At 67.4% G+C, this 115,343-nt stretch carries 100 protein-coding genes, 1 tRNA gene, 3 pseudogenes and 1 riboswitch (2 of these 105 cut by a window edge); of the genes and pseudogenes, 47 read left to right on the top strand and 57 right to left on the bottom strand.

Annotated elements, in window-relative coordinates; translation table 11 throughout:
- Positions 1-280, bottom strand: the 5' portion of a protein-coding gene (locus AC5Y47_RS12105) for a serine/threonine-protein kinase (RefSeq protein WP_499944221.1). Its footprint begins 1,667 nt before the window's first position; the window shows 280 of its 1,947 coding nt (coding positions 1-280); the start codon lies at positions 278-280; the stop codon falls past the left edge of the window.
- 76 nt (positions 281-356) lie between these two features.
- Here AC5Y47_RS12105 and AC5Y47_RS12100 point away from each other — a divergent pair.
- From AC5Y47_RS12100 to AC5Y47_RS12090, 3 genes and pseudogenes are all read left to right on the top strand, one after another.
- A pseudogene (locus tag AC5Y47_RS12100) lies at positions 357-1,250 on the top strand (FHA domain-containing protein); the annotation flags it as partial.
- A gap of 135 nt (positions 1,251-1,385) precedes the next feature.
- Positions 1,386-1,883: pseudogene (locus AC5Y47_RS12095) on the top strand (ABC transporter ATP-binding protein); the annotation flags it as partial.
- Positions 1,884-1,895: 12 nt separating this feature from the next.
- Complete coding sequence (locus AC5Y47_RS12090) at positions 1,896-2,969, top strand: ABC transporter permease (protein WP_499944254.1); 1,074 nt, start codon at positions 1,896-1,898, stop codon at positions 2,967-2,969.
- Here AC5Y47_RS12090 and AC5Y47_RS12085 read toward each other — a convergent pair.
- The gene (locus AC5Y47_RS12085) at positions 2,959-3,432 is read right to left on the bottom strand and encodes an Rv1443c family protein (RefSeq protein WP_499944220.1); all 474 of its coding nucleotides are present in this window, start codon (positions 3,430-3,432) and stop codon (positions 2,959-2,961) included. The genes AC5Y47_RS12090 and AC5Y47_RS12085 overlap by 11 nt on opposite strands.
- Before the next feature lie 60 nt (positions 3,433-3,492).
- On the opposite strand from AC5Y47_RS12085, the gene AC5Y47_RS12080 reads away from it, so the two are divergent.
- Both AC5Y47_RS12080 and AC5Y47_RS12075 read left to right on the top strand, forming a co-directional pair.
- Complete coding sequence (locus tag AC5Y47_RS12080) at positions 3,493-4,134, top strand: TetR/AcrR family transcriptional regulator (RefSeq protein WP_499944219.1); 642 nt, start codon at positions 3,493-3,495, stop codon at positions 4,132-4,134.
- A gap of 75 nt (positions 4,135-4,209) precedes the next feature.
- Positions 4,210-4,650, top strand: coding sequence for a ribonuclease FAU-1 family protein (locus AC5Y47_RS12075; RefSeq protein ID WP_499944218.1), 441 nt, complete (start codon positions 4,210-4,212; stop codon positions 4,648-4,650).
- A 16-nt stretch (positions 4,651-4,666) separates the two neighbouring features.
- On the opposite strand, the gene AC5Y47_RS12070 is transcribed toward AC5Y47_RS12075, so the two are convergent.
- The 3 genes from AC5Y47_RS12070 to AC5Y47_RS12060 all read right to left on the bottom strand — a co-directional run bounded on the left by AC5Y47_RS12070 (position 4,667) and on the right by AC5Y47_RS12060 (position 5,909).
- Complete coding sequence (locus AC5Y47_RS12070) at positions 4,667-5,119, bottom strand: hypothetical protein (RefSeq protein ID WP_499944217.1); 453 nt, start codon at positions 5,117-5,119, stop codon at positions 4,667-4,669.
- A gap of 12 nt (positions 5,120-5,131) precedes the next feature.
- Positions 5,132-5,680: a hypothetical protein gene (locus AC5Y47_RS12065; protein WP_499944216.1), complete on the bottom strand. Its 549-nt coding sequence runs from the start codon at positions 5,678-5,680 to the stop codon at positions 5,132-5,134.
- Positions 5,681-5,753: 73 nt separating this feature from the next.
- Complete coding sequence (locus AC5Y47_RS12060; protein WP_499944215.1) at positions 5,754-5,909, bottom strand: DUF6131 family protein; 156 nt, start codon at positions 5,907-5,909, stop codon at positions 5,754-5,756.
- Positions 5,910-6,023: 114 nt separating this feature from the next.
- Between AC5Y47_RS12060 and AC5Y47_RS12055 the strand changes: the two genes are divergently transcribed.
- Positions 6,024-6,680 (top strand): LuxR C-terminal-related transcriptional regulator, encoded by a 657-nt coding sequence (locus tag AC5Y47_RS12055; RefSeq protein WP_499944214.1) that lies wholly within the window; start codon positions 6,024-6,026, stop codon positions 6,678-6,680.
- Here the strand turns inward: AC5Y47_RS12055 and AC5Y47_RS12050 are convergent.
- From AC5Y47_RS12050 to polA, 4 genes are all read right to left on the bottom strand, one after another.
- On the bottom strand, positions 6,634-7,632 hold the full coding sequence (locus AC5Y47_RS12050; RefSeq protein WP_499944212.1) for a DUF2889 domain-containing protein: 999 nt from the start codon (positions 7,630-7,632) through the stop codon (positions 6,634-6,636). The two genes, AC5Y47_RS12055 and AC5Y47_RS12050, sit on opposite strands and share 47 nt — an antisense overlap.
- Before the next feature lie 4 nt (positions 7,633-7,636).
- Positions 7,637-8,851: a dephospho-CoA kinase gene (gene coaE / locus AC5Y47_RS12045; RefSeq protein ID WP_499944211.1), complete on the bottom strand. Its 1,215-nt coding sequence runs from the start codon at positions 8,849-8,851 to the stop codon at positions 7,637-7,639.
- Positions 8,852-8,862: 11 nt separating this feature from the next.
- The gene (gene rpsA, locus AC5Y47_RS12040) at positions 8,863-10,308 is read right to left on the bottom strand and encodes a 30S ribosomal protein S1 (protein WP_499944210.1); all 1,446 of its coding nucleotides are present in this window, start codon (positions 10,306-10,308) and stop codon (positions 8,863-8,865) included.
- Between the two features lie 191 nt (positions 10,309-10,499).
- Positions 10,500-13,217, bottom strand: a complete 2,718-nt coding sequence (gene polA, locus AC5Y47_RS12035; RefSeq protein WP_499944209.1) for a DNA polymerase I — start codon at positions 13,215-13,217, stop codon at positions 10,500-10,502.
- A gap of 51 nt (positions 13,218-13,268) precedes the next feature.
- On the opposite strand from polA, the gene AC5Y47_RS12030 reads away from it, so the two are divergent.
- Both AC5Y47_RS12030 and AC5Y47_RS12025 read left to right on the top strand, forming a co-directional pair.
- Positions 13,269-13,763, top strand: a complete 495-nt coding sequence (locus AC5Y47_RS12030; RefSeq protein WP_499944208.1) for a Zn-ribbon domain-containing OB-fold protein — start codon at positions 13,269-13,271, stop codon at positions 13,761-13,763.
- Positions 13,760-14,971 carry a lipid-transfer protein gene (locus AC5Y47_RS12025; protein WP_499944207.1) on the top strand — a complete coding sequence of 404 codons (1,212 nt, stop codon included), beginning with the start codon at positions 13,760-13,762 and terminating at the stop codon, positions 14,969-14,971. The genes AC5Y47_RS12030 and AC5Y47_RS12025 overlap by 4 nt, the downstream gene beginning before the upstream one ends.
- Positions 14,972-15,061: 90 nt before the next feature.
- Here AC5Y47_RS12025 and AC5Y47_RS12020 read toward each other — a convergent pair whose 3' ends face one another.
- On the bottom strand, positions 15,062-15,679 hold the full coding sequence (locus AC5Y47_RS12020) for an ANTAR domain-containing response regulator (protein WP_499944206.1): 618 nt from the start codon (positions 15,677-15,679) through the stop codon (positions 15,062-15,064).
- An 82-nt stretch (positions 15,680-15,761) separates the two neighbouring features.
- Here AC5Y47_RS12020 and AC5Y47_RS12015 point away from each other — a divergent pair.
- From AC5Y47_RS12015 to cydC, 7 genes are all read left to right on the top strand, one after another.
- A tRNA-Leu gene (locus tag AC5Y47_RS12015) sits at positions 15,762-15,838 on the top strand.
- A 99-nt stretch (positions 15,839-15,937) separates the two neighbouring features.
- Positions 15,938-17,269: an adenylate/guanylate cyclase domain-containing protein gene (locus tag AC5Y47_RS12010; RefSeq protein WP_499944205.1), complete on the top strand. Its 1,332-nt coding sequence runs from the start codon at positions 15,938-15,940 to the stop codon at positions 17,267-17,269.
- A 51-nt stretch (positions 17,270-17,320) separates the two neighbouring features.
- Entirely contained in the window at positions 17,321-17,905 is a 585-nt protein-coding gene (locus AC5Y47_RS12005) for an HdeD family acid-resistance protein (RefSeq protein ID WP_499944204.1), read from the top strand.
- Between the two features lie 86 nt (positions 17,906-17,991).
- The gene (locus tag AC5Y47_RS12000; protein WP_499944203.1) at positions 17,992-19,449 is read left to right on the top strand and encodes a cytochrome ubiquinol oxidase subunit I; all 1,458 of its coding nucleotides are present in this window, start codon (positions 17,992-17,994) and stop codon (positions 19,447-19,449) included.
- A gap of 9 nt (positions 19,450-19,458) precedes the next feature.
- Positions 19,459-20,499 carry a cytochrome d ubiquinol oxidase subunit II gene (gene cydB / locus AC5Y47_RS11995; protein WP_499944202.1) on the top strand — a complete coding sequence of 347 codons (1,041 nt, stop codon included), beginning with the start codon at positions 19,459-19,461 and terminating at the stop codon, positions 20,497-20,499.
- A 56-nt stretch (positions 20,500-20,555) separates the two neighbouring features.
- The gene (cydD, locus tag AC5Y47_RS11990; RefSeq protein WP_499944253.1) at positions 20,556-22,169 is read left to right on the top strand and encodes a thiol reductant ABC exporter subunit CydD; all 1,614 of its coding nucleotides are present in this window, start codon (positions 20,556-20,558) and stop codon (positions 22,167-22,169) included.
- The gene (cydC, locus tag AC5Y47_RS11985; protein ID WP_499944201.1) at positions 22,156-23,787 is read left to right on the top strand and encodes a thiol reductant ABC exporter subunit CydC; all 1,632 of its coding nucleotides are present in this window, start codon (positions 22,156-22,158) and stop codon (positions 23,785-23,787) included. The genes cydD and cydC overlap by 14 nt, the downstream gene beginning before the upstream one ends.
- On the opposite strand, the gene AC5Y47_RS11980 is transcribed toward cydC, so the two are convergent.
- From AC5Y47_RS11980 to AC5Y47_RS11935, 10 genes are all read right to left on the bottom strand, one after another.
- Positions 23,773-24,642, bottom strand: a complete 870-nt coding sequence (locus AC5Y47_RS11980; RefSeq protein WP_499944200.1) for an acyl-CoA thioesterase II — start codon at positions 24,640-24,642, stop codon at positions 23,773-23,775. The genes cydC and AC5Y47_RS11980 overlap by 15 nt on opposite strands.
- Positions 24,643-26,061, bottom strand: a complete 1,419-nt coding sequence (gene pyk, locus AC5Y47_RS11975; protein ID WP_499944199.1) for a pyruvate kinase — start codon at positions 26,059-26,061, stop codon at positions 24,643-24,645. It lies immediately after the preceding gene.
- 117 nt (positions 26,062-26,178) lie between these two features.
- On the bottom strand, positions 26,179-26,613 hold the full coding sequence (locus AC5Y47_RS11970; protein WP_499944198.1) for a DUF2752 domain-containing protein: 435 nt from the start codon (positions 26,611-26,613) through the stop codon (positions 26,179-26,181).
- The gene (locus tag AC5Y47_RS11965) at positions 26,603-27,010 is read right to left on the bottom strand and encodes an NINE protein (RefSeq protein WP_499944197.1); all 408 of its coding nucleotides are present in this window, start codon (positions 27,008-27,010) and stop codon (positions 26,603-26,605) included. Before AC5Y47_RS11965 ends, AC5Y47_RS11970 begins: the two co-directional genes overlap by 11 nt.
- Before the next feature lie 57 nt (positions 27,011-27,067).
- Positions 27,068-29,137 carry a prolipoprotein diacylglyceryl transferase gene (locus AC5Y47_RS11960; RefSeq protein WP_499944252.1) on the bottom strand — a complete coding sequence of 690 codons (2,070 nt, stop codon included), beginning with the start codon at positions 29,135-29,137 and terminating at the stop codon, positions 27,068-27,070.
- Positions 29,138-29,145: 8 nt separating this feature from the next.
- A complete protein-coding gene (trpA, locus tag AC5Y47_RS11955; protein ID WP_499944251.1) occupies positions 29,146-29,958 on the bottom strand; it encodes a tryptophan synthase subunit alpha in 813 nt (270 codons plus the stop codon).
- Complete coding sequence (gene trpB / locus AC5Y47_RS11950) at positions 29,955-31,208, bottom strand: tryptophan synthase subunit beta (RefSeq protein ID WP_499944196.1); 1,254 nt, start codon at positions 31,206-31,208, stop codon at positions 29,955-29,957. Before trpB ends, trpA begins: the two co-directional genes overlap by 4 nt.
- A gap of 35 nt (positions 31,209-31,243) precedes the next feature.
- Positions 31,244-32,062, bottom strand: a complete 819-nt coding sequence (gene trpC, locus AC5Y47_RS11945) for an indole-3-glycerol phosphate synthase TrpC (RefSeq protein WP_499944195.1) — start codon at positions 32,060-32,062, stop codon at positions 31,244-31,246.
- Between the two features lie 89 nt (positions 32,063-32,151).
- Positions 32,152-32,817 (bottom strand): TIGR02234 family membrane protein, encoded by a 666-nt coding sequence (locus AC5Y47_RS11940; protein ID WP_499944194.1) that lies wholly within the window; start codon positions 32,815-32,817, stop codon positions 32,152-32,154.
- Complete coding sequence (locus tag AC5Y47_RS11935) at positions 32,798-34,342, bottom strand: anthranilate synthase component I (protein ID WP_499944193.1); 1,545 nt, start codon at positions 34,340-34,342, stop codon at positions 32,798-32,800. Before AC5Y47_RS11935 ends, AC5Y47_RS11940 begins: the two co-directional genes overlap by 20 nt.
- Positions 34,343-34,382: 40 nt before the next feature.
- Here AC5Y47_RS11935 and AC5Y47_RS11930 point away from each other — a divergent pair, with 40 nt between their 5' ends.
- Together AC5Y47_RS11930 and AC5Y47_RS11925 are read left to right on the top strand one after the other, a co-directional pair.
- Complete coding sequence (locus AC5Y47_RS11930) at positions 34,383-34,838, top strand: peroxiredoxin (protein WP_499944192.1); 456 nt, start codon at positions 34,383-34,385, stop codon at positions 34,836-34,838.
- Between the two features lie 367 nt (positions 34,839-35,205).
- Complete coding sequence (locus tag AC5Y47_RS11925) at positions 35,206-36,711, top strand: protein kinase domain-containing protein (RefSeq protein WP_499944191.1); 1,506 nt, start codon at positions 35,206-35,208, stop codon at positions 36,709-36,711.
- On the opposite strand, the gene hisI is transcribed toward AC5Y47_RS11925, so the two are convergent.
- The 8 genes from hisI to hisD form a co-directional block, all read right to left on the bottom strand.
- Entirely contained in the window at positions 36,708-37,052 is a 345-nt protein-coding gene (gene hisI / locus AC5Y47_RS11920) for a phosphoribosyl-AMP cyclohydrolase (RefSeq protein WP_499944190.1), read from the bottom strand. The genes AC5Y47_RS11925 and hisI overlap by 4 nt on opposite strands.
- Complete coding sequence (hisF, locus tag AC5Y47_RS11915) at positions 37,049-37,831, bottom strand: imidazole glycerol phosphate synthase subunit HisF (RefSeq protein ID WP_499944189.1); 783 nt, start codon at positions 37,829-37,831, stop codon at positions 37,049-37,051. Before hisF ends, hisI begins: the two co-directional genes overlap by 4 nt.
- Before the next feature lie 65 nt (positions 37,832-37,896).
- Positions 37,897-38,697, bottom strand: a complete 801-nt coding sequence (locus tag AC5Y47_RS11910; protein ID WP_499944188.1) for an inositol monophosphatase family protein — start codon at positions 38,695-38,697, stop codon at positions 37,897-37,899.
- A 7-nt stretch (positions 38,698-38,704) separates the two neighbouring features.
- Positions 38,705-39,451 (bottom strand): bifunctional 1-(5-phosphoribosyl)-5-((5-phosphoribosylamino)methylideneamino)imidazole-4-carboxamide isomerase/phosphoribosylanthranilate isomerase PriA, encoded by a 747-nt coding sequence (gene priA / locus AC5Y47_RS11905; RefSeq protein ID WP_499944187.1) that lies wholly within the window; start codon positions 39,449-39,451, stop codon positions 38,705-38,707.
- A 2-nt stretch (positions 39,452-39,453) separates the two neighbouring features.
- The gene (gene hisH, locus AC5Y47_RS11900; protein ID WP_499944186.1) at positions 39,454-40,074 is read right to left on the bottom strand and encodes an imidazole glycerol phosphate synthase subunit HisH; all 621 of its coding nucleotides are present in this window, start codon (positions 40,072-40,074) and stop codon (positions 39,454-39,456) included.
- Complete coding sequence (gene hisB, locus AC5Y47_RS11895) at positions 40,071-40,697, bottom strand: imidazoleglycerol-phosphate dehydratase HisB (protein ID WP_499944185.1); 627 nt, start codon at positions 40,695-40,697, stop codon at positions 40,071-40,073. The genes hisH and hisB overlap by 4 nt, the downstream gene beginning before the upstream one ends.
- Positions 40,694-41,827, bottom strand: coding sequence for a histidinol-phosphate transaminase (locus tag AC5Y47_RS11890; protein ID WP_499944184.1), 1,134 nt, complete (start codon positions 41,825-41,827; stop codon positions 40,694-40,696). The genes hisB and AC5Y47_RS11890 overlap by 4 nt, the downstream gene beginning before the upstream one ends.
- Positions 41,824-43,140 carry a histidinol dehydrogenase gene (gene hisD / locus AC5Y47_RS11885; RefSeq protein WP_499944250.1) on the bottom strand — a complete coding sequence of 439 codons (1,317 nt, stop codon included), beginning with the start codon at positions 43,138-43,140 and terminating at the stop codon, positions 41,824-41,826. The genes AC5Y47_RS11890 and hisD overlap by 4 nt, the downstream gene beginning before the upstream one ends.
- 118 nt (positions 43,141-43,258) lie before the next feature.
- On the opposite strand from hisD, the gene AC5Y47_RS11880 reads away from it, so the two are divergent.
- Positions 43,259-43,675 carry a nitroreductase family deazaflavin-dependent oxidoreductase gene (locus AC5Y47_RS11880; RefSeq protein WP_499944183.1) on the top strand — a complete coding sequence of 139 codons (417 nt, stop codon included), beginning with the start codon at positions 43,259-43,261 and terminating at the stop codon, positions 43,673-43,675.
- 73 nt (positions 43,676-43,748) lie between these two features.
- On the opposite strand, the gene nadC is transcribed toward AC5Y47_RS11880, so the two are convergent.
- From nadC to nadA, 3 genes are read right to left on the bottom strand one after another with little or no spacing between them, the layout of a single operon-like run.
- Positions 43,749-44,606, bottom strand: coding sequence for a carboxylating nicotinate-nucleotide diphosphorylase (gene nadC / locus AC5Y47_RS11875; protein ID WP_499944182.1), 858 nt, complete (start codon positions 44,604-44,606; stop codon positions 43,749-43,751).
- The gene (locus AC5Y47_RS11870; protein WP_499944181.1) at positions 44,606-46,186 is read right to left on the bottom strand and encodes an L-aspartate oxidase; all 1,581 of its coding nucleotides are present in this window, start codon (positions 46,184-46,186) and stop codon (positions 44,606-44,608) included. The genes nadC and AC5Y47_RS11870 overlap by 1 nt, the downstream gene beginning before the upstream one ends.
- Positions 46,183-47,232: a quinolinate synthase NadA gene (nadA, locus tag AC5Y47_RS11865; protein ID WP_499944180.1), complete on the bottom strand. Its 1,050-nt coding sequence runs from the start codon at positions 47,230-47,232 to the stop codon at positions 46,183-46,185. Before nadA ends, AC5Y47_RS11870 begins: the two co-directional genes overlap by 4 nt.
- 46 nt (positions 47,233-47,278) lie before the next feature.
- On the opposite strand from nadA, the gene AC5Y47_RS11860 reads away from it, so the two are divergent.
- Positions 47,279-47,983, top strand: a complete 705-nt coding sequence (locus tag AC5Y47_RS11860) for an NUDIX hydrolase (protein ID WP_499944179.1) — start codon at positions 47,279-47,281, stop codon at positions 47,981-47,983.
- Between the two features lie 203 nt (positions 47,984-48,186).
- The gene (locus AC5Y47_RS11855) at positions 48,187-49,536 is read left to right on the top strand and encodes a lipase family protein (protein WP_499944178.1); all 1,350 of its coding nucleotides are present in this window, start codon (positions 48,187-48,189) and stop codon (positions 49,534-49,536) included.
- A 75-nt stretch (positions 49,537-49,611) separates the two neighbouring features.
- Here the strand turns inward: AC5Y47_RS11855 and AC5Y47_RS11850 are convergent, their stop codons facing one another.
- From AC5Y47_RS11850 to bioB, 3 genes are all read right to left on the bottom strand, one after another.
- Complete coding sequence (locus AC5Y47_RS11850) at positions 49,612-50,286, bottom strand: DUF2567 domain-containing protein (protein WP_499944249.1); 675 nt, start codon at positions 50,284-50,286, stop codon at positions 49,612-49,614.
- Between the two features lie 84 nt (positions 50,287-50,370).
- Positions 50,371-50,598 carry a biotin synthase auxiliary protein BsaP gene (gene bsaP / locus AC5Y47_RS11845; protein ID WP_499944177.1) on the bottom strand — a complete coding sequence of 76 codons (228 nt, stop codon included), beginning with the start codon at positions 50,596-50,598 and terminating at the stop codon, positions 50,371-50,373.
- Positions 50,598-51,656 carry a biotin synthase BioB gene (gene bioB / locus AC5Y47_RS11840; protein WP_499944176.1) on the bottom strand — a complete coding sequence of 353 codons (1,059 nt, stop codon included), beginning with the start codon at positions 51,654-51,656 and terminating at the stop codon, positions 50,598-50,600. The genes bsaP and bioB overlap by 1 nt, the downstream gene beginning before the upstream one ends.
- Positions 51,657-51,852: 196 nt before the next feature.
- Between bioB and AC5Y47_RS11835 the strand changes: the two genes are divergently transcribed.
- From AC5Y47_RS11835 to AC5Y47_RS11810, 6 genes are all read left to right on the top strand, one after another.
- Positions 51,853-51,996: a hypothetical protein gene (locus AC5Y47_RS11835; RefSeq protein WP_499944175.1), complete on the top strand. Its 144-nt coding sequence runs from the start codon at positions 51,853-51,855 to the stop codon at positions 51,994-51,996.
- Between the two features lie 66 nt (positions 51,997-52,062).
- Positions 52,063-53,892, top strand: coding sequence for a hypothetical protein (locus tag AC5Y47_RS11830; protein WP_499944174.1), 1,830 nt, complete (start codon positions 52,063-52,065; stop codon positions 53,890-53,892).
- A 3-nt stretch (positions 53,893-53,895) separates the two neighbouring features.
- On the top strand, positions 53,896-54,261 hold the full coding sequence (locus AC5Y47_RS11825) for a hypothetical protein (RefSeq protein ID WP_499944173.1): 366 nt from the start codon (positions 53,896-53,898) through the stop codon (positions 54,259-54,261).
- A complete protein-coding gene (locus AC5Y47_RS11820) occupies positions 54,258-55,625 on the top strand; it encodes a hypothetical protein (RefSeq protein WP_499944172.1) in 1,368 nt (455 codons plus the stop codon). Before AC5Y47_RS11825 ends, AC5Y47_RS11820 begins: the two co-directional genes overlap by 4 nt.
- 62 nt (positions 55,626-55,687) lie before the next feature.
- The gene (locus AC5Y47_RS11815) at positions 55,688-57,859 is read left to right on the top strand and encodes an adenylate/guanylate cyclase domain-containing protein (RefSeq protein WP_499944171.1); all 2,172 of its coding nucleotides are present in this window, start codon (positions 55,688-55,690) and stop codon (positions 57,857-57,859) included.
- Positions 57,860-57,861: 2 nt separating this feature from the next.
- Positions 57,862-59,241, top strand: coding sequence for a mechanosensitive ion channel domain-containing protein (locus AC5Y47_RS11810; RefSeq protein ID WP_499944170.1), 1,380 nt, complete (start codon positions 57,862-57,864; stop codon positions 59,239-59,241).
- A gap of 94 nt (positions 59,242-59,335) precedes the next feature.
- Here the strand turns inward: AC5Y47_RS11810 and AC5Y47_RS11805 are convergent, their stop codons facing one another.
- Genes AC5Y47_RS11805 through AC5Y47_RS11790 form a run of 4 tightly spaced genes read right to left on the bottom strand, consistent with a single transcriptional unit; the run spans position 59,336 to position 62,968 of the window.
- On the bottom strand, positions 59,336-59,842 hold the full coding sequence (locus AC5Y47_RS11805) for a 2'-5' RNA ligase family protein (RefSeq protein ID WP_499944169.1): 507 nt from the start codon (positions 59,840-59,842) through the stop codon (positions 59,336-59,338).
- Positions 59,842-60,516: a dethiobiotin synthase gene (gene bioD, locus AC5Y47_RS11800; RefSeq protein WP_499944167.1), complete on the bottom strand. Its 675-nt coding sequence runs from the start codon at positions 60,514-60,516 to the stop codon at positions 59,842-59,844. Before bioD ends, AC5Y47_RS11805 begins: the two co-directional genes overlap by 1 nt.
- Positions 60,513-61,658, bottom strand: coding sequence for an 8-amino-7-oxononanoate synthase (locus AC5Y47_RS11795; RefSeq protein WP_499944166.1), 1,146 nt, complete (start codon positions 61,656-61,658; stop codon positions 60,513-60,515). Before AC5Y47_RS11795 ends, bioD begins: the two co-directional genes overlap by 4 nt.
- A 5-nt stretch (positions 61,659-61,663) precedes the next feature.
- Positions 61,664-62,968 (bottom strand): adenosylmethionine--8-amino-7-oxononanoate transaminase, encoded by a 1,305-nt coding sequence (locus AC5Y47_RS11790; protein ID WP_499944248.1) that lies wholly within the window; start codon positions 62,966-62,968, stop codon positions 61,664-61,666.
- A gap of 171 nt (positions 62,969-63,139) precedes the next feature.
- Between AC5Y47_RS11790 and AC5Y47_RS11785 the strand changes: the two genes are divergently transcribed.
- The 7 genes and pseudogenes from AC5Y47_RS11785 (at position 63,140) to AC5Y47_RS11755 (ending at position 74,436) form a co-directional block, all read left to right on the top strand.
- On the top strand, positions 63,140-63,571 hold the full coding sequence (locus tag AC5Y47_RS11785) for a hypothetical protein (protein WP_499944165.1): 432 nt from the start codon (positions 63,140-63,142) through the stop codon (positions 63,569-63,571).
- A gap of 323 nt (positions 63,572-63,894) precedes the next feature.
- Positions 63,895-64,542: pseudogene (gene ripD, locus AC5Y47_RS11780) on the top strand (NlpC/P60 family peptidoglycan-binding protein RipD); the annotation flags it as partial.
- Between the two features lie 344 nt (positions 64,543-64,886).
- Positions 64,887-67,034, top strand: coding sequence for an acetyltransferase SucT (sucT, locus tag AC5Y47_RS11775; RefSeq protein ID WP_499944164.1), 2,148 nt, complete (start codon positions 64,887-64,889; stop codon positions 67,032-67,034).
- Positions 67,035-67,086: 52 nt separating this feature from the next.
- The gene (gene glgX, locus AC5Y47_RS11770) at positions 67,087-69,279 is read left to right on the top strand and encodes a glycogen debranching protein GlgX (protein ID WP_499944163.1); all 2,193 of its coding nucleotides are present in this window, start codon (positions 67,087-67,089) and stop codon (positions 69,277-69,279) included.
- Between the two features lie 3 nt (positions 69,280-69,282).
- Entirely contained in the window at positions 69,283-71,583 is a 2,301-nt protein-coding gene (gene treY, locus AC5Y47_RS11765) for a malto-oligosyltrehalose synthase (RefSeq protein ID WP_499944162.1), read from the top strand.
- Positions 71,576-73,300 (top strand): malto-oligosyltrehalose trehalohydrolase, encoded by a 1,725-nt coding sequence (gene treZ, locus AC5Y47_RS11760; protein WP_499944161.1) that lies wholly within the window; start codon positions 71,576-71,578, stop codon positions 73,298-73,300. Before treY ends, treZ begins: the two co-directional genes overlap by 8 nt.
- Before the next feature lie 68 nt (positions 73,301-73,368).
- On the top strand, positions 73,369-74,436 hold the full coding sequence (locus tag AC5Y47_RS11755; protein WP_499944160.1) for an alpha/beta hydrolase: 1,068 nt from the start codon (positions 73,369-73,371) through the stop codon (positions 74,434-74,436).
- Here the strand turns inward: AC5Y47_RS11755 and AC5Y47_RS11750 are convergent.
- Positions 74,418-75,035: a TetR/AcrR family transcriptional regulator gene (locus AC5Y47_RS11750; protein WP_499944159.1), complete on the bottom strand. Its 618-nt coding sequence runs from the start codon at positions 75,033-75,035 to the stop codon at positions 74,418-74,420. The two genes, AC5Y47_RS11755 and AC5Y47_RS11750, sit on opposite strands and share 19 nt — an antisense overlap.
- A gap of 89 nt (positions 75,036-75,124) precedes the next feature.
- On the opposite strand from AC5Y47_RS11750, the gene AC5Y47_RS11745 reads away from it, so the two are divergent.
- Both AC5Y47_RS11745 and AC5Y47_RS11740 read left to right on the top strand, forming a co-directional pair.
- Positions 75,125-75,508, top strand: coding sequence for a nuclear transport factor 2 family protein (locus AC5Y47_RS11745; protein ID WP_499944158.1), 384 nt, complete (start codon positions 75,125-75,127; stop codon positions 75,506-75,508).
- Positions 75,505-76,551: a TIGR03857 family LLM class F420-dependent oxidoreductase gene (locus AC5Y47_RS11740; RefSeq protein WP_499944157.1), complete on the top strand. Its 1,047-nt coding sequence runs from the start codon at positions 75,505-75,507 to the stop codon at positions 76,549-76,551. Before AC5Y47_RS11745 ends, AC5Y47_RS11740 begins: the two co-directional genes overlap by 4 nt.
- 40 nt (positions 76,552-76,591) lie before the next feature.
- Here AC5Y47_RS11740 and AC5Y47_RS11735 read toward each other — a convergent pair whose 3' ends face one another.
- Positions 76,592-77,917: an aminotransferase class I/II-fold pyridoxal phosphate-dependent enzyme gene (locus AC5Y47_RS11735; protein ID WP_499944156.1), complete on the bottom strand. Its 1,326-nt coding sequence runs from the start codon at positions 77,915-77,917 to the stop codon at positions 76,592-76,594.
- Between the two features lie 40 nt (positions 77,918-77,957).
- Here AC5Y47_RS11735 and AC5Y47_RS11730 point away from each other — a divergent pair, with 40 nt between their 5' ends.
- Positions 77,958-78,605 carry a pyridoxamine 5'-phosphate oxidase family protein gene (locus AC5Y47_RS11730; protein WP_499944155.1) on the top strand — a complete coding sequence of 216 codons (648 nt, stop codon included), beginning with the start codon at positions 77,958-77,960 and terminating at the stop codon, positions 78,603-78,605.
- A gap of 4 nt (positions 78,606-78,609) precedes the next feature.
- On the opposite strand, the gene AC5Y47_RS11725 is transcribed toward AC5Y47_RS11730, so the two are convergent.
- Complete coding sequence (locus AC5Y47_RS11725; protein ID WP_499944154.1) at positions 78,610-79,827, bottom strand: oxygenase MpaB family protein; 1,218 nt, start codon at positions 79,825-79,827, stop codon at positions 78,610-78,612.
- Between the two features lie 73 nt (positions 79,828-79,900).
- Between AC5Y47_RS11725 and AC5Y47_RS11720 the strand changes: the two genes are divergently transcribed.
- Positions 79,901-80,527 (top strand): TetR/AcrR family transcriptional regulator, encoded by a 627-nt coding sequence (locus AC5Y47_RS11720; protein WP_499944153.1) that lies wholly within the window; start codon positions 79,901-79,903, stop codon positions 80,525-80,527.
- Between the two features lie 103 nt (positions 80,528-80,630).
- On the opposite strand, the gene ilvA is transcribed toward AC5Y47_RS11720, so the two are convergent.
- The 4 genes from ilvA to fadD11 are packed head-to-tail and all read right to left on the bottom strand — an operon-like array spanning position 80,631 to position 86,159.
- Entirely contained in the window at positions 80,631-81,914 is a 1,284-nt protein-coding gene (gene ilvA / locus AC5Y47_RS11715) for a threonine ammonia-lyase (protein WP_499944152.1), read from the bottom strand.
- A gap of 33 nt (positions 81,915-81,947) precedes the next feature.
- Complete coding sequence (locus tag AC5Y47_RS11710; protein ID WP_499944151.1) at positions 81,948-82,385, bottom strand: nitroreductase family deazaflavin-dependent oxidoreductase; 438 nt, start codon at positions 82,383-82,385, stop codon at positions 81,948-81,950.
- A gap of 10 nt (positions 82,386-82,395) precedes the next feature.
- Positions 82,396-84,318, bottom strand: a complete 1,923-nt coding sequence (locus tag AC5Y47_RS11705) for a lysophospholipid acyltransferase (protein ID WP_499944150.1) — start codon at positions 84,316-84,318, stop codon at positions 82,396-82,398.
- Between the two features lie 17 nt (positions 84,319-84,335).
- Positions 84,336-86,159 (bottom strand): fatty acid--CoA ligase FadD11, encoded by a 1,824-nt coding sequence (fadD11, locus tag AC5Y47_RS11700; protein WP_499944149.1) that lies wholly within the window; start codon positions 86,157-86,159, stop codon positions 84,336-84,338.
- On the opposite strand from fadD11, the gene AC5Y47_RS11695 reads away from it, so the two are divergent.
- Positions 86,131-86,460 carry a type II toxin-antitoxin system PemK/MazF family toxin gene (locus AC5Y47_RS11695; protein ID WP_499944148.1) on the top strand — a complete coding sequence of 110 codons (330 nt, stop codon included), beginning with the start codon at positions 86,131-86,133 and terminating at the stop codon, positions 86,458-86,460. The genes fadD11 and AC5Y47_RS11695 overlap by 29 nt on opposite strands.
- Before the next feature lie 150 nt (positions 86,461-86,610).
- On the opposite strand, the gene dnaE is transcribed toward AC5Y47_RS11695, so the two are convergent.
- Positions 86,611-90,144, bottom strand: a complete 3,534-nt coding sequence (dnaE, locus tag AC5Y47_RS11690; protein WP_499944147.1) for a DNA polymerase III subunit alpha — start codon at positions 90,142-90,144, stop codon at positions 86,611-86,613.
- Positions 90,145-90,213: 69 nt separating this feature from the next.
- Positions 90,214-90,651: a type II toxin-antitoxin system Rv0910 family toxin gene (locus tag AC5Y47_RS11685; protein ID WP_499944146.1), complete on the bottom strand. Its 438-nt coding sequence runs from the start codon at positions 90,649-90,651 to the stop codon at positions 90,214-90,216.
- A gap of 65 nt (positions 90,652-90,716) precedes the next feature.
- On the opposite strand from AC5Y47_RS11685, the gene AC5Y47_RS11680 reads away from it, so the two are divergent.
- The 5 genes from AC5Y47_RS11680 to AC5Y47_RS11660 are packed head-to-tail and all read left to right on the top strand — an operon-like array spanning position 90,717 to position 98,330.
- Positions 90,717-92,570 (top strand): serine/threonine-protein kinase PknD, encoded by a 1,854-nt coding sequence (locus tag AC5Y47_RS11680; protein WP_499944145.1) that lies wholly within the window; start codon positions 90,717-90,719, stop codon positions 92,568-92,570.
- Positions 92,567-94,390, top strand: a complete 1,824-nt coding sequence (locus tag AC5Y47_RS11675) for a serine/threonine-protein kinase (protein ID WP_499944144.1) — start codon at positions 92,567-92,569, stop codon at positions 94,388-94,390. The genes AC5Y47_RS11680 and AC5Y47_RS11675 overlap by 4 nt, the downstream gene beginning before the upstream one ends.
- Positions 94,390-96,018: a hypothetical protein gene (locus AC5Y47_RS11670; protein ID WP_499944142.1), complete on the top strand. Its 1,629-nt coding sequence runs from the start codon at positions 94,390-94,392 to the stop codon at positions 96,016-96,018. Before AC5Y47_RS11675 ends, AC5Y47_RS11670 begins: the two co-directional genes overlap by 1 nt.
- A 60-nt stretch (positions 96,019-96,078) precedes the next feature.
- A complete protein-coding gene (locus AC5Y47_RS11665) occupies positions 96,079-96,657 on the top strand; it encodes a hypothetical protein (RefSeq protein WP_499944141.1) in 579 nt (192 codons plus the stop codon).
- Entirely contained in the window at positions 96,654-98,330 is a 1,677-nt protein-coding gene (locus AC5Y47_RS11660; RefSeq protein ID WP_499944140.1) for a coiled-coil domain-containing protein, read from the top strand. Before AC5Y47_RS11665 ends, AC5Y47_RS11660 begins: the two co-directional genes overlap by 4 nt.
- 10 nt (positions 98,331-98,340) lie before the next feature.
- Here AC5Y47_RS11660 and AC5Y47_RS11655 read toward each other — a convergent pair whose 3' ends face one another.
- Complete coding sequence (locus tag AC5Y47_RS11655; protein ID WP_499944139.1) at positions 98,341-99,144, bottom strand: SDR family NAD(P)-dependent oxidoreductase; 804 nt, start codon at positions 99,142-99,144, stop codon at positions 98,341-98,343.
- Between the two features lie 4 nt (positions 99,145-99,148).
- Positions 99,149-100,165 (bottom strand): SDR family NAD(P)-dependent oxidoreductase, encoded by a 1,017-nt coding sequence (locus AC5Y47_RS11650; RefSeq protein ID WP_499944138.1) that lies wholly within the window; start codon positions 100,163-100,165, stop codon positions 99,149-99,151.
- Positions 100,166-100,235: 70 nt separating this feature from the next.
- Here AC5Y47_RS11650 and AC5Y47_RS11645 point away from each other — a divergent pair, with 70 nt between their 5' ends.
- Positions 100,236-100,910 (top strand): MliC family protein, encoded by a 675-nt coding sequence (locus AC5Y47_RS11645; protein ID WP_499944137.1) that lies wholly within the window; start codon positions 100,236-100,238, stop codon positions 100,908-100,910.
- Positions 100,911-100,912: 2 nt separating this feature from the next.
- Positions 100,913-101,689 (top strand): class I SAM-dependent methyltransferase, encoded by a 777-nt coding sequence (locus AC5Y47_RS11640; RefSeq protein ID WP_499944136.1) that lies wholly within the window; start codon positions 100,913-100,915, stop codon positions 101,687-101,689.
- Here the strand turns inward: AC5Y47_RS11640 and AC5Y47_RS11635 are convergent.
- On the bottom strand, positions 101,672-102,598 hold the full coding sequence (locus tag AC5Y47_RS11635) for an RluA family pseudouridine synthase (RefSeq protein WP_499944135.1): 927 nt from the start codon (positions 102,596-102,598) through the stop codon (positions 101,672-101,674). The genes AC5Y47_RS11640 and AC5Y47_RS11635 overlap by 18 nt on opposite strands.
- The gene (lspA, locus tag AC5Y47_RS11630) at positions 102,591-103,205 is read right to left on the bottom strand and encodes a signal peptidase II (protein ID WP_499944134.1); all 615 of its coding nucleotides are present in this window, start codon (positions 103,203-103,205) and stop codon (positions 102,591-102,593) included. Before lspA ends, AC5Y47_RS11635 begins: the two co-directional genes overlap by 8 nt.
- A gap of 102 nt (positions 103,206-103,307) precedes the next feature.
- On the opposite strand from lspA, the gene AC5Y47_RS11625 reads away from it, so the two are divergent.
- On the top strand, positions 103,308-104,237 hold the full coding sequence (locus AC5Y47_RS11625) for an asparaginase (protein WP_499944133.1): 930 nt from the start codon (positions 103,308-103,310) through the stop codon (positions 104,235-104,237).
- Here AC5Y47_RS11625 and AC5Y47_RS11620 read toward each other — a convergent pair.
- Positions 104,202-105,563 (bottom strand): DNA polymerase IV, encoded by a 1,362-nt coding sequence (locus tag AC5Y47_RS11620; RefSeq protein WP_499944247.1) that lies wholly within the window; start codon positions 105,561-105,563, stop codon positions 104,202-104,204. The two genes, AC5Y47_RS11625 and AC5Y47_RS11620, sit on opposite strands and share 36 nt — an antisense overlap.
- Before the next feature lie 221 nt (positions 105,564-105,784).
- Here AC5Y47_RS11620 and AC5Y47_RS11615 point away from each other — a divergent pair, with 221 nt between their 5' ends.
- Positions 105,785-107,434: a PE family protein gene (locus AC5Y47_RS11615; protein ID WP_499944132.1), complete on the top strand. Its 1,650-nt coding sequence runs from the start codon at positions 105,785-105,787 to the stop codon at positions 107,432-107,434.
- 73 nt (positions 107,435-107,507) lie between these two features.
- Here AC5Y47_RS11615 and ileS read toward each other — a convergent pair whose 3' ends face one another.
- The 5 genes from ileS to AC5Y47_RS11590 form a co-directional block, all read right to left on the bottom strand.
- The gene (gene ileS / locus AC5Y47_RS11610; RefSeq protein WP_499944131.1) at positions 107,508-110,645 is read right to left on the bottom strand and encodes an isoleucine--tRNA ligase; all 3,138 of its coding nucleotides are present in this window, start codon (positions 110,643-110,645) and stop codon (positions 107,508-107,510) included.
- A gap of 292 nt (positions 110,646-110,937) precedes the next feature.
- A complete protein-coding gene (locus AC5Y47_RS11605; protein WP_499944129.1) occupies positions 110,938-111,162 on the bottom strand; it encodes an Rv1535 family protein in 225 nt (74 codons plus the stop codon).
- 258 nt (positions 111,163-111,420) lie between these two features.
- Positions 111,421-111,589, bottom strand: a riboswitch (M-box (ykoK) riboswitch).
- A 181-nt stretch (positions 111,590-111,770) separates the two neighbouring features.
- Positions 111,771-112,892, bottom strand: a complete 1,122-nt coding sequence (locus AC5Y47_RS11600; RefSeq protein WP_499944128.1) for an NAD(P)H-dependent flavin oxidoreductase — start codon at positions 112,890-112,892, stop codon at positions 111,771-111,773.
- Between the two features lie 177 nt (positions 112,893-113,069).
- Positions 113,070-113,645 carry a carboxymuconolactone decarboxylase family protein gene (locus tag AC5Y47_RS11595; RefSeq protein ID WP_499944127.1) on the bottom strand — a complete coding sequence of 192 codons (576 nt, stop codon included), beginning with the start codon at positions 113,643-113,645 and terminating at the stop codon, positions 113,070-113,072.
- Between the two features lie 59 nt (positions 113,646-113,704).
- A protein-coding gene (locus AC5Y47_RS11590; protein WP_499944126.1) for an AMP-binding protein crosses the window boundary here: on the bottom strand, positions 113,705-115,343 show its 3' portion. The gene runs 116 nt beyond the window's last position; the window shows 1,639 of its 1,755 coding nt (coding positions 117-1,755); its start codon lies off the right edge, out of view; its stop codon occupies positions 113,705-113,707.

Raw genomic sequence — 115,343 nt, 5'->3', positions numbered from 1 at the left:
TTTCGCGGAACTCGCTGTTCGAGGTGATGGTCTGGGCGAGGACTTTGATCACGTCGCGGCGCGGTAGCCGCGGATGCAACGCGAGATAGACCTCGGCCATTCCGCCGACGCCCAACTGGCGCAGGATCGTGTAACCGGCGAAGGACGCACCCCGGGTCAGTTCAGAACGCTCGGCCGGCGGCGGCACCGGCGTGATGCGTTGCCGGAGGCGCCCGATAGGCGTCGTCAAGACGCGCCGCCCGGCGTCGAAACGCCGGGCCGCGCCTGATCGATGGTCCATCCGTCGTCGCCTCCCCTCCAAGGCATGATGCACGAAAGGTGTTGGCGCAGGGGCGGTTGCAAGCTGTGAAACAGCTATGTATGGCTCCGTGCGAGACATAGCAACGTCACAGCTGAGTCACAACCAGCAACATCCAACGGCACCGATACTGGTGGTCGTGAATCGACCAGCACCGCCGGCGTTGACCATTCGGCATGACGGTTCCCAATGTTCCTTCGCCGCAGGCTACGAGGTTGTCGTGGGTCGTGATCTGCAGGCCGACCTGCGCATCCCGGACCCACGGATCTCCCGCGCGCACCTGATCGTGCGTTTCGACCGCGGCCGTTGGCTGGCCATCGACAACGGCTCGCTCAACGGCACCTATGTCAATGGCTATCGGATGCCGGTAGTGGACCTGCATGACGGCCAGAGCGTCAATGTCGGCAATCCCGCCGGACCACGACTCACCTTCGAGATCGGTCGGCAGGCAGGCCTTTCCCCGCGTCCGCGCAGCGCGTTCAGCAACTCCAGGGCAAGCCACGACAGCGGTCCCCCGACCCTGGCCTGGTCGACCATCCCGCCGCGACCGGCACACCCTCGGTCAAACGGGCGTCCGCTGCCGCCGTGGCCTCAAGAGGAGGCCACCAGCGTCGACATCGCGCCACCACCGCCGCCGGCCGAACTCACCGTGATCGACGCCAGGTCAGCGGATATGTCGAACCTGGCGACCAGGATGGTCAGGGTCCTCGCGCCACGCTCGATTGCGACCCCGAGACCGGCCTCGAAACCAGCCCCTGTCAAGACAATCGGCCGCGCCAGCGACAACGACATCGTCGTCTCCGACGTCCTGGCCTCCCGCAGGCACGCGACGCTGCGGCCGACCCCGTTGGGCGCCGAGATCGAGGATCGCAGCATCAACGGCACGTTCGTCAACGGCACCCGGGTCGGCTCGGCGATCCTGTCCGAGGGAGACGTCGTCACGATCGGCAACGTCGACCTGGTGTGGCACGAGGACACCCTGGTGCCGCGCAGCGAAACCGAGTCTCGCACCGGCGGACTCGAGGTGCGCGGCGTGGACTACACCGTCGACGGCGGCAAACAACTGCTCGACGCCATCTCGCTCACCGCGCGGCCGGGCACGTTGACCGCGGTGATCGGCGGGTCGGGTGCCGGCAAGAGCACGTTGGCCAGGCTGATCGCCGGCTACGTCCGGCCCAGCAAGGGTTCGGTCAGCTTCGAGGGACACGACATTCACGCCGAATACGCGTCGTTGCGCAGCCGGATCGGCATGGTGCCGCAGGACGACGTCGTGCACCGCCAGCTCACCGTGCATCAGGCGTTGGGCTACGCGGCGGAGCTGCGGCTACCGCCGGACACCAGCAAATCCGACCGCGCCCGGATCGTCGCCCAGGTACTGGACGAACTCGACCTGACCAAGCACGCTGACACCCGGGTGGACAAGCTGTCCGGGGGCCAGCGCAAGCGGGCCTCGGTGGCACTCGAACTGCTGACCGGCCCCTCCCTGTTGATCCTGGACGAGCCCACGTCGGGTCTGGATCCCGCGTTGGATCACCAGGTCATGACGATGCTGCGGCAGCTGGCCGACGCGGGCCGGGTGGTGATCGTCGTGACGCACATGCTGTCCTATCTGGATATCTGTGACCAGCTGCTGCTGGTGGCGCCCGGCGGAAAGACGGCCTATTGCGGGCCGCCCGACCAGATCGGCGGGGCGATGGGCACCACCAACTGGGCCAAGATCTTCAGCCAGGTGGGCGCCGACCCCACCGAAGCGAATCGGCGGTTCCTGGCCCAGAACCAACCCCAGGACCGGTCCGGAACCGAAGCCGTGCCGGCCGACCTGGGCAAACCGGCGCAGACCAGTGTGCGGCGTCAGATCTCGACCGTCGCGCGGCGCCAGATCCGGCTGGTCTTTGCCGACCGCGCCTATTTCGTGTTCCTGGCGCTGCTCCCGTTTGCTTTGGGCGCGTTGTCGCTGACTGTCCCGGGCTCCAACGGGTTCCGCGTGGTCGGTGAGCACGGTGGGACACCCGACGAGTCCGCGCAGATCCTCAACCTGCTGCTGCTGGCCGCGGCCTTCATGGGCACCGCGTTGACGATCCGCGACCTGGTCGGCGAGCGGGCGATCTTCCAGCGTGAACAGGCGGTGGGACTGTCGACGACCGCCTATCTGTTGGCCAAGACCGCGGTGTTCTGTGCGTTCGCCGTGCTGCAGGCCGCGATCGCCACGACCATCGTGATCCTCGGGAAGGGCGGACCGACGCGTGGCGGCCTGGTGCTGGGTCACGGCAACTCGGCGGCGACCGTCGAGTTGTTCCTGGCGGTCGCCGGTACCTGCGTCGCGTCGGCCCTCCTGGGCTTGGCGATCTCGGCACTGGTGCGTTCCACCGAGCAGATCATGCCGCTGTTCGTGGTGTCGATCATGGCGCAGCTGGTGCTTTGCGGTGGGATGGTGCCGGTGACGAATCGGATTGTGCTGCAACAGGTTTCCACGGCGGTGCCGGCGCGCTGGGGTTATGCCGCGGCGGCGTCGACGGTCGACGTCAGGTCGCTGGTGCCGGGCTCGCTGCTTCCGCAGGACCGGTTCTGGCAGCACACTTCGCGGATCTGGCTGGTGGACATGGGCATGTTGGCCGGGTTGTCGGTGTTCTACGCGTGCTTCGTGCGGTGGAAGATTCGGCTCAGGCGGTAGCCGCGTCCGGCTCGGTGGTCATGTGTCGGCGCACGAGCTTGCGCCAACGCCGCTGCCGGTAGCGGTAGATCCCGGTCGCGACTTTGGCCACGACGGCGGTGGCGATGCCGGCGTCGATGTCGACGGTGTCGCTGTACCGGCACGAGTGTTCGTCGATCGGCTCGGTGTGCAGCGTGTGGTTCCAGGCCTTGAGCAGCCCACCGTGTTCCCGGGTGCGGATGGTGCGGGTGGCCTTGTCCACCTCGACGACGTCGATGGTGTGCCGATAGGCCGGGAAGAGATGAAATGCGACCAACCATCCGGTGCCGCGCTCCCCTTCCCGCAGGGGTTCGCTGCGTCCGGCCAGCGCGGGAAAGCCGAAGAGACCGCGGCAGACGTACAAGAACGTGGCCGGGGACAGCATCGCCGACCACACCCGGTCGGCATTGGTGGGCAACAATGTTTCGATATGGACAGTGCGCATCATCGGCTCCTCATCGCTGGTCCTGATTGTGCTGGTGAACGCGCCGAATGACTACTCGCTTTGACCAGGAGATGCCAGATCGCCCCGACTGATCGCTTCCGGCAGCGCAAGCAGCCCAAACAGGACCGCGCCACCGCGACCCGGCAACGGGTCCTGGACGCGGCGGCTCACATTTTCGCCGAGCACGGGTACTGCGCAGGGACCACCAACCGCATCGCCGAGCGCGCCGGGGTGTCGATCGGTTCGGTGTACCAGTACTTTCCGAACAAGGACGCCATCTTGCGCGCCTTGATGGACGCACACGTCGACGCCGGGATGCGCCTATTCAACGAGCGGCTGTCGGCCGGCCTGCCGCCGCGACTGGACGACACCCTGCGGCTGTTCGTCCGCGCGGCCATCGACAACCACCGTGACGATCCGCGGCTGCACCGCGTGCTGTTCGAAGAGGCACCGCGGGCACCGGCATTCCTGGATCGGTTGCACGAACTGGAACGGCTCAGTGTCGAGACGATCAGTTGGGTTCTCGATCAGCATTCCCATCCCCAGAGCGGACTGCACGCCCAGATCGTCGTCGCCACCATCGATTCCCTGGTGCACCGCCTGATCACGGCAGCCGAACCCGTCGATTTCCAAACGGCCGAAGACGAAATCGTCGCCTTGCTCACCCGCTACCTCGAGGCTCCCGCCTCAGAGCACCGGTAGGGGGTCCCCATCCATCCGCCCAAGCACGAGACGTTCGACCTGGCCGCCCGCATCAACATCGACCCAAAAGGCATCGTGCGGGCGGTCGACGAGTACACGGTGCTGCCCTGGGGGCTGTATCTGGCGCGACCCACCCCGGGCCGGGAGCAGTTCCGCTACCTCGAATCGTGGCTGTTGCCGTCATTGGGGTTGCGCGCCAGCGTGTTTCATTTCAATCCCGGACACGAGCGCGATCACGACTACTACCTGGATGTGGGTGAGTACACGCCGGGACGGACGGTCTGGCGATCCGAAGACCACTACCTGGATATCGAGGTCCGGACCGGGCGTGGGGTTGAGTTGGCCGACGTCGACGAGTTGCTGGACGCGGTGCGGCAGAACTTGCTGACTGCCGAGGCGGCGGAGTTGGCGGTGCGCCGCGCGACATCCGCCATCGAGGGCCTGGCCGCCAACGACTACGACCTGACACGCTGGCTCTCCGCCGCCGGTATGGAACTCACCTGGCGGCGGAGATAGCCGACGACACGTTTTTTCAGACTGCCAGCAGCCGCTCGAAGAACTCGCGGTAGTGCATCAGCGCCAGCCGCAGGTCCTCGGTGGAGGCTTCCTGTCCGCGCGCCCACTGCTCTTCCAGTCGCGAACGGGCTTGGGCGAAGCTGGATGTCAGCTGATCGACCAGGTCGGAGACCAGGACGTCGGCCTTTTGGACGCAGTCCTTGGGGTCGTCGACGAATGCCGCCTGCACCGCGGCCCAGCGCCCGCGCAGTTCGGTGAGGTCGTCCTCGGCGAACAACGTTTCCTCCGTTGCCGATTCGTGACGAACCGGGGCCTCGGCAGGCGGCTCGGCCAGTGTCTCCATCTGCTCGTCCCCGGCGACCGGGGGGTTCGTCGCCGGTGGCTGTTCAGCCACAGGCGCTGTCGCCGTGGGATTTTGGGTCTCGCCGTAGGCGTCGGGGACCCGTGCTTGCTGCTCGTGCGTAGTCATGCGCTTGCCTCCTTAGGCATCTGTGGTTTCGAGCAACTTCTCGAACAGTGCGCGGTAGTGCACGAACGCTTCGCGCTGCTGCTCGGTGTCGACATCACCGCGCTGCTGGGCCAGGTGGATGTTGTGAGCGGCGCGGTAGTTTTCGACGATCTGCGGGTGGTCGACGGAGATGTCAGCTGCCCGCTGGTCGAAATCGTCTACGGGATAACCCCGTTCGCGCATCACGTCGGTCACCAGCCGGTCGGCGACGCCGACCGCGGTCGCCGGGTTGTCGACGAACCCGGTCTGCACCTGGTGCCAGCGGTTACTGAAGTCCGACAGTGCCGACGGCGTCAGCGGAACGATGTCGAGTTTCTTGCGATTCTGTTCCCGTGCGGTGAGTTCGTGCTCAGCCGCCTTCGAGTCGCCGGTCTCGGACACCAGACGTTCGTACTCGTTGCCATAGTGCTGCTTGAGCCGCTCGGTTTTCCTGCGGCTGCTCGCCAGACTCGCTAAAACAATGACCGCGGCGACCACCAGAACGACGAGGACCGCAATCAAAATCCATTGCCAGAGAGCCATTTTCTGCTCCTCTCGTACTCATGTCGAATAACCGCCGCGGACCCGGAGCAAACGTCTCCGGGCCCGGCGGATGTCAGTAGTAGTGCCTGCGGCCGCCGACGGCGCGTCCCATCGAACCGAGAACGGCCAGGATCGCACCGATGACGAGCAGGATGATGCCGAGTGTCCAGACGATGGAAATCTTGAAGACGAATCCAACGACCAGCAGGACGATGCCAAGAATGATCACGATGAGCCCTCCTTCGGGCGATGGCCGGTTGAACGGTTGAGGTCCCGATGCTGATGAGTCCAACACCCTTAAGGGGGGTAGCAATACACCCCTAGGGAGGTAATCTTGCGCGGTATGCCACCGCCGATCATCATTGCGCTGGTTGACGACTACGACGTCGTCGTCAAAGGCGTCGCCAACATGCTCGACCCCTACCGCGACCGCGTCGTCATCGCCGAACTCGACTCCACCATGCCGGTGAAGGACGCGGTCGACATCGTCTTGTACGACTCATTCGCCCAGCCCGAATCCGACCACGACGAGATCGAGGTGTTGGTCGCCAACAAGCGCGCAAGCCGAGTTGTGGTCTACACGTGGAACTTTCACCCCGACCTGGTCGAGAGCGCCCGACACAAGGGAGCCCACGGCTACCTGTCCAAGACGCTGCCCGCCCGGGAGCTGGTCGCCGCGTTGGAGGCCGTCCACTCCGGCGAAGTGGTCGTCAGCGATGTCCCGGCCCGAGCGCGCAGCGCACCCGGGCTCGATTGGCCGGGCCGCGGCGAGGGACTCAGCGACCGCGAGGCTGAGATCCTGGCCCTGATCACGCAGGGCAAGAGCAACGCCGACGTCGCCCGGCTGACCTATCTCAGTCCCAACACGGTCAAGTCCTACATCCGGACGATCTATCGCAAGATCGGCGTCGGCAGCCGTACCCAGGCGGTGCTATGGGGCGTGGACCACGGCTTCACTCCGGATCATCACCGGATCGAGCACTGGCGCGGCGGCCCGTAACCGGCAACAAGGCGTCCAGGTCCGCGATCGCCCGCAGAGTGTCGTTCAGATGTGTGCAGGTGCTGGTGCCGACGAATTCCACACGGACGCGGTCACGTAACTCCTCGAGCGCCATGCCCTGGATGCGCGCCGCGCTGCCGATGGCGCCGGGGCACTCCTGCCAGGGCAACACCCGCACCTCGGCACGCACCGACGCGATGGTCCGCGTTGTGGTGTCGACGGTGCCGGCGACCGTGTACTCGTGCACGATCGTCTCGACGACGTCGTCGTCCATGTGCGAGTCCCGGAAGTGGGCGTCGAACCCCGCGTGGCCGCCGTTCAGCGGCCAGGTGTCGAGGCGACGGAACCGGCGCATCCCCCGCGCTCGCAGCGGTTCGACATCGTGCAGTCCCTCCAGCACCGGCGCCACCGGTCCGCGTCCGGTCGGGATGACATCGTGTTGCCGGGCGTAGCCGATCAACGATGCCTGCGGCGCGAAACCCGCGCAGATCCCGGCCATCCGGTCGGCGACACCAGGCGGCATCTTCTGCTCGATGCCCAAGACGATCGCCGCGTGTTGGATGGCGTATCCCGACACCAGGGCAGCACCGACCCAGTCGTCGAGCAGCAGATGAAGCAGGCTGGCCTCGTGCACGTCCTCGGGGAGCAGTTCGGTGACCACCGAACGGAAACCGCGCCCGACCCGACGTCCCCGCAGCGCTTCGAGGCGACCATCTCGCGGCGTCGACGAGATCTCGTCGATCACCTGGTCGATCAGGCGCGCGTTCATCCGGATCTCATCCAGCACCTTGTCGCCGCCCGCATCGCGAGCCCGCAGGTCGACCAACGATCCTCGCGTCTCGTCCGGATGGGTGTCGATGGTGCTGGTACGCCGGCGCCGACCGGCCACCAAGGGTGCCGCCCGCTCACCAACCGGCCGCCGCGGCCCGAGGATGTCCGTGACGAATGGCATGGAACTAGGGCTTCCAGCCGGTGCTGTCGGCCCACTGCCAGGCCCGCCGGTAGGCGTCGCGGAACCACGGTTCCTTGACGGTCGTATACCGGACGATGTCGCCGCCGCCCTCGTCCTCGGCTGCGCGCTTGGCCGCTGAATACTCTTCGCGCACATCGTCATTGGCTTTCAGCCAGTCGACGAACAGCAGCGCGAACTGCTGGTTGGGCCGCCCGTTGACCCGGATGTGCACGTTGGTCGGCCGGCCGGGGTCGGCTGAGGCGTGAATCCGCTTGTGCCACAACGCTGGATCATCGGAATGGTCGAAGCCCGGCACGGTGCTGCGCGCGTCGGACCTGGTGGTGTCCTGGGTGATGTGCTCAAGACGCGGATAGCCCGCCGCCAGCAGCGGTTCGACGAGTTCGTCTGCCACGTCGAACGATTCGACGGTGATCTGAATGTCGATGACGTCCTTGGCATCCAGGCCGGGCACCGCAGTAGAGCCGATGTGGTCGACTCGCAGAGCCCGGTGCCCGCAGGTGGTCTGCAACCGGTTGACGACGCGCCGGGCCTGGTCCGGCCAGGACGGGTCGGCCGGTGCCAGTCGCGCCTGCGCGCGGGCGTGCTCACGGCGAGTCAGATTGTGCGCGAACGGGACTATCCGGTTGTGCCACACATCCCGCGCCCGCTCGACCAGCTCATCCGGACTGCCCGAGTTGTCCAGCCAGATGTCGGCGACCTCACGGCGCTGCGCGTCGTCGGCTTGGGCGGCGATCCGTGCGCGTGCGTCGTCCTCGCTCATGCCGCGTAGCTCGACCAACCGACGCATCCGCACCTCTTCGTCGGCATGCACGATGATCACCAGCGGAAACAACGGCGCCATCCCGGATTCCACCAGCAGTGGGATGTCCTCCACCACAACGGCGTCCTGCGATACCGCGGCGATGATCTCGGCACGACGCTTGCCCACCAGCGGATGCACGATGCCGTTGAGCTTCTGACGCTGCTCCTCGTTGGCAAAAGCCTTGGCCGCCAACGCCGGCCGATCCAGAGCACCGTCGGGAAGCAGGATGTCCTCGCCGAACGCTTCGACCAGTGACGCCAATCCCTCGGTGCCCGGCTCGACTACCTCCCGGGCGATGACATCACCGTCGACGATGATGCCACCGCACTCCGAGAACGTCTTGGACAGCGCCGACTTGCCGGCACCGATCCCTCCGGTCAGACCGATGCGCAACATCCGGCGGCGAGTTAAGCGCTGCCGGCGAGCTTTTCGCGCAGCGCAGCCAACTGCGCGTCGCTGGCCAGCGACCCGCCCGCGGACTTCTCCGAGGAGCTGCTGCTGGACGACGACTGACCGCCGCCACCGTGGTCGGCCGCTTCGGCAGCGGCGAACTTCTCCATCTGGGTGGTGTGCATCTTGTGCCGGCGCTCGGCCTCGGCGTAGCGCGCTTCCCACTCGTTGCGCTGGGCGTCGAAACCTTCGATCCATTCGTTGGTTTCGGAGTCGAAGCCCTCGGGGAAGATGTAGTTGCCCTGCTCGTCGTAGCTGTCGGCCATGCCGTACTTGGCGGGGTCGAACTCTTCGGTGTAGTCCTCGTTGGCCTGCTTGAGCGACAACGAGATTCGACGACGCTCCAGGTCGATGTCGATGACCTTGACCATCGCGTCGTCGCCGACCGCGACCACCTGGTCGGGCACCTCCACGTGGCGCTCGGCCAGCTCGGAGATGTGCACCAGGCCCTCGATGCCCTCCTCGACCCGCACGAACGCACCGAACGGCACCAGCTTGGTGACCTTGCCGGGCACGATCTGGCCGATGGCGTGGGTGCGGGCGAAGTGGCGCCACGGGTCTTCCTGAGTTGCCTTCAGCGACAACGAAACCCGCTCGCGGTCCATGTCGACGTCGAGCACCTCGACGGTGACCTCGTCGCCCACCGTGACCACCTCGGACGGGTGGTCGATGTGCTTCCAGGACAGCTCGGAGACGTGCACCAGACCGTCCACACCGCCGAGGTCGACGAACGCGCCGAAGTTGACGATGGAGGAGACCACACCCTTGCGGATGGTGCCCTTCTGCAGCTGGTTGAGGAATTCGCTGCGCACCTCGGACTGGGTCTGCTCCAGCCAGGCGCGGCGGGACAACACCACGTTGTTGCGGTTCTTGTCCAGCTCGATGATCTTGGCTTCGATCTCTTTGCCGATGTAGGGCTGCAGGTCCCGGACGCGGCGCATCTCGACCAGGGACGCGGGCAGGAAACCACGCAGTCCGATGTCGAGGATCAGGCCACCCTTGACCACCTCGATGACGGTGCCCTTGACGGCCTCGTCCTTCTCCTTGAGCTCTTCGATGGTGCCCCAGGCGCGCTCGTACTGGGCGCGCTTCTTGGACAGGATGAGCCGGCCTTCTTTGTCCTCTTTCGTGAGAACCAGGGCCTCGACCTCATCGCCGACGGAAACGACCTCGTTGGGGTCGACGTCGTGCTTGATGGAGAGTTCGCGGGCGGGGATGACCCCTTCGGTCTTGTAGCCGATGTCGAGGAGCACCTCGTCCCGGTCCACTTTGACGATCGTGCCTTCGACGATGTCGCCGTCGTTGAAGTACTTGATCGTTTTGTCTATTGCGGCAAGAAAATCCTCGCTGGTGCCAATGTCGTTGACGGCTACTTGCGGCGAGGTGACGGTGGGACTCGGCATATTGTTGGGTTGCTCCGGACAGGGTTCATCGTAGGGACGTGGGACTTGAGTTATTTGTGTGACCCGCGATCGAGCACAACGGATACCCGTCGAGGCTACTCGACGGCGTGCATCCTGGACAAACGGGGTCTGATCGCGAAGCAGCATGACGTCGCCGGCACTTGCGAGGCCGGGTCCGACCTGCGCCGAACCTAGTGCGCCGCCGCGTCCCAGCTGCGGCCGTAGCCGACCGACACCTCGAGCGGCACGTCCAGCGGGTAAGCCCCGCCCATCTTGTCCCGCACCAGCGTCTCCAACTGGTCCCGTTCCCCCGGCGCGATCTCGAGCAACAACTCGTCGTGCACCTGCAGCAGCATCCGTGACGCCAGCCCGGCTTCCCTGATCGCCTTGTCCACCTCGATCATCGCCACCTTGATGATGTCGGCGGCGCTGCCCTGGATCGGCGCGTTGAGCGCGGCACGTTCGGCGGCTTCGCGGACCTGGCGGTTACTGCTGTCCAGCTCGGGCAGATACCGCCGGCGGCCCAGCACAGTGGAGGTATAGCCGTCCTTGCGGGCCTGGTCGACGACGGCCAGCAGGTAATCGCGCACCCCGCCGAACCGGGCGAAGTACTGGTCCATCTGCTCTTTGGCCTCTTCGGTGGAGATCTTGAGTTGGGTGGACAACCCGTAGGCACTCAACCCGTAGGCCAGCCCGTACGACATCGCCTTGACCCGTCGCCGCAGCTCGCCAGTCACCTCGTCGATGGGCACGCCGAACGCGCGGGAGGCGACGAACGAGTGCAGGTCTTCGCCGGTGTTGAACGCTTCGATCAACCCGTCGTCCCGCGACAGATGCGCCATGATCCGCATCTCGATCTGGCTGTAGTCCGCGGTCATCAGCTCGGCATAGCCCGACCCGACGATGAAGGCGTCGCGGATCTGGCGGCCGGCGTCGGTGCGGATCGGGATGTTCTGCAGGTTCGGTTCGGTGGACGAGAGCCGTCCGGTCGCGGCGATCGTCTGATTGAACGTGGTGTGAATCCGGCCGTCGCCGGCCACCGAGTTGAGTAGCCCGTCGACGGTGACCTTGAGCCGGGTGACGTCGCGATGGGTCAGCAGATGCTGCAGGAACGGGTGCCCGGTCTTGTCGAACAGGGACTGCAGGGCGTCCGCGTCGGTGGTGTAGCCGGTCTTGGTCCGTTTGGTCTTGGGCATGCCCAGTTCGTCGAACAACACCACCTGCAGCTGCTTGGGCGAGCCCAGGTTGATCTGCTTGCCGATCACGGCGTAGGCGAGTTCGGCGGCGTCGCGGATCTGGTCGCCGAACTGGCTCTGCAGTTCGGTCAGCATGCCCAGGTCGACGGCGATGCCGACGTTCTCCATTCCGGCCAGCACCTGCTGCACCGGCAACTCCATCTCACCGAGCAGCGCGGTGGAGTCGATGCGGGCCAGCTCGGCGTCCAGGGCGTCGGCCAGGTCGACGACGGCGCGGGCCCGCAGGATCGCCGTCTGCGCGGCCTGTCCGTCCGCGCCGTCGTCGTCATCCAGCAGCGAAAGCTGTTGCTGCTCAGCGGTTTCCGCACGGAGTTCACGCCGCAGGTAGCGCAGCGAGAGGTCATCGAGGGTGAAGCTGCGCTGCCCGGGCCGCACCAGATAGGCGGCCAGCGCGGTATCGGAAGTGACGCCGTTCAGCGTCCAGCCGCGACCTACCAAGTCGTGAATGGCGAGCTTCGCCTCGTGCAGCGCCTTGGGCTGGTCGGCATCGGCCAACCAGGTCGCCAGCGCGGCGTCGTCCTCGGCGGTCAGGGTGGCGGTGTCGACGTAGGCGCCGTCCCCGTCGGCGGCCGCGACGGCCAGGGCGGTCGCGTCACCGCCATGCGGCAGGTGGGTGCCCACCACCGCCAGGCCGGACCGGCGGCCGTCGTTGGCGTGCTCGGCCAGCCACTGCGCGACCGTGCCCGGCTGCAAAGCTCCGCCGCGCACGTCGAAACCCTCGTCGACCTCGGGTTCGACGGCGGCCAGCGTGTCGAACAACCGGTCGCGCAGCACGCGGAACTCGAGGTCGTCGAAAAGCCGGTGGATCTGGTCGCGATCCCAGGGCTGTAGCCGCAGCGTATCCGGGGTCTGCGCCAGCGGCACGTCCCTGACCAGTTCGGTCAGGTCCCGATTGAGCACGACGTTGGCCACGTGCGCGCGCAGTGCGTCGCCGACCTTGCCGCGCACCGATTCGACGTTGTCGACCAGCGACTGCAGCGAGCCGTATTCGATGATCCACTTCGACGCGGTCTTCTCCCCCACGCCGGGGATGCCGGGCAGGTTGTCGCTGGGGTCGCCCCGCAGTGCGGCGAAGTCCGGGTATTGCTTGGGCGTCAGGCCGTATTTCTCGACGACGGCATCGGGGGTGAACCGGGTCAGTTCGCTGACGCCTTTGCGCGGGTAAAGGACCGTGACGTCGTCGCTGACCAGCTGCAACGAGTCCCGGTCCCCGGTGACCACCAGCACCCGGTAGCCCTCGTGTTCGGCTTGGATGGCCAGCGTGGCGATGATGTCGTCGGCCTCGAACCCGGCCTCGGCGAGCACGGTGATACCAAGGGCGCCAAGCACTTCCTTGGTGATGTCGATCTGACCGTGGAACTCGTCGGGCGTCGAGGACCGGTTGGCCTTGTATTCGGGGTAGCGCTCCGAGCGGAAGGTCTGCCGGGACACGTCGAACGCCGCCGCAATATGGGTGGGCGCTTCGTCGCGCAGCAGGTTGATCAGCATGGCGGTGAAGCCGTAGACGGCGTTGGTGGTCAGTCCGCCGCGGGTCTTGAAGTTCTCCGCCGGCAGCGCGTAGAAGGCCCGGAACGCCAACGAGTTGCCGTCCAACAGCATCAAGGTGGGCTTGGGTTGTTCCTCGGTCGCAGGCACGGGTTTCACTCTATTCATCGGGTCCGACGCGCCTGGCGCTCCCAAACAAGCGCTTGGTAGTCTTGCCGGGTGCCCGAGGTCACTAGCCAAGAACCGGCGATCGACGGATGGTTCGCCACCGACGATGCCGACGCCCCGCATCTGACCGGCAGTAAGTGCCCCGCGTGCGGCACTTACGTCTTCCCGCCGCGGGAGAACAACTGCCCGAACCCGGCCTGCGACAGCGACACCTTGGAGTCCGTCGCGTTGTCGCGGCGCGGGAAGTTGTGGAGCTACACGGAGAATCGGTACCCGCCGCCCAAGCCCTACCCGGCCGCCGAACCGTTCGAGCCGTTCGCGATCGCCGCGGTCGAGCTGGTCGACGAGGGGCTGATCGTGCTGGGCAAGGTCGTGGAAGGCACCCTGGCCGCCGACTTGAGGGTCGGCATGGAGATGGAACTGGCCGTCATGACGCTGTTCACCGACGCCGACGGCGTCGAGCGGACCGTGCACGCGTGGAAGCGCGCCGGCGACGATAGACAGGGCAGTGCGATCGGAGACAGCGGCGAGGAGCGGCGCAAATGACGAAGGTCATGACTCCGGAACCGCTCTACATCCTGGGCGCCGGCATGCACCCGTGGGGCAAGTGGGGGCGCGACTTCACCGAATACGGCGTCGTCGCCGCCCGTGCGGCACTGGCCGAAGCGGGACTGGACTGGCGACAGATTCAGCTGGTGGCCGGGGCCGACACGATCCGGAACGGCTATCCGGGCTTCATTGCCGGGTCGACGTTCGCGCAGAAACTGGGTTGGAACGGCGTGCCGGTGAGCTCGAGCTACGCCGCGTGCGCCAGTGGCTCGCAGGCGCTGCAGAGCGCCCGCGCCCACATTCTGGCAGGGTTCTGCGATGTCGCGCTGGTCATCGGTGCCGACACCACCCCGAAGGGAGCCTTCGCGCCGGTCGGCGGGGAACGCAAGAACGATCCCGACTGGCAGCGCTTCCACCTGATCGGCGCGATGAACCCGGTGTATTTCGCGCTGCTGGCGCGCCGCCGGATGGACCTCTACGGCGCGACATCGGAGGACTTCGCCCAGGTCAAGGTGAAGAACTCTCAGCACGGTCTGCAGAACCCGAATGCCCGTTACCGCAAGGAGTCCTCGGTGGAGGACGTGCTGGCCAGCCCGGTGGTCAGCGACCCGCTGCGGCAACTCGACATCTGCGCCACCTCCGACGGCGCGGCCGCGCTGATCGTGGCGAGCGCGGAGTTCACCCGCAAGCATCTCGGCTCGTTGGACGGTGTGCCGTCGGTGCGTGCGGTGAGCACGGTGACGCCGCAGTACCCGCAGCATCTACCCGAACTTCCCGATATCGCAACGGATTCCACCGCGGTGGTGGCCGCACCCGAGCGGGTGTTCAAGGACCAGATCCTCGACGCGGCCTACGCCGAGGCCGGCATCGGACCCGAAGACGTGAGCATGGCCGAGGTCTACGACCTGTCCACTGCGCTCGAACTCGACTGGTACGAGCACCTGGGGTTGTGCCCGAAGGGCGAGGCCGAGGGGCTGTTGCGTTCCGGCGCAACCGCTTTGGGTGGTCGCGTGCCGGTCAATCCGTCGGGCGGGCTGGCGTGCTTCGGTGAGGCGATTCCGGCGCAGGCGATCGCGCAGGTCTGCGAGCTGACCTGGCAGCTGCGTGGTCAGGCGACCGGCCGGCAGGTGGAAGGTGCGCGGGTCGGCGTCACTGCCAACCAGGGGCTGTTCGGGCACGGGTCGTCGGTGATCGTCGCGCGCTGATCTCTTGTGTCGGCTTTTGGGCGCGAGCGGCCTCAAAATGCCAGTTTTTCGGCCTTTCGGCGTACTCTTGAGCGCGCTCGCGGGAGCAGGTCAGGCGTCCTTGGGCGTATCGAGGGTTTCCAGCACCACTTCGGCGACACGTTTCATCGATGTCCGCCGGTCCATCGCGGCGCGCTGAATCCACTTGAACGCTTCCGGCTCGGTCATACCCTGCTTGACCTGCAGCAACCCTTTGGCACGTTCGATCAGCTTGCGGGTCTCCAACCGGTCCGACAGTGTGGCCACTTCTCGTTCCAGCGCGGTGAGTTCGCTGAACCGGCTCATCGCCAATTCGATCGCCGGGATCAGGTCGCTGGCGGTGAACGGCTTCACCAGGTACGCCATCGCGCCGGCATCGCGGGCGCGTTCGACCAGGTCGCGCTGACTGAAAGCGGTCAGTATCACGATCGGCGCGATGCGTTTACTGGCGATCTCAGAAGCCGCGTCGATCCCGTCGCGACGCGGCATCTTCACATCCATGATCACCAGGTCGGGTTTGTGCTCTTCGGCCAACTCGACGGCCTCCTGACCGTCGCCGGCCTCCCCGACGATGTCGTACCCCTCCTCTCGCAGCATCTCTGCCAGGTCCATGCGGATCAGGGCTTCGTCTTCTGCGATCAGGACCCGGCGCGTGGAAGCGGCGGCGGCATCGGTGGTGGGGCCGGTCATGACGGATATTGTGTCGTGACGGCTGTGATCCTTCATCCGGGGGGTTCCTCTAAGGTAGGTAGCCGGATCGCAGCAGAGCCCAGCCCTCGTATCCCAACTGGCAGAGGAAACGGATTCAAAACCCGTACAGTGTGAGTTCGAATCTCACCGAGGGCACCATCCGCGGAATACGCACCACGACGCCGACGTTGCGCACCTCAGGTATGCCCACGCGCCAAGATCGCTCATTCACCGAGGTCAACAGTTAGGCTCTAACCCGTGACCGCTAAGAAATGCGGTGCCCGGAAAGCAGGCAAGACCGGTTCGGCACGCCGACCGGACTGCGTTGCCGCCGTCCGCACACAGACACGCGACATTCGGCAGCACTATGCGGACCAGGCCGCGCGCCGCGCTCGGATCCTGAACATTGCTTCTTATCTCTCCGTGGTGGTCAGCGCGAGCTTCGTGGCGGTCCAACTATTTGTCGGCTCCTGGCTGTGGCAGGTCATGTGGGTCAACATCGCGGCGGCGATGGTCTTCGGATTCATCCCGATGCTGCATCGCTTCGGCGAACTGGTGGCACCGCTGGCGTTCATCGGAGCGGCCTACGTGACGGTCCTTGCCAGCTGCTGGGAAGTCGGCACCGACTCGGGTGCGCAGCTCTTCTTCATCGTCGGTGCCTGCCTGGTGGTGCTGCTGCTCGGCTCCGAACACATCGTGCTGGCCAGCTTCCTGGCCGCAATCGCCGCGGGATTGGTGATCCTGTCCGAGTTCGCGATCCCGCGTGACACCGGGTTGCAACCCCCATGGGCACAGGCGACGGGCTTCGTGATCACCACCGTCTCCGCCTGCGTCATGGTGGTCGTCACGGTGTGGTTCGCCTTGCGCGACACCGTGCGCGCCGAATCCGCCATGGAGGAGCAGTACGAGCGATCCGAGGCACTGCTGGCCAACATGTTGCCGGCCAGCATCGCCGAACGGCTCAAGGAACCCGAGCGCCGCGTCATCGCCGACAAGTACGACGAGGCCTCGGTCCTCTTCGCCGACATCGTCGGCTTCACCGAGCGGGCGAGCAGCACCGCGCCGGCCGACCTCGTGCGATTCCTGGACCGCCTCTACAGCGCGTTCGACGCCCTGGTGGACAAGTACGAGCTGGAGAAGATCAAGGTCAGCGGCGATTCCTACATGGTGGTCAGCGGCGTTCCTCGCCCCCGCCCCGATCATGTCCACGCGCTGGCCGACTTCGCCTTGGACATGGCCGACGTTGCGGCCGCACTGAAGGATCCGCACGGCCGCGCAGTCCCGCTGCGGATCGGGCTGGCCACCGGCCCGGTCGTCGCCGGGGTCGTCGGTTCCCGCCGGTTCTTCTACGACGTGTGGGGCGACGCCGTCAACGTCGCCTCACGGATGGAATCCACCGACTCGGTCGGCCAGATCCAAGTCCCCGAGTCCGTCTACGAACGCCTGAAGGACGATTTCGTGCTGCGTGAACGCGGCTACATCGACGTCAAAGGCAAAGGCGTGATGCGCACCTGGTACCTGGTCGCGCGCAAGACGGTCGATGAGCAGGTGGATGTGCGCGCCGAAGACCCGCGCGCCGCGCACGTCTGACGGCCTCGACCCCTCTGTACCCGAACCGCCACATGCGCCACACTGGTGCCTATGGAAACAAGTCCCGCAACAAGCCCTGCACCCCTGTCTCCCCCGAGTTTGTTGCCGCATCTGTGGAAGTCCACGCTGATCTCGGGCATTCTGTCGCTCGTCCTGGGCGTCCTGGTTGCGGCCTATCCGCAAAAGAGCGTTCTTCTTGCCGCCATCGTCTTCGGTGCGTATTTGCTGGTCACCGGTGTGGCCCAGGTGATTTTCGCGTTCAGCCTGCATGTCTCGGCAGGCAGCCGGATCCTGCTGTTCATCAGCGGCGCCGCCGCTCTGATCCTCGCGGTGCTGGCGTTCCGGCACTTCGGCGACGCGGTGCTGCTACTGGCCATCTGGGTCGGTGTCGGGTTCATCTTCCGCGGTGTCGCTACCACTGTGTCGGCGATCAGCGATCCCCACTTGCCCGGTCGTGGCTGGTCGATCTTCATCGGCATCATCAGCCTGCTGGCCGGGATCGTGGTGATGGCGTCGCCGTTCGCCTCGATCGTCACGCTGGCCTACGTGGTCGGGATCTGGCTGATCGTGTTGGGCGTCTTCGAGATCATCTCGTCGTTCGGCATCCGCAAGGCCTCGAAGTCCCTCACAGGGTGACGATTCGCACAATAGCTCCACCCGACCCCGACTACTACACTCTGTCGTAGCTATTCGGTTGTCCCCGCAGCCTCGGGAGATCGCAGATGAATGTCGTCGACATATCGCGGTGGCAGTTCGGTATCACCACCGTCTACCACTTCATATTCGTGCCACTCACGATCGGGCTGGCGCCGTTGCTCGCCGTCATGCAGACGGCGTGGGTAGTCACCGACAATGTCGCCTGGTACCGGCTGACCAAGTTCTTCGGCAAGCTGTTCCTGATCAACTTCGCGATCGGGGTGGCCACCGGCATCGTGCAGGAATTCCAGTTCGGCATGAACTGGAGCGAGTACTCGCGCTTCGTCGGCGACGTATTCGGTGCGCCGCTGGCCATGGAGGGCCTGTTCGCCTTCTTCTTCGAATCCACCTTCATCGGGCTGTGGATCTTCGGCTGGAAACGGTTGCCGAAGCTGGTGCACCTGGCCTGCATCTGGATCGTGGCCATCGGGGTCAACGTGTCCGCGTTCTTCATCATCACCGCCAACTCCTTCATGCAGCATCCGGTGGGTGTGCACTACAACCCGCGCACCCACCGCGCCGAGCTGACCGACATCGGCGCGCTGCTCACCAACAACACCGGGCTGACCGCGTTCGGCCACACGGTGGCCGGTGCGTTTCTGACGGCGGGAACCTTCGTGGCGGCCGTGAGCGCGTGGTGGCTGGTCCGGTCGCAGACCCGCCCGGTCAACCCGGGTGTCCGGGAGATGTATCGCCCGGCGACGGTGCTGGGTTGCTGGGTCGTGCTGCTCGCCACCGTGGGCCTGTTCTTCAGCGGCGACTTCCAGGGCAAGCTGATGTTCCAGCAGCAGCCGATGAAGATGGCGTCAGCGGAATCGTTGTGCGACACCCAGACTGACCCGGACTTCTCCATCCTGACCGTCGGCAGGCAGAACAACTGCGACGCGCTGACCCGGGTCATCGAGGTGCCCTACGTGCTGCCGTTCCTGGCTGAGGGCAAGATCGAGGGCGTCAAGCTGCAGGGCGTGCGCGACATCCAGCAGAACTACCAGCAGCGGTTCGGTCCCAACGACTACCGCCCGAACCTGTTCGTCACCTACTGGTCGTTCCGCATGATGATCGGCTTGCTGGCGGTCCCGGTGCTGTTCGCGTTGGCGGCGCTCTGGCTGACCCGCGGCGGCCGGATCCCGAACCAACGCTGGTTCGCCTGGTTCGCGTTGCTCACCATTCCGACGCCGTTTCTGGCCAACAGCGCCGGCTGGGTGTTCACCGAGATGGGCCGCCAACCCTGGCTCGTCGCGCCGAATCCGACCGGTGACCAGGACGTCCATCTCACCGTCGCCGCCGGTGTCTCCGACCATGCTCCGGGCATGGTCGTCACCTCCCTGACGACCTTCACGCTGACCTACGCCGTCCTGGCGGTCGTCTGGTTCTGGCTGCTCAAGCGCTACATCACCGAGGGACCCCAGGAGCACGACGCCGAACCGGCCGCCCCGGACGCTGCCGAGGAAGACGACGTCAAGCCGCTGTCGTTCGCCTACTAGGAGCTGACGATGAATCTCCAAGAGTTGTGGTTCGGCCTGATCGCGACGCTGTTCCTCGGCTTCTTCGTGCTCGAGGGTTTCGACTTCGGCGTCGGCATGCTGATGGCGCCGTTCGCCCGGGTGGGCAAGGGTGACCGCGAGGCGCACCGACGCGCCGCGCTGAACACCATCGGGCCGGTCTGGGACGCGAACGAGGTATGGCTGATCACTGCCGGCGCGGCCATGTTTGCCGCCTTCCCGGGCTGGTACGCCACCGTGTTCTCCACCCTGTATCTGCCGCTGCTGGCCATCCTGTTCGGCATGATCGTGCGCGTCGTGGCCATCGAGTGGCGCGGCAAGGTCGACGACCCGAGGTGGCGGGGCTGGGCCGACTTCGCCATCGCCGCCGGTTCCTGGCTGCCCGCGGTCCTGTGGGGCACGGCCTTTGCGATCCTGGTGCGCGGACTTCCGGTGGACGCCGACGGCCGCATCGACTTGTCCGTCGGTGACGTGCTGAACCCGTACACGCTGCTCGGCGGCCTGGCCACCGCCGGATTGTTCATGTTCTACGGGTCGGTGTTCGTCTCGCTGAAGACCGCCGGTGACATCCGCGACGATGCCCTCCGGTTCGGCCGGTGGTTGGCCCTGCCGGTGACGATCGTGGTTGCGACGTTTGGTGTCTGGACTCAGCTGGCGCATGGCAAGGACTGGACGTGGGCGGCGTTGGGGGTGGCGGTGGTGGCTCAGCTGGCGGCGGTGCTGCTGGTGTGGTCGCGCGCGTCCGATGGCTGGGCGTTCGTCAGCACTCTGCTGGTGGTCGTGGGCGTCGTGGTGTTGCTGTTCGGTTCGCTCTACCCGAACCTGGTGCCGTCGACCCTAAACAGCCAGTGGAACGTCACCATCTACAACGCTTCGTCGACGGATTACACGCTCAAGATCATGACGTGGGTCACCGCGCTGATGACACCGTTGACGATCGTCTATCAGGCTTGGACGTATTGGGTTTTCCGGCAACGTATCTCGGTCGACCGGATACCGCCGTCGATCGGTCTGACGAGGCGCCCGTCCTGAGCGCGCGGAGCTCGCGAGGCCCGCTCGACCCGCGATTGTGGCGGGCGTCGACCGCGTTGCGCCGCTACCTGGCCGCCAGCGTGACCTGCGGCGTGGTGATCTCGGGCTGCGCCATCGGCTCGGCCGTCGTGCTGGCCGGCATCGTCGCGCGAGTGGCCACCGATCCCTCGGCGCGCCACCTTCGGCACTGGCTGGCGTCCCTGGCGATCCTGCTGGCGCTCTGGACTGTCCGCACGGTGGCGCACTGGCTGCAGGCTCGGCTGGGTCAACGCGGGGCCAGCGCGGTGATCGCCGACCTCAGCGGGCAGGTGCTGACCGCGGTGACGGCACGGCAACCCAATACCGTGTCAGCACAACGCGATTCGGCCGCCGTGGTGGTGACCCGCGGACTGGACGGTCTGCGGCCCTACTTCACCGGCTACTTGCCGACCCTGATTCTGGCCGCCATCCTGACCCCGGCGACCGTTGCGGTGATCGCGTCATACGACCTCAAATCCACGGTTGTCGTGCTGATCACGCTGCCGCTGATACCGGTCTTCATGGTGTTGATCGGATTGGCCACGGCCGAACGATCGGCCGCCGCGCTCGAAGCCATGACCACGTTGCAGGCGCAGCTGCTGGATCTGATCGCCGGCATCCCCACCCTGCGGGCGTTGGGCCGGGCCGCGGGACCCGAGCGGCGCATCACCGAACTCGGTGCGGCCCATCGACGTTCGACGATGGCCACGTTACGCATCGCCTTCCTGTCGGCTCTGGTCCTCGAGCTGCTGGCCACGCTGGGCGTCGCGCTCATCGCCGTCGGCATCGGACTCCGTCTGGTGTTCGGTGAGATGAGCTTGACGGTCGGTCTGACCGTGTTGCTGCTCGCACCCGACGTGTACTGGCCGCTGCGGCGTATCGGAGTGGAGTTTCACGCCGCGCAGGACGGTAGGGCCGCCGCCGACCGCGCGTTCGCGCTCATCGGTGAACCGGTGCCGTCGCGCAGCGACCGGCAGACCGTCAGCGCCGCTGGCGCAAGGATCCAGCTGGAAGACCTCAGTGTCGTGTCCCGGCACGGTCACGCACCGCAGCGCCTCACCGCCGTCATCGAGCCGGGCACGGTGACGGTGCTGACCGGTCCCAACGGCGCCGGAAAGAGCACCACGCTGCAGGTCATCGCCGGGCTGGTCGCGCCGTCGTCCGGTCGTGTCACCGTGGCCGGGGTCGACGTCACCGAACTGGCACCCGAGCAGTGGTGGACTCAGCTGTCCTGGTTGCCGCAGCGTCCGGTGCTGGTGCCCGGGACGGTGCGGGACAACCTGATGTTGCTCGGCGAAGTGGATGACCCGCAAAGCGCCTGTACCGCATCGGGATTCGACACCGTGCTGGAAGGGTTGCCCGACGGCTGGGACACCGTGCTGGGACGCGGCGGGGTTGGGCTGTCGCTCGGGCAGCGGCAACGGCTGGGCTTGGCCCGGGCGCTGGGATCGGGGGCCCCGGTGCTGTTGCTCGACGAACCCACCGCGCATCTGGACGAAGCCACCGAGGACCGGGTACTGCGAGCGATCGTCGCACGTGCCCGCGCGGGTGCGACCGTGGTGCTGGTCGGGCATCGCGAGCGAGTCGTCGCCGCCGGTGACCGCGTCGTCGAAGTGAGCGCCGGGAATGAGGCACGCTATGCGCCGGTCTGATCCCCTGCTCGCCGCGTCAGACCTGTTGCGGCCGCGACTATCCCGCATCCTGGCGGCCATCACGCTCGGGGTGCTGTCCTTGGGCAGTGCGCTGGCCCTGGCGGGGGTGTCGGCGTGGCTGATCACCCGCGCCTCGCAGATGCCGCCGGTGCTGGATCTGTCCGTCGCGGTGGTGGCGGTGCGGACGTTCGCGATCTCGCGGGGCGTGCTGCGCTACTGCGAACGTCTGGTCACCCACGACGCCGCGCTACGCGCCGCGACCACGGCGCGTGCCCGGATCTACCGACGGCTGGCCACCGGGCCCGCCGAGCAAGCGGTTCGGCTGCACAGCGGGGAACTGGTGGCCCGGGTCGGCGCCGACGTCGACACCTTGGCCGAGGTGTTGGTCCGTGCCGTGGTGCCGGCCGGGGTGGCGGCGGTGCTGTCGGTGGCCGCCGTCGCCGTCGTCGCGGTCATCTCGATCGCGGCAGCGGCGGTGCTGGCCGCCTGCCTCGTCGTCGCCGGGGTAATCGCGCCCTGGTTGGCGGGACGGGCCGCCGCCGGCCAGGAAGCCGTTGCCCGGCACCATCACTCGGAACGCGACACCGCGGCCATGCTCGCCCTGGAACACGCTGCCGAACTTCGGGTCGGGGGCGTACTGCCGCGATTCATCTCCGAAGCCCAACGGCGGCAACGGGCCTGGGGTGATGCGTTGGATGCGGCGGCGCGGCCCGCCGCTGTCGCCGAAGCCCTGCCGACCGCAGCCATCGGGTTCAGCGTGCTCGGCGCCGCCGTGGCCGGGATCAGCATGGCCCCCGCGGTCGCGCCGACCACCCTGGCCGTCCTGATGTTGTTGCCGCTGTCGGCATTCGAAGCCACCACCGCGCTTCCCGCCGCCGCGGTCCAGTTGACCCGGTCGCGGATCGCGGCCCGTCGCCTGCTGGATCTGGCGCCTGCCGAGGCCGCAGTGGACGCCACGGCGGCGCTGCCGCATCCGTCGGGTGGGTTGTCGGCCGAGGTGTGCTGCGGTCACGATGCCACGCAGTCGCACCGCACCGTGCTCGACCTGGCACCCGGTGGCCGGCTCGCGGTCACCGGAGCCAGCGGTTCCGGTAAGACCACGCTGCTGCTGACACTGGCCGGTCTGCTACCACCGGTACACGGGCACGTTTCCCTGGACGGAATCGACCCTCGGCAGCTCACCGAGAACGAACTGCGTTGTGCGATATGCTTTTTCGCCGAGGACGCGCACCTGTTCGCCACGACGGTCCGGGACAACCTGTTGGTCGCCCGCGGCGACTGCACGGACGAGGAATTGACGGCGGCATTGACGGCCGTGGGTTTGGGTGCCTGGCTGACCGATCTGCCCGACGGTCTTTCCACCGTGCTGACCGGTGGCGCGCAAGCGGTTTCGGCGGGCCAGCGCAGACGGCTGCTGCTGGCGCGGGCGGTGCTGTGCCCGGCCCGGATCCTGCTGCTCGACGAACCGACCGAGCACCTGGACAAGAACGACGCCGAGTCGATGCTGCGTGACCTGCTGGATCCGCAGTCTGGATTGCTGGGACCGGACCGGACCGTGGTTGTCGCGACCCACCACCTGTCCCGCGACATTCGTTGCGCCGCACTACCTCTCGGTTGAGCGGGGAAAGTACTTCAGTACACCTTCCTGCACGACGGTGGCGACGACCTGCCCGGAGCGGTCGAAGAAGTGCCCGGTACCCAGCCCGCGTGAATCGGCGGCCACCGGCGACAAACTCGAATACAGCAGCCAGTCGTTGTAATTGACCGGGCGGTGAAACCACACCGAATGGTTGGCCGACGCCGCAAAAATGCGGTCGAATCCCCACGACAATCCGTGCCGGGTGATCACCGAATCCAGCACGGTGGTGTCCGAGGAGTACAGCAGGGTCGCGGTGTGCAGGACCGGATCGTCGGGCAGCTCACCCTTGGCCTTGAGCCAGACCCGGTTGTAATCCAGCCGGTCGCCCTTGTCCCGCATCACCCAGGCGGGGTCGTTGGTGTAGCGCCATTCCACGGGTTGCAGCGCGTTGACGAACAGCGGGACGGTCTTTTCGTAGCCGCGCAGCTGCTCGGCCAGCGGCGGCACCGAGTCCGGCTCGGCGACCTGCGGGGGTTCGACGCCGTGTTCGAGCCCTGGACCGCCGGACATGTAGGACACCATCGCGCTGGACAGCAACACCCCCTCCTGCACCGCGTCGACACGCCGGTTGGCGAAGCGCCGCTCGTCGCGTAGCCGCACCACGTGGTACTCGATGTCCTTGGCGGTGTCACCACCATTGACGAAGTGCACCGACAGTGCGCTCGGGGGCAGGTCGTCACGGGTGAGTGTGCGGGTGCCGGCGACGAAGGACTGCGCCATCAGTAGTCCGCCGAAGGTCCGCATCGGGTTCTTGCTGGGATGCGAACCGACGAAGCGGTCGTCGTCGACCGAAACGAGATCCAGAACCCTCAGCAGTTCCTGAAAGTCAGACAACTACACGTCGTCCTCGCCGATCCGGTGCACGTGGATCAGGTTGGTCGAGCCCACGGTGCCGGGAGGCGCGCCGGCCACGATGACGACCAGGTCGCCGCGCTTGTAGCGGCCGAGTTCGAGCATCGACCGGTCCACTTCGCGGATCATGCCGTCGGTGGACTTCATGTGCGGGACGATGAACGTTTCGGTACCCCAGGTCATGGCGAGCTGACTGCGGACTTCCGGCAGGTCGGTGAAGGCCAGCAACGGCAGCGGCGTGTGTAGCCGGGCCAGTCGGCGCACGGTGTCCCCGGACTGGGTGAACGCGACCAGCGCTTTGGCATCCAACCGCTCCCCGATGTCACGGGCGGCGTAGGAGATGACGCCCCGTTTGGTGCGCGGGACGTGCGTCAGCGGCGGTGCGGCCGTCGAGTTCTGCTCGACCGCGCACACGATCCGCGACATCGTCTGGACCGCCTGCAACGGATGCTTGCCCACCGAGGTCTCCCCGGACAACATCAGCGCGTCCGCGCCGTCCAATACGGCGTTGGCGACATCGGACGCTTCGGCGCGGGTCGGGCGCGAGTTCTCGATCATCGAATCCAGCATCTGGGTCGCCACGATGACCGGCTTGGCGTTCTCCCGGGCCATCTGGATAGCCCGCTTCTGCACCAGCGGCACCTCTTCCAGCGGAAGTTCGACCCCCAGGTCGCCGCGGGCGACCATGACGGCGTCGAAGGCCAGCACGATCGCTTCCAGGTTGTCGATGGCCTCGGGTTTTTCCAGCTTGGCGATCACCGGCACCCGACGGCCGGCCCGGTCCATCACCTCGTGCACGAGCTCGACGTCGGAAGGCGACCGCACGAACGACAACGCGACCATGTCCACACCCAGCTTCAGCGCGAACGTCAGGTCCTCGATGTCCTTCTCGGACAGGGCTGGGGCGGAGACGTTCATGCCGGGCAGCGAGATGCCCTTGTTGTTGCTGACCGGTCCGCCCTCGACCACCTTGCAGACGACGTCGTCACCGTCGACGCTTTCCACCACCAGTCCGACTTTGCCGTCGTCGACCAGCACGCGGTCGCCGGGAGTGGCGTCCTGGGACAACCTCTTGTAGGTGGTGGACACCCGGTCGTGGCTACCTTCGCAGTCGGCGACGGTGATGCGCACGGTTTCACCGTCTGCCCATTCCGTGGGGCCGTCGGCGAAACGGCCCAGCCTGATTTTGGGCCCCTGCAGGTCGCACAGGATGCCGACCGCCCGGCCGGTGGCGTCCGAGGCGGCCCGGACCCGCTTGTAGGCCGCTTCGTGGTCGCTGTAATCGCCGTGGCTGAAGTTCATTCGGGCGACGTCCATACCGGCTTCGACAAGCTGTTTGACCAACTCGTCCTTTTGGGTGGCCGGCCCGAGAGTGCAGACGATCTTTCCGCGTCTAGTCACGACGACAAAGCATAGTCGTGCTCGTTGTCATCGGAGTGTCTGAAATGCGCGACGCGCCTGACGGGCCGGCGCGGAATCTGTCGATCTGACGGTCCGACCTGGGCAGATGTCGCCCCGTCAGCCGCTGAGAACGGTTGGCACCAAAGGAAAATTAGGCAGATTGCGCGCCACCGTCCACGCGGTAGCCGCGACGAGAACCGTTATTCCGGTCCGCACGGGCAGCCACGACTGGCGACGGTGGCGCCGCACCAGGATCCACAGCGCCAGCAGCGGCAGCCCGACCAGCAGGAAGAGGTTGTCGTCGATACTTGCCGCGAAGTGGCCGTGCAGCAGATCGTGGGTCATCCGCAAGCCCCCACAGGCCGGGCAGTTCCAGCCGGTGAGCAATCTGAACGGGCATTGCGGGTACACCGAGTCCGGGTTGTGCGGATCGGCAATGCCGACGTAGATCAGGGCACCAGCCAGGACGACGGCTGCTGCGACGCCGCCGTAGCGCGCGTAGCTCCGGTGGTGCTGGTCGCCAGAGGCCGCCGGTGGCGGACTAGGTTCCATCGCGTAGCGGGCGGCCCGACGGGTCGGTGACCTTGTCGGTGAGGATGAGCACCGCATCGATGACGCCCCAGATGACGGCGCCGACACCGAAGGTCACCCAGCCGACGATCAACTGCGCGATGCCGAGCCCGGTGTGCCCGGCGTAGATGCGACCGATGCCGACGATGCCGAACAGGCCCAGTAGTTGGAGCAGGCCCGCGATGATCTTGGACTTGTCCGAATACGGCTGCCCGGTGACGGGGTGCCGGCCGAATGGTGCCGACGGATCGTGCGGAACGCCGGGACCACCGTATTGCTGTGCTGGCGGATAGGGCGGCGGGTACTGCGGGGCAGAATAGTCCGATTCCCGTCGGGGGGAGGCGGGCTCTTCGGCAGCGGCCCAGGGCTGGTCAGTCACGGGTTCAGCATGCCAGATCCGTGGTGTTGCCGTCGCGGTCGCGCGTTGGTGGAAGAGTCAGGGTCGTTGCCGTCGGAGGCGGAACCGCCAACGCTGCCGCTCTGTGCTGGCTGTCTCTTCTGTCGCGGCCTCCGGACCCGGCGGCCTCTCCTGGTCGGTAGTGGCCTCGTCCGCCGGCTGGGTTGTCGCGGTTTCAGCCTCGGGTTCGGTCTCGTGAGCTGACGCATCCGCCGCTTGCTCGTCAGGTGCGTCGTCGGGTTCCGCCGGCACATCGACGGCGGTGCGTGCGGACTCGTCTGCCTCAGGGCTTGCGGCCGCTTCGGCTTCCTCGGCAGCGTCCGCGGCTGCCTCGGTCTCCAACTCGCCTACCTCGGACGCAACCGTGCCTTCGAGCTCGGGCTCGGGCTCGGGCTCGGGCTCGGGCTCGGGTTCGGGTTCGGGTTCGAGCTGGGGCTCTGCGGCTTCGTCGTCCTCGGGTGCAACGGCTTCGGGCTCAGCGATTTCGGCTTCCGCTTCTGCTGCTTCCGGTTCAGTTTCCGCGGCCTCGTCCGGGCCGGGCTCGGGCTGGGCGTCCGCGACCGCGGCTTCCTCAACGGCGTCATCGGTCGCCCCGATCTCTGCCTCGGGCTCGTCGGCGTCAGCTTGTTCCGCTACCGCGTCAGCCGCCTGATCTTCAACCGGCTCAGACTCCGGTTCGGCGGCCTCGACTTCCTCGACGGCATCTGCTGCCCCGATCTCTGCCTCGGGCTCGTCGGCGTCAGCTTGTTCCGCTACCGCGTCAGCCGCCTGATCTTCGACCGGCTCAAATTCGGGTTCGGCGGCCTCGGTTTCCTCGGCGGCATCTGCTGCCTCGGCGTCCAACTCCGTGGGCTCCGGCTGGACGTCAGGCTGGACGCCTGGGTCCGCGGCCTCCTCGACGGCGTCATCGGTTTCCCCGATCGCTACCTCGGGCTCACCGCCGTCAGCTTGTTCCGTTAGGGCTTCGGCGGCCTCCTCGACGGCATCTGGCGTCTCGGCGTCAAGCGCAGCCTCGGCCTCAGCGATTTCGAGTTCTTCCGCTTCGCCTTCCGGCGACTCACTCGCCGCGTCCTCCGCATCGGAGTCGGCAACCTGAGGCTCTTTGGTCAACACCACAGCCGTCGTCTCAGACTCAGTCTCGGCGACCCCGGCACCGTCCCCACCGGCCGCCGCCGACGTCGCAGCGACATCCGCCAATTCCTTGGCCGGTTCGGGCTCCGGCGACTCCTCATCCTCGGCCAGGTTGCCGCGCAACGACGCCGGGTCCTCGCGACCTTTAGGCGCCAGCATGATGTAGACGACGGCCGCGACGAAGACGAAAGTCGATGTGAACGTGTTGATCCGGATGCCGGCGATGTGGGTGGCCGTGTCGTCGCGCAACAACTCGACCACGAATCGCCCGACGCAGTACAAGGCGACGTAGGACGCGAACAGTCGCCCGTGGCCGAGCGTGAAGCGGCGATCGAGGTACAGCAACGCCACGAATACCAGGACGTTCCAGATCAATTCGTACAGAAACGTCGGTTGCACGATGAACGCGAGGTCCCCCGTCGACGTGCCGTCCAACGAATGAACGTCGATGAATCCACTGGGGTCTCGACGGTAGTAGATCTCCAGGCCCCACGGCAGCGTCGTTTCGCGCCCGTACAGTTCCTGGTTGAAGTAATTGCCGAGTCTGCCGATGGCTTGGGCCAATACGACTCCGGGAGCAACCGCGTCGACGAAGGCCGGAAGCGGAATTCCCCGCCGCTTACACCCGATCCAGGCGCCGACGACCCCGAGGGCCACCGCACCCCAGATACCCAGGCCGCCGTCCCAGATGCGCAGCGCCGCACCCAGTCCGGCGCCGCCGGGCCCCCAATACGTCCGCCAGTCGGTCGCCAGGTGGTAGAGCCGCCCGCCGATCAAACCGAACGGCACCATCCACAGCGCGATGTCGTAGACGACGCCGCGTTCACCGCCGCGTGCCGCCCAGCGCCGGTCCCCGATGACCAGCGCGACCAGGATTCCGGTGATGATGAAGAACGCGTAAGCGCGAATCGGCAACGGCCCCAGATGCCAGACCCCGCGCGGCGGGCTGGGGATGTAGGCGAGCACCGTCTCGGACATGGCCGCCGTCATGTCCGCAGCTCCCCGCGCACACCGGCGGCGAGCTCTTCGGTCAGTGCTCGCAACTCCGGCAGACCGTCCCCCAGCGCCGAAACCAGGGCCGACCCGACGATCACGCCGTCGGCGTAGCTGCCGATCTGCGCAGCCTGCTCGCCCGAACGCACACCCAGGCCGACCCCGACGGGTATGTCCGACACAGCTTTCACCCTCCCCACCAGTTCCGGCGCCGCGTGTGACACCGCGTCACGTGCACCGGTCACGCCCATCGTCGACGCGGCGTAGACGAATCCACGAGAAGCCCCGACGGTAGTCACCAACCGTTCCGGTGTCGACGACGGCGCCACCAGAAAGATGCGGTCCAACCCGTGCTCGTCGGATGCCGCCAGCCAGGTCTTCGCCTCGTCGGGAATCAGGTCGGGGGTGATCAGACCCTGCCCGCCCGCCGAGGCCAGGTCGCGAGCGAATGCGTCAACCCCGTAGCGCAGCACCGGGTTCCAATAGGTCATCACCACCGCATGCCCACCGGCGGCGCTGATCGCCTCGACCGCGGCCAAGGTGTCCCGGACCCTGACTCCCCCGGCCAGCGCCCGCTCGGTGGCCCGCTGGATGGTGGGCCCGTCCATGCCCGGGTCGGAATACGGCACGCCCACTTCGATGATGTCGCAACCGGATTCGACCAGAGCGGTCATCGCCTGCACCGACGTCGGCACGTCGGGATAGCCGGTGGGCAGGTAACCGATCAGCGCCGCACGAGCCTGCGCCCGGCACGAACCGAACACCGGCCCCAGCCTGCTTGCTTCGCTCTGCTGCACCGTCATCACTTGTCCAACAAGCCGAACCATTTCGCGGCGGTCTCCACGTCCTTGTCGCCGCGACCGGACAGATTCACCACTATGACCGCGCCCCTGCCCAATTCGGCACCCAGTTTCAGGGCACCGGCCACCGCGTGCGCGGATTCGATGGCCGGAATGATGCCTTCGGAGCGAGACAGCAGGCCGAACGCCTCCATCGCCTCGGAGTCGGTGATCGGCTCGTACTGGACGCGCCCGATGTCCTTGAGCCACGCGTGTTCGGGTCCCACACCGGGATAATCCAAACCGGCCGAGATGGAATGGGATTCGATGGTTTGGCCGTCCTCGTCCTGCAGCAGATAGGAGTAGGAGCCCTGGAACGCCCCGGGCGATCCGCCGGTGAATGTCGCTGCGTGCCGTCCGGTTTCGACGCCGTCGCCGGCGGCTTCGTAACCGACCAACTTCACGCCCGGATCGTCGAGGAAGGCGTGGAAGATCCCGATCGCGTTGGATCCCCCGCCCACACAGGCCACGACGGCATCGGGCAGCCCGCCCGTCTGTTCCTGGATCTGGGCACGCGTCTCCAGCCCGATGATGCGTTGGAAGTCGCGCACCATGGTCGGGAACGGGTGCGGCCCGGCGGCGGTACCGAAGCAGTAGTAGGTGTTGTCGGCGTTGGTCACCCAGTCCCGGAACGCTTCGTTGATGGCGTCTTTCAGCGTTCTCGATCCGGTCTCAACGGAAACCACCTGCGCGCCGAGCAGCCGCATCCGTGCCACGTTGAGCGCTTGGCGGGCGGTGTCGACCGCACCCATGTAGATGATGCAGTCCAGGCCGAGCAATGCGCACGCGGTGGCGGTGGCGACGCCGTGTTGGCCGGCGCCGGTCTCGGCGATCACCCGGGTCTTGCCCATCCGCCGGGCCAGCAGGGCCTGACCCAGGACGTTGTTGATCTTGTGAGAACCGGTGTGGTTCAGGTCTTCTCGCTTCAAGAAGATCCGCGCCGAGCCCGCGTGCTCACCGAGCCGCGTCGTCTCGTACAGCGGCGACGGCCGGCCCGCGTAGTGCGCCTGCAACTTGTCCAGGGTGTCCAGGAAATCCTGGTCGACACGTTCCTTCTCGTAGGCGGTGGTGACCTCGTCTATCACCCCCATCAGCGCCTCGGGAACGTAGCGCCCCCCATAGACACCGAAATGCCCACCGGGATCAGGGTCGTGCTGAGTGCGTTCGACGACGGCGGCGCTGGTGCGCGGAATATCCGGGCCCGACAGATCTGCCATCACAAAGACTCAACGCGCACGCGGCACATCAACGGCTAGCGCGACGGCTTCGGACAGGACGGGTGAGTTCCGGCGGTCACCAGGTCGGCGACGGCCGCGCGCGGGTCACCGCTTTTCACCAGACCCTCACCCACCAACACGGCGTCGGCGCCCGCACCGGCATAGGCCAACAGGTCACCGGTGTGGCGCACACCGGATTCGGCGATCCGGATCACCTTGCTGGGCAACCCGGGAGCGATGCGCGCGAAGCAGTCCCGGTCGACCTCCAACGTGGCGAGATCGCGGGCGTTGACGCCGATTACATTGGCGCCGGCCTTCAACGCGCGGTCGGCTTCTTCCTCGGTGTGCACCTCGACCAGCGCGGTCATGCCGAGCGATTCGGTGCGGTCGAGCATCGACACCAAGGCCGACTGGTCCAGCGCCGCCACGATCAGCAGCAGCATGTCGGCACCGTGCGCGCGCGCCTCGTGAATCTGGTAGGGCTGCACCACAAAATCCTTGCGCAGCACCGGAATCGACACCGCGGCGCGCACCGCGTCGAGGTCGTCGAGCGAGCCGTTGAAGCGCCGTTCCTCGGTCAGCACGCTGATGATCCGCGCGCCGCCGTCCTCGTAGGCGCGGGCCAACTTCGCGGGATCGGCTATGGGCGCCAACGCACCCTTGGATGGGCTGGCGCGCTTTACCTCGGCGATCACACCGATCCCCGGCTCGCGCAGTGCGGCCATCACGTCCAGCGGTTTAGGCGCGGCAGCGGCGGCGGCCTTGATCTCCGAGAGGCTCACGCGGGCTTCGCGCGCGGCGACGTCGGCGCGGACTCCCTCGAGGATGGAGTCAAGCACGGATGCCGGACTCATGCCTGCCGTGTTCCTTTCCCGTGACCCAACGCTCGCCAGCCGGTTTCGCCGACGTTCAAGAAGGGTAGCGACCGTCGGGTCAGGGTCCGTCACCGCCCCTCGCTGTCCGAGTCGTCCCGGCGATCGGTGGGGTCGCGGCCTTCGTCGAGCGCGTCCCAGATCATGCGTTCCGACAGCTGCGACCCGTCGGCTTCGGTGTCGTCGCGGCGGGCGATCGACCGCCTCGCTGCCGGTGGGAGATATTTCGTGCTGCCCGAGCGCGACGGGCCGGCGACCTTGGCCGCCCGCATCAACAACGCCGCGGCGATCAACGTGCACACCGCCGTCAGCACGGTGATCACCGCACCGGTGTAGTGGCGTGCACTTCCCACCAGCGTCACCAGCGGAACATGCCCGAGATCGGCTCCGCGGGCCGCCACATCCGGTACCGCCCACAGGCTGACCCCGAGGTAGCCGATGGCGAAGCTGGACGCCGCCAGCAAGACCGCCAGCACGCGCAACTGCCAGCCGCGCACGGCCAACGCCGCGATCGCGGCCGCCAGGTTGACGATCGCCAACGGCAACAACGCCGAGGACCAGGTGGCGCCGGACAGCGCCACGTCCTTGGGTTGTCCGAGACCGTCGAAAGACCGCACCACCACCCAGGTCAGGCGCGAGGCCGCCCAGAGCGCGGCGGCGGCAACGACCAGCAGCAACTGGGCGATCCCGAGCGTCATTCGGGCGCGGCGACCGGTATCAGCCACCGCCGCTCGCATCGCAAATCGGAGTCGTCAACGTCTCGGCGGCGGCGATCGCGTTCAGCACAGCCCGCGCCTTGTTTCTCGACTCGTTGTACTCGTAGCGTCCGTTGGAGTCGGCTACCACGCCGCCGCCGGCCTGGACGTAGGCCTTCCCGTCACGCATCAGCGCGGTGCGGATGGCGATCGCGAAGTCCGCGTTGCCGGCGAAGTCGAGGTAACCCACCACCCCGCCATACAGACCGCGGCGGGTCTTCTCGACTTCCTCGATCAGCTCCATGGCCCGCACCTTCGGCGCACCCGACAGGGTGCCGGCCGGGAAACAGGCGGTCACCGCGTCCAGTGCAGTCTGGCCCTCGGCCAGCAGGCCCGTCACGGTGGACACCAGATGCATCACGTGGCTGTAGCGCTCGATGTGGCTGTAGTCCTCGACGCGGACGGTGCCCGGTGTGCAGACCCGGCCCAGATCGTTGCGCCCCAAATCGACCAGCATCAGGTGCTCGGCGAGTTCCTTGTCGTCGGCCAACAACTCCTTCTCCAGGAGGATGTCTTCCTCGTCGGTCTGGCCGCGCCAACGGGTCCCGGCGATCGGATGGGTGCTGGCCCGCCCGTCCTGCACCGTCACCAACGCCTCCGGACTCGAACCGACGATGGAAAAGTCCACGGTGCCATCGCTTTTCGGTATCTGCAGCAGATACATGTACGGGCTGGGATTGGTGACCCGCAGCATGCGGTACACGTCGATCGGATCGACGTCGGTGTCCATCTCGAAGCGCTGCGACGGCACCACCTGGAACGCTTCACCTGCGGCGATCTGCTCCACCAGGTAGTCGACGATCTCGCTGTACTCCTCGACCGTGCGTTGCGCGCGGTGCGCGGGCTCGGGCTTGTCGAAGGTGGCCACCGTCGACGGCAGCGGTTGGCTCAGCGCTGCGGTCATCACGTCCAGGCGAGCGATCGCATCGTCGTAAGCCCAGTCGACCCGCTCGTCGGTGCCGTTCCAGTTCACCGCGTTGGCGATCAAGGTGATGGTGCCCTCGTGGTGGTCCACGGCCGCCATGTCGGTTGCCAGCAGCAGCAACATGTCCGGCAGCCGCAGATCGTCGACGGCGGATTCCGGCAGCCGCTCCAACCGTCTGACCAGGTCATAGGCGAAGAACCCCACCATGCCACCGGACAGCGGGGGCAGTCCGGGCATGGCGGCGGTGGCCAGCACCTCCAGCGTGGCGCGCAGAGCGTTCAGCGGGTCGCCGCCGGTGGGCGCGTCCTTGGGAGCCGCGCCCAGCCACACCGCGTGTCCGTCGCGCACCGTCAACGCGGTCGGCGCACCGGCCCCGATGAACGACCAACGGGACCACGACCGCCCGTTCTCGGCGGATTCGAGCAGAAAGGTACCCGGCCGGCTGCCGGCGAGCTTGCGGTACGCCGAGAGCGGAGTTTCGCTGTCGGCCAAGACCTTGCGGATCACCGGAACCACCCGGTGTTCCGCCGCAAGCACACGGAAGTCCTCCCGGGTCGTCGTGGCTGCGAGGTTGGCGTGCACCGGACCATCCAATCAGATGGGCTGGCGTAGCGTGACGGCCATGAAAACTGGTGACACCGTGGCCGACTTCGAGCTTCCCGACCAGACGGGCACACCGCGCAGACTCAGCGACCTGCTGACCGACGGACCCGTGGTGCTGTTCTTCTATCCGGCGGCGATGACGCCGGGCTGCACCAAAGAAGCTTGTCACTTCCGCGACCTGGCATCCGAATTCGCCGCCGCGGGCGCCAACCGGGTGGGCATCAGCACCGACGAAGTGCAGAAGCAGGCCAAGTTCGCCGATACCCAGAACTTCGATTACCCGCTGCTGTCGGACGCCGACGGCACCGTCGCCACCCAGTTCGGCGTCAAGCGTGGTCTGCTGGGCAAGCTGATGCCGGTCAAGCGCACCACGTTCGTGATCGACACCGACCGCAAGGTGCTCGACGTGATCTCCAGCGAGTTCAATATGGACACCCACGCCGACAAGGCGCTGGAGACCTTGCGGAACCGTTGACGTCGAACGCCTCCGCGTCCGGGGTCTGCGGCGATAACGCGCAGGCATGTGGTCCGTGAAGTTTGTTGTCCCACAGTGTAATTGGTTTTTCTGAAACTCAAGCACGGCGGGAATGGCTGGTGGCACAGAACCATTTGGCGCGTACCCGATCTGGTATGCCCTGATCACGTGCAGCCGCAACTGCTTTCGTTCCCAGACAGCGGTCGCTGAGACCGGATGACGGACCGGCGCGTCCGCCGACGTCCGTCGAATCGGCGGCACCCGGATTCGACCCCCCCACGTGGCGCCTTCCGCCGCGCGAAGACTTGGACGCACCACTGCGGGCATTGCCCCGCGCCGAGGCGGGACGGCTCAGTAGCATGCTCACATGCCGACAAGCGATGGCCATGGCGAAGGCTTGACAGCGGGCGAGCTGTTCGCCGGCTACACCATCGTGCGTAGGCTCGGCGCCGGCGGCATGGGCCAGGTCTACCTGGCGCAACACCCGCGACTCCCCCGGCAAGACGCGTTGAAGATCCTGCCCGCCGAACTCACCGCGAATTCCGAGTACCGCCAACGCTTCAACCGCGAGGCCGAACTGGCCGCCACTCTGCACAACCAGCACATCGTCACCATCCACGACCGCGGCGAATACCAGGGACAACTGTGGCTTTCGATGGACTACGTGGAGGGGACCGACGCCGCCAGATTGCTCCACGAGCAGTACCCGACCGGAATTCCGCTGCCCGACGTCGTGCAGATCATCTCGGCCGTGGCCGACGCCCTGGACTACGCGCACTCCCGTGGCCTGCTGCACCGCGACGTCAAACCGGCCAACATCCTGTTGGGTGACGCCAACCCGCGCCGACGGATCGTGCTCGCCGATTTCGGTATCGCCCGCGAACTCGGCCAAAGCAGTGGTTTGACCGCCACGAACATCACCATGGGCACGACCGCCTACTGCTCGCCCGAGCAACTGCAGGGCTTCGACCTGGATGGGCGGGTCGACCAGTACGCGCTCGGCTGCACCGCCTATCAACTGCTCACCGGTGTGGCCCCGTTCGACCACACCAGTCCCGCGGTGATCATCACCCAGCATCTCTCGGCGCCGCCGCCGCTGATCAGCGCACGGCGCCCGGACCTCGCCCACCTCGATCCGGTCATCGTCAGAGCGATGTCCAAGGACCCGGCGGCACGGTTCGCGTCGTGCTCGGAATTGGCCGCCGCGCTGGCGGCCCCGCCCGGCATGGTGCCGATGCCGCCGATGCCTATCAACGCCCCCGCGCCACTCGTCCCACCTCCGCATCGCGCAGGGGGGCACGGGACGTTGATCGCCACGCTGACAGCCATGGCCCTGGTCGGCGTCGCCGTGATCCTCGGGGTGGTGGTGTTGACGGTGAAACCCGGCAACCAGGCCGCGAGTCCGCCGGGTGAGGCTTCCAGCGCCACCTCGAGGTCGTTGCCACCGCCGGGCGGCAGTACGTCGGCGCCGGCCAAACCCGCGCCCCGGGTTGACCAGGTCACCGACCAAGCACGTGTGTTGAAGCCCTACGACCGCGGCAAGGTCGAGCGTGCCGTCGATGGCTTGTTCAAGAGTCGGCGGATCAGTCTGTACGTGGTTTACGTCAACGACTTCGGTAGCCGCGATCCGGTCGCGTGGGCCAAGGGCTTCATGGATGAGTACGGATTCAACGGCAACGAGGCGATCCTGGCCATCGCCGTCGCCCCCGACGAACCCACTTTCGCCTTCGAAGTACCGCCGACGCTGACCAAAGGCAAGCCGATCGATGTTGCCGAAATCCGACAGCAGCACATCAGACCCGCTCTGAGTCAACATGAATGGGCCGACGCAGCGCTCGCCGCGGTAGATGGCCTCGACGTGGGGCCGCGCTAGTCGCTTTCCAGCAGCACCGCGGCGTCGAAGCAGGTGTGATCCCCCGTATGGCAGGCCCCGCCCACCTGGTCGACGGTCAACAGCACGGTGTCGCCGTCGCAATCCAACCGCACCGAGTGCACGCGCTGGGTGTGCCCGGATGTCGCGCCCTTGATCCACTGCTCGCCGCGGGACCGCGAAAAGTACGTCGCCTCACGGGTTTCCAGAGTCCTCGCCAGAGCGTCGTCGTCCATCCAGGCGACCATCAACACATCGCCGGTGCTCCGTTCCTGCACGACGGCGGCGATCAGTCCGTCGGCGTTGCGCTTCAACCGTGCGGCGATCCGGGGGTCCAGGCTCATCGGACCGTGATCTCCTGCGCGGCCATCGCGGCCTTGACCTGTCCGATCGTGAGCTCCCGGAAATGAAACACGCTGGCCGCCAACACCGCATCGGCACCAGCGGCCACCGCGGGTGCGAAGTGGTCCACGGCTCCCGCGCCGCCGCTGGCGATGACCGGCACGGTCACCGCCGCGCGCACCGCACGCAGCATCGGCAGGTCGAATCCGGCCTTTGTGCCGTCGGCGTCCATCGAATTCAGCAGGATCTCCCCCACACCGAGTTCGGCACCTCGGGTCGCCCACCCGACCGCGTCGATGCCGGTGCCGCGCCGACCCCCATGGGTGGTCACCTCCCAACCCGACGGGGTCGGCGCCGAACCGGCCGGCACCTTACGTGCGTCGACGGACAACACGATGCACTGCGAACCGAACTGCCGTGCCATCTCGGCCAGCAGATCCGGACGGGCGATGGCTGCGGTGTTGACCGACACCTTGTCCGCTCCCGCACGCAGCAGGACGTCGACGTCGGCCACGGAACGCACTCCCCCGCCGACGGTCAGCGGAATGAAGACCTGCTCGGCGGTGCGGCGCACCACGTCGAGCATGGTGGTGCGCCCCGCCGAGGAGGCGGTGACGTCGAGAAAGGTGAGTTCGTCGGCGCCCTCGGCATCGTAGGCGGCCGCCAGCTCCACCGGATCACCTGCGTCCCGGAGGTTTTCGAAGTTGACGCCCTTGACGACGCGCCCGTCGTCGACATCCAGGCATGGGATCACCCGCACCGCGAGGTCGCTCACCGACATGTGGCGAGCAGACGCAAAAGCTCCATTTTGCTCGGCGTGTCGGGGACTTTTGTGTCTGCTCGGCATTAGTAGTCTTCCGGTTCGCCGGCGGCGCGCAGGATGGCGAGGATCTCGTCATGCACCCCGGGTGCGGCGGCCAGCGCCGAGCGCGACGACGGGGTCCAGGGTTGGCCGGCGAGGTCGGTGACGATGCCCCCGGCGGCCCGCACCAAGGCGACTCCGGCGGCGTGGTCCCAGGCGTGGCTACCGAAACTTATTGCCCCACCGAGGATTCCGTCGGCAACGTAGGCCAGGTCAAGTCCGGTGGAACCGTGCATGCGCAGCCGGGACGAAACCCGGCTGAGGTTCTCCAGCACCGTCAACCGGTACTGGCCGGGAAACTGGCCGCGCGAATCGGCGCTGAACGATCCGGCCGCCACCAACGCATCGGACAGTTCGCCTTTAGCCAAGGACGGGCGCGGCACACCGTTTCTGAGCAGCCGGTCACCCACCACCGCGGTGTAGCGCTGACCGGTGAACGGCAACCAGGTCAATCCGGCCACCGGCTCACCCTCGCGCAGCAGTCCCAGCAGGATCCCCGCCAGTGGCGACCCGGCGGCATAGTTGAACGTGCCGTCCACCGGGTCCAGGACCCACACCCACGGCGAGTCGAAATCGGCACCGCCGAATTCCTCGCCGTGCACCTCGATTCCGGTGGCTGCGACCAACGCATCGACGACTTGCCGCTCGATCGCGAGGTCCACTTCGGTTGCGAAGTCGTTGCCTTTCTTGGCAACCGCCGAGTCGGCCCGATGCCCGGCCAGAAACGGCTCGACCGCTTCGTCCAGGACGGCCGAGGCCTGGGCGACCAACGTGTTCAGATCCATCGCGTCGCTACTCCCGGACCGCGTCCAGGGCCTGCGGCAACGTGAACCGCCCGGCATAAAGCGCCTTGCCCACGATTGCCCCCTCGATCCCCCGGTCGGTCAGGGTCGCGATCGCGCGCAAATCGTCCAGGCTGGACACACCGCCGGAGGCGATCACCGGCGCGTCGGTCCGCTCGGCGACCCGGGCCAGCAGGTCGAGGTTGGGGCCACCCAACGTGCCGTCCTTGGTGACGTCGGTGACCACATACCGCGAGCACCCTTCGGAGTCGAGGCGGCTGAGCACCTCCCACAGGTCGCCGCCGTCGGTCTCCCAGCCACGTCCACGCAACCGGTGCTCACCGGCTGGGTTTCCCGGGTCGATCTGCACATCCAGACCCACGGCGACCTTGTCTCCGTGCTCGGCGATCGCGCGTGCGCACCACTGCGGGTTCTCCAGGGCGGCCGTGCCCAGGTTGACCCGCGCGCAACCGGTCGCCAATGCCGCGCTCAGCGAATCGTCGTCGCGGATACCACCGGACAATTCGACCTGCACGTCGAGCTTGCCCACCACCTCGGCCAGCAGTTCCCGGTTTGATCCGCGGCCGAACGCGGCGTCCAGATCCACCAGGTGAATCCAATCGGTGCCGTCCCGCTGCCAGCCCAGCGCGGCATCCAATGCGGACCCATATTCGGTTTCACTGCCCGCCTTGCCCTGAACCAGCCGCACCGCGCGGCCTTCCACCACGTCGACAGCGGGCAACAGAATCAACGACATGGTCACAGGCCCTCGACCCAGTTGTGCAGCACGGCCGCGCCGGCGTCCCCGCTCTTCTCCGGGTGGAACTGGGTCGCCGACAGCGGCCCGTCCTCGACCGCGGCCAGAAACGGCACCTGGTGTGTCGCCCACGTCAACATCGCTTCGGCTGAACCTTCCCACCGCTGCGCGGCGTAGGAGTGTACGAAATAGAACCGGGTGTCCGCGCTCAACCCGTCGAACAGGGTGCTGCCGCGCGCGGAATCGACGACATTCCAACCCATGTGCGGGATCACCGGCGCGTCCAGCCGGGTCACCGCGCCGGGCCACTGTCCGCAACCCGTTGTCTCCACGCCGAATTCGACGCCGCGGGAGAAGAGGATCTGCATGCCCACGCAGACGCCCAGCACCGGATGCGCGGCCGCAACCCGCTCGGCGATGACCCGTTCGCCCCCGATCTTGCGCAGACCCGTCATGCACGCCTCGAACGCGCCGACTCCGGGCACCATCAGCCCGTCGGCCGCCAGCGCCCGGGCGGCGTCGGAGGTGACCTCGACGTCCGCGCCCACCCGTTCCAGCGCACGCTGCGCCGACCGGAGATTACCCGAGCCGTAGTCCAGAATTACGACCGATTTTGCTGTCACAGAACGCCTTTGGTGGACGGCACTCCCGAGACCCGGGGATCGGGCTCGACAGCCTGTCGCAGCGCGCGGGCGACGGCTTTGTACTGCGCCTCGGTGATGTGGTGCGGGTCGCGGCCGTAGAGCACCCGCACGTGCAGCGCGATGCGGGCGTTCATCGCCAGTGACTCGAATACGTGCCGGTTGATGACGGTGTGGTAGGGCACCGAGCTCCCGGCAATCGTGGTGTGCTGCAGGTGATCCGGCTCGCCGGAGTGCACACAGTACGGCCGGCCCGACACGTCGACGGCGGCGTGCGCCAACGTCTCGTCCATCGGGATGAACGCGTCGCCGAACCGGCGGATGCCCTTTTTGTCGCCCAGCGCTTGTGCGAGAGCCTGACCCAATGCGATCGCGGTGTCCTCGACGGTGTGGTGCGCTTCGATTTCGACGTCGCCCTTGGTGCGCACCATCAGATCGAAGCTGGCGTGGCTGCCCAGCGCGGTCAGCATGTGGTCGTAGAACGGGACGCCGGTGTCAATATCGACCTGGCCGGTGCCGTCGAGGTCGAGTTCGATCACGATGTCGGATTCGCGGGTGCGGCGCTCGATGCGTGCGCGGCGAGGTTTGATTTCAGTGGCTGTCACGGTGTTCCTATGGTGCTCGGGCTGCTGCTGAGTTCGGTTGCTGCGATCCGGGCGCTCGCTTCCAGGAAGGCGTCGTTCTCCCCGGCCAATCCGGTGGTGGCGCGCAGGTAGCCGGGGATCCCGACGTCGCGGATCAGCACGCCGGCATCCAGGTAATGTTGCCAGGCGGCAGCCGCGTCCGCGAATTCACCGAACAGCACAAAGTTCGCATCGCTCGGGATGACCCGAAAACCCATGTCCGTCAACGCCGTCGACACCCGTTCGCGCTCGGCGATCAAAGTGGCGACACTGCCCAGGGTGTCGTCGGCGTGGCGCAGCGCGGCACGCGCGGCGGCCTGGGTGACCGAGGACAGGTGATACGGCAGGCGCACCAACAGCATCGCCTCGACCAATGCGGGCGTGGCGATCAGGTAGCCCAGCCGACCGCCGGCGAAGGCGAATGCCTTGCTCATGGTGCGGGTGACGACCAGCTTGCTCGGATACTCCTCGATCAGGCCCACCGCGCTGGGCTGCGACGAGAACTCACCGTAGGCTTCGTCGACGATCAGGATGCCCGGCACCACGTCGAGCAGCTTGCGCAGATCCGGCAGCGTAATGCTCTGTCCCGACGGATTGTTCGGGCTCGCGACGAACACCACGTCGGGTCGGCGGTCGGTGATCGCGGCGACGGCGGCGGCGACGTCGAGGCTGAAGTCGTCCGCGCGGACGGTCTCCAGCCATTCGGTGCGCGTGCCGTCGGAGATGATCGGGTGCATCGAATAGGACGGCACGAAACCGATCGCGCTGCGTCCCGGGCCGCCGAACGCCTGCAGCAACTGTTGCAGAATCTCGTTGGAACCGTTTGCCGCCCAGACGCTTTCGACCCCGACCGGAATTCCGGTCTGGGCGGTCAGGTAGGCGGCCAGGTCGGTGCGCAGCGCCACGGCGTCACGGTCCGGGTAGCGGTGCAGATCGGCGGCCGTGTCTTGAACCGACCGGACCAGGTCCTCGACCAGCGCCGGGGTGGGCGGATGCGGGTTCTCGTTGGTGTTGAGCCGCACCGGCACCGCCAACTGAGGTGCGCCGTAAGGCGATTTGCCGCGCAGATCCTCCCGCAGCGGCAAGTCGTCGAGGGTCGGCCGTGAGCTCATCGCTCGAACCTCCGCCGTACCGCCTCCCCGTGCGCGGGCAGGTCTTCGGCCTTCGCCAGCGCTACCACGTGCCCGGAGACGTCCTTGAGGGCGGATTCGGTGTAGTCGACGACGTGGATGCCCCGCAGGAAGGTCTGCACCGAAAGCCCGCTGGAGTGACGGGCGGAGCCGGCGGTGGGCAGCACGTGGTTGGAGCCCGCGCAGTAGTCGCCGAGGCTGACCGGTGCGTACGGTCCGACGAAAATAGCTCCCGCAGAACGGATCCGGGCGGCGACACCGGACGCGTCGGCGGTCTGGATCTCCAGATGCTCGGCGGCGTAGGCATTCACGACCCGGACCGCCGCATCGAGGTCGTCGGTCAGGATGGTCTTGGACTGCGGCCCGGACAATGCGGCGGTGACCCGTTCGCGGTGCGCGGTCGTAGCCAACTGACTGGCCAGTTCGGCGTCGGTGGCATCGGCCAGCTCGAGGCTGGGCGTGACCAGCACGCTGGCAGCCATCTCGTCATGCTCGGCCTGGCTGATCAGATCGGCGGCCACGTGGACCGGGTCAGCCGTCTCGTCGGCCAGAATGGCGATCTCGGTGGGTCCGGCTTCGGCGTCGATCCCGACCAGGGAACGGCACAGCCTCTTGGCGGCGGTGACGTAGATGTTGCCGGGGCCGGTGATCATGTCGACGGGCACCAGCTCCGGTCCGCCGGTGTCCAGTCCGCCGTAGGCCAGCAGCGCCACGGCCTGTGCCCCGCCGACCGCCCAGATCTCCTCGACCCCGAGCAGGTGGGCCGCCGCCAGGATGGTCGGATGCGGAAGGCCCCCGAACTCGGCCTGCGGCGGGCTCGCGATCACCAGCGAGTCGACCCCGGCCGCCTGCGCCGGCACCACGTTCATCACCACGCTGGACGGGTACACGGCGTTGCCGCCCGGCACATACAGGCCCACGCGTTCGACCGGTACCCAGCGTTCGGTGACCGTCGCCCCGGGACCCAGCGTGGTTGTGGTGTCGCTGCGGCGCTGATCGGCGTGCACCGCGCGGGTCCGCTCGATCATCACCTGCAGCGCGTCGCGCACGTCGCCGTCGAGCCCGACGACCGCGGCCTCCAGCGCACTTTCCGGCACCCGCACGGCCGCCGGCCGCACCCCGTCGAACTTCTCCCCGTAATCCAGGGCGGCGTGAGCGCCACGCTCGGCCACGGCTTCGACGATCGGCCGGACCGTGGCCAGCACGGACTCCACATCGACACCGCCGCGCGGCAACTCGGCACGCAGTCGCGCCGCCGTCAGCTCCGCGCCGCGCAGATCGATGCGGGACAGCAGCCTAGGCTCGCCGGTCAGGGATGTGGTCACATCGATCATTGTCCCAGAGCAGCTCAAGTCGATATCCGACCGGTAGTGTGCCCGGTAGCCGCCAGGCCCGATATCAGAGGAGCCCGCCGTGTCCGCTCGGGATCAACACCCCAACAACGCCCCCGGTGTGCCGATGGTCTACCCGGTGTGGTTCGAGAACATCCAGGTCAAGTACCTGAACCCGGCGCTCAAGCCGATCGCCCGCTATTTGCCGGGTACCGCCACCATCGAGCACCGCGGCCGCAAGTCCGGAAAGCCGTACCGGACCCTCGTCACCACCTACCGCAAAGGCAATGTGCTGGCCATCGCCCTGGGCCACGGCAAGACCGACTGGGTGAAGAACGTGCTGGCCGCCGGTGAGGCCGACGTGCACTACACGCGGCGTTCGGTGCACATCGTCCACCCCCGGATCCTGCCGGCCGGATCTTCCGAGACGGACGGATTGCCGTGGTTGGCCCGGGTACAGCTGCGCCGGATGGGGATCTTCGTCGGCGACATCGCCTGAGCGTTCGCCGAACGTGTAGTGGTTGCGAAATCAAGGCCGATTTTTCGCAGCAGGTACACGCTCGGCGAGCGTCTTACATGTCCAGGCCGATGTCGAGCACCCGTACCGAGTGCGTCAACGCCCCGACGGCCAGGTAGTCGACCCCGGTCCCGGCGTAGGTCGCCGCGCTCTCCAGGCTGAGCCCGCCGGAGGATTCCAACAGCACCGACGGCGCGCGGGCATCGCGGCGCTGCACCGCGGTCTGCGTCTGCCACACCGGGAAGTTGTCCAGCAAGATCAGCTCGGGCTTTTCCGGCAGCACGGCATCGAGCTGCTCCAACGAATCCACCTCGACCTCACAACACAGATCGGGCGCGGCGGCGCGCACCGCCCGCAGCGCCTCCACCACCGATCCGGCCGCCGCGACGTGGTTGTCCTTGATCAGCGCCGCATCACCCAGGCCCAGCCGATGATTGACCCCGCCACCGACCCGCACCGCGTACTTCTGCAGCGCGCGCAAGCCGGGCAGCGTCTTGCGGGTATCGCGGATCTTGGCCTTGCTGCCCTGCACCGCGTCCACCCAGGCCGCCGTCACCGACGCGATCCCGGACAAATGGCAGACCAGGTTGAGCATGGTCCGTTCGGCGGTCAGCAGTCCCCGGGTTTCGGCCTGCACGGTCAGCAACGGCTCACCCGCTTTGACCCGGGTCCCGTCCTGCACCCGGTGCAGTACCTGGTAACCACGGCTCCCGATGACCTCGTCGAGCACCAGCAACGCCACGTCCACCCCGGCGACCACGCCCTCCTCCCGGGGGACCATCGACGCGGTAGCCACCGCACCGGCCGGCACGGTCGCCAGCGTGGTGGCGTCAGGTCCGTAGCACAGATCCTCGTTCAGGCCGCGGCGGATGGTGTCGCGCGCGGCCTCCCGCTCGGCGTCGCCCAGGATCATCAGCCCACCGCCGCCAATGCCTCCACCTGAACCGCATCGTCGTTGCCGGCCAGCCGGATCAGGATGCTGCGCCCGGGATCGGTGACGGCCGACGGGTGTTCGGCGCGGTGGTGGCAACCGCGACTTTCGTTGCGGGCCAACGCGGCCGCGGTCACCGTGCGCGCCGCCAGCGCCAGTGCGACATCCTCGGCGCCGCGGCGGTCCGACACATCGCGGATGGGTGCGGCGCTGAGCTTTTCGGCCAGTGCCCGCAGTCCGACGGCACTGCGCACCACCGACGCGTCCCGGCTCATCGCGCGTTGCAGATCACCGCGCTCGGGTGCGGTATGGATGATCGGCTCGGGCATCGCTGCTTGCGGATGCCCCATCGCGGCCGCGTGCTCGGCGGCCTGCTGTCCGGCTCGGCCGCCGACCACCAGACCTTCCAACAGACTGTTGGAGGCCAGCCGGTTGGCGCCGTGCATACCCGTGCGCGCCACCTCTCCGGCGGCGAACAATCCGGGCAGCTCGGTGCGGCCGGACACATCGGTGACCACGCCGCCGCAGCTGTAGTGGGCACCCGGAATGATCGGAATCGGTTGCCGCACTGGGTCGATCCCGGCTGCCAGGCATGCGGCGGTGACAGTCGGGAACCGCGCCGCGAAACCCGCGATGCCCCGCGCGTCGAGGTAGGCGCACGGCTCCCCGGTCGCTTTGAGCCGCGCGTCGATGGCGGCCGCGACCACGTCCCGGGGCGCCAGGTCGCCCATCGGATGGACCCCGGCCGTGATCGAATTGCCCTGCCTGTCGATGAGTATCGCGCCCTCACCGCGGATGGCCTCGGTGATCAACGGACGTCGGCCGCCGCCGTGCCCCCGGGAATAGAGCATTGTCGGGTGAAACTGGATGAACTCGAGGTCGGCGATGGCCAGGCCGGCCCACAACGCCAACGCGATTCCGTCTCCGGTGGACCCGTCGGGGTTGGTGGTGGCGCTGTAGAGATGCCCGAGGCCTCCGGTGGCCAGGATCACCGACGGGGCGTCGATGATGCCGCAGCCGTCGGGCCGGGTGACCAGCACCCCGTTGACCGCGTCCCCGTCGTGCAGCACGCGCAGTGCCACGTGGCTGCTGCGGATGTCCAACGACCGGGCGGCAAGGTCCAGGGTGCGTTGCACCTCGGCGCCGGTCGCGTCGCCGCCGGCGTGCACGACGCGGCGACGGGAGTGCCCGCCCTCCCGTGTCACGTCCCAGCCACCGGACGGCGATTCGTCGAATCGCGCTCCGGCACCGACCAATTCGGTCACCGCGCGGTAGCCGTCGGCGACGATCGAATACACGGCTTCGGTGTCACACAGGCCCGCACCGGCGGTCAGGGTGTCGGCGACATGGGCCTCGATCGAGTCGTCGTTGTCGGGGAGCACGACGGCGATCCCGCCCTGGGCGTAGTGGGTGGCGGTCACGCCGCGCAGTTGGGCAGCCTTGTTCAGCACCACGACGCGGCTCCCGGCGCGGTGAGCGGCCAGCGCCGCGGCCAACCCCGCGACGCCCATGCCGATAACCACGACGTCGGCGGAATCCCGCCAAACCGGATCGGTCGTCATTCACCACCCCCGGGCTGACCGATTTCGATCATCCGTTGCACGCTGCGGCGCCCCGCGGCCGCGGTGGCCGGGTCGACGTGGACCTCGTCGGCCCCGTCCAGCAGGCATCGCAACAGCGCCGCCGGGGTGATCATCTTCATGAATTTGCACGACGCGCGGTCGTTGACCGCCTGGAAATCGACTTCCGGTGCCGCCCTGCGCAATTGATGCAGCATGCCGACCTCGGTGGCGACCAGGACCTTGCGGGCACGTGTTTCGTGCGCGGCGTCGAGCATGCCGCCGGTGGACAGGATCTTGACCCGTTCCGCGGGGAACGCGCCTTCACCGGCGAGGTACAAAGCCGAAGTGGCGCAACCACATTCGGGGTGCACGAACAATTCGGCGTCGGGGTTGGCCCGGGCCTGCTCGGTCAGCTCGTCACCGTTGATCCCGGCGTGCACGTGGCATTCGCCGGCCCACACGTGCAGGTTCTCCCGACCGGTGACCCGGCGCACATGGGCGCCCAGGAACTGGTCCGGGCAGAACAGCACCTCGCGGTCGGGATCGATGGAGGCGACCACATCGACCGCATTGGACGACGTGCAGCAGATGTCGGTGAGCGCCTTGACTTCCGCGGTCGTGTTGACGTAGGAGACGACGACGGCGCCGGGATGTTCGGCCTTCCAGGCGCGCAGTTCCTCGGCAGTGATCGAGTCGGCCAGCGAACATCCCGCCCGCTGGTCGGGAATCAGCACCGTCTTGTCCGGGCTCAGGATTTTCGCGGTCTCGGCCATGAAGTGCACCCCGCAGAACACGATGGTGTCCTCGGGCGCCTCGGCTGCGATACGCGACAGCGCCAGCGAGTCCCCCACGTGGTCGGCCACGTCCTGAATCGCCGGCAACTGGTAGTTGTGGGCCAGCACGGTGGCTCCGCGCAGCCGCGCCAGGCGGCGGATCTCGGCCGCCCACTGGGCGTCGCCTTCGATCCCGGTGTATCCGGTGGGCGTGCTGATGACGCGAGCCGCCAGCTCGTCGCAGATGGTGTCCATCCGATTCAGGACCGTCATCGGGGCTCCTTTCGAACCCGGAGGTTTTCGACTTATAATCGAAAACATGCCTTATGGTAGCACCGCCCACGAAGTGCTTGCCGTCGTGTTCCAGGTTTCGACTGTTGCCAAAGGGAGTTCTGCCAAAAAACCGCAGCTGAACGTTCTGTTATGGCAGCGCGCCAAGGAGCCGCAGAAAGGCACCTGGTCGCTTCCGGGCGGCCGGCTGCGCAGCGACGAAGACCTGACCACTTCGGTGCGTCGCCAGCTGGCCGAAAAGGTCGATCTGCGCGAGATCTCCCACCTGGAGCAGCTCGCGGTGTTCTCCGACCCACACCGGGTGCCCGACACCCGGATGATCGCCTCCACCTTCCTGGGGCTGGTGCCCTCCCCCGCCACCCCCGAGCTGCCGTCGGACACCTGCTGGCATCCAGTGAATGCGTTGCCCCCGATGGCGTTCGACCACGGGCCCATGGTGACCCACGCGCACGCCCGGCTGGTCGCCAAGATGTCTTACACCAACATCGGGTTCGCTTTGGCACCAAGGGAATTCGCGTTGTCGACACTGCGCGACATCTACGGTGCCGCGCTGGGATATCAGGTCGACGCGACCAACCTGCAGCGCGTGCTGGCCCGTCGCAAAGTCATCACCCAGACCGGCACCATCGCGCAGTCCGGCCGAAGCGGCGGGCGCCCGGCGGCGCTGTACCGGTTCACCGACTCCCAACTTCGGGTGACCGACGAGTTCGCCGCCCTGCGCCCGCCCGGCTGAGCATCGCTGTGATCGGCGCCACGGCGCGCTGGCTTCGGTTCGGGGTACACGGCCTGTACATTGTCTAAGAGTTGTTTAAGAAGCTACTGCGCGTGAGAAGCGCTGGCGCTGAGCTTTGATTGGCTGACGGCACCGCCGCCCATTGATCCGGGACCGATTGGCACGAGTACGCCGAAGCCCAGTAGGCCTCGAAGGGAGCCTTGATGGTGGAGCTGGCCAACGTGGCAGGCGCGACGGTCCAGGACGGTTTGCGATGGATCGGCGCGGCGCCGCACGAGGAGCTGCAGCGCAAGGTACGCCCGCTGCTGCCGGCAGACGACCCGTTCTACCAGCCACCGGCCGGCTTCCAGCACGCCGAACCCGGCACGGTGCTGCGTTCGCGCGACGTCGAGTTGGCGTTCATGGGCCTGATCCCGCAGTCGATGAAGGCCATCCAGCTGCTGTTCCGGACCACCGACTTGAACGGCAACGCCGAGGCCACCGTGACGACGGTGCTCGTTCCCGCGGAGGTGGCGCCCGGCAAGACCATTCCGCTGCTGTCCTACCAGTGCGCGATCGACGCGATGTCGTCGCGCTGCTTTCCCTCTTATGCGATGCGGCGCCGGGCCAAGGCGATCGGATCGCTGGCTCAGCTCGAGCTGTTGCTGGTCACCGCCGCGGTGGCCGAGGGGTGGGCGGTCTCGGTACCAGACCATGAGGGTTTGCACGGGCTGTGGGGTGCGCCGTTCGAACCCGGCTACCGGATCCTGGACGGGGTACGGGCCGCATTGAGTTATGAGCGGCTCGGTTTGTCGCCGTCGGCGCCGGTCGGGCTGTGGGGGTACTCCGGTGGAGGGTTGGCCAGCGCCTGGGCCGCCGAGATGTGCGGACAATACGCCCCCGAACTGAACATCGTCGGCGCGGTCCTGGGCTCGCCGGTCGGCGACCTCGGCCATACGTTCCGCAGGCTCAATGGCGGATTGTTCTCCGGGCTGCCGGCGTTGGTGGTCGCCGCTCTCACACATACCTACCCGGGTCTGGATGAGGTGATCAAGGAGCACAGCAGCGAAGAGGGTCGCGCGCTGCTGGAGAGCCTGGAGAAGATGACGACCGCCGAGGCCGTCATCAAGATGGCCCACACGAATCTGGCCGACTTCCTCGACGAACCCCTGGAGCAGACGCTGTCCCGGCCGGCGGTCATGCACGTCTTCGACAGCATCAAACTGGGTGCCGCGATACCGACACCGCCGGTGCTCATCATTCAGGCCGTCCACGATTACCTCATCGACGTCGACGACATCGACGAACTCGCCGAGACCTACATCGCCGGCGGCGCCAGGGTCACCTACCACCGCGACGCGTTCAACGAGCACATGATCCTGCATCCGTTGTCGGCGCCGATGGCGCTGCGCTGGCTGATCGACCGGTTCGCCGACCGTCCGCTGACCGACCATCTGGTCCGGACCACCTGGCCCACCGCGTTCAACCCGATGACCTACGCCGGCATGGCCCGATTGGGTCTGATCGCGGCCAAGGTCATCACCGGCCGCAAGATCCGCCGCCGTCCACTTTAACTCAGTTCGGCAGGCCGCGAGCGTGCACACAGGTACGCCGGCACGCCCCCGGCATTCTGTGCACGTTCGCGAAGTTCAGGCGATTGGCCCGGCGACGGGCGCCGGCGGCGGCGCCTGAGGCAGCGTGCGCACCCGGTTCTCCGGCGGGTAAGCGCCCAGGTCGTCGCGCACCGTCCCGGTGGCCATCACCGCATAGATCAAGGCAGCGGTCGCTGCCGGAGACAACAAGGTGAGCGCGATCTGCAGCGGCCCACGCCCGAAGAACACCGGCGGCGCCTGGGTCACGTAGGTCAGCGAGTGATCAGCCTTCGACAGCGAGACGGTATCGAAATCCAGCGCGCCATAACGCCACAGCACCAGCAGCGCCCCAACCCCGACCGCGACCGCGGTCGCGCCGATCAACCCGGCGCACAGGGCGACGACCATCTGCGGACCCCGATGGTCGCGCCACTGCCAGGCCGCGACCGCGCCGACCACCGCCACGACGCCCACCAGACTGACCAGCAGCATCGGAGCGACGAAGAAGTTGCGCGGCTCGCCGTCGAGGCCGCCCAGGTATTCGTGCACCCGCTCACCCTTGCGGGTGACGGCCACCACGGCGTGGATGGCCGGGGCGATCCAGGCCCACAGCGCCCCGATCGGCAATCCGGAAGCCGTCAGCGCGACAGCCACGACGAGGCATGCCCGGTTCCGCGGCGACAGCCGCTGCAGGCGCCCGACCTCTGCGCCAGAAGGCTGCTCGGATACCACCGCCGCACCGTCAACCAACCCGACTCACCTCCATTACCCGTGCCTCGCGAAGCATATCCTCGCGGGACCGGCGCGCCTGAACCGTCAGCGTCGCCCGTCCAACTCGGTCGAATCCACCAACCCGTGCCGGGAACACTTCGCCCACCAGCCGTCGGGCCGGACCTGCACGATCATCCGGCGGCCACAGGCGGCGCAGAAGCGGGGTGGCTCCAACCCCAACTGGGCCGCGGTGGGCACCGAGGTCCCGGATTGCTCGCCGGTATAGACGTTGTAGACGCCGCCCCCGACCGGGTCCGGCAGCGCGGTGGCCATCACAAACTGGCGTTCAGCGCCTTGATCGGCATTTGCAGATCGTCGAGCAGTTCGAGGTCAGCCTCCGCGGGCCGGCCCAGCGTGGTCAGGTAATTGCCGACGATGACGGCGTTGATGCCACCGAGGATGCCTTGCTTGGCGCCGAGGTCGCCGAGGGTGATCTCACGGCCGCCGGCGAACCGCAGCATGGTCCGCGGCAACGCCAGCCGGAACGCGCCGACAGCCTTGAGCGCTTCGCTGGCCGGCAGCACCTCCAGGTCACCGAACGGGGTGCCCGGTCGGGGGTTGAGGAAGTTCAGCGGCACCTCGTCGGGACCCAACTCTGCGAGGTCGGCGGCGAATTCGGCGCGCTGCTCCAGCGTCTCGCCCATGCCCAGGATCCCCCCGCAGCACACCTCCATACCGGCGTCGCGCACCATCGACAAGGTCTCCCAGCGCTCCTCCCAGCTGTGCGTGGTGACCACGTTGGTGAAGAAGGAGCGCGCGGTCTCCAGGTTGTGGTTGTAGCGGTGCACTCCCATCTCCGCCAGGCGCTGCACCTGCTCGGCGGTCAGCATGCCGAGTGAGCAGGCGATCTGGATGTCGACCTCGTTGCGGATGGCCTCGATACCGGCCGCGACCTGAGCGAGCAACCGCTCGTCGGGTCCGCGCACCGCGGCAACGATGCAGAACTCGGTGGCGCCGGACTTCGCGGTCTGCTTGGCCGCCTCGACCAGGCTTGGGATATCCAGCCAGGCGCTGCGCACCGGCGACTTGAACAGGCCCGACTGGGAGCAGAAATGGCAGTCCTCCGGGCACCCGCCGGTCTTGAGGCTGATGATGCCTTCTACCTCGACCTCCGGTCCGCACCAGCGCATCCGCACCTCGTGGGCCAGGGCCAGCAGTTCCTCGAGGCGCTCATCGGGCAGCTGCAGCACCCGCAGCACCTGGTCCTTGCTGAGGCCTTCGCCGGCCTCGAGCACCTGACGGCGGGCGACGGCAAGGATGTCCGAGTTGTCCTCCCCTTCCAGGCCATCCTGGCCGGCATCGCTGGTCGGTCGAATCGGCGCTTGGGTCACCGGGTACTCCCCTGCTTCTTGATCGCGTCCCTATATATCGGCCGCGATCGCCTCGGGGCCGCCGTCGGACAGGCGGCCTGAATCGAAAAGTGCTCAGGTTAGGGTAACGGTCCCCGGTCAACCGAGGCCGCGCGGTCATGTTGACGCCGGTCACTATTGCCGGAGTAAAGAACATCCGGCAGGGTAGAGAATCAGCATGAGCGAACAGCACGTCGTATACCTGGCCGACCACGGCATCTGGCTGGCAATACCGGCGTTCCTGCCTGCCGTGATCGTCGCCGGCGTGGTGTCATATGTCGCCATGCGAAATAGAGGAAGCTCGCGGGAAAAGCAGGATTGACCAGTGCTGCATTTGGGCATCCTCGGATCTGTCTAAATCGGCGGACGCAAACGGGAGGCGATCGCGATGGAAATGGCAGTTGTTGCAGAGGCGCCCGCGGCGCGCGGAGCGGAACTGAGTCAAGTCATCGGACTCTCGGTGGCGGCGCTGATCATCACCCTGGTCATGCTGGCCGTCGGCTGGGCCCACCGCACCCGGCGCATCTTGTGGCTGGAGAAGTTCGCCGACTGGTTGGGCGTCAAATTCAAGCGCCCGTCCTGGGTGGCGCTACCCGTGCTGGTGTACACCACGTCGATCATCTGCGCGCTGTTCGGATTCATCTGGGACGTCAGCTGGCATATCGGCGAAGGCCGTGATCCCGGACCGCTGGCCAACCCCGCCCACTACTTCATCATCATCGGCCTGTTCGGCATCTTCCTGGCCGGCATGATCGCGATCGTCCTGCCGTTCGACGAGCCGGGCCCCGCGCCGGTGCGCATCACCGACAACTGGCATGCCCCCGTCGGCGGCGTGCTGATGGCCGGTTGCGGCATGTACGCGTTGTTCGGATTCCCGCTCGACGACATCTGGCACCGCATCTTCGGCCAGGACGTCACCTTGTGGGGTCCGACCCACCTGATGATGATCGGCGGCGCGGGCCTGTCGCTGTTCTCGGTGCTGATGCTGGAGTACGAAGGCGGCCGCGCGCTGCCGGACGCACCTCCCGAGAAGCCGTTCGTCAAATTCTTGCGCTACCTGTCCTGCGGTGGGTTGTTGATCGGCCTGTCCGTCTATCAGATCGAGTACGACTTCGGCGTCCAGCAATTCCGCCTGGCGTTCCACCCGATGATGATCGCCGGAGTGGCGGCGCTGGCTCTGATCGTGGCGCGGATGACGCTCGGAAAGGGCGCGGCGATCATCGCGGCACTGTTCGCGATCGCCCTGCGTGGTGCCGTCGCGTTCACCGTCGGTCCGATCCTCGGCGCGCCGATCAACTGGTTCCCGCTTTACCTCGGACCGGCGCTGGTGGTCGAGATCCTGGCGTTGACGCCGCTGTTCAAGCGGCCCATCCTCTTCGGTGCCGTCACCGGCCTGGTTGTGGGCACCGTCGGCCTGTGGCTGAGTTCGCTCTGGGTCGGCGCCGTCTACCACTACCCATGGCCGACCAGCATGTGGGGCGAAGCCCTGGCCATGTCGGTGCCCGTCGCCGTCATGATGGGCCTGTGCGGTGCCCTGACCGGGATGGTGCTGACCGGGCAACGGCTACCGCGACGCGCGATCGGAATCTCGATCGTGGCCGCGACGGTCGTGGTGATCGGCGGTGCGGTGGCCAACGGGTTGCACATCGTCATCCCGAGCAAGAACACCGCGACCATCAAGCTGACCGAGCTGCCCAGCGAACCCGGCAAACGCATGGTGTCCGCCGACATCCAGATCAATCCGCCCGACCTGATCAAGGACGATCCCGACTGGGTGTCGGTCACCTCGTGGCAGGGGAAGATGGTCAACGACCGCGGCCTGCTGATCGACCGGCTCGAGCGGGTCGGAGACGGGCACTACCGCACCACCAAACCCATCCCGGTGTGGGGATCCTGGAAGACCTTGCTGCGGGTGCAGGACGGTTACACCATGACGGCCGTGCCGATCTACGAGCCGGCCGACGAGGCGATCCCGGCTCCCGAGGTGCCGGCCGATCCCGTCATCACCCGGCCGTTCGTCCTGGAAAACACCATCCTGCAGCGGGAACGCGACCCCAACGCCCCGGAGTGGCTGTTCACCGTCGGCTCCATCCTGGTGCTGATCTTCACCCTGATGGTGATCAGCGCTTTGACCTGGGGAGCCGGACGGATCAACCGCGAGATGACGTTGCCCAGGAAACCGGAGGAAGAGAAGCACCCTCTTCCAGAAGCGGCGTAGTCCGTGGCATATCGACGCGCCCTGGTCACGGCATGGGCGGGGCTGCTGGTGTGGGCGCTGGTCGCCTGCGGCGGTAACTCGCCCAGCAAGGCCCCGGCGCAGGGCCTCACCGTCGACGTCACCATCGCCAACGGGCAGGTCACGCCGACCAACGCGACCCTGCAGGCGAAGGTGAAACAACAGATCGTGTTGCATGTCAGCAGCGACGTCACCGACGAGCTGCACGTGCACTCGGTACCCGACCACAAGTTCCAGGTCGCCGCGGCGCCCAACCAGACATTCGAGTTCAGCGTCGACGTCCCGGGCAGCGTCGACGTCGAACTGCACCACCTCAAGCGGACGATCGCCACCATCCAAGTGCAGTCGTGACCGACGGCCGCTCGATAACCGTGCTCGCGCACGGTCTGGGCGGGTCGAACGATCTGCCGGTGCCGTACACCTTCGCGCTGATCGGCGCCGCATGGGCACTGACCTTCACGTTCGCGCTGGTGGCGTTGGCCTGGAAACGACCGCGATTCGACCCGGACAAACCGGGGCGCCCACTGCCGGACGCGCTGACCGCCCTGGTCGATGCGCGCGTCACCCGCGGGATAGTCGCCGGGTTGGCGCTGCTGTTCGCGATATGGGTGCTGACCGCCGGCGTCTTCGGGCCGCAGACCTCGGCCAATGGCCTGCTCGGCGCGTTCTATGTGCTGCTCTGGGTCGGACTGGTGGCGTTGTCATTGATCTTCGGGCCGGTATGGCGGGTGATCTCGCCGGTCCGCTCGGTATATCTGCTGGTACGCCGGGTCCTGCCGGAACGGATCAGCCGGCCCCGGTTCTCCTACCCGGACAGCTGGGGCTACCGGCCGGCCGCGTTCGGATTGTTCGCGTTCGTCTGGTTGGAACTCGCCAGTCCGGACTCGGCCTCGCTGACCGCGGTCAAGACGTGGTTGCTGGTCTATACGGTGGTGCTGCTCGGCGGGGCGTGGCTGTGCGGACAGCGCTGGTTGGCCCGGGCAGACCCGTTCGGCGTGTACAGCATGGCGGTGTCCCGGCTCAGCCCGTTCTGGCGGAATCCGCAAACCGGAAAGATCGTCGTCGGCAACCCGTTCGACCACCTGCCGTCGCTGCCGGTACGCCCGGGCGTCGTGCTGGTTTTGTCAGTGTTGTTGGGGTCCACCGCGTTCGACAGCTTCTCGGCGTCACCGACGTGGCGCAATTTCGCCGACGGGACAGCCCGCGCGGCGACCGGTGTTCCTGAGACGCTGACTTCTTCAGCGTTACGGACCATCGGGCTGGCGCTCTTCATTTGTGTTGTGGCGCTGACCTTTTCGTTTGCCGCGCGTGCCACCGGCGGCGTGGACGCCGAGCAGCGCCGGGCATTGCCCGGGCAGATGGCGCACTCGCTGATCCCGATCGTCGTCGGCTACATCTTCGCGCACTACTTGACCTACCTCGTGGAGCGCGGCCAGCAGGCCGTCATCGCCCTGGCCGACCCACTGGGTCGAGGCTGGAATCCGTTGGGCCTGGCGGATGCACACGTCGCCTACGTGTTGTCGATGCACCCCGCGGTCCTGTCCACGATAAAGGTGGCCTGTGTGGTGACCGGGCACATCGTGGCGGTGATCGCGGCGCACGACAAGGCGTTGCGACTGCTGCCCAAAGACCATCAACTCACCGGCCAGTTGACCATGATGCTGGTCATGGTCGGCTACACGTTCATGGGGCTGTATCTGCTGTTCGGGGGCTAGGCGGACTTCCGGGTACCTAATAGGCTGCTGTTGCCGCCGGAACGCAGGGGAAAGGAAATCCATTGACGTCGCCGCCCTCGGCCGAGTCGGTAACCCCGGACGAAACAGTCCCGGCCCGTAAGGGTGACCGGCGCCGCAGGGCGTTGGCCCGGTCGGTCAGCATCCAGTCCAAGGTGATGCTGATGCTCCTGGTGGCCAGCCTTTCGTCGCTGGCTGTGATCGGGGCGGTCGGTTACGTCACCGCGCGCAACGCCTTGTTGCCGACGGCATCGGAGCGGATGACCCAGTTGCGGGAGGCCCAAAAACGTGCGGTGGAGACGTTGTTTTCGGATCTCGCCGATGCGCTGGTGGTCTACAGCGGCGCCTCGACAGCTCTGGACGCGGTGCAACAGTTCACCGCGGGCTTCGACCAGTTGTCCAATGCGAGTATCGATCCCGGTCAGCAACAGGCGCTGGTGAACTACTACACGGACAGGTTGATCAAACCGGTCGAGAGCAGCACCGGCACCAAGCTGGATCTCAATGCCCTACTGCCCAGCAACAATTCGCAGAAATATCTGCAGGCGCACTACACGGTTGCGCCGGCCGGGGCACCCGACGACGCCGGCGACGGCAGTGCCTGGACAGCCGCGAATGTCCGCTTCAACAACTTTTTCCGGGAGATCGCGACCCGCTTCGAATACAAGGACGCGTTGCTGCTCGACGGCCGCGGAAACGTGGTGTACAGCGTCCGCAAGACCGCGGCACTGGGCACCAACATCCTCAACGGCCCGTATCGGGAGTCCAATCTGCGTGGCGCCTACGAGAAGGCGATGGCCGCAAACTCCCGGGATTTCGTGTGGATCACCGACTTCGCGCCCTACCAGCCGCAACTCGGCGCACCCATCGCGTGGCTGGTCTCGCCGATCGGCGCACCGGGCAAGGCCGCCGGAGTGCTGGCCCTGCCGCTGCCGATCTCCAAGGTCAACGACATCATGACCGCCAACAGGCAATGGGAAGCGGCGGGCATGGGCAAGACCGGTGAAACCTATCTGGCCGGCCCGGACAATTTGATGCGATCCGATTCCCGGTTGTTCCTCGAAGACCCGAAGCGCTACCAGACCGAGGCGATCGCCGCAGGCGCACGATCCGACGTCGTCGAGCAGGCAATCCGTTGGCGCGGAACGACACTGGTGCAACCGGTTGCGACGCACGCGGTACGTGCCGCACAGCGCGGTGAGACCGGTACCACCATCGACACCAGTTACCTCGGTCGCCGCGAGCTGGTGGCATATGCCCCGCTGCAGTTGCCCAACTCCGACCTGCACTGGTCGGTATTGGCGACCCGGGAGACCGACGAAGCCAACGCCCGCGTCGTGTCCGTGACCCAGACGCTGGTATTGACCACCGCCGCCATGGTTTTCGTCATCTGCGTGGCCGCGCTGCTGGTAGCCCAGATTTTTGTGCGTCCCATTCGCCGACTGCAGGCCGGCACCCAGGAGATCAGCGCCGGCAACTACGACGTCACGATCCCGGTGACCTCACGCGACGAGATCGGTGAACTCACCGAGGCTTTCAACGATATGAGCCACAGTCTGCAGATCAAGGAAACGCTGCTGACCGAGCAGCGCGAAGAAAACGACCGGCTGCTCGGGTCGTTGATGCCCGAGCCCGTCGCGCAACGCTACCGCGAGGGCGAACAGACCATCGCCCAGGAACATCAGGACGTCACGGTCATCTTCGCGGACTTCGTCGGTCTGGACCGAATTTCCAGCGCGCTACCCGGCCATGAATTGGTCGGCATCGTCGACGACCTGGTCCAGGAACTCGACTCGGCCGCCGAAGCCCTTGGCGTCGAACCGATCCGGACCCTGCACAACGGCTACCTGGCCAGCTGCGGGCTGAACTTCCCGCGGCTGGACAGCGTGCACCGCACCGTGGAATTCGCCCTCGAGATGCAGGCCATCGTCGAACGGTTCAACAGCAAGACGGGCCACCACCTGACGCTGCGCGCCGGCATCAACACCGGCAATGTCATCAGCGGACTGGTGGGACGGTCCAGCATCGTCTACGACATGTGGGGCGCGGCCGTCAACCTCGCCCACCAGATGCGAAGCAGCACAAGTGAATCCGGAATCTATGTGACATCGCAGGTATACGAGGCGACGCGTGACATCCGGCAGTTCACCGCGGCGGGCACCGTCACCGTCGACGGCACCGAACAACAGATCTGGCGCCTCGCGGAAGGACAGTGACCATGTCGTCGTTGTGGTGGGCTGCCGTCGTGGTCGTAGGGTTCCCGTCGCTGCTCATCGGGCTCACCGAATGGCACCACAGCCTGACCCGCCAGGACAGCCCCCTGGCCCGGCCCGTTTTCCTGCTGCGCAGCTACCTGGTCCCACTGGCCGCGCTGCTGGTGCTGCTGGTGCAGGTCGCGAGAATCCCGAGCGAGTTGACCTCGGTGCGCCTGCTGGCGACGGTATTCGGCTTCGTGCTGCTGGTGCTGTTGCTGTCCGGGCTCAACGCCACGGTGTTCGAGGGAGCGCCGCAAGGATCCTGGCGCGGGCGCGTACCGGCCATCTTCCTCGACGTCACCCGGTTCCTGCTGATAGGTGCCGGTCTGGCGGTGATTTTGTCGTTCGTCTGGGGCGTGCGGGTTGGCGGCATCTTCACGGCGCTGGGTGTGACGTCGGTGGTCATCGGCTTGATGCTGCAGAACTCCGTCGGCCAGATCGTGTCGGGACTGTTCATGCTCTTCGAGCAGCCGTTCCGGATCGGCGACTGGCTGGACACCCCGGCCGCCCGCGGACGGATCGTCGAGGCGAACTGGCGGGCGGTTCATATCCAGACCGGCCGCGGTTTGCAGATCACCCCCAACTCGGTCTTGGCGACGACATCGTTCACCAACCTCAGTCGTCCCACCAGGTCGCACCAATTGGCGATCACGGTCGCGTTCGCCGCGGCCGATCCGCCGGAGCGGGTGTGCGCGCTGCTGACCGAGGTTGCCGATGCGCTTCCGCAGCGCAGGTCCGGTGCCCCGGCGGCAGTCGTGGCCACCGGCAGCGGCGAGTACCGCGTCACCGTCGGATTGTCTTCTCCCGCTGACGATTCCGCGGCGCAGTCCATCTTCCTGCGCTGGCTCTGGTACGCCGCGCGGCGGGCCGAACTCCACCTCGACGGCGAAAAGGACGACTTCTCCACACCGGAACGTGTCGCAAAGGCACTCCGGAGCGTGGTCGGTCCGGCATTGCGGCTGAGCCGAACCGATCAGCAGATCTTGGCAGCGCACGCCCGGATCGTCCGGTACGCGGCCGACGAACTCGTCGAGCAGGCCGGCCGAGTGCCGTCCCGGATGACCTTTCTCCTGTCCGGCGGCGTGCGGCTGACGGCAACTTCCCGGGACGGACTCCCGGTGGTGGTCGGCAGCCTGGACGAAGGCGCTTTCCTGGGGGCAACGGCGCTGACCCGGCAACCCAATCTGACCGATGCCCGCGCCACCGAAGAATTGACTGCGCTGCAGATCGACCGCGAGCACCTCGCCCACCTGGTCATGGGCAAGCCGTGGCTGCAACAGGATCTCGGTCGCGCCATCGACGAGCGGCGCGCCAGAGTCGAACAGGTCACCCAGACGGCCTAAAAACATTCCATCGGTCCGAACCGGTAACCGCTGGCGAACTGGGGAAAGCACCTCGGGGCTGGCTGGAAACCAGGCCCGGGCAATCGGGTTAGCGTCAAATCAGGTAGTCGACGCGCTTGTCACCGTCCCAGCGGCGCAGTCCGGCGAACTGACCGGTCAGTTGCGCCGGCCGGCCGGTGACAGTCAGCGCTTGCCCGAGACAGCCGATGTCGACCCGGCGTGCCAGGGTCACATGCGCGGTCCACTGGCCGGGCAGGCTGTTGGACATCGGCGCCGGCCGTAGGTGCGCGCCGGACACCCGGTGCACCTCGGCGTGCAGATCCAGCAGTTCGCGCGACGGCACGATCAGTCGGGTGAGCACCACATTGGCCCGGCCGAACAACACCGGCGCACCGATCACGCACGGCAGCGGCAATCCTCGGGCGACCGGCCGCAGCAATTCGTCGACGGCGGGGTCAATGCGTTCGGCGACGGCGACCGTCACATGCGGGCGACCGGGCGGTATCCGCACCGGCAGACCGGCGGCGCTCAGGTTGTCCCACATCCGCCGGAGCGCGGCCTCGGTGTCATGGTCGAACAGCAACTCGATGGAGTGCGCCATCAGCCGACCAGCGCCCGCACCCAGCCGGTGTCGAAAGCGGCCGCACTCATCGCGGCGAAATCCTGGCGCGCGCCTGCCCCGGCGGGCAGCGCCGCGCGTACGGATGCCAATCGGTCCAGCGCTTTCCGGTTCGACGTCTGCACCCGATCGGGCCGCTGAGGCCAGCTGCCGATCACCAATCCGGCACACGAAACATGTTGTGCAGCAAGGGCTTCCAAGGTCAGCACGGTGTGGTTGAGCGTGCCCAGTTCCGCCCTCACGACGACCAGCGCCGCGGCCCGTAGTTCGACGGCGACGTCGCGTAGGGTGACCCCGTCCTGAGCCAGTTCGACCAGCAACCCACCGGCGCCTTCGACGAGCGTCAATCGTCCGGGTCGGTCCACCTCGCGGATCAGCTGCAATACCTGCTCACCGGTCGGCAATGCCATCCCGGCCTGTTCGGCCGCCGCGGCCGGCGCCATCGGCAACGCATACCGGGCCAACCCCACGAGTTCGGTGACTCCGGACAGCCGGCCGATCTCGGCGAGGTCGTCGTCGCCGTCGGCGATACCGGTCTGGGCGGGCTTGCACACCGCGACGTCGATGCCGGCCTGGTGGGCGTGCGACGCCAGCGCGGCGGTGGCGACGGTTTTGCCGACACCCGTGTCGGTCCCGGTGACCACCAGGACCGTCAAGCGTGCGCCCGCAGGACGTCCGTCAGCACGCGGCGCGCCAGCTCGAGTTCCTCGGCACTCAGGGAAGCCCGCGCGGTCAGCCGCAGGCGTGACGTGCCGGCGGGCACGGTCGGAGGCCGGAAGCAGCCGACTTTGACCCCGGCGTCCAGACACGCCGTCGCGGCGGTCAGCGCAACCTCGGGGTCGCCCAGGATCACCGACACCACAGCAGACTGCGGCACCTGCGGGACATTGCACACCCGCGCCAGCTCGGCGGCGTGCGACAGCACCGCGTCCGGGCGCCACGTCTCAGTCTTGAGCAGCCGCAATGCCGCCAGCGCGGCACCGACGGCCGCGGGCGCGAGTCCGGTGTCGAAGATGAAGGGACGCGCCGCATCGATCAGGTGGGCACGCACCTCGGCCGGCCCGAGCACCACGCCGCCCTGACTGCCCAGCGCTTTGGACAGCGTCGTGGTCATCACCACGTCGGGCGATCCGGCCAGTCCTACCTCGTGCAACAGCCCGCGGCCACCGCCACGCACCCCGAGACCGTGCGCCTCGTCGACAACCAACAGCGCACGGTGCCGACGGCACACCTCGTGCAGTTCCCGAAGCGGCGCCAGTGCCCCGTCCGCGCTGAACACCGAGTCGGTGACGACGACCGCGCGCTCCTCGGCGCGTGCGGCGAGGGCAGTCTCGACGGCGGCGACGTCGCGGCTGGGCGTCACCACCACGCGCGCCCGGGACAGCCGGCAGGCGTCCACCAGCGACGCGTGCGAATAGGCGTCGGACACCAGCAGCGAACCCGGGCCGGACAGGCTGACGACGGCTCCGAGGTTCGCGGTATATCCCGAGGAGAACACCAAACCGGCTGCGGCGCCGACGTATTCGGCGAGTTCGGCCTCGAACTGTGCGTGCAGTTCGGTGTCCCCGGTTACCAGCCGGGAACCGGTGGCACCGGCGCCCCACACGCGCAGTGCCTGCACACCGCCGTCGATGACGTCGGGATGCTGGGACAGGCCCAGGTAATCGTTGGAAGCCAGATCGAGTTCGGTGCCGACCGGCGGGCGCGGGCGCAGCGACCGGCGCAAACCGGCTTCGCGGCGCTGGGACTCCACCGCCGCCAGCCAGGCCAGCGGCGAGGTTTCGATCGGCGCCTGCATGGCGTTCAGCCTACGAGGCGGGCGACCTGCACCATCGCCGAGGTGAGCTGTGCGATCTCGGCGGGACCGCAGATATACGGCGGCATCGCGTAGATCAGGTTGCGGAACGGGCGCAGCCACACCCCGCCATCCAGCGCGGCGGGGGTGGCGACGGACAAATCGACGGGCCGGTCGCATTCGATGACGCCGATGCCGCCGCACACCCGCACGTCGGTCACTCCCGGCAGTCCTCGCGCGGGTGCCAGGCCGGCGCTCAGACCTTCGGCCAGCGCGGTTATCCGCGACCGCCAGTCCTGGCTCAGCAACAACTCGACGCTGGCTACCGAAACCGCGCAGGCCAGCGGGTTGGCCATGAAGGTGGGCCCGTGCATCAGCGCGCCGGCCGCGCCGTTGCTGATGGTGTGCGCGACGTCGGTGCTGCACAGGGTGGCGGCCAGGCTGAGGTAGCCGCCGGTCAGCGCCTTGCCCACGCACATGATGTCCGGGCTCACCCCGGCATGGTCGGCGGCGAACAACTCTCCGGTGCGGCCGAATCCGGTGGCGATCTCGTCGAAAATCAGCAGCACGCCGTGCCGGCTGCAGATCTCACGCAGGTCGACCAGATAGCGCGGATCGTGAAACCGCATCCCGCCCGCGCCCTGCACGACGGGTTCGACGACGACGGCGGCGAGCTCTGCGGCGTGCCGGGTCAGTTGCTCCTCGAACGCCGCGCTGTAGGCGGGGTCGTAGTCGCGCGGCACCTGCGGGGCGAACACCTGAGCGGCCAGGACGTCGGTCCACAACGAGTGCATGCCGCCGTCGGGGTCACACACGCTCATCGGGGTGAAGGTGTCGCCGTGGTATCCGCCGCGCCAGGTCATCAGGCGATGTTTCGCGGGCCGACCGAGGCTGCGCCAATACTGCAACGCCATCTTCACCGCGACCTCCAAGGACACCGAGCCGGAGTCGCTGAAGAACACCGTGTCCAGACCGGCCGGAGTGATCTCGACCAGCAGCTGAGCCAGGCGGGCCGCGGGCTCGTGGGTCAGGCCGCCGAACATGACGTGATTCATCGTGGCGAGTTGGGCGGTCATCGCCTCGTCCAGGACCGGGTGGCCATGGCCATGGATGGCGGTCCACCACGAGCTCATACCGTCGAGTGCTTGTATCGGCTTGCCGTCGCGGATCAGCGTGAGGTAGGCGCCGCGGGCGGCCGTGGCCACCACCGGAGGTATCGCTTCGCTGCCGATGGTGCTGTAGGGATGCCAGAGGTGAGCGGCGTCGATCGCGCTGATCTGGGCGGGGGTCAACGCTGCCACGGAGTTCGACAGTAGTCCACGTGTGCAGCCTGGGCTTTGAGTGTGCAGCCAGGGCTTTCAGAGTGCAGCCAGGGCGGCGAAACGCGATTTTCGCCGCCCTGAGTTCACTGGCAGAGCCATGACTTCACACTCAAATTCACGGCCGGTTCGCACAAAGTGCAGCGATCGGGAAGCATGCAGGGCATGGCCGCACCGGAAGAGTCGCCCGCCACCGAAGAGGGCGGCGACGTGACGCAGGTGCACGACGAGAGCGGACCTCGGATCATCAGGCTGCGCTTGGTTCCCTGGGACGTGGTCACCATGCTGGTGCTGCTGGCGTTGCTGATCGTCGCGCTCACCATGACCAGTTGGCCCACGCGGTTGTTCGCCTTCACCGAGAACGTCTGTCAAGGCGAAGATTGCGCACCGGTGCCGTTCGGGGTCAACTACTACATCTACCCGCTGGTGTGGGGCGGCATCGGCGCGGCTGCGACGGCGGCGTTGCTGGGTCCGTTCGTGTCGTTGGTCAAGGGCTGGTTCATGTCCTTCTGGCCGGTAGTCTCCGTCGCTGTCCTGAGTCTGGCCTCGGTCCTCGGCCGCGCGCTGACCGATTTCAGCTCCACCTTCTGGCGCTGAGGCAGATCACGCCGCGGACACGCTTCGCAGCGCGAAATCACAACTGCCATCACAGGATTGGCCCCTCCCGTCACCGTCCGGTCACGGTACGACAAAAAATGTTTGGCGGATCTGGCGCGCGCCTATCTCTGTTGCCAATGTGGCTGCAGTGACTGGTGTGAATAGGTCGGGTTGACCCGGCTACTTCACCTACCACCTGTCATCCAGCGGCGCGAGGCCCCGACGTGGCGGCCATCGCGTGCGTGTGGAACGGCAGCCGAGGCGCGCAGTCACCGCGCCGAGGCACAGCGGGGCCCCTGGGCCCCAGAAGGTGAGGAATCCCCATGAAGCGCGTCTACGCCTTCGCGATCGGGCTGGTCATGGCCGTGGCGCCGATAACCGCCACGGGCATCGCGGCGGCCGACCCGGCCAGCAAGCCGATGGACTATCAGCAAGCCACCGACGTCGTCGTCGCCCGCGCCCTGTCACAGCGCGGCGTGCCGTTCTCGTGGGCCGGCGGCGGTGTCACCGGCCCCACCCGTGGCACTGGGAGCGGCATCAACACCGTCGGCTTCGACGCATCGGGTCTAATCCAGTACGCCTACGCCGGCGCCGGGCTCAAACTGCCGCGCTCGTCCGGGCAGATGTACAAGGTGGGACAACGGGTGCTGCCGGCGCAGGCACGCAAGGGCGACCTGGTCTTCTACGGCCCCGAGGGCACCCAGGCTGTTGCGATGTACCTGGGCAACGGCCAGATGATCGAGGTCGGCGACGTCGTGCAGGTCTCCCCGGTGCGTGCCAGCGGGATGGCCCCCTACCTGGTCCGGATTCTCGGTGCGCAGACGGCGCCGGCGGCCCCCGCGCCGCAGGCACCGACCCAGCAGCTGCCTCAGCAGCAGGTGCCCGCGCCTCAAGCACCTGCCCAGCAGGCTCCTTTGCAGCAGGCACCTTTGCAGCAGGCACCTTTGCAGACGCTGCCGTCACAGCAGCCGTTGCAGACGGTTCCCAACCAGCAGGCTCCCTTGCAGCAGGCGCCGGCCCAATTGGCTCCGGCACAGCAGGCGCCGGCCCAACTGGCTCCCGCACAGCAAGCGCCCCTGGGGCAGGTCCCCGCGCAGCAGTCGCCGCTGCAGCAGGTCCCGGCCCCGCAGGCGCCGCTGCAGCAGGTCCCGGCCCAGCAGGCGCCGCTGCAGGCAGTGCCCACCGCGCCCCTGCAGTTGATGCCGGCACAGCCGGCGCCCGCGGTTACCCCGGGCCGGTAACCTTCCGACGCCTCTCGCCCCGGCGCGCCGATGGCGCCGGGGCGTGAGGCGTTTTCGGTAAGTTGGCGGGGACCATGCAGACCGTGACCCCTCCTCCCCCACGCCCGGCCACCGACTCGGCGCCGGCCGAAATGGGCACCCGGTCTGCGGGTTTCTACCGGCACGACCTGGACGGACTGCGCGGCGTCGCGATTGCGCTCGTCGCTGTTTTCCACGTGTGGTTCGGCCGGGTGTCCGGCGGGGTGGACGTCTTTCTGGCCCTGTCCGGGTTCTTCTTCGGCGGCAAGATTCTGCGCGCCGGGCTCGGCGGCAAGTTGTCCCCAGTGACCGAATTCGTCCGGCTGGTCCGTCGTCTGCTGCCGGCCCTGGTCGTGGTGCTGGCGGGATGCGCACTGCTGACGATCCTGGTGCAACCAGAGACCCGCTGGGAGACCTTCGCCGATCAGAGTCTGGCCAGCCTGGGCTACTACCAGAACTGGGAGCTGGCCAACTCCGCCTCGGACTATCTGCGTGCCGGCGAGGCGGTCAGCCCGCTGCAGCACATCTGGTCCATGTCGGTGCAGGGCCAGTTCTACGTCGCGTTCCTCGTCCTGGTCGCGGGCTGCGCCTATCTGTTCAGGCGAGCGCTGGGTCGCCACCTGCGGACCCTGTTCGTGGTGCTGTTCAGTGCGCTGACGGTGGCGTCGTTCGTCTACGCGATCATCGCGCACCAGGACAACCAGGCGACGGCGTATTACAACAGTTTCGCGCGGGCCTGGGAGTTGCTGCTGGGTGCATTGGTCGGCGCGCTGGTGCCCTATCTGCGTTGGCCGATGTGGCTTCGGACGACCGCTGCGACCGTCGGGCTGGCAGCGATCCTGTCCTGCGGCGCCCTGATCGACGGCGTCAAGGAGTTTCCCGGGCCGTGGGCGCTGGTGCCCGTCGGTGCCACCATGCTGATGATCCTGGCCGGCGCCAATATGGCCGCCGACCCCCGCACGCGTGGCCGGATGCCGCTACCCAACCGGTTGCTGGCGGCCGGGCCGCTGATCACCCTCGGCGCGATGGCCTACTCGCTGTACCTGTGGCACTGGCCGCTGCTCATCTTCTGGCTTTCCTACACCGGAGACCCGCACGTCAATTTCGTCGAGGGCCTGGCCGTCCTGCTGGTCTCCGGGGTGTTGGCGTACCTGACCACCCGGCACGTCGAGGATCCCCTGCGCTACCGGGCACCCGCGCAACCCGCCCGAGCGGTGACCTGGCAACTGCGGCTGCGCCGACCCACGCTCGCGTTGGGATCGCTGGTGGTGCTGTTGGGCGTCAGCCTTGCCGCGACGTCCTTCACCTGGCGTGAGCATCTGGTCGTCGAGCGGGCCGGCGGCAAGGAACTCAGCGGGCTCAGCGCGCTCGACTACCCCGGCGCCCGCGCCCTCACCGAACACGTGCGGGTGCCCACGCTGCGCATGCGGCCCACCGTGCTGGAAGTCAAGGAAGACCTGCCCGCTTCCACCCGCGACGGCTGTATCAGCGACTTCGTCAACCCGACGGTGGTGAACTGCACGTACGGCGACACCGACGCGCCGCGCACCATCGCGCTGGCCGGCGGGTCGCACGCCGAACACTGGCTGACCGCCCTGGACCTGCTGGGCCGGCTGCACCATTTTCGAGTGGTGACCTACCTCAAGATGGGGTGCGCGCTGTCCACCGAACAGGTCCCGCTGATCATGGGTAACAACGCGCCCTATCCCCAGTGCCGCCAGTGGGTGGAGACGACGATGGCGAAACTGGTCGCCGACCGCCCGGACTACGTGTTCACCACCACCACCCGGCCCTGGAACATCAAGCCCGGCGACGTGATGCCCGCTACCTACATCGGCATCTGGCAAACGTTGTCGGACAACAACATTCCGATCCTGGGCGTGCGGGACACCCCGTGGCTGGTCAAGGACGGTCAGCCGTTCAACCCCGCCGACTGCCTGGCCAAGGCCACCAAGTCGCATTCCTGCGAACTCAATCGCTCAGACCTGCTCTCCGAGCACAACACCACCCTCGACTTCGTCGGACAGTTCCCGTTGCTCAAGCCGCTCGATTTGTCCGACGCCATCTGCCAGCCCGACAGTTGCCGCGCGGTCGAGGGGAACGTGCTGATCTACCGTGACGCTCATCACTTGACCCCGACCTACATGCGGACCCTGGCTCCCGAACTGGGACGGCAGATCGCCGCGGTCACCGGCTGGTGGTGACGGGCCCGTCGTCAACCCTCCGATCCATGCCCGGCACCGTTAAGGTCGAGTGATGGCTGGGACCGACCGAGGGACCGACACAGCATTCGACGGCGCGGACGAGTCGCCCTCTCTGGCGATGGTGTGGCCTGGGACGCCGTTCCCGCTGGGCGCGTCGTATGACGGTGCGGGCACCAACTTTTCGCTGTTTTCCGAAGTCGCCGACAGCGTCGAGTTGTGCCTGATCGGGCGGGACGGCAGCGAATTCCGAATCGACCTGGACGAAGTCGACAGCTACATCTGGCACTGCTACCTGCCGAACGTCACACCCGGGCAGCGCTACGGATTCCGGGTGCACGGTCCGTTCGATCCGGCTGCCGGTCACCGCTGCGACCCCAGCAAGCTGTTGCTGGACCCGTACGGCAAAGGGTTCGTCGGGGGCTTCACGTTCGATCAGGCCCTGTATTCCTACGATCTGGCGGTCGCGGCCGAGGACCCGTCGGAGACCGGCGTCCCGCCGATGGTCGACTCGTTGGGTCACACCATGACCAGCGTGGTGATCAATCCGTTCTTCGACTGGGCCTCAGATCGCGCGCCGTGTACGCCGTATCACGAGACGATCATCTATGAGGCGCACGTCAAGGGCATGACCCAGACCCATCCGGGTATCCCGCACGAGCTGCGCGGCACCTACGCCGGGCTGGCTCACCCGGTGATCATCGATCATCTGAAGTCGCTCAACGTCACCGCCATCGAATTGATGCCGGTCCACCAGTTCCTGCACGACCACCGACTGGTCGACCTGGGACTGCGAAATTATTGGGGCTACAACACATTCGGGTTTCTCGCCCCGCACTACCAGTACGCGGCAAGCCGCAAGCCCGGCGGCGCGGTCGCCGAATTCAAGTCGATGGTGCGCGCCTTTCACGAGGCGGGCATCGAGGTCATCCTCGACGTGGTCTACAACCACACCGCCGAAGGCAATCACCTCGGCCCCACCATCAACTTCCGGGGCATCGACAACGCGGCCTACTACCGCCTGGTCGACGGCGACCTGCGCCACTACAAGGACTTCACCGGCACCGGGAACAGTCTGAATGTCCGGCATCCGCACACTTTGCAATTGATCATGGATTCGCTGCGGTACTGGGTACTAGAGATGCATGTGGATGGATTTCGCTTCGACCTGGCGGCCACTTTGGCGCGTGAGTTCTACGACGTCGACCGACTGTCGGCGTTTTTCGACCTCGTCCAGCAGGATCCCGTGGTGAGCCAGGTGAAGTTGATCGCCGAGCCGTGGGACGTCGGCGAAGGCGGTTACCAGGTGGGAAATTTCCCAGGTTTGTGGACCGAATGGAACGGGAAGTATCGCGACACTGTGCGCGACTACTGGCGGGGGGAACCCGCGACCCTGGGCGAGTTCGCATCCCGGCTGACCGGTTCGTCTGACCTCTACGAGGCGACGGGTCGCCGCCCCAGCGCCAGCATCAACTTCGTCACCGCCCATGACGGGTTCACCATGCATGATCTGGTGTCCTACAACGAAAAACACAACGCGGCCAACGGGGAGGACAACCGCGACGGCGAAAGCCACAACCGGTCCTGGAACTGCGGGGTGGAGGGTCCCACCGACGACCCGGAGATCACCGCGCTGCGGTGCCGGCAGATGCGCAACTTCTGGACCACGCTGATGGTCAGCCAAGGCACCCCGATGATTTCCCACGGCGACGAGTTCGGGCGCACTCAGTCGGGCAACAACAATGTGTACTGCCAGGACTCCGAGGTGTCCTGGATGGACTGGTCGTTCGTGGACAAGAATCCCGACCAACTGGAGTTCGCGCGCAAGGTGACCGCATTGCGCAAGAGACACCCGGTATTTCGGCGCCGCCGCTTCTTGAAGGGACAGCCGATCCGCAGCGGTACCGGAATCCATGACATCGCCTGGCTGACTCCCGCAGGCCAGGAGATGACAGTGCAGGACTGGGACAACGTCTTCGGCAAGTCGATCGCGGTGTTCCTGGACGGCCAGGCGCTGGCCGAACCCAATCGACGTGGAGAACGGGTGGTCGACGACTCATTCCTGTTGTGCTTCAACGCCTACGACCAAGAGGTGACTTTCGTCATGCCGCGCGGTGACTACGCCCGGGAATGGGTGGTGGAACTGGACACGACCATGCCCACCGGGGCCTCGAATCGGGTCATCCGGGACGGCGAAGAGCTGCCAGTGCCGGGACGCTCGGTATTCGTACTACGTAAGACGTTGTAACACATGGCCATTCCGATTCTGGCAACCTACCGGTTGCAGCTGCGCGGTGCGTCCAGTGGCTTCGCGTTCACCCTCGCCGACGCCGAGAACCTGCTGGATTACCTCGACGACCTCGGGGTGTCACACCTGTACCTGTCCCCCATTCTGACCGCCGCCAGCGGATCCTCGCACGGCTACGACGTCACCGACCCGACGACGGTGTCGCGCGACCTCGGCGGTCCGGAAGGTCTGGCCCGGTTGGCCGCCGCGGCGCGCGAGCGCGGCATGGGGCTGATCGTCGACGTCGTCCCCAACCATGTGGGCATTGACGACCCCCAACAGAACACCTGGTGGTGGGACGTGCTGCGGCATGGCCGGGACTCGCAGTATGCGTCCTATTTCGACATCGACTGGACGCTGGACGATTCGGAGCGAATCGTGTTGCCGCTGTTGGGTTCCGACGATGACGCCGCCGATCTGAGCGTCGACGGGGACCAGCTTCGGTTGGGTGACCTGGCGCTGCCGATCGCACCCGGCACCGGCGACGGCAGCGGACCCGAGGTGCACGATCGACAGCATTACCGCCTGGTCGGTTGGCGGCGCGGAGTGGTCGGGTACCGCCGCTTCTTCTCGATCACCTCCCTGGCCGGCTTGCGTCAGGAGGATCGGTCGGTCTTCGACGCCAGCCACGCCGAGGTGGCCCGCTGGTTCAGTGACGGGATCGTCGACGGGGTGCGGATTGACCATCCTGACGGATTGGCCGATCCCGCAGGTTATTTGGGCTGGTTGCGCGAGTTGCTCGGTCCCGAGGCGTGGATCGTGATCGAGAAGATCCTCGGCGTCGACGAGGCGCTGGAGCCCACGCTGCCGGTCGCCGGCACCACCGGCTACGACGTGCTGCGCGAGGTGGGCGGGTTGTTCGTCGACCCCACCGGGGCGCCGGCGCTGACCGAGCTCGTCGACTCCGCCGGGCTGCGTTACGACGACATGCCGCGGTTGCTGGCCGATCTGAAGATCCGCGCCGCGACCGACACCTTGGCCAGTGAACTGGCCCGCCTGCGCCGCAGTATCGTGGCAGCCGCGGGCGCGGATGACCCGCTGTTGCCCGAGGCCGTCGCCGCTCTGCTGACCCACATCGACGTCTACCGTTGCGACTACCGCGGCCTGGCCGCGCTCCTGCCGGCGGCGCTGGCCGAAACTCAGTCTGAGCGACCAGAATTGGGACCGGCGCTGCAGGTGCTGGCCGCTGCGCTGGCGCACGGCGGGGAGGCCGCCACCCGACTGCAGCAACTGTGTGGCGCGGTCACCGCCAAAGCTGTCGAAGACTGCCTGTTCTACCGTGACGCCCGGCTGGTGTCACTGAACGAAGTCGGTGGCGAGCCGCACCGGTTCGGCGTCGGGGCCGCCGAGTTCCACCAGAGCGCCGCCACCCGCGCGCGGTTGTGGCCGCGGGCCATGACCACGCTGACCACCCACGACACCAAACGCGGCGAAGACGTCCGCGCCCGCATCGGTGTGCTGTCTCAGGTGCCCTCGTTGTGGTCGGAATTCGTCGCGCGGTGGGAAGTGCAGACGCCCTCCCCCGATCCGGCGACCGGACAGTTCTTGTGGCAGAACATCTTCGGCGTCTGGCCGGTAACCGGCGAGGTGACCGGCCGGCTACGTGAACGGCTGCACGGGTATGCCGAGAAAGCCATCCGGGAAGCCGCCTGGCACACCACCTGGAACGATCCGAACACCGAATTCGAAGACGCCGTGCATGGTTGGCTGGACTCGGTTCTGGACGGTCCGGTCGCCGGTGAGCTCACCAAGCTTGTCGCGCAATTGAATCCGCACGCCGCCAGCGATGCGCTGGGCCAGAAGCTGCTGGCGTTGACGGTGCCCGGAATCCCCGACGTCTACCAGGGCACCGAGTTGTGGGACGACAGCCTCGTCGACCCCGACAACCGCCGCGAGGTCGACTATGCGAGTCGTCGTGCGGCGCTGCAAGAGCTGCAGCACCCCAAGATTCGGATTGTTGCCGCCGCGCTGCGGCTGCGGCGAGCCCGTCCGGACACCTTCCTGCACGGCGAGTATCGTCCCGTGCTCGCCGAGGGCGACGCGAGGGATCACATCGTGGCGTTCAGCCGCGGTGGTGATGTGGTGGTCGCGGTCACGCGCTGGACGGTGCGGCTCAAGGACTCCGGGTGGGGCAACACGGTGGTGCCGTTGCCCGAAGGTTCCTGGACCGACACTCTCACCGGCGCCATGTCGAGCGGACCTGTGTCGGCGGTGGAGTTGTTCGCCGAGCTCCCCGTCGTCCTGTTGGAGCGCAACGATGCCTGAATTCCGGGTGTGGGCGCCCAAACCCGAGCGGGTGCGCCTGGACGTCGACGGCTCGGTGCACGACATGACCCGGACGGACGACGGCTGGTGGCACACCGGCGTCGAGGCGCCGGGCGACGTCCGGTACGGCTTCCTGCTCGACGACGATCCCACCGTGCTGCCCGACCCGCGCTCGGCGCGCCAGCCCGACGGGGTGCACGAGCGCTCCCAGTTGTGGGACCCGGCCAGCGCCGCGTGGACCGACGGCGAGTGGGCCGGCCGATCCGTCGAGGGCGCGGTGATCTACGAGCTGCACGTGGGCACGTTCACCCCGGCCGGCACGTTCGACGCTGCCGTCGAAAAGCTGGACTACCTGGTCGATCTCGGCGTCGACTTCGTGGAGTTGATGCCGGTGAACTCCTTCGCCGGCACGCACGGCTGGGGCTACGACGGCGTGTTGTGGTACAGCGTGCACGAGCCCTACGGTGGGCCCGACGGCCTGGTCCGGTTCGTCGACGCCTGCCACGCAAGGGGTTTGGCGGTGTTGATCGACGCGGTGTTCAACCACCTCGGCCCGTCGGGTAACTACCTGCCTCGCTTCGGACCGTATCTGTCGTCGGCCAGCAACCCGTGGGGCGAGGGCATCAACATCGCCGACGCCGACTCCGACGAGGTGCGCCGCTACATCATCGGGTGCGCGCTGCGCTGGATGCGCGACTTCCACGCCGACGGGCTGCGACTGGATGCCGTACACGCGCTGGTGGACACCACCGCCTTCCACATTCTGGAGGAGATGGCCACCGAAACCGACTGGCTGTCCAGGCAGGTGGGTCGCCCGCTGGCGCTGATCGCCGAGAGCGACCTCAACGACCCGCGCCTGATCACCTCCCGCGATGAGCACGGTTACGGCATCACCGCGCAGTGGGCCGACGACATCCATCACGCCGTCCACACCGCGGTGTCCGGCGAACGGCAGGGCTACTACGCCGATTTCGGGTCGCTGGCCACGCTGGCGCAGACGTTGCGGCACGGGTTCTTCCACGCCGGCACGTACTCATCGTTCCGGCGGCGCCGGCACGGCAGACCGCTGGACACCGCCCGGGTACCGGCGACGCGGTTGCTGGCCTACACCTGCACCCACGACCAGGTGGGTAACCGCGCGCTGGGCGACCGTCCGTCGCAAAACCTCACTCCCGGCCAACTCGCCGTCAAAGCCGCACTAGTGCTCGGATCACCGTATACGCCAATGCTTTTCATGGGTGAAGAATGGGGCGCGTCGACTCCGTTCCAATTCTTCAGTTCCCATCCCGAACCCGACCTGGCGCAGGCCACCCGGGACGGGCGCAAGGCGGAGTTCGCCGAACACGGTTGGGATGCCGACGAGATCCCCGATCCGCAGGATCCGCACACCTTCACCCGGTCCAAGCTGGACTGGGCGGAGACGGGTGACGGCGACCATGCCCGGGTTCTGCAGTGGTACCGGGACCTGATCGCCCTGCGGCACAACGAACCCGATCTGGCCGATGCGTGGCTGGACAACCTCGTCACCGAGTACGACGAGGAACAGCGCTGGATCCTGCTGCGCCGCAACCACTTGGCGATCGTCTGCAACCTGGGCACTGAGCCGGTGAGCGTGCCGGTATCCGGCGAGGTGGTGCTGGCCTGGGACGATCCGGATGTCGGCTCTGATGCCACGGTGGTGCCCGGCCATTCGGTGGCGATACTGCGCTGTGGGTGAGTGAGTCGCGGCGTCGTTCACCCCCGTTGAGAATCTGCAGGCAAAGCGCGAGAGGCAAGGCCGGGGCAATGACGAAGAGGCATCCGAAGGCCCGTCCGGTCGCGCTCACCAACGCGGCGCTGCGCCTCGGCGTCAAAGTCGTACCGGCGATACCCGAACGGCTCAAGCTGCTCCTGGCCGGCGGCACGAGGATCACCGTGGACGGCAACACCCTGGACGCCACCGCTCAGCTGATGTTGGCCGCGCAGCGACGCACCGGCACCGGCGGTCTCGGAGCATCCGGCGACGTCGACACCGCCCGCGCGCTGATGCGCAACTCCCACGTGGCGATGAAGGCCCGAATACCGCTTCCCGCAACGGACTTGACCATATCCGGCCCGGAAGGACCACTCCGGGCGAGACATTACCGAGCGGCCGCGAACGCGCCGCTGCTCGTCTTCTTCCACGGTGGCGGCTTCGTGGTGGGCGACATCGAATCCCACGACGGGCTGTGCCGCCAGATCTGCCGGGACGCGAAAGTCCACGTCCTGTCGGTGGACTACCGGCGGGCACCCGAGCACAAGGCACCCGCCGCAATTGAGGACTGTCTGGCGGCCTACCAATGGGCACTCGCACACGCCGCCGAACTGGACGCCGACAGCCACCGGATCGCCGTCGGCGGAGACAGCGCCGGAGCCAGTCTGGCAGCACTCGTCACCCAGCGCAGCCGCGACGAAAACCTGACACCGCCGGCCCTGCAGGTGCTGCTCTACCCGGTGGTCGACCTGTCCACCCAGACCCGCTCTCGCGCATTGTTCGCCGAAGGGTTCTTCCTCTCCAAGGCCGAGATGGACTGGTTCTCCGAGCTGTACCTGGACGGCACCGAGCTCACGGCCGACGATCCGCGCGTGTCACCACTCAAAGCCGACTTGTCCGGTCTGGCACCGGCATTGGTGCGCACCGCGGGATTCGATCCGCTACGCGACGAGGGAAACGAGTACGCCGCGGCCCTGTGCGCAGCCGGCGTCGAGGTGGACCACCGGCAGTTCGACACGCTTCCGCACGGCTTTGCCAGCATCGCTCCCCTCGGGGGCGACAGCGCCGACGCCATCGCGGAGACCATTGCTGCCATCGCGGCTCACCTGCACGTCCCGTAGTCCCGAATGATCCGCCGGCGAACGTTTTTCAGGTGGTGGACCAGGTCGTAGCCGTCGTCCAGCACCAGCCAGTGATGCGCGACGCCGAACACCGCGGTGCTGATGTCGTCGACGGCGGCATCGACGTCGACGTCGAAACGCACCGATCCGTCCTCGATGCCCTTGCGCAAACCGGCTTCCACCTTGCGCCTGCCTTCCAGCAGTTGTCCGACCGAGCGCGCCCGCAACGCCGACGTCGTCTTGACCGCTTCGAATGCCGCCACAAACATCGCGCGCAGAAACTGCGGATCCGAGTCGGCCAGCTGCCGGATCCGGTCGAAATGCGCCAGCGCCTGCGCCAACCCGCTCGCCTCCGGATCCAGATCCGGACTCAGCTGCGCCATGTATTCCCGCATGAACACCGCATCGAGCACCGCGTCCTTACTGCCGTACCTGGCGTGCACCATCGCCCGGCTGTACCCGGCGCGCAAGCCGATCTCGGCGGCTGTCGTTGCTTCCCAGCCCTTTTCGACGATCAACTCGGCAGCGGCGCGCGCCATCCTGCGGTTAGAGGTCTCGACCCGTTCCGGTTGCGAGAGCCCACGCGTCGGAGAAGGCACGGTTGCATATTAGACCGTCCGCAACTAGGTTAGTTGCGCATTGTCAAATAAGTTTGTCGACAGAACTCCGTGGCTTTGGAGGTGTTCGGATGAGCGCGCCCGCCCGCACCGCCCGCCAAGTGGTCGAGCTGTACAACCTCGTGGTCTGGAATCGACGCGACTTCGCCCTGGCCGAAGAATTGATGGGCGACAATGTGATTCGGCATGACGTGGGCGATGCGGTCACCCTTACCCATCAGCAGGCCGTCGATCGGATCGTCGAGCACTGGGCGATGTTCGAGACCATCCGGTTCGACCTGAACCTGGTGGTCGCGGGTGACGACGGTGAGCACGTCGCCGTCGTCTACCAGTCCCCCATGAAGCTCAAGGACGGCACTGAGGTAGACATCGGAAGTATGGAGATCTTCCGGGTTGTCGACGGCCGCATCACCGAGGTGTGGAACTGCGGCTACAAGCAAGGGATTTGGGCATGACCGACCGGGTGCTGGACGAACTGGGCTACTACCTGCTGGCCGGCGCCGGAGGTGAAGGCCCGGCGACGCTGATGGACGAGGCCCGCCGCGGCGAGGAACTGGGTTTCGGCACCGGGTTCATCTCCGAACGCTGGAACGTCAAGGAGGCGTCGTCGCTGACGGGCGCGGCGCTGGCCGTCACCAATCGGATGCAGATCGCCACGGCGGCAACCAATCACAACACACGTCACCCGCTCATCACGGGGTCTTGGGCCACCACCATGCATCGCCTCTCCGGGGGCCGCTTCACTCTCGGTCTGGGGCGCGGAATCGCGGCTATGTACAAGGCATTCGGCGTGCCGTCGGTGACGACCGCCCAGATGGAGGACTTCGCGCAGGTGATGCGCAAACTCTGGCACGGTGAGCTCGTCTTCAACCACGACGGCCCCATCGGCAAGTACCCGGTGCTGTTCCTGGATCCCGACTTCGACGAGGACATCCGGCTGGCGATCGTGGCGTTCGGTCCGCAGACCCTCGCGCTGGGCGGCCGCGAGTTCGACGACGTCATCCTGCACACCTATTTCACCCCGGAGACGTTGCAGCGCGCGGTCAAGACGGTCAAGGACGCGGCCGAGCAGGCCGGCCGCGATCCGGCCACCGTGCGGGTGTGGTCGTGCTTCGCCACCGTCGGCGATCACCTGCCCGAGGAGTTGCGATTGAAGAAGACCGTCGCTCGCCTGGCCACCTACCTGCAGGGTTACGGCGAGTTGCTGGTCGACACCAACGGCTGGGATCGCGCTGTGCTGCAACGCTTTCGCGACGACAAGGTAGTGCAGTCCATCCCCGGCGGCATCGACCACAAGGCCAGCGCGGAGCAGATCGAGCACATCGCCACGCTGATCCCCGACGAATGGCTCGAGCCGTCGGCGACGGGAACGGCCCAGCAGTGCGTCGACCGGGTGCGCAAGGAGTTCGACTACGGCGCCGACGCGGTCATCATGCACGGCGCGACGCCGGACGAGTTGGAGCCGATCGTCGCGGCCTACCGCGCCACCGTGGACTGACGACCCGAGAGGATCCGCCAAGGATCCACCACGCGCTGACTCACACGCTGGCTCTCCCGGTGCCGTGGACCGCGTCGGCGATGGCGTCCGCCAGCGGCTCGATGTCGTCGCTGCACAACTCCGCAATCGTGACCCGCATCCCGGGCGGCGCCTCGATCCGGAACCGCGTCCCTGCCGAGGCGGCCCAGCCCGCATTGAGCAGACGGGTGATCGCGACGGTCTCGTCGGGCACCGGGACCCAGACGTTGAGTCCCGACCGCCCGTGTGCGGCGACTCCACGCTCGGCCAGGGCATCGCACAGCGCGTTGCGGTTGTTGGCGTACCGATCCCCGGCCGCGACGATCAGGTCGGTGACCTCCTCGTCGGACCACATGCGCACGGCGAGGTCCTGCAGCAGATGACTCACCCACCCGGGCCCCAGCCGCAGCCGCCCGTGCACCCGTTCGACGGTGCGGCGATCTCCCGCGAGGACGGCCAGCCGCAGGTCAGGGCCGTACGCCTTCGACACCGACCGCACGAAGGCCCACCGGCGCGTCGCCCCGGCCAGCGGGTGCAGCGCAGCACCGGAGATCCCGGCGCAATGGTCGTCCTCGACGACGAGGACATCGCTGGTCTTGCCGGCGAGCAGACGACGCAGGGCGCCCGCGCGCTCCTTGGACAGTGCGGCGCCGGTCGGGTTCTGCGCGCGGGTGGTGACGATGACCGCCTGTACCCCCCGGCGCAGCGCCCGTGCCATGCTCAACACCAACGGCCCCTCGTCGTCGACCTGGACCGGTTCGGCGGAAAACCCAAGGGCCGCAATGAGATCAAGCAGATTCGCCCAGCCCGGATCCTCGACGGCGACCCGGTCCCCCGGACGCAGATGCGCGGTCAGCGCGCGCTCGATGCCGTCCAGCGCGCCGCTGGTCACCGCGAGGTGATCGGCAGCGATCCCGTCGGCGGCCAGGTCAGCGCGGGCGTGATCGACCAACGCCGGCGACATCGCCGGCGTCCCGTACAGCACCGGCGCACCCGGCGATGGAGCCAGACCGAGGGCGGTGATCGGCAACAGCTTGGGGTCGGGGTTGCCGCTGGACAGGTCGCGGACGCCGTCGGGCACCTCGATACCCAGCAGCGAACGGGTGGTGGTCGCCGGCCGGCTACGCACCCGGGTGCCACGCCGCCCCGCGGTTTCGATCGCGCCACGATCGCGCAGCAGCCGGTACGCGGCGGCGACAGTGTTGGCGTTGACGCCCAGTTGAGTGGCCACGTCGCGGATGGACGGCAGCGCTTCACCGGGCTCGAAGGCGCCTCGGGAGATGCCTTCTTCGACGCTGGCGGCAATGGAGTCCGCGCCGGTTCCGGAAATGATGTATTGTTCTGGCACGTTCTATACTATGTACTAGTACAAACTATAAGGCAAGTAGATGTCGACCGAATACCAGCCCACCCCGCACACGACCCCCACCCGGTATCGGGAACGCGCCCGCTACGAGCGCGAGACGGTGCATCGCATTCTGGACGAAGCGCTGATCTGCCACCTGGGACATGTCCGCGAGGGGCGCCCGGTGGTGCTACCGACGACACACGCGCGCGTTGGCGAGACGCTGTACCTGCACGGGTCGTCCGGGGCCGGTCCGATGCTGGCCGCGCGGCTGTCGGGGTTGCGCATCTGCGTCACGGTCACCTTGGTCGACGGACTGGTGCTGGCCCGTTCGGCGATGCACCACTCGCTGAACTACCGTTCGGTGGTCGCGATGGGCACCGCGCGTCTCATCGACGACCCACAGGAAAAGTCGCGGGCGCTGAATGCGCTGCTCGACCACATTCGGACCGGGCGCGCCGCCGACTGCCGGCCGCCGAACGCACGTGAGCTGGCCGCCACCGCGGTGCTCGCCCTGGACCTCACCGAAGTCTCGGCCAAGGTGCGCGAGGGCGGCGTGGCCGACGACCCGGAGGATCTGACTCTTCCGCACTGGGCCGGGGTGGTGCCGTTGCGGTTGACGGCAGCCAGACCGGTACCGGATGTGGACCTCGACCCCGCCACCGAACTGCCGTCGTATCTGCAGGGCTAACCGCTCAGGCCACCGTCAGCTGCGCGGCCGCGCCGCCGATCTTCGTTTCGTCGTCGCCAATCATGGTGCGCAGCAACGTTTCCTGTTCCCGCGTACCGCGTTGCGCTGCGCGGTCGAGGCCGCCGGGACGGGTCAGGTCGACCACGCTGCGGACAATGTTGACCGGGAAACGCAGCAAGGGGAACCACGGCGGCATGTAGGTCGGCAAGCCCAGGGAACGCATGGCGCGCGGACCCAGGAACCCGCTCGTCACCGAAATGTGCTGCGCCCAGGCCAGACGTCGGCGCAACCGCGGCAAGGTGCGATAGTGCCAGGCCAGCGGGTCGTCGACCATGGGGACCGCCAGCTGTCTGGTGGACTCGTCGGGAATGGCGAGCGCCGTCAGGGTGTGGTAGAGCACCCGGATCCCGTCGCGGAAGCTACGGGGCAACCATTCGTCCTCCACGCCGATCAGCCAGCCCACGTAGCGGGTCAGGTGGGCGATGGCGTCGAGATCGCCCGGTGTCTGCACGATGCCCATGCCGATGGCGCCGACCGCCGGGGCGATCAGGGCGCCGACGAGGGTGGCGGCCATGTCCGTCTGGTTGACCGGCAGGCCCCATTCGTCTGCTCGCCAGTCCGGCATGGCTGCGACGTGCCGGCGCACGAAGGCATGGATCAGCCGGACCCGAAGTGTCGACTGATAGCCGATGCCACGCGGGGTCAGGCCGCCATCATCGATGACATCCATCGCCCACTGCATCGTCTCGGCGAACCGCTTATTCGAGCCCTTCTCGAGCGCACCGGTGCGCAGCAGGGTCTTGTTGAACCCGGAGAACTGATATCCACCGAGCAGCGACACGTCGCGCGCGATGTACATGCCGTCGGCCCCGCCCCTGCGCAGCGCCCGCTGGCCCCGGCGCAGCACGTCCCAATCGACCCACGCGGGCGGCGACTCGACCTGAACGAAGAAGTCGCGCAACGGTTGTGGCGCGTCCGGCATGCTGTCGATACCGTCGGCAAGCGCCTGATCGAACAACGCCCGGGCGTGTGTCGCGCTGGTCGACGACATCCACTCGACGAGCTGGTCCATCGGCGCGTCGCCAACCGTCAGGCGCTCGCCGAGCCGCTGCCATTGCCGCGGCGAAGGTCCGCGCACGCCCAGCATCATCGCCATCAGCCGCACGCCCGCGGGGACGGGACGGGGCCGGTCGGGATGGCGAGTGGGAATCCGCGACGTCATCTCGTCCTCCTGACCCCGGGCGCTTTGGATAACGGCTGTGATCCGAATCTAAAGCGCGAGTAAGGTGCTGTCAATGAAACGCGCGGAGGTGGTACGCGACTACGGCGGGATCAGCGCGGACGACCGCCGCGCCGAGCGGCGCCGCAAGTTGATCGCCGCCGGTCGCACGATCTGGGGCGAGTCGGGAGTCACCGAGGTGACCGTGCGCGGCGTGTGCACCGCTGCCGGGCTCATCCCCCGCTATTTCTACGAGCAGTTCCCCAACCGCGAAGCGCTGCTGTTCGCGGTGTCCGACGACGTTCGCGACCAACTGCTCGCGGCCCTGGTGCACGCCGGGGTCGGTGATCCCGGGACGCTGACGGACAAACTCAGGTCCGCGCTCAAGGCTTTCCTGGACATCATCGCCGCCGACCCGTACATCCACCGCATCGCCACCGACGACGTGAGTACCGTCGCCGGGCTGGCCCGGCACCGCACCAGCATCCTCGGGATGATCACCGATTCCGTCATCGAGCAGAGTCCGCAGGTTCTCGACGCGCCCCCGGCCGATCCCGCCGGATTGCGCCGGGGGGCTCAGTTCATCGTCGGCGGTGTGAATCAGATCATCGAAGCGTGGCTGCAGGACCCGGTGGAGAGCCCCGACGAACTCGCCGCGGCATGCGCCGACCTGTGCGTGGCCGTCGTCCGCTCGTCCGAGTAGCGGGGCGCAAGTAGTGGGGCGCAAGTAAGTGGGCGCGAGCAGACGCAAAAGCCCCCTATTTCGGCACGAAATGGGGGCTTTTGCGTCTGCTCGCCACACCCCACTAGAGCAGCAGGTAGCGGTAGGCCGGCGAACCCGGCTGCAGGGTTTCCACGTGCATGTCGGTGGCCCGCATCCGAGCCAGCAACCCGTCCAGGTCCGCCGCGGATCCCAATTGGATCCCGACGAGCGCCTCCCCCGTCTCGCGGTTGTTGCGCTTGACGTATTCGAACAAGGTGATGTCGTCACCGGCGCCCAGCACCTCGTCGAGGAACCGCCGCAGCGCACCCGGCTCCTGCGGGAAGTCGACCAGGAAATAGTGCTTGAGGCCCAGGTGGACCAGCGACCGCTCCAGCACCTCGCCGTACCGGGAAACGTCATTGTTGCCGCCGGAGATCAGACACACCACGGTGGAGCCGGGTTCGACGTCGGCTTCCAGCAGGCCAGCCACCGACAGCGCGCCGGCGGGTTCGGCGATGATGCCCTCGTTCTGGTACAGGTCGAGCATCGCGGTGCACACCGCGCCCTCGTCCACGGTCGTGATCGACACCATGTCCCCCGCTGCCGACAGGGCCGCATACGGCAACGCCCCCGCCCGCGCCACCGCCGCGCCGTCCACGAACTGGTCGACGTGATCCAGGGTGACCGGCTCGCCGGCAGCCAGCGCAGCCATCATCGCGGCCGCGCCCGCGGGCTCGATCCCCAGCACCGCGGTGTTGGTGGTCCGTTCGGCCAGATAGGTGGTGATACCGGCGATGCATCCGCCTCCGCCCACGGGCACCACCACCAGGTCGGGTTCGACGTCGAGCGCGTCCAAAATCTCGACGGCGATGGTGCCCTGACCGGCCATGGTGCGCAGGTCGTCGTACGGCGGCACCAGCGTGGCGCCGGTGCGGGCGACGTCGTCGCGGGCGGCTTCGGCGGCCCGATCATAGGTGGATCCACCGACGATCAAGTCGATGAAACCGCCGCCGTGGTAGACGATCCGGTCGCGCTTCTGCCTGGGGGTCTTCGCCGGCACGTAGACGCGGCCGTGCACCCCCAACGCCCGGCACGCGAACGCGAAGCCCTGCGCGTGATTACCGGCCGACGAGCACACCACCCCCGCCGCCAGCTCCTCGTCGGAGAGCTGCACCAGCAGGTTGTAGGCACCCCGCAGCTTGTAGGAGCGCACGACCTGTAGGTCTTCGCGCTTGAGGTAGACCGCCGCGCCGGTAATGTCCGACAACCGGTCGCTGTACTGCAGCGGCGTAGGCGTAACCACCGCAGCAATCCGCTTGGCCGCCCCGTCGATGTCAGCCGCGCACAGCGGCAGATCGCGCGGGTTCTGGCTCAGTTCGGCGGACACCGGTCAATGGTGCCATGCCGAGGCAACGCCAGCTCAGCTCACCGGGGTCAGCACGAACACCGGGATTTGCCGGTCGGTCTTGGTCTGATACTCGGCGTAATCGGGCCAGGCCTCGACGGCCCGCTCCCACCAAGTGGCCTTCTCGTCGCCGAACACCTCGCGCGCGTCGTAGTCGCGGGTGACCGCGCCGTCTTGCAGTTCGACCCGGGGGTTCTTGGCGATGTTGTAGTACCAGACCGGGTTCTTCGGAGCGCCGCCGAGCGAGGCGACGACGGCGTATTCGCCGTCGTGCTCGACGCGCATCAACGGCGTCTTGCGAAGTTTGCCGGTCTTGGCGCCTACGGTGGTCAGGACGATGATGGGCTTGCCCTTCATGTCCGCGGCATCGGCCCCGCCGGATTCCACGTACTTATCGGCTTGTTCGCGGGACCAATCCCACGGGCTGGGTGCGTATTCACCGGAAAGTGGCATGGCACCAACTCTAGGCCCGCTGGGTACCTGCGTGGCCGACCACGGTCCGGGCCAGTTCCGCGATGCAATTGACCCGCCGGGTGGCGGTGGCGATCTCGTCGGCGAACTCCTGGCGACGTTTGGCGAGATCGGCCTGGTCAGCGCCTTCAACCAGCTCGCGGTGCCGAGCCAGTCGCAGCGCGGTCTTGAACAGCTCCATCGATCGTGACTCGGCGTTGGCGATCCGGCGTTGCAGCTCCCACTGCTTGCCCACCTCGAGGCATTCGGTCAGGAACGCCTCCTCGTCCAGCGCCTCGTCTTCCAGGGCGGCCAGCCGATTGGCGACGATGTGGTAGGCGTCCAGGAACGGCCGCAGCACCAAATGCGCAAGCAACAGATCAGCGGACTCCAACAACCCCCGCACCTCGGCCGCGCTGACGCTCTTGGTGGTGTCCTCGACCGGACCGATCAACCGAACTTCGTCGGCCAGTTCCTTCTCGAACTGCGCCCGCGCCGAGAACAGGAACTCGAACTTCAGCAACTCGCGCAGCTGCAGCGCCTCGTCGCGCACCGCAGCGGGTGACACGTCAGCTCCGCCTTCGGAGGCCGCCAGCAACGCCAGCTCGGCGATGGCGCGGTCGACCAGGATGTGGATCGCGGTGTTGCGGTAGAACGCCGCGACCAGGTGCTGGTCGGCGCCGATCCCCCACACCGCCTCGGTGCCGGCGTCGTACACGCTGACCACCCCGGAGGCCACCATCTGATGCAGCGTCCACCGGATCGTCGACTTGTTCGTCAGGTCGGCGGCCCCGGCCACCGCCCAGTCGCGGGCGGCGATGTAGCTGGCCAACGGTCGCACCGTGGCCAGCACCTCGCTGATGGACAGCGAACGGTCGGCGCCCAGCAGCGCCAGGCTCACCACCGCGGTCGGCGTGACCGGGGTGGCGCGGTTGATCCGGTGCTCGACGTCCAGCGCGATGCGTTCGACGACGGTGCCGGTTCCCGACGGGTCCGCCCGCAGTTCCTCGAGACGCTTGCGCAACGGCAGCGGCTCGCCGAAGTCGAGGTAGGCGCGGCCCAGTCGTTCACCCTGCTGTCGGGACAGCCGGACCAGGAACCGGAAGTCCTCGGGCCGTTTGGTGGCGCCGTAGGCTTCGGTGGTCATCGCCTCCACCTCGTGCAGCTGGTCGTACACGATCGAGGTCGGCACCAAATACACCTCGGAGTCGTGGACTCCGTCCACGCCGGCACCCCCTCCCGGACCGTCGATTTCGTCGACGGCATCGGTCAGATAGCGCAGGATGCCGAACACCGGGGGGCGCAACTTGCCGGTCCGGGTGCGTCCGCCCTCGATCGACCAGGTGAGGTTGGTGTGGTTCTGCACCAGCTGCGCGGTGTAGGCGCGCAGCACGAACCGGTAGACCGGAATGTCTTTGGTCTGGCGGCGGATGAAGATCGTGCCGGTGCGCTTGGCGAAGCCACCCATCGGGAAGAAGTTCAGGTTGGCCCCGCCGAAGGTGAACGCCGACGACAGCCGGTTGGCCGCGATCTCCTCGGGCAGCAACATGCCGTCCAGGTAGGACCGGTGGGAGAACGCGAACGCCAGCGTGGCCTTGCGGTCCAGCGCGCGCAGCTGCGCGATCTGGTCCTCGTCGACCAGCACGTCATACGCCCGCATCAGCCACCGACTGAACCCGCGCCACGCCTGCACCGCCCGCTCGTCCAGCGAGGCCGCCACTTCCCGCAGATAGCCGGCGGCCTCCACCCGCACGCTCTCGGGATCCCGGCCGAGTTCACCGGCCAGCGCGTCCAGGCGCTCACCGAACCACTGCGCGTCCAGCAACTGGGTGACCGCGTCCGGATCCGTCGCCAACGGGGTGGTGGATTCGTCGACGATTCCGGTGCGCTGCAACAGCTTTCGCACCCCGCTGCGACCGACCTCCCGTGCAGTCACCGCTACTCCCCCTCCGCTCAGGCCGGCTGCGCGGACGCAGCCGCGGGTTCGTGAACGTCGGCTCCCGGCTCGCTGGCGTACAGCTCCTCGATCTCGGCGCCGTACTTGGCGTGGATAGGCTTGCGCTTGAGCTTCATCGTCAGCGTGATCTCGTCACCCCCGGGTTCCCACAGGGTGGGCAGGATGCGGAATCGCTTGACCTGCTCCACCCGTGACAGTTTCTCGTTTCCCGCGGCGACGCCCGCAGCGATCTGCGCGATTACTTCCGCGTCGGACGCGAGTGCCTCCGGTGACGGGTCGAGGCCGCGTTGGGCGGCATACGGGCCCACCGAGTCGGCGTCGAACACCAGCAGCGCGGTGTTGTAGGGCCGGCCGTCACCGATCGCGATCATCACCCCCACCATCGGGCAGGCGGCCACGATGGTGTTCTCGATGTTGGCCGGCGACATGTTCTTTCCGGCCGCGTTGATGATGAGTTCCTTCTTACGATCCACCACCCGCAGGTAGCCGTCGTCGTCGATTTCGAAGATGTCGCCGGTGTGCAGCCACCCGTCGGAGTCGATCGCTTCGGCGGTCTTGGCGGGTTCCTTGCGGTAGCCCTTCATCACCAGCGGCCCACGGACCAGGTACTCGCCGTCGTCGGCGATCCTGCCTTCCAGGCCGGGAAACAGTTTGCCGACGGTGCCCAGGCGTGCGTCGCGAGGGTGGCTTGCGGTGGCGGCGCAGCTGAGCTCGGACATCCCCCAGAGCTCGGCGATCGGGATGCCGATGCCGGTGAAGAAGGCCAGCGTCTCCTTCGGGATGGGGGCCGCGCCGGAGACGGCCCAGCGCAACTCGCCGAAGCCCAGCTTCTCGCGGAGCTTCGACAGCACCAGTTCGTCGGCCTGGTCCCACTCGGCCGCGTCGTCCTCCGACATCGGCTCACCGGCCAGCAGCTTTTGCGCACGTTTGTCCGCCACCGACATGGCCCACTGCAGCGCCGCCCGCTTCGTCTCGTCGGACTCGTTGGCGACGGTGAATTCGATTCCCGCCTTGAGCTTTTCCCACACCCGGGGCACCGCGCCCCAGACGGTCGGCCGGGCGTCGGGCAGTGCCCCGACGATTGCTCGCGGGTCGGAGACCGTCGTGATCTGCGTTCCGAAGATCTCCTGGGAGTACAGGCAGCACATCCGGTCGGCGATGTGCGCCGTGGGCAGGAACGACGTGCCCCGGTCTCCGAACTCGACGCCCAGCACGTCGTCCAGACCGTACCCCTCGAACAGCAGGTTGGAGTGGGTCATCTCCACACCCTTGGGGTTCCCGGTGGTGCCCGACGTGTAAATGAGGGTGACGATGTCGTCGGGTTGCACTGCGCGCCAGGTCGATTCGAAGTCGAAGTCTTCGGCAGCGGCTTGGTACAGGTCGTCGATCGAGAGGGTGCCCTCGGGGTGGCCGTCGATGCAGATGATGTGCTCGATCGGGGCGCCGCTGGCTCGGATCCGGTCGACGTATTGTTCCTCGCAGATCACCACCTTGGTGCCGGCGTTGTCGAACACGTAGGTCAGCTGTTCGGCGGGCAGGGTGTTGTACACCGAAAACGACGTGGCGCCAACGTGTTGCGCGCCGACTTCGAGCGGGTAGAACTCCACCCGGTTGGCCATCATCAGCGACACGGTGTCGCCGCGCTTGGTGCCGAGACCGGACAGGCCGGCCGCCACCTTGCGGACCTGGTCTGCGTACTCACGCCAGGTCACTGTCTGGGCGTTGCCCGGGGTGCGCAGGGCCACCGCGTCGGGATCGATCGCCGCGGTGCGCTGAAACGCCTCGCACAGGGTGGCCGGTCGCTCGGATGGGGTCGTCACACGGGTAACCCTACGTCCTTCGTCCGCGCGCGCCGAGAGTGAATATCACGACGCAACACGCCGATTGATCGTCGTTGAATTCACTTTCGGCAGGCAGGCCCGTAGTAGGTGCACGACGACGAGCAAGAACGCACACGTGCCGACGGTCGTACCCCTGACAGCGGACGACCCCCTCGTCGGGTTCGTCCTGGTCGACGACATTGTGCAGCTCTACCACGATGAACTCACTGAATTGCTCGGCACACTATCTGCGCCGACAATGCAGGAAATCAGCAAAGCGCTTCGCATCGCACTGCCTTGAGCGCATCCATGCAATCTCGCCACTCGTTTCTGAGCGAAAGCGCTGAGCGTACGTCAGCCGCGTCGCGACCGTCACGCTGGCGTTGCGTTCGAACGCGAGCGCGGCACTGGCGTGACGTTCGGCGCAGCTCGGAATGGATGCGCCGCCGGCCTAACTCCCCAAACACCCCGGGCCGAGTAGTTCCTTGAGATCCCCCATCAGCGCCGGCGACGGCGTCACCCGCAGCGCCTGATCGAGCTCCAGCGTGGTGATCCGGTCACCGCTGATCAGCCGCAGATGAACCTGCGCGGTGCCAGGGTGCCGGGCCAGCACCTGCTTGAGGGCGGTGACCTTGTCGATGGTGCACTGCCGGGTCGGCAGGCTGACCGCCAGCGGCCGGTTGGGCTGAGCGTTGGTGAAGTCGGGCACCACCAGTTCGTTGGCGATCAAGCTGATGCGGTCGTCGCGAATAGCCACTTTGCCGCTGACCAGCACCACCGCGTCGTCGGCGATGTCGGCGCCGAAGGTGGAGTAGGTGTGCGGGAAGAACATCACCTCGATACCGCCGGTGAGGTCCTCCAATTGCGCTGACGCCCAAGGCATCCCGTTCTTGTTGACCCGACGGTTCACCGACGCCAGAATGCCGCCGACGCGCACTTGCGCATCGTTGGGCACATCCCCGTCGAGGATCGCCGGGATCTGCGTATCGACCTGCCCCGCCAACAGGTGGGCCACTCCGTTGAGCGGATGACCGGACACATACAGGCCCAGCATCTCCCGCTCCAACGCGAGCTTGTGCTTGTCCTCCCACTCGTCCTCGGGCACCCGGATGGTGAACACCGATTCGACCCCGGAGTCGCTGCCGCCGAACAGGTCGAACTGCCCCATCGCCTCGGCCTTCTTGGTGCCCAGCACGCTGTCGACGGCATCGGTGTGCACCAGGAACAGACCCTTGCGAGCGTGCCCCAGGGAGTCGAACGCCCCGGCCTTGACCAACGACTCGGTGACTTTCTTGTTGCACGCCGAGATGTCGATCTTGTTCAGGTAATCCGAGAAGTCGGTGAATTTGCCTTTCTCATTGCGGGTGCCGATCAGCGAGGCCACCACATTGGCCCCGACATTGCGCACCGCACCGAGACCGAAGCGGATGTCGTTGCCCACCGACGCGAAGTTCTGCACCGACTCGTTGACGTCGGGCGGCAGCACGGTGATCCCCAGCCGGCGGCAGTCCGCAAGATAAACCGCGGCCTTGTCCTTGTCGTCACCGACCGAGGTGAGCAGGCCGGCCATGTACTCACCCGGATAGTTGGCCTTGAGGTAGGCCGTCCAATAGGAGACCAGTCCGTACCCGGCTGCGTGCGACTTGTTGAACGCATACCCGGCGAACGGAAGGATGGTGTCCCACAACGCTTTCACCGCTCTTTCGGAGAAGCCGTTGGCGTTCATGCCCTCGTAGAAGCCCTTGTACTCGGCCTCGAGCACCTCGAGCTTCTTCTTGCCCATCGCCTTACGCAGCACGTCGGCCTTGCCCATGCTGTAGGAGGCGACCTTCTGGGCGATGAACATGATCTGTTCCTGGTAGACGATCAGACCGTAAGTCTCGGAGAGGATTTCGCGCAGCGGCTCTTCGAGTTCGGGATGGATCGGCTTGATCGGCTGCCGCTTGTTCTTGCGGTCGGCGTAGTCGTTGTGGGCGTTCATGCCCATCGGCCCGGGGCGGTACAGCGCCAATACGGCGACGATGTCGTTGAACTCGGTGGGCTGCATGCGGCGCAGCAGATCGCGCATCGGCCCGCCGTCGAGCTGGAACACACCCAGCGTGTCGCCGCGACCCAGCAGTTCGTAGGTGGCCTGGTCGTCCAAAGGCAGCGACTCCAGGTCAAGATCGATGCCCCGGTTGGCTTTGATGTTCTCCAGCGCGTCGCCGATGATCGTCAGGTTCCGCAGACCCAGGAAGTCCATCTTCAACAGGCCGATGGCCTCGCACGACGGGTAGTCCCAGCCGGTGATGATGGCGCCGTCCTGCGGACGCTTCCACAACGGAATCGCCTCGGTCAGCGGCTCGCTGCTCATGATCACCGCGCAGGCGTGCACACCCGCGTTGCGGATCAGGCCTTCCAGGCCGCGCGCGGTCTGGTAGATGGTCCGCACGTCCGGATCGGACTCGATCAGACCGCGGACCTCGGCGGCTTCCTTGAACCGCTCGTGGGCCGGGTCGGTGATCCCCGACAGCGGAATGTCCTTGGCCATGATGGGCGGCGGCAGCGCTTTGGTGATCCGGTCGGCGATCGCGAAACCGGGCTGGCCGTAGTGGATGCGCGCCGAATCCTTCAGCGCCGCTTTGGTTTTGATGGTGCCGAAGGTGATGACCTGGGCGACGCGGTCGTGGCCCCACTTCTCGGCGGCGTAGCGCACCATCTCGCCGCGACGACGGTCGTCGAAGTCGATGTCGATGTCGGGTGCCGACGGGCGCTCCGGATTCAGGAAGCGCTCGAACAGCAGACCGTGCGGGATGGGGTCGATGTTGGTGATGCCCATCGCGTACGCGACCAGGGAGCCCGCCGCCGATCCACGTCCCGGCCCGACCCGGATGTCGACCGATTTCGCGTAGTTGATCAGGTCGGCCACGATCAGGAAGTACGCCGGGAAGCCTTTGTCGCAGATGACCTTGATCTCGTATTCGGCCCGGTCGAGGTACTCCTGGCCGACGCCGGACGGGAAACGCCTGTCCAGCCCGGCCATCACCTCGTGACGCAGCCACGAAGCCTGGTCGTACCCGTCGGGCACCGGGAAGATCGGCATCCGGTCGCGCGGTGTCCACACGTCGGCGTAGGACTGGACCCGTTCGGCGATCAGCAGGGTGGAGTCGCAGGCCCCGGGGACCTCGTCGTCCCAGAGTCGGCGCATCTCGGCGGCGGACTTGAGGTAGTAGCCGTCGCCGTCGAACTTGAACCGGTTCGGGTCCGACAGCGTCTTGCCGGTCTGCACGCACAGCAACGCCTCGTGGTTGTGGGCGGCTTCGCGGGTGACGTAGTGACAGTCGTTGGTGGCCAGCGGCCGGATGTTGAGTTTGCGGCCGATCTCGAGCAGTCCCTGCCGGACGCGCTGTTCGATCGAGATGCCGTGGTCCATCAACTCCAGGAAGAAGTTGTCGGCACCGAAGATCTCCTGCCACTTGGCGGCGGATTCCAGGGCCTCGCGTTCATGGCCCAGCCGCAACCGGGTCTGCACTTCACCGGACGGGCAGCCGGTGGTGGCGATGATGCCTTCGGCGTGCTCGGCGATGAGCTCGGCGTCCATCCGCGACCACTTGCCGAGTTGGCCCTCGAACGAGGCCAGCGACGACAGCCGGAACAGGTTGCGCAGGCCGGTCGCGTTCTCGGCCATCAACGTCATGTGCGTGTAGGAGCCGCTGCCCGAGACGTCGTCACCCTTCTGGCTGGGATCACCCCAGGTGATGCGTCGGGTGTCGAAGCGGGACGCGGGAGCTATATAAGCCTCGACCCCGATGATCGGCTTGACGCCGGCCTTGGTCGCCGAGTTGTAGAACTCGCTGGCGCCGAACATGTTTCCGTGGTCGGTCATCCCGACCGCGGGCATCCCCAGCCGCGTCACCTCGTCCAGCATCGGCGTGATCTTCGCGGCACCGTCGAGCATCGAATACTCGGTGTGGTTGTGCAGGTGCACGAAGGAGGACTCATTCATAGGGACGCCAGTCTATGACCGCCCACCGACACGTTCTCGGCGTGTCGCAGAACGTGTCTTGAGCGATTTTCAGCCGTAGAGCTCGAGGAAATTATCCAGCGACTTTTTCACGTCACCTTTGGCCGCGCGGGCCGCGACGGACCCGATCGGACCGAACAGGGCGGGCCCGCCCAGGTCGACGGACAATCCGAGGGTGGAGGCGTCCCCATGCGCCTTGACGGTCAGGGTCACCTTGTACTTTGCCCCGCCTTTGCCCTCCCCCGACATCGCGACCGAGTGTGGCGGGTCCCACTTGGTGATCGTCCAGGTCACCCGGTTGCGCAACTTCTTGGAGCGCGCGACACCCACGATCTGGGTGCCCTCGGTGATCTCGCTGACGTCGGGCACGTCGCTGCGCCAGCCTTCGTGCAGCACCAGCCAGTCGCCCAGCGTCGAAAGGTCCGAGACGTGGTCCCACATCTCCTGCGGGGTCATCGGCGCGTCCAGGGTCAGGTCAACAGAAGCCATGGCGGTGAGCGTAACGCCGGTGGTGCGCGCCGGATACGCTCGGCGACGAAGCGGAGGGTCGGGTAGTGGTCGAGAATCGGGCGGGTTCGCAGTTCGGACCGTATCGGTTGGTCCGGCTGCTGGGCGCCGGCGGCTTCGGCGAGGTCTACGAAGCCGAAGACACCGCCATGCACCGGGTGGTGGCGCTCAAACTGCTGAGCAGCACGTTTTCGCTGAACCCGGTGTTTCGTGAGCGACTGTTCCGGGAGGCGCGGACCGCTGGGCGGCTGCGTGAACCGCATGTGCTGCCGATCCACGGCTGCGGTGAGATCGACGGACAGGTCTACATCGACATGCGGTTGGTGCGCGGGGTGGACCTGGAGACGGTGCTGCGCCGGGACGGCCCGCTGGTGCCGGCGCGCGCTGTGAACCTGGTGAGTCAGATCGCCGGCGCTCTGGACGCCGCGCACGCCGAGACGGTGCTGCACCGGGACGTCAAACCCGCCAACATCCTGTTGTCCGGGGACGACTTCGCGAGCCTGGTCGACTTCGGTCTGGCCAGCGCCGCCGGCGAAGCCCGGCTCACCCGGACCGGCAAGGCCGTCGGCACCTTTGATTACGTTGCCCCGGAACGTCTTTCGCAGCACCCCGTGATCGACCACCGCAGCGACGTGTACGCGCTGGCCTGCGTGCTCTACGAACTGCTGACGGGTGAGACGCCCTATGCGCAACACCAGGACCTCAGCGCGCTGATCAACGCTCACCTGACCGCGCCGATTCCGCGGCCCAGCCAAGCCCGGGCCGGCATCCCCGCGGCGCTGGACGAGGTCGTCGCGAAGGGCATGGCCAAAAACCCCGACGATCGGTACCCCAGCGCGGGCGAACTCGCCGCGGCCGCCCAGCGCGCCCTCGGCCCCGCCGCCACCACCCGTGAGTGGGCGATCACGCCGCCGCCCCCACCACCGGCGCCCCGACCGCTCCCGCCGCCGGCCTGGGCCCACCCCCCGGGCCGAAAACCGATCCGCCGCAAAGTGATTGCTGCCACCGCCGCAGCAGTGGTGGTCGCGGTGGCGGTGGTCGCGATGGTGGCAATCGCGCGCCGGCCCGCGCCGTCACAGTCCACGAGCACCAGCACGTCGCGCCCCTCGTCGAGCGTCCCGACCGTGTTGAAATATCCCGACCTGGTCAAGGCGCGCGGCGTGGCCGTCGACGGCACCGGCAACGTTTACGCCACCGAGCTGACCAACCGCTCCCCCAACGGCCGGGTGCTGAAGCTGGCGGCCGGCCAAAGCTCCCCCACCGAATTGCCGTTCGGGGAGCTCTTTGCCGAGGGGGTGGCGGTGGATTCGGCGGGCAACGTCTACGTCGCCGACTCCCACGCGCCGGGAGTGTGGAAATTGGCGCCGGGCGCGCGCGGGCCCACTCCGATGCCGTTCGGGCACCTCGGACGGCCACTGGGTGTGACGGCGGGCAGGGAGGGCAGCCTCTACGTCACCGACGGGGCGCTGCGGCAGGTGCTCAAGCTGGCGCCCGGCGCCTCGAGCCCGACCGTGCTGATGCCCACCACCCCGTTGAACACGCCGGTCGGGATCGCGGTGGACGACGACGGCAACCTCTACATCGCCGACAGCGACGACCGGCATGTGTTGAAGCTGCCCGCCGGTGCCGACACCCCCACCGAGCTACCGTTCGCCGGACTGCAGCAGCCCTACGGTGTGGCGGTGGACAAGAAGGGCAACGTCTATGTCTCCGACATCGAAGGTCGCGGCATCTTCAAGCTGGCCGCCGGCGCGACCAGCGCCACCCAGGTAACCTTCCCCGGGTTGAACTACCCGTTCGGGGTGGCGACCGACAAGGACGGCGACCTGTTCGTCGTCGACTGTCACCGGGGCGACGACTGTGCCACCGGCAAAGTCCTGGAACTGGGTGCCGCGCAATGACTTCTGCCCCGCGAGTGGGTTCCCGGTTCGGGCCGTACGTACTGCGCCGGCTGCTGGGCAGCGGTGGGTTCGGGGAGGTCTACGAAGCCGAAGACACCGTCATGCACCGGGTGGTCGCACTGAAACTGTTGTCCAGCAGCTACTCGCACAATCCGGCGTTCCGGGAACGGCTCTTCCGGGAGGCCCGCACCGCCGGGCGGCTGCACGACCCGCACGTGGTGCCGATCCACGGCTGCGGTGAGATCGACGGGCAGCTCTACATCGACATGCGGCTCATCGAGGGCACCGACTTGCAGAGCACGCTGGAACGCGGCGGGGCGCTGGGTGCGGCGCGCGCGGTGCATGTGGTGCGGCAGATCGCCGCCGCGCTGGACGCCGCGCACGCCGAAACGGTGATCCACCGCGACGTCAAACCCGCCAACATCCTGCTCGGCCGTGACGACTTCGCCTGCCTGGTCGACTTCGGGCTGGCGAACGCCGCCACCGACACCAAGCTCACCAGCGAGGGCACCACGGTCGGCTCGTTCGCCTACCTGGCCCCGGAACGTCTCGCCTCCGGGCAGGTCACCGCGGGCGCCGACATCTACGCGCTGGCATGCGTGCTGTACGAATGCCTGACCGGGGTGACACCGTATGAGAACCGAACGGAGATACCGGCTTTGGTGGCGGCGCACCTGGCGTCGCCACCGCCGCAGCCCAGCCGGGAACATCCCGGCATACCGGTCGGGTTCGACGAGGTCATCGCCCGCGGCATGGCCAAGGACCCCGCCGCCCGCTACCGCAGCGCCGGCGAATTGGCAGCGGCAGCGCAGCGCGCGTTGAGCACCCCGGTGAATCAGTGGACGCCGCAACAGGTTACGAACACTCAGCCCTGGACACACCCGAAACCGTTGCGGCGCAAGTCTAGTCGGCGCGCGCTGTGGACAGCCGCCGCCGTCGCGGTGGTCGCCGCCGTCGTCGCGACCGTCGCGGTGCTGGCTTGGCCCGCCCCGAACCGGCACGCCGATCCCAGCGGCAGCGCCGCGCCGCAGACCGCCAGCACCGCCCCGGCTTCCACCAGCACGGCGCCGACGCTGAACGCCACCCGGTTGCCGGTCCTCGGAAACGGCCAGCTGAGCGGTGTGACGGTCGGGCCCGGCGGTGACGTCTACGTCGTCGACACCAGCAGCACCCGGATCTACAAACTGGCCCCCAACTCCACGGCGCCCGTCGAGCTGCCCTTCCGCGGACTCAGCCGGCCCAAGCGCGTGAGCGTGGATCCGGCCGGCGGCGTCTACGTCACCGACCTGCCCCGTGAAGGAGGCGGCAGAGTCTACAAATTGGCTCCCGGTGCCACCGACCAGGTCGAGTTGCCGTTCGGCCGACTCGTTCCCAACGGCATCGCGGTAGACCCTGCCGGCACGGTCTACGTCGCCGCCAACGACCGGGTGCTCCAGCTCGCGCCCGGTGCGGCTGCTCCGACCGTATTGCCGTTCGGCAGTGGGTTTTTCGAGGACGTGGCGGTGGACGGCGCCGGCAACGTCTACGCCCTGCAGGCGGGTCGGGTGCTCAAGTTGGCCCGCGGGGACACCGACCCGGCCCAGGTTCCGTTCGGACAGCTCGGCAGGGCGCAGGGTGTGGTGGTCGACGGACAGGGCAACATCTACGTCGTCGACAACGCAGACAATATGGGGCGCTTGGTCAAACTCGCGGTGGGCGCGGCGACCCCGACCCTGTTGTTCGCACCGGAGAACCAGCCGTTCGGCGGTATAGCCGTCGACGCGGCCGGCGGCATCTACCTGACCGAGAACAACCGACTGCTCAAGGTCGGGGCGGGCTGATGGGCGATACCCCCAGCGGCGACCTGAAAACCATACTGGCGCAACATGGTCCGCTGGATCCGGCGCGTGCGGTCGACGTGGTCCGCCGGGTCGCGGCCGCGATCGACGCCGCCCACGCCAACCGGACCGGCCACCGCAACGTCACGACGACTGCCATTCTGCTGGCCGGTGACGGGTCGGTGTACCTGAGCGACACCAGCGGGGCCACGCCGTCAGCCGACCGGACCCGAGTGCTGGTCACCGACAGCGGGGCGGCCTATCGTGCCGACATCCACGCGCTGGCACAGGTGCTCTACGAATGCCTGACCGGGCACCCGCCGGATCCCGCCGGGCCGGTCCCTCCCCCCAGCCTTCAGCGTCCCGGCGTCCCCGCCGGCCTCGACGCCGTCATCGCCCGCGGCCTGGCCGCCAATCCCGACGACCGGTACCGCAGCGCCGCCGAGCTGGTGGCCGCGGCACAGGGCGCCCTGGCCGACAAGCCCGCGCGAGCTTCCCAGGCAGCCACCCGCTCGTTCGAACTGCCGCAGCCGGTCGTGCCCAGTCCGCAACCGCCGCAATGGGATCCGATCCACGGACGTTCGCCGACGGTGTCCTACCCGCACTCGCGTCCCGTCCAGCTGGCGCCGCCGCGGCGACGACGGCGCATCGGTCCTCTGGTTGCCGCCGTCGTCATCGTCGCCGCCGTCGTGGCCGGCGCCATCGCAATCCCGCGGTTGGCCCACCGCGGCGATCGGGCCGCTCCCACCACGAGCACCGCCCCGCCGCGACGCACCTATACCGCGCAACCCACCGTGTTGCCGTTTCCCGGCCTCTATCCCACCAAGAGCGTCGTGGTGGACGGTGCCGGCAATGTCTATGTGCTGGCCTCCGTCGTCCCGGCCGCCGACGCCGGCCCATTCGAGTCAGCGCCGGCGAAGCTGTGGAAGCTGGCGTCGGGCGCCGGCGGCGCGACCTCCCTGGACGTCACCGGCGCCAACTTCCGTTCGGCGACAGACCTGGCGGTCGACACGGCCGGCAACATCTACTACAGCGACGACGCCCAGGTCTATCTGCTCGAGTCGGGCAAGACCAGCCCAATTCGGTTGCCGTTCCGGGGTTTTTCCTCGATAAAGGCCATCGCGGTCGACCAGGCCGGCAACACCTATGCAGCCGGGGCCCTGATGAGTGACGGCACAGATCTGAAGTACGGGGCGAAGAAGCTGGCTCCGGGCGAGAACCGGCCGACCGACCTGTCCTTCCAGAACCTGTTTCTGCCGCGCGGGATGGCCGTCGACAAGGACGGCAACGTCTATGTGTCCTCCGCCATCAAGGGCGCCGGCCGCGGTCAGGTCCTCAAACTTGCCGTCGGAGCAACCAGCCCCGTCGCGTTGACCATCCCCGGACTCATCGAACCGAATCACATCGCGATCGGCAGCGCGGGAGACATCTTCGTCGGCGACGGATTCGGCAAGGGCTTCTTCCAGTTGCCCCCGGCGGGCAGAGCGGTCGAGGTGCCGCTGGGCGGCCACACCAGCGGCGTCGCGGTGGATTCCGAGGGCACCGTCTACGTCCTCACCTCGGCGCGGTCAGATCGATCCGACAAGATCGTCAAACCAGGCCAAGTGCTCAAGATCGCGCCCGACCGCTAGCAACTCGGTACGCCAGGTTCGCGCGGTTTTTCAGGGGCCGGTTGCGGTACCGTCCGAGCCATGAGCTTGCCATCGGCGCGTGAATTCTTGACGTCCGCGGGGTTCGGCGGCGCCGCGGCCCTGACCGTCGCCATCATCCTCGCGGTCATCGCGTATTTCGCCGCGCGCCGGGCCGCCCGACGGGAAGAGGCGCAGACCGAACAGCGTGAGCGCCACCATCAGGAACTGCGCGAAGACGAGCAGCGCAGCGCGGCGCTGGCCCGCTGCTGGCAGCGGCTGGTGTGGGTGGTGGAAACCGCGGGGATCGAACCGGCCGCCAGCGAGAACGCCACGTTGGGCCTCGGCCCGGAATTGGCGCTGGAACTGCTGCGCGGGTTGTTGCGCGACGCCGAGCACCTCGGCGACGACACGTTGGCCCGGTCGGTGACGGTGTATATGAACCAGTTCTCGCTGGTGCTGGTACAGCAGGCCGGTCCGCTGTCCCAGTTCACCGCCCGGCAGGGATCACGACGGGACGCCCCGGCGCCGCGGGAGGCGCCGACGCCGCGGGAGGCCCCGACGCCGCGTGAGGCGGCCGCCGAACCCGCCGAGGACAGCGCCGCCGAACCCGCCGGCAAAGGAAGGCGCCGTCACGCGTGAGCACTACCCGGCAACACATCGAGGACCTCGACCCCGCGGCGTGGGCGGCGTTGACCAAGCGCGCCGCGGCGGATGCGGTGTCGGCCGCCGAACGGCAGGGCCAGCAGCCGCCCACCGAGTTGGTCGCGCTCGCGGCGATGAGCGAGCGGGAGTTAATCGACCACCGCCAGCGCTCCGGCCCGGCACGCAAGCGACTCTCGCCGGTGATGCGGTTGGTCGAGGCCGACCACATGCGGGTTGCGGCCGAGGGCCAGGCGCGGGAGGCCCAGCAGGGCCGCAAGGACGCCGAAGCGGCCGTCTCGATGGCGCGGGCGCAGGCCGAACAGTCGGCCCGGGTGGCCACCGCCGCGCGGGAACGGGTTCGTCAGGTGCAGGCCCAAGCCGCTCAGCGGGAGGAAGAGTGGGCGGCCGAGCGCGCGGCCGCCCAGCAAGCTGCCGAACAGCGCGAGACGGAACATGCCGCCGAGCGGGCGGCCGCCCAGCAAGCTGCCGAGCAGCGGGAGACGGAACGCGCCGCCGAGCGCGCGGCCGCCCAGCGAGCTCTGGAACAGGTACAGGCCGAACTCGCCCAGGTCCGCGCCGACTCCGCCGCCGAACTCGCCACCGCCGCCGAACAGATCAGCGCCGCCGAAAGCCGGGCCGAACAACGACTGGCCGAGCGCACCGAGGACCGGGCGACTGGCCGTCAAGCCTTCGAACAGGTACGCGCCGAGCTCGACCGGGTCCGCGCGGACACCGCGGCCGAGATCGCCGCGGCCACAACAAAAGTCACCGCCGCTGAGGCTCGCGCCGAGCAACGGGTCGCCGAACGTGCCACCGCCCGCGAGAGCGCACAGCGTGCGTTGGAGGAGGTGCGCCTCGAACTCGAACAGATCCGTGCCGACGCCGCAGCCGAAGTCGCGTCGGCCCGCGGACAGGCCAAAGGCGCGATCACGGCCGCGCAGCGGGCCGCCGAGACCGAAGTGGCCCGGATCAAGGCCGAAATGGAGCAGCTACGGTCGGCCGCCGCGGCGGAATTGACCAAGACTCGCGGGCAGGCCGGCGAACAGGTCACGTCCGTGCGCGAGGCGGCTGCGGCCGAAGTGGCGCGGGCCCGCGCCGAAGCCGACGAAGCCAAAGCCGCCGTCACCCAGGCACGGGCCGAGATCGAGGAATTACGCGCGAGCTCGGCGGCCGAACTGGCCGCCGTTCGCGAGCAAGCCGGCGCACAGATCGAGGCCGCACGCGAAGCTGCGCAGGCCGAGGTCGAGGCCGCCCGGGCACTTTCCGCAGCCGACCCCGCGGAAGCGTCGCCGCACCTGTTGACGATCCCTGTTCCGCCGCTGGGCATCTCCGCCCACACCGGCGGCATCGAGCAAGCGGTTTCCACGGTGCGCCAAATCGATCACCTGTTGGACGCCGGGGGCGGTGACGTCGAGGCGGTGCGCGGCCTTGTACAGACCGCGCGGGCAGAGGCGCAAGACCTGGCCGAGCAGTTGCACAATCTGCCCGCGCAGTATCAGGCGCCGTGGCAGGTCGAGGCCGCCGAAGGTTACGCGGCCGCCGCCGCCAATGCTTATGGCGCTCTGCTGCAACGGATTTCGACCCTGGTCGACCAACTGCGCGGTTCCGACGGTGAGGCGGTCCCGCTGATCACCAGTTGGCTGGACGACCACCCGTGGCGACGGGCGTAGCGCCGAGCGGTCAGCGTCCGGGTCCGCCGCGCAGTGCGTTGCCGATCCGGATCCCCGGCAGTAGCAGGGTACGCGGGATGAGCCGCCCGCTGGTGCTGACGACCTTGGGCACCACCCCCGGCACCACGGTGCGCTTACCGGCGAGCATTCCCTGGATCGCTTGCTCGGCAACGTCTTCCGGCGAAGTCTGAAACAGCGGCAGGCTGAACCGCTCGGCGTCGGCGATCTGCGCCCACTCGGTGGGTACCGGCCCCGGACACAGCGCGGTCACCGACACCCCCGTGCCGTGCAACTCCTCCTGGACGGCCTCGGAGAACGTCAGGACAAACGCTTTGGTGGCCGAGTACACCGCCATATACGGGATGGGCTGGAATCCGGCGATGGAGGCGATGTTGAGCACCGCGCCCGCTCCGCGCTCCACCATGCCGGGCAAGGCGGCGTGCGTGAGTTCGGTCAAGGCCAGCGCGTTGAGGGTGACTTGTTCGCTCTCCCGCTCGAACGGCGACTCCCAGAAGTTGCCGCTGGTACCGAATCCCGCGCTGTTGCACAGCCCGGCAATCGAGTCGCTGTGCAAGCGATCGATCAGTTTCGAGCGGGAGTCGGTGTCCGACAGGTCCAGCGGCAACACCTCGACCTCGACTTTGTGCTCGCCGCGCAGCTTTTCGGCCAATTCGTCCAGGCGTTCCCGGCGACGGGCGACCAACATCAGCGGAAAGCCGCGTTGTGCAAGACCTTTGGCCAGTTCGGTGCCGATCCCCGAGGAGGCGCCGGTGATGACGACGGTGGTCTGTTTGTTCGGTTTGGGAAGGCTCATGACGTCACCAGTGGATTCCGCGGGTCGCCTGCAGGAAGGTCTCGCTTCGCTTGTCGAATTGCTCGGTGTCCGTTGAGGATTCGCTTCCCTTGGCGGCCGAGGAGTCGTCGAACATGCCGAAGGCGCGGTTGCGCACCCGGTCCATCACGGCCGGGTTGACGGCGTCGGCGACGGCGGCGAACTGTCCGAACGGGGAACTGGCCCGACGGGGCCGGTGGATCAGCGCGTCGGTGATCACGCCGGCCGCCTGATCCGGCGTCAGCGCCGGGAACTTGTCGTACATCTTGGTGGGGCTGATCATCGGCGTACGCACCAGGGCCATGTGCACGGTGGTGAAACGGACGTTGTCGCTGACCGTCTCGGCCTGCAACGCGTCACACAGGCTGTCCAGCGCCGCCTTGCTGGCGATGTAGGCCCCGAACCGCGGCGCCCGCGTCTGCACGCCGACCGAGGAGACGTTGATGATCTGCCCGAAGCCGCGTTCACGCATGCCGGGAATGAACTTGAGGATCAACTGGACCGCGCCCAGGTAATTCAACTGGATCGTCCGCTGGTAGTCGTGGATCCGGTCGTAGGACAGCGCCAGTGAACGCCGGATGGAACGCCCGGCATTGTTGACCAGGATGTCCACCCCGCCGAGTTCGTCGATCACCTTGTCGGCCATCTCGGCGATGGCGTCCACGTCGGACAAATCGCACGGGTACACGTGCGCGGTGCCGCCGTTGGCGCGGATGTCCTCGGCGACCTTGTCCAGGTTCTCTTTGGTGCGCGCGACCAGTGCCACGGTGCCGCCGGCCTCGGCGATCTTGTGTGCGGCGGCCTCACCGATGCCCGATGACCCGCCGGTGATCAGCGCGACCCTGCCCTCGACGGCCTCGTTGAGCGAGCGGCCCTGTACGGCATCGAGCAGGTTCCGCCAGTAGAACGGACGGTACCGTCCCGCGGAGTTCGGCGTGTTGATCAGGTTGGACACAGCAGCGAACGGTTTCTCGACCAGGTTCGTGAGGTCACCGAGATTCATTGACAGTTGCTCCTGATGGCGGTGTGGATGGTGTGACACAGGTCATACAGCCAACCTAGGATATCGACCGATGAATAGGTACCGATTGCGGATGCCGAGAAAGCTTGCCCCCGTACTGATCGCCGTGATTGCGGCCGGTCTCGGCGGTTGCGGTTCGCGACCGGCGCATACCGGCTCGTCGACCACGAGTTCGTCGCCGGGTCTGTCGGCCAGCGTCACGACCACCTCGCCGACCCCGGTGTTGGACTGCGCGCGATCCACCAACAAAGCCCAGCAACTGGTGTGTAGTGACCCCGAACTGACAGTCCTGGACCGCCGGGCGCAGACCGCCTATCAGCAGGCGCTGGCACGTCCCGGGGCAGACCAGGCAACGCTGGCGACGGCGCAGCACGCCTTCCTGACCGTGCGCGACGGGTGCGCCGATTTCGTCGACATCCGGACCTGCCTCACCGAGGCCTACCAGACACGACTGGTGGAGTTGGCCATCGCCGACCCGGCCACGGTCGCGCCGCCGGTCGTGACATACAACTGTCCGGCGGACGAGGGACCCTTGACCGCCCAGTTCTACAACGAACTGGATCCGAAAGCGGCAGTGCTCAATTGGAAGGGCACGCGCATCATTCTGTTCATCCAGCCGTCGGGCAGCGGCGCCCGCTACGGACGTCAAGGCTCCGAATACTGGGAGCACCAGGGTGAAGTCACGCTGAACCTCAACGGCATCAATTTCGTGTGCCGCACTCAATGAGCATGCGGCGCACATTCGAAGACTTGGTGGCAGAAGCCGATTCGGCATCGATGGACGGCTGGGACTTCTCCTGGCTCGACGGGCGCGCGACCGAACAGCGCCCGTCGTGGGGGTATCAGCGGCTGATGAGCAGCCGGTTGGCCGGCGTCTCCGCCGCGCTGGACGTGCAGACCGGAGGCGGCGAAGTGCTGGCCGGGGCGGACACCTTCCCCCCGACCATGGCCGCCGTGGAGTCCTGGCCGCCCAACGCGGCGTTGGCGACCCGACGTCTGCATCCGCGCGGCGTCGTGGTGGTGGCAACCCCGACCGAGTCGCCGCTGCCGTTCGCCGACGAGGCCTTCGACCTGGTGACCAGTCGGCACCCCAATACCGTCTACTGGACCGAGATCGCGCGGGTGCTGCGTCCCGGCGGCAGCTACCTGGCCCAGCACATCGGTCCGGCCACCGCCGCCGAACTCGTCGAGCACTTCATCGGTCCGCAGCCCGAGGCCTGGGCCCGCCGTGACCCGGAAACCCAACGGGCACAGGCTGAATCGGCCGGTCTGCAGATCGTGCAGCTGAGGTCCGAGCGGTTGCGCCAGGAGTTCTTCGACATCGGCGCGGTCGTCTATTTCCTGCGCAAGGTGATCTGGTGCGTCCCCGATTTCACCGTCGAGCGCTATCGCCGGGAACTGCGCGAGTTGCACGAGCGGATCGAGGCTGACGGTCCGTTCGTCGCGCACGCCGCCCGTGTGCTGGTCGAAGCCCGCAAACCCGCTCGGTCATCCTTCGTCGCGTAGCACGTCCAAGGCGTGCCGCAGGTCGGACGGATAGGGGCTGACGATCTCGATGCGCCGGCCGTCGGCCGGGTGGGCGAAGGCCAACGACCGGGCATGTAACCATTGCCGTTCCAGGCCAAGCCTTTTCGCCAGCTTCGGGTCGGCGCCATAAACGAGGTCTCCGCAGCAGGGATGATGCAGCGCCGCGAAGTGCACCCGGATCTGGTGGGTGCGGCCGGTTTCCAGATGCACATCGAGCAGGCTGGCGGCGACGAACGCTTCCACGGTGTCGTAGTGGGTGATGCTGTGCCGGCCGGTGCTGGTGACCGCGAACTTCCACTCAGGCCCGTGATGACGGCCGATCGGCGCGTCGATCGTGCCGCTGGACGGGTCCGGATGTCCTTGCACCAGTGCGTGATAACGCTTGTCGACGGTGCGCTGCTTGAACGCCCGCTTGAGGACCGTGTAGGCGCGTTCGGAGCGCGCCACCACCATCACCCCGGACGTGCCGACGTCGAGTCGGTGCACGATGCCCTGGCGTTCGTGCACGCCCGAGGTGGTGATGCGATAGCCCGCGGCGGCCAGACCGCCCAGCACCGTCGGACCGGTCCAGCCCACGGACGCGTGCGCGGCCACCGCGGCGGGTTTGTCGACGGCGACGATGTCGTCGTCGGAGTACAGCACCGTCATGCCCTCGATGTCGACGGGGGTGTTCTCCAACGGTTTCGGCGGTTCGGGCAGCCGTACCTGCAGCCAGGCACCCGCTGCGAGCCGGTCGGACTTCCCGGCCGGGACGCCGTCGAGTTCGACGCCGCCGTCTTCGGCGATGGCCGCGGCGGCGCTGCGGGACAGTCCCAGCAGGCGGGCCAGGCCGGCGTCCACGCGCATGCCCGCCAATCCCTCCGGGACCGGCATCGTGCGTTCAGTCACCAGCGTCGTCGGATTCAGGCCGAATGTCGTTTTCTGCGTTGGCTTTTCGTCGTCCCACGGTGTCGAAGTCGTACCCGAAGATAGAGAGCGCGACCAGCAGGATGGCGCCGCCCACCACCGACGGGTCGGCGACGTTGAACACCGGCCACCAGCCCACCGACAGAAAATCCACGACGTGTCCGCGCAGCGGGCCGGGGGCCCGGAAGAAGCGGTCCACCAGATTGCCCATCGCGCCGCCGAGGATCATGCCCAAGCCCAGCGCCCACCAGGGCGAGACCAGTCGGCGGCCCATCCAGAAGATCCCGACCACCACGCCGGTCGCGATCAGGGTCAGCAGCCAGGTGTACCCGGTCGCCATCGAGAACGCGGCGCCCGAGTTACGCACCAGCGTCCAGGTGACCGTGTCGCCGATGATCGACACCGGCTGACCGGGCGGCAACAGCTTGACCGCCAGCACCTTGGTGATCACGTCGAGCGTGAGCACCACGGCCGCGACCGACAACAACAGACGCAGCCGGCGCGTCGGGTGGGCCTGGGGTTCGCGGGCTTCGTCGGTGTCGCCGGCAGAAGTCAGCGGATCAGCGGACCCGGATGGTTCGTCAGGCACCCGTCCATTGTCCACTAGTGGCGATCGCCCAGCGCGGCGCAGCCACCATCGCACCGAGCCCGCACACTCGCCGCAGCCCCCCGGGTGCGGGATGATTCGCGAATGGGCCGTGTCACCGTCGTCACCACCGGGGGAACGATCTCCACCAGCACCGGCACCGACGGCGTACGCAGGCCCGCCCACTCGGGTGCCGAGCTCGCCGCAGGCCTCGACGTCGACGTGGTCGACGTGCTGGCCGTGGACAGCTCCGAACTGGTACCGGCCGACTGGGACCGGATCCGCACCGCGGTGGACGCGGCCATCGACGACGGGGCCGACGGCATCGTCCTCACCCACGGCACCGACACCATGGAGGAAAGCGCCCTGTGGCTCGAGCTGACCTATTCGGGCAGCGTCCCGATCGTGCTGACCGGGGCGATGCGCAGCGCGGACGCGCCGGACGCCGACGGTCCGGCCAACCTGCGTAACGCCGTCGCGGTCGCGGTCGATCCGGCCGCCCGTGACCTCGGAGTGCTCGTCTGCTTCGCCGGCAGCGTGCTGCAACCGCTGGGCCTGCGCAAGATGGCGACGCAGGACCTGAGCGCGTTCGGCGGGAGGTTGCTGGGCACGGTCGATGGCGCGGTGTCCTGGACGGGGGCCAAGGTGCGGCCGTTCGTCGGCCGGGTCGGCGCTGCCGAGGCGCCGCGCGTGGACATCGTCGCTGCGTACCTGGGCAGCGATGCGGTAGCGCTGGATGCGTTCGTGGCCGCCGGGGCGCGGGGCGTGGTGTTGGAGGCCCTGGGCTCCGGCAACGCCGGCGCGGCGGTGATCGACGGGGTGCGGCGGTTGTGCGGCTCCGATGGGGTGGTGGTCGCGGTGTCCACGCGGGTGCCCGGCGGCCCGGTGAGCGCGGGCTATGGACCGGGTCACGACCTGGTGCAGGCGGGCGCGCTGACGGTGCCGCGGTTGGCGCCGTCGCAGGCCCGGGTGCTGCTGATGGCGACGCTGGCGGCGGGACTACCGGTCGCCGACGTCGTCGGCCGCTGGGGCTGACAGTCGCCCGACATACTCCGGCCAGTCCAGGCTGTCCACCGGGTTGGCCGCGCTGAGGTCGGCGGTGTCGAGCGGGAACGTCCGGGCTTGGCCGGGTCCGGTACTACGCGTCTCGAACCGGACGGTGACCACACCGTGGCCGGCGCCCTGAACCCAGCCGTGCCCGAAGTCGCGGTGCATCACGTCGTCGCCGACCCGCCACGACGGGACATCCTGCCCGGTCAGCAGGGCCGCGCGCAGCGTCTCGAAATCCTGGTGGTGGACGTCGTCGACCGGTTCCGGGCCCACGTCCAGGTCCGGAAACAGCGACTCCTGACGCACGTCGCTCAGACCCGAAAAGCCAACGCCCAGCAGACGAATGGGTCCGATGTGCAGCGGATCCAGCAACAGTCGGCGAGCGACTGCCACCAGGGCGCTCGGTTCGGTGGTGGCGTAGGGCAGCGTCGCCGAGCGGGTCAGCGTGCTCATGTCCGATTTCTTCAACTTCACCGTCACCGTGCGGGCGCCGCGGCCGTCTTTGAGCAAGCGCCGATGGGCGTGCTCGGCGATCGGCTCGATCGCTTCACGCAGCTGGTCGAGCGTGGTCAGATCGGCGGCGAAGGTCGACTCGGCGCTGATCTGTTTGGCCTCGGCGCGCTCGGCGACGGCGCGGTCATCGATGCCGCGAGCCAGCCGGTGCAGCGCGGGCCCGACGGTGGCGCCCAGGATGTCAGCCACCTCGGGATCGGACAGCGCGGCCAACTGCCCGATCGTCTCGATGCCGAGCCGGTGCAGCTTCTCCTCCGCGACGGGCCCGATCCCCCACAGCCGCCGCACCGGCAACGCACCGAGCAACTGCTGTTGCTCGTCGGGCCGAACCACCCGGATTCCGTCGGGTTTGGCCAGGTCGGAGGCGATCTTGGCGATCTGTTTGCCCGAGCCCGCGCCCACCGAGGCGATCAGACCCGTCTCGTGACGCACCCGTCGTCGCAGCTCCTCGCAGAACGACTGCACCTCGTCCGCCGATGCGCCCGCCAACTGCGCGGGTTCCCCGAAAGCCTCGTCGAACGACAGTTGCTCCACGACCGGCACCAGGTTGCGCACGGTTTCGAAGACGCGCCGACTGGCCACGCCGTACACCACACCGCGCGGCGGCAGCACCACCGCCGCCGCCCCGACCAGCCGGCGAGCCTGGTGCATCGGCATCGCCGAGCGGGCGCCGAACACCCGCGCCTCATAGCTTGCCCCGGCCACCACTCCCCGGCCGCCCAGCCCACCCACCAGCACCGGACGGCCACGCAGGGTCGGCCGGGTGAGTTGTTCGACGGACGCGAAGAACGCGTCCATGTCCAGGTGCAGCACCCATCGGGACTCCACGGGTGTCGATGCTATTGAGCGGGTTCGGGGGGCGGTCGGACCAGCGTGCAAAATTTCTCCGAATCGCGTCGCGAACCCATTACTCTCGCTAAAATATCGAGTTGCACGCATGTTTAATTGAGGGTTTGGGTGGTGATTCACCACCAGCGCATACCGGTTTGCCGCTGACATCGGGGTCGAGGGAGTTGGCTATGTCATTCGTCGTTTCACCGGATTGGGTTCAGGTCGCCGCGCAGGAATTGGCGGGCATACGCGCTGCATTGACCGAAGCCTCGAATTCCGTAGCCGGTTTGACCACCGGTCTCGCGCCCGCCGCCGCCGACGAAGTCTCCGGTGTCATAGCCGCGATGTTCGGCGATTTCGGCGAGGAATTTCAGGCGATCAGCGCTCGCACTCAGGCTTTCCATGCGGAATTCGTCAGGGCGCTGAATTCGAGTGTGGGCGCTTACCTCAGCACGGAAACCGCGATAGCCCAACAGCTGCTGGCCAGCGCCGCGCCGGCGGCTGCGGCGGCGTTACCGGCGGCGTCGATCCTGGATGGCCTGACTGGTCCCGGCGGGCTGTTGGGCGGCCTCGGATTGGTCAATCCGGGTGGACTGTTGGGCGGCCTCGGCATTCCCTCCCTCAACGCATTGCTACCTGGTGTCTTCGGTCCGACGCCCGGACCCACACCGGTCAGCCTTGCCGCGATCACCGGACCTTACGAGCGACTGTTCAGCAACACCGTCGCGAATCTGCAGAGCCTCGGCAACGGCCTGGCCGCCAATCCGTTCCCCTTCCTGCGGCAGTTCGTCGCCAATCAGATCAGCTACGGGGCAATCGTCACTTCGGCATTCTCGAACGCGGGTCAGCATTTGAGCAGTGGGGCGTTCAGCCTGATCCCGGGCGACCTCACGCCGATCGCGTCGATACCGGCTCGAATCGGTCAGAACTTCGTCAACGTGTTGTCGACCATCACCGATTTCTCGTACTCCGTCGGTACGAACATCAATCCGTTGACGGTTGGATTGAACCAGCTCGGCGCTTTGGAATTGGGGGCGGCCTTCTTCGGATTCCCGATCGCGTTGGGCATTGACTTCATCGGTTCGCCGATCACTACGGGCAGCGCGGTCGTCTCCGTCGCCTCGGCGTTCGGCAGTGCGGTGCAGAGCGGGGACGGTTTCGGGGCTCTCGTCGCGGTCTTGACGGCTCCGGCGGTCGTGACCGATGGCTTCCTGAATGGTCAGGTCTCCTTCGGTTTGGGCCTACCGGGTGTAACCCTGCCGTTGGGCGTCGGCCCGCTCCCCGGCGTTACCGTGCCGCTGACGGCGCAGATCCCGCTCGGCGGAATCCTCACGCCACTGTCCACGACGACGCTGGTGGTGAACCCGCTGGCAAGCCCGACCCCGTTGTTGTCCATCCCGCTGGGCGGCACCCCCACCGGCGGAATCCTGCCCGGCTTGTTGCTCTACGCGCCACAGCAGTTGGCCGAGGCGATAGGTGCGCCGCCTATGCTCGGCCCGCTGGTTCCGTTGCCGGAGGTAGTCCTGCCGGGCATCGGCTCACTGCCGAACCTGAGCGGTGTGACGAACGGGCTGCGCGACGTGCTCGGCGGGCTGGGCAGCGGCCTGCCCGACTTGGGCGGTTTGCTGGGCGGGTTGGGCAACCTGGGCGGCTTGTTGGGCGGCTTGCCGGATCTGGGAGGTCTGCTGGGCGGGCTAGGCGGTCTGGGTCTGCCGGGGTTGCCTGGCTTGCCGACTCTGCCCGGTTTGCCCGGCCTGCCGGGTCTGCCGGGTCTGCCGGGTCTGCTGCCGGGGCTGGGCGGCGGCTCCACTCCGCCCCTCCTAGGAGGCCTGCTCTAGTCACCATTTCCGGCGCGAACAGACGCAAAGGCCCCCATTTCAGACCTGAAATGGGGGCCTTTGCGTCTGCTCGTCACACTTTGGCGATGCCGACCCGCACCCCGTCGCCGATCTCCACGGCCTCGTCCGGTTCGCCGAATTCGAAAGTGGTGGCCAGGATTTCGCCCGCGATCAGGTCGCGGTGCGTGCGCGCCCACGCTTCGCGCTCGGCGGGCACGGCAATCACCACACTGATCCGGTCGGACACCTCCAGGCCGGTCGACTTGCGCAGCTCCTGTAGTTCGCGGATGCGGTCCTTGGCCCAGCCTTCGGCTTCCAATTCCGGGGTCACCGTCCCGTCCAGCACCACCAGTCCGGCCCCGCCAGGCAGCGCGGCGGTGAACTCGGGGTCGGCGGCGACCAGCCGCGAGCTGTACTCGTCGGGCTGCAGCACCGCCGGCCCGGCTGTCAGGGTGCCGTCGGGGTTGACGACGCCGTCGCCGGCCTTGACGGCTTTGATCGCCGCCTGCACGTCTTTGCCCAGCCGCGGTCCGGCGACGCGGGCATTGACGGTGAGTTCGAACCGCCCGTAGGTGTCGATCGCGTCGGTCAGTTCGACGTGCTTGACGTTGAGTTCGTCGCCGATCAGATCGGCGAACGGCCGCAGGCTGTCCGGATTCTCTACCGCCACAGTCAGTTTCGGCAACGGCAGCCGCACCCGGAGCTTCTTGGCCTTGCGCAGCGAGGATGCCGCCGAGCACACCTCACGAACCTGATCCATCGCGGCCACCAACTCGGGATCGGCCGGCAGTTCTGACGACTGCGGCCAATCCGTCAAATGCACCGAACGCCCACCCGTAAGACCCCGCCAGATCATCTCAGTCACCAACGGCAGCAGCGGCGCGGCCAGCCGCGCGGTGACCTCCAGCACGGTGTGCAGGGTGTCGATCGCGTCGGCGTCCTCCACCCAGAACCGCGAACGTGACCGTCGCACATACCAATTCGTCAACGCCTCGGTGAACTGGCGCAGCTGTTCGCACGCCCCGGAGATGTCGCAGACATCCAGCGCATCGGTCAGGTCGTCGCGCAGCACCGCCAACTTGGCCAGGATGTAACGGTCCAGGACATTCGTCGAATCGGTGCGCCAGGTACCAACTTTCGGCGCATAGAGCGCCAAAAAGCTGTAGGCGTTCCAGAACGGCAGCAGCACCTGCCGCACCCCGTCGCGGATACCCTGCTCGGTGACGATCAGGTTGCCGCCCCGCAAGATCGGCGACGCCATCAAAAACCAGCGCATGGCATCGGAGCCGTCGCGGTCGAACACCTCGGTGACATCCGGGTAGTTGCGCAGCGACTTGCTCATCTTCTGGCCGTCGGAGCCCAGCACGATCCCGTGCGCCACACAGGTTTTGAACGACGGGCGGTCGAACAGTGCGGTGGCCAGCACGTGCAGGGTGTAGAACCAGCCGCGGGTCTGGCCGATGTACTCGACGATGAAGTCGCCGGGATAGTGGGCTTCCCCCTCTCCCGCCGCCCCGCCCAAGAACCACTCCTGGTTCTCGAACGGGTAGTGCACCTGGGCATATGGCATCGAGCCCGAGTCGAACCACACGTCGAGTACGTCGCTGATGCGGCGCATCGTGCTGTTGCCCGTCGGGTCGTCGGGGTTGGGCCGGGTGAGTTCGTCGATGTAGGGCCGGTGCAGGTTGTCCGGACGCGCCCCGAAGTCACGCTCCAGCTCGTCGAGGCTGCCGTAGACGTCGATTCTCGGATAGGCGGGGTCATCGGACTTCCACACCGGAATCGGCGTGCCCCAGTAGCGGTTTCGCGAGATCGACCAGTCCCGGGCACCCTGCAGCCACTTGCCGAACTGGCCGTCCTTGACGTGCTCGGGATACCAGGTGATCTGCTGGTTGAGTTCGACCATGCGGTCGCGGAACTGGGTGACCCGCACGAACCACGACGACACCGCCCGGTAGATCAACGGGTTTCGACAGCGCCAGCAGTGTGGGTACGGGTGCTCGTAGGTCTCGTGGCGCAGCAGCACCGCACCGTTCTCGGCGGCGGGTCCGCCACCAGCCTTCAGGTCGCGGATGATCTGCGGGTTGGCCTCGAAGACGTGCTGTCCCTGGTAATCCGGGACGGTGGCGTCGAAGCGGCCCTTGGCGTCGACGGGGGTGACGGGCACGATGCCGACGGGGTCGGTGGTCGCCATGTCGTCCTCGCCGTAGGCCGGCGCCATGTGCACCAGGCCGGTGCCGTCCTCGGTGGTGACGAAGTCGGCGGGCAGGACCTGAAAAGCGTTGTGCGAGTCGGTGAAATAGGCGAACGGCGGCAGATAGCGGGTGCCCAGCAACTCTGCGCCGGGGTACGTCCCCAGCACCTCGGGCTCCTCCCCCAACTCGCGCGCGTAGGCGGCCAGCCGCGCCTCGGCCAGCACGAAACGCCGGTCGCCGGCCTGCACCTGCACATAGCTCACGTCGGGATTGACCGCGACGGCGAGGTTCGACGGCAGCGTCCACGGGGTCGTCGTCCAAATCAGCAGATACGCGCCATCCAGTGGGCCGCCCGTCACCTTGAATCCCACCGTGAGGGCGGGGTCCTGGCGGCTCTGGTAGACGTCGTCGTCCATCCGCAGTTCGTGGTTGGACAACGGTGTTTCGTCGCGCCAGCAGTACGGCAACACCCGGTAGCCCTCGTAGGCCAGGCCCTTGTCCCACAGTTGTTTGAACGCCCAGATCACCGACTCCATGTAGGACAGATCCAGTGTCTTGTAGTCGTTGTCGAAGTCGACCCAGCGGGCCTGACGGGTGACGTACTGCTGCCATTCGTCGGTGTAGCGCAATACCGAGGCGCGGCATGCGTCGTTGAACGCGGCGATGCCCATCGAGTCGATCTGCGACTTGTCGGTGATGCCCAGCTGCCGCTCGACCTCCAGTTCCGCGGGCAAACCGTGGGTGTCCCAACCGAATCGGCGCTCCACCTTGTCCCCGCGCATGGTGCGGTAGCGCGGCACGATGTCCTTGACGTAGCCGGTCAGCAGGTGTCCGTAGTGCGGCAGCCCGTTGGCGAACGGCGGCCCGTCGTAGAAGACGTATTCGGTTGCGCCGTCCCGGTTGGCGATGCTGGCGCGAAAGGTGTCGTCGCGGAACCAGTAGTCGAGCACCTCGAGTTCGAGTGCCGGAAAATCGGGCGCCCCGCTGGCCAGCTTCGGGTAAGCCTGGTCGGTCACGTGCGTCGTCTCCCTGTAGCCACCTTCAGGCCGGGGACGACGATGCGCGGATGCGCAAGCGCCGCGGTACCACCCCGCTTGCCACGCTCACGCGTGACCGCTCGAAAGGCTGTGACGGGCCTACCCGTTCGGTTCTACTGGGCCGCACTGGCTGTTCTTCCGAAAGCTCCCCGGTGATGGCCGGATCGACGCCAACAAGAAATTCTAATGGACTCCGAGGAGCTAGCTCACCGCAGGACGCACGCGCAGTCGGCTAGCCCCTCGGAGTCCAGAGTTGCTCGCTGTCCATGCGTTACGCCTGCACCTCGAGAACGCCGATGCGCCACAGCGCGGCGTACATGTGCCGCAGCGGAACGCTGAGCAGGCGGGCGGCGCCGTCGACCAGCGGGTCGCTGCCGGCTGCGCCGATCCGGCTTGCCGTCTTCTTGGGCGCCGGGGCCGCGGGTACGTCGCGCACCACGTGCAGCCGAGGAGCAGCGGGGATGGTTACAACTTCGTCATACAGAGCGCTGGTCATGATCGCCTCCTAGCGGATAGCCAACGATTACAGGTGGACCTCAAGGAATTCTTGGTAGATCCCGTCCCGCACCGGCTCCGATCTAGTGGCGTCTCAGCCGAGAACGCCGCACCGAAGATCGGTCAGGGACGAAATCACGCCCGGATATCGACCCGGACTGCCACTGGAACTCATGCGTCCCTCACCTCCTCTCGGTCACGACAAACACTGTTGTCAGTGTGCACACAAAGGAGAACAGAATCCGGCAAATGCCGGAAATCCGCACCCCTCTCGTCAGAGCTTTGGCACTACCCGACGTGTCCGATAACCGGAAGCCACCTGGGCTCAACCCTTAAGCCGGGAAGAGCTGTCCTGACCCGGGGCGTCTTTCGACGTTCGGGGTCAGTGGCCTATGTTCGTGTAGCCGCCTCACCTAACGAGGTGCTTGCCCGACCGATCATGCACCACTCGGCCCGCCCGGTCAACGCGCCCCACCGTCCGTGTCGCAATCTTTCATGCACTGCTACCTGCAGATGTGGGCACGATCACACTCTTTTCGCCGAGCGTGTTGCTACTGCGAAAATTCGCAAGGTTTTTCGCAGTAGCAACACGCTCGACGACGGCACGGGTCAATCGGTCAAACCGTCCAACCGGCCGATGGTGTCGATGTACTCCTCGACCATGTCCAGCACCACCGCCCGCGTCGGCCGCACCCGGTCCAGCGAGCCGACCACCTGACCGACGAAGTAGGTCGCCAGCTCCCGGGCCTTCGCGCCGGGATGAGCCGCGGCCTGGTTGATCCGCACCTGCGAGTCGGTGACCAGCGCGGTCTGCAGCGGCATACCCAGCGGGTCGGGGGTGTCGGGGCGCTCCCATTCGTCGGTCCACGAGGTGCGCAGCATCCGCGCCGGCTTCCCGGTCAACGACCGGGAACGCACCGTGTCCGACGAGCTCGCCGCCAGAAACTTGTCCTTGACCACCGGCGCGGTCTCGGCCTCCTCGGTGGTCAGCCACACCGATCCACACCAGACACCCTCGGCGCCCAGGGCCAGCGCCGCGGCGATCTGGCGGCCCCGGGCGATCCCGCCGGCGGCCAGTACCGGCGTCGGCGCCACCGCGTCGACCACTTCGGGCACCAGCACCATGGTGGCCACGTCACCGGTGTGACCACCCGCCTCGGTGCCCTGCGCGACGATCAGGTCCACACCGGCTGCGGCGTGCCGGCGGGCATGTTCGGTGGTTCCGGCCAGGGCGGCGACCAGCACGTCATGGCGGTGAGCCCGCTCGACCAGGTCGTGCGGCGGCGGCCCGAGCGCGCTGGCGATCAACCGGATGTCGTGGGCGAACGCCACCTCCAGCAGCGGTTCGTAGCCTCGGGGCGAGATGTTGAGTCCGCCGCGGACCGCCTCTTCGGTATCGGCGTGCTGCCCTACCCCGTACCGGGTCAGCAACTCGTCGACGAACGCGCGGTGCTCTTCGGGGAGCAGGTCCTGAGCCTGGCGTGCGTTGATCCCGCCGGTGTCGGCGCCGACGTATTTGGGCGGCAACAGCAGATCCACCCCGTAGGGCTTGCCGCCGGTCTGCTCCTCGATCCAGGTCAGCTCGCTGTCGAGGCGTTTCGGGCTGTGCGCGGTGGCGCCGAGCACCCCGAATCCCCCCGCATTGGTCACCGCGGCGACCACGTCCCGGCAGTGGCTGAACGCGCAGATCGGAAACTCAACGCCGAGCATCTCGGCGACCCTGGTTCGCATGCCGCCAAAGCTACGCCGCCGCGGACCGGGACCGTTCGCCGAGCGTCACGCTAGCGTGACTGCGGACGCCGAACGTCACGCTGGCGTGACGCTCGGCGCGGGCGGGTAGGGCGCCACGCCGTCGGGCGGCTAGGGCGCCACGCGGTCGGGCGGCTAGGGCGCCACGCCGTCGGGCGGCTAGGGCGCCACGCCGTCGGGCGGCCAACTGGCCACGCCGTCCTCCAGCGGGACCTGCAGACTCTGCAAGATCGAAGCCACCATCCGCCACGCCCCGACCGCTGTCACCAACTCGATGAGAACCGTTGTGTCACCGGCAAATTCGCTTTCACAAGCCGACCAGCTGGCCGCGCTCATCGCACCGTCGCGCACAATGTCGTCGGTGGCCGCGAGCACAGCACGCTCGCTGGGCCCGAACCCTTCGTAGGCTTGCCAATCCCGAACTCCGAGCAGGTCGTCGCCCGACACCCCCAGCCGCGAGGCGACCCGCCAGTGCTGGGTCCACTCGTAGTCGCATCCGGTCAGCCAGCCGATCCGCATGATCGCCAATTCGCGCAGGCGGTGGTCCAGGGCACCGTGCCACAGCAGCGTGGCGAGCATGTCGTTGAAGACCCGCGCGAGCCGCGGATGGTTCAGCAGCGTCTGGAAGATGCTGAGTTCGGCCATGTAGTCCGGGACGCCCGCCTCGTCGGCAGCGGCCCTGGCCTCGTCGACGGGCAGCAGCGGTATGCGGGCCGGTTTGCTGGCTTGGGTCATGGTGTGAGCGCTCCCGGGTGACGACGCCGTCGAATCCTCCGCAATGGTAGCCAGACGGGTCAGGCGTCCAACCGGGCGAAGCCGTGTTCCCGGTAGAGCTCGACGGATTGTTGCCGCCGGATCTTGCCGCTGGTGGTGATCGGAATCGACCCCGGCGACACCATCACCAGATCCGCCACGCTCAGCCCGTGCGCGTCGAAGATCGCGGCGCTGATATCACGCTTCACGCCGTCGAGCCGCTCGCTCAGTTCGGCATCGGACTCGTCGTTCTTCTTCTTGACCTCCACGATGGCGACCAGCTTCTCGGTGCCGTCGAAGGGAAACGCGATCGCCGCGCACCGGCCGGGGTTGATGGCCTGGACCGTTGCCTCGATGTCGTCGGGAGAATGGTTGCGGCCGTAGACGATCAACAGATCCTTGATGCGGCCGACGATGAAAAGTTCACCGTCGGAGAAGAATCCGGAGTCTCCGGTCCGCAGCCACGGCCCCTGCGGGGTGCCCGGCGACGGGTCGACGATCTGCGCGCCGAACGTGCGGGCACTGTCTTCGGGCTTCTGCCAATAGCCCGACGCGATGTTGCCGCCGTGCACCCAGATTTCGCCGACGGTTCCTTCCGGGCACTCCAGGCCGGTGTCGGCATCGACGATGCGCACCGAAAGCGACTGCGGGGCACCGTAACTGACCAAGGCTGTGCCGGTGCCGTTCTCGACGCGCTCCGCCTGACCGTCGGGCAGCTTCTTGGCGTCGAACTCGACGATCTCCGGCGGGTCACCCACCTTGCGGGTCGCGATGTACACCACCGCTTCGGCCATCCCGTAGGCGGGCCGTAATGCTTTGGCCGGGAAGCCGAATGGGGCGAACCGGTCGGCGAATCGCTTGAGGGTGGCGGGCTGCACCCGCTCGCTGCCGTTGAGGATGGTGTGCACACCGCTGAGGTCACGCCCGGCCAGGTCCTCGTCGGACGTCTTGCGCACAGCGATGTCGAACGCGAAATTCGGCCCGGCCGAGATCGTGTTGCCGTAGCGGGCCAACAACTGCGTCCAGCGCGCGGGGCGCTGCAAGAACCCCACCGGACTGGTCAGCACGGTGTGCCTGCCGGCCAGGATCGGCATGATGGCGCCCAGCAGCAAGCCCATGTCGTGGTAGAGCGGCAGCCACGACACGACGGTGAGGTCTGCCGGCGGCGCGCCTCCCTCGTTGACGAAGAAGTCGGCCATGATCTGGCCGAAGTTCGCGGCGACGTTGTCGTTGGAGACCGTGACGCCGGCGGGAGTGCGGGTGGAGCCTGAGGTGTACTGCAGATACGACGTCGCCGCTCCCTGGTCACCGGTGCTGCGCGCCGGCCGCGACGACGGCGGGCGGGAATCCAGATCCAGCAGGTCGACTTCGACGATCGCCGGCGCGTTCTGTCCGACGTGCGGGTCGACGCTCTCCTTGACGTTGGCCACGGCCGCCGACGTCGTGAGGATGACCGCGGGCGCGGTGTCGGCGAGCACCGCCGTGGTCCGCTCGTCGTGGGCGCCGCCGTAGGGAACCGACAGCGGCACCCCGATGAAACCGGCCTGCAACGCCCCGAGGAAGCCGACGACGTATTCGAGTCCCTGCGGCGCCAGGATCAGCGCCCGGTCACCCGGCGCCCCCGACTTCTTCAGCACCTCGGCGACATTCAACGTGCGCCGATACAACTTCGCCCAGGTC

This window comes from Mycobacterium sp. NGS22, from assembly GCF_059813095.1.
This window is presented reverse-complemented; position numbering and strand designations above follow the sequence as displayed.

What these genes read in the sequence shown, in the direction of transcription:
- AC5Y47_RS12090 (WP_499944254.1), top strand. Translation starts at nt 1,896, where the DNA reads ATGCTGTCCTATCTGGATATCTGTGACCAGCTGCTGCTGGTGGCGCCC.
- AC5Y47_RS12085 (WP_499944220.1), bottom strand. Translation starts at nt 3,432, where the DNA reads ATGCGCACTGTCCATATCGAAACATTGTTGCCCACCAATGCCGACCGG.
- AC5Y47_RS12070 (WP_499944217.1), bottom strand. Translation starts at nt 5,119, where the DNA reads ATGACTACGCACGAGCAGCAAGCACGGGTCCCCGACGCCTACGGCGAG.
- AC5Y47_RS12065 (WP_499944216.1), bottom strand. Translation starts at nt 5,680, where the DNA reads ATGGCTCTCTGGCAATGGATTTTGATTGCGGTCCTCGTCGTTCTGGTG.
- AC5Y47_RS12055 (WP_499944214.1), top strand. Translation starts at nt 6,024, where the DNA reads ATGCCACCGCCGATCATCATTGCGCTGGTTGACGACTACGACGTCGTC.
- AC5Y47_RS12050 (WP_499944212.1), bottom strand. Translation starts at nt 7,632, where the DNA reads ATGCCATTCGTCACGGACATCCTCGGGCCGCGGCGGCCGGTTGGTGAG.
- coaE (WP_499944211.1), bottom strand. Translation starts at nt 8,851, where the DNA reads ATGTTGCGCATCGGTCTGACCGGAGGGATCGGTGCCGGCAAGTCGGCG.
- rpsA (WP_499944210.1), bottom strand. Translation starts at nt 10,308, where the DNA reads ATGCCGAGTCCCACCGTCACCTCGCCGCAAGTAGCCGTCAACGACATT.
- polA (WP_499944209.1), bottom strand. Translation starts at nt 13,217, where the DNA reads ATGAATAGAGTGAAACCCGTGCCTGCGACCGAGGAACAACCCAAGCCC.
- AC5Y47_RS12025 (WP_499944207.1), top strand. Translation starts at nt 13,760, where the DNA reads ATGACGAAGGTCATGACTCCGGAACCGCTCTACATCCTGGGCGCCGGC.
- AC5Y47_RS12020 (WP_499944206.1), bottom strand. Translation starts at nt 15,679, where the DNA reads ATGACCGGCCCCACCACCGATGCCGCCGCCGCTTCCACGCGCCGGGTC.
- AC5Y47_RS12005 (WP_499944204.1), top strand. Translation starts at nt 17,321, where the DNA reads ATGGAAACAAGTCCCGCAACAAGCCCTGCACCCCTGTCTCCCCCGAGT.
- AC5Y47_RS12000 (WP_499944203.1), top strand. Translation starts at nt 17,992, where the DNA reads ATGAATGTCGTCGACATATCGCGGTGGCAGTTCGGTATCACCACCGTC.
- cydB (WP_499944202.1), top strand. Translation starts at nt 19,459, where the DNA reads ATGAATCTCCAAGAGTTGTGGTTCGGCCTGATCGCGACGCTGTTCCTC.
- cydC (WP_499944201.1), top strand. Translation starts at nt 22,156, where the DNA reads ATGCGCCGGTCTGATCCCCTGCTCGCCGCGTCAGACCTGTTGCGGCCG.
- AC5Y47_RS11970 (WP_499944198.1), bottom strand. Translation starts at nt 26,613, where the DNA reads ATGGAACCTAGTCCGCCACCGGCGGCCTCTGGCGACCAGCACCACCGG.
- AC5Y47_RS11960 (WP_499944252.1), bottom strand. Translation starts at nt 29,137, where the DNA reads ATGTCCGAGACGGTGCTCGCCTACATCCCCAGCCCGCCGCGCGGGGTC.
- trpB (WP_499944196.1), bottom strand. Translation starts at nt 31,208, where the DNA reads ATGGCAGATCTGTCGGGCCCGGATATTCCGCGCACCAGCGCCGCCGTC.
- trpC (WP_499944195.1), bottom strand. Translation starts at nt 32,062, where the DNA reads ATGAGTCCGGCATCCGTGCTTGACTCCATCCTCGAGGGAGTCCGCGCC.
- AC5Y47_RS11940 (WP_499944194.1), bottom strand. Translation starts at nt 32,817, where the DNA reads ATGCGAGCGGCGGTGGCTGATACCGGTCGCCGCGCCCGAATGACGCTC.
- AC5Y47_RS11930 (WP_499944192.1), top strand. Translation starts at nt 34,383, where the DNA reads ATGAAAACTGGTGACACCGTGGCCGACTTCGAGCTTCCCGACCAGACG.
- AC5Y47_RS11925 (WP_499944191.1), top strand. Translation starts at nt 35,206, where the DNA reads ATGCCGACAAGCGATGGCCATGGCGAAGGCTTGACAGCGGGCGAGCTG.
- hisI (WP_499944190.1), bottom strand. Translation starts at nt 37,052, where the DNA reads ATGAGCCTGGACCCCCGGATCGCCGCACGGTTGAAGCGCAACGCCGAC.
- hisF (WP_499944189.1), bottom strand. Translation starts at nt 37,831, where the DNA reads ATGTCGGTGAGCGACCTCGCGGTGCGGGTGATCCCATGCCTGGATGTC.
- AC5Y47_RS11910 (WP_499944188.1), bottom strand. Translation starts at nt 38,697, where the DNA reads ATGGATCTGAACACGTTGGTCGCCCAGGCCTCGGCCGTCCTGGACGAA.
- priA (WP_499944187.1), bottom strand. Translation starts at nt 39,451, where the DNA reads ATGTCGTTGATTCTGTTGCCCGCTGTCGACGTGGTGGAAGGCCGCGCG.
- AC5Y47_RS11890 (WP_499944184.1), bottom strand. Translation starts at nt 41,827, where the DNA reads ATGAGCTCACGGCCGACCCTCGACGACTTGCCGCTGCGGGAGGATCTG.
- nadC (WP_499944182.1), bottom strand. Translation starts at nt 44,606, where the DNA reads ATGATCCTGGGCGACGCCGAGCGGGAGGCCGCGCGCGACACCATCCGC.
- AC5Y47_RS11870 (WP_499944181.1), bottom strand. Translation starts at nt 46,186, where the DNA reads ATGACGACCGATCCGGTTTGGCGGGATTCCGCCGACGTCGTGGTTATC.
- nadA (WP_499944180.1), bottom strand. Translation starts at nt 47,232, where the DNA reads ATGACGGTCCTGAATCGGATGGACACCATCTGCGACGAGCTGGCGGCT.
- AC5Y47_RS11860 (WP_499944179.1), top strand. Translation starts at nt 47,279, where the DNA reads ATGCCTTATGGTAGCACCGCCCACGAAGTGCTTGCCGTCGTGTTCCAG.
- AC5Y47_RS11855 (WP_499944178.1), top strand. Translation starts at nt 48,187, where the DNA reads ATGGTGGAGCTGGCCAACGTGGCAGGCGCGACGGTCCAGGACGGTTTG.
- bsaP (WP_499944177.1), bottom strand. Translation starts at nt 50,598, where the DNA reads ATGGCCACCGCGCTGCCGGACCCGGTCGGGGGCGGCGTCTACAACGTC.
- AC5Y47_RS11835 (WP_499944175.1), top strand. Translation starts at nt 51,853, where the DNA reads ATGAGCGAACAGCACGTCGTATACCTGGCCGACCACGGCATCTGGCTG.
- AC5Y47_RS11830 (WP_499944174.1), top strand. Translation starts at nt 52,063, where the DNA reads ATGGAAATGGCAGTTGTTGCAGAGGCGCCCGCGGCGCGCGGAGCGGAA.
- AC5Y47_RS11810 (WP_499944170.1), top strand. Translation starts at nt 57,862, where the DNA reads ATGTCGTCGTTGTGGTGGGCTGCCGTCGTGGTCGTAGGGTTCCCGTCG.
- AC5Y47_RS11805 (WP_499944169.1), bottom strand. Translation starts at nt 59,842, where the DNA reads ATGGCGCACTCCATCGAGTTGCTGTTCGACCATGACACCGAGGCCGCG.
- AC5Y47_RS11795 (WP_499944166.1), bottom strand. Translation starts at nt 61,658, where the DNA reads ATGCAGGCGCCGATCGAAACCTCGCCGCTGGCCTGGCTGGCGGCGGTG.
- AC5Y47_RS11785 (WP_499944165.1), top strand. Translation starts at nt 63,140, where the DNA reads ATGGCCGCACCGGAAGAGTCGCCCGCCACCGAAGAGGGCGGCGACGTG.
- sucT (WP_499944164.1), top strand. Translation starts at nt 64,887, where the DNA reads ATGCAGACCGTGACCCCTCCTCCCCCACGCCCGGCCACCGACTCGGCG.
- glgX (WP_499944163.1), top strand. Translation starts at nt 67,087, where the DNA reads ATGGCTGGGACCGACCGAGGGACCGACACAGCATTCGACGGCGCGGAC.
- treY (WP_499944162.1), top strand. Translation starts at nt 69,283, where the DNA reads ATGGCCATTCCGATTCTGGCAACCTACCGGTTGCAGCTGCGCGGTGCG.
- treZ (WP_499944161.1), top strand. Translation starts at nt 71,576, where the DNA reads ATGCCTGAATTCCGGGTGTGGGCGCCCAAACCCGAGCGGGTGCGCCTG.
- AC5Y47_RS11755 (WP_499944160.1), top strand. Translation starts at nt 73,369, where the DNA reads ATGACGAAGAGGCATCCGAAGGCCCGTCCGGTCGCGCTCACCAACGCG.
- AC5Y47_RS11745 (WP_499944158.1), top strand. Translation starts at nt 75,125, where the DNA reads ATGAGCGCGCCCGCCCGCACCGCCCGCCAAGTGGTCGAGCTGTACAAC.
- AC5Y47_RS11740 (WP_499944157.1), top strand. Translation starts at nt 75,505, where the DNA reads ATGACCGACCGGGTGCTGGACGAACTGGGCTACTACCTGCTGGCCGGC.
- AC5Y47_RS11730 (WP_499944155.1), top strand. Translation starts at nt 77,958, where the DNA reads ATGTCGACCGAATACCAGCCCACCCCGCACACGACCCCCACCCGGTAT.
- AC5Y47_RS11725 (WP_499944154.1), bottom strand. Translation starts at nt 79,827, where the DNA reads ATGACGTCGCGGATTCCCACTCGCCATCCCGACCGGCCCCGTCCCGTC.
- AC5Y47_RS11720 (WP_499944153.1), top strand. Translation starts at nt 79,901, where the DNA reads ATGAAACGCGCGGAGGTGGTACGCGACTACGGCGGGATCAGCGCGGAC.
- AC5Y47_RS11710 (WP_499944151.1), bottom strand. Translation starts at nt 82,385, where the DNA reads ATGCCACTTTCCGGTGAATACGCACCCAGCCCGTGGGATTGGTCCCGC.
- dnaE (WP_499944147.1), bottom strand. Translation starts at nt 90,144, where the DNA reads ATGAATGAGTCCTCCTTCGTGCACCTGCACAACCACACCGAGTATTCG.
- AC5Y47_RS11685 (WP_499944146.1), bottom strand. Translation starts at nt 90,651, where the DNA reads ATGGCTTCTGTTGACCTGACCCTGGACGCGCCGATGACCCCGCAGGAG.
- AC5Y47_RS11675 (WP_499944144.1), top strand. Translation starts at nt 92,567, where the DNA reads ATGACTTCTGCCCCGCGAGTGGGTTCCCGGTTCGGGCCGTACGTACTG.
- AC5Y47_RS11670 (WP_499944142.1), top strand. Translation starts at nt 94,390, where the DNA reads ATGGGCGATACCCCCAGCGGCGACCTGAAAACCATACTGGCGCAACAT.
- AC5Y47_RS11665 (WP_499944141.1), top strand. Translation starts at nt 96,079, where the DNA reads ATGAGCTTGCCATCGGCGCGTGAATTCTTGACGTCCGCGGGGTTCGGC.
- AC5Y47_RS11655 (WP_499944139.1), bottom strand. Translation starts at nt 99,144, where the DNA reads ATGAGCCTTCCCAAACCGAACAAACAGACCACCGTCGTCATCACCGGC.
- AC5Y47_RS11650 (WP_499944138.1), bottom strand. Translation starts at nt 100,165, where the DNA reads ATGAATCTCGGTGACCTCACGAACCTGGTCGAGAAACCGTTCGCTGCT.
- AC5Y47_RS11645 (WP_499944137.1), top strand. Translation starts at nt 100,236, where the DNA reads ATGAATAGGTACCGATTGCGGATGCCGAGAAAGCTTGCCCCCGTACTG.
- AC5Y47_RS11640 (WP_499944136.1), top strand. Translation starts at nt 100,913, where the DNA reads ATGCGGCGCACATTCGAAGACTTGGTGGCAGAAGCCGATTCGGCATCG.
- AC5Y47_RS11625 (WP_499944133.1), top strand. Translation starts at nt 103,308, where the DNA reads ATGGGCCGTGTCACCGTCGTCACCACCGGGGGAACGATCTCCACCAGC.
- AC5Y47_RS11620 (WP_499944247.1), bottom strand. Translation starts at nt 105,563, where the DNA reads ATGGACGCGTTCTTCGCGTCCGTCGAACAACTCACCCGGCCGACCCTG.
- AC5Y47_RS11615 (WP_499944132.1), top strand. Translation starts at nt 105,785, where the DNA reads ATGTCATTCGTCGTTTCACCGGATTGGGTTCAGGTCGCCGCGCAGGAA.
- AC5Y47_RS11605 (WP_499944129.1), bottom strand. Translation starts at nt 111,162, where the DNA reads ATGACCAGCGCTCTGTATGACGAAGTTGTAACCATCCCCGCTGCTCCT.
- AC5Y47_RS11600 (WP_499944128.1), bottom strand. Translation starts at nt 112,892, where the DNA reads ATGCGAACCAGGGTCGCCGAGATGCTCGGCGTTGAGTTTCCGATCTGC.
- AC5Y47_RS11595 (WP_499944127.1), bottom strand. Translation starts at nt 113,645, where the DNA reads ATGACCCAAGCCAGCAAACCGGCCCGCATACCGCTGCTGCCCGTCGAC.